Source organism: Adlercreutzia mucosicola DSM 19490 (assembly GCF_000422625.1).
GTDB classification, from domain to species: Bacteria; Actinomycetota; Coriobacteriia; order Coriobacteriales; family Eggerthellaceae; genus Adlercreutzia; species Adlercreutzia mucosicola.
This window is the reverse complement of the sequence record NZ_AUGK01000013.1, coordinates 1-106189: the sequence shown is the minus strand read 5'-3', so window position 1 is coordinate 106189 and position 106189 is coordinate 1. Positions and strand designations below refer to the sequence as shown.

Here is a 106189-nt window from a genome sequence, read left to right as displayed (position 1 = left end):
GGCGCCACCCTGTCCGGCGTGCTGACCGCGCCCGTGGCCGGCTTCAGCGACGCTTTGCCCGTCTGCCTGTTCGTCATGATCCTCGGCGGCTTTCTGGGCATCATCACCGAGACCGGCGCCCTGGACGCGGGCATCGCCGCTCTGGTGCACAAGCTGAAGGGCAACGAGCTGGTGCTCATCCCGATCCTCATGATCATCTTCTCCATCGGCGGCACCACCTACGGCATGTGCGAGGAGACGGTGCCCTTCTACCTGCTCCTGGCCGCCACTATGGTGGCCGCGGGCTTCGACAGCCTGACCGGCGCGGCGGTCGTCCTTCTGGGCGCGGGCTGCGGCGTGCTGGGCTCCACGGTGAACCCGTTCGCCGTGGGCGTGGCCGTGGACGCGCTCTCGGGTGTGGGCATTGCGGTGAACCAGGCCACCATCATCGGCCTGGGCGCCCTGCTGTGGATCGTGACCCTGGCCATCTCCATCGTGTTCGTGATGCGCTACGCCAAGAAGGTCATGAACGACAAGGGCTCCACCTTCCTGTCGCTGCAGGAGCAGCAGGACATGATGAACGAGTGGGGCATGAAGGATTCCGAGGCCGAGGCCGCTGACAACCAGGCCGAGGCTCCGAAGATGACCGGTCGCCAGAAGGCGTCGCTCGTGGTGTTCGCACTGACCTTCGTCATCATGATCGTGTCCTTCATCCCGTGGTCCGATCTCGGCTTCGACGGCTTCAATGCCGGCGCCACGACCGAGGAAGTGACCACCACCCTGACGGGCGAGGAGATCGCCACCGCTATCGACGACGCCAACGACGGCGCCACCGTGACCACCATCGCCGAGCCCGTGGAGGCCACCTCCGTGGAAGAGGTCGAGACCTCTCCCGCCTGGTCGTCCTTCCTGACCGGCGTGCCCTTGGGCGGCTGGTACTTCGACGAGGCCTCCACCTGGTTCCTGCTGATGGCCCTCATCATCGGCATCATCGGCGGCGTGTCCGAGAGCCGCTTCGTGAAGGCCTTCATCAACGGCGCCGCCGACATGATGTCGGTCGTGCTGATCATCGCCCTGGCCCGCTCGATCACCGTGCTCATGGGCCAGACCGGCCTGGACATGTGGATCCTCAACAACGCGGCAGCTGCCCTCAACGGCATGTCGGCGATCATCTTCGCGCCGCTGTCCTTCCTGCTCTACGTGCTGCTGTCCTTCCTCATCCCGTCCTCCTCCGGCATGGCCACCGTGTCCATGCCCATTATGGGCGGCCTGGCCAACCAGCTCAACTTCTCCGTTGAGGCCATGGTCATGATCTACTCCGCCGGCAACGGCCTCGTGAACCTGTTCACGCCCACCTCCGGCGCCATCATGGGCGGCTTGGCCCTGGCCAAGATCGAGTACTCCACCTGGCTCAAGTTCGGCGCGAAGCTGTTCGTGGTCCTGGGCGTGGTGTGCATGGTCATCCTCACGGCGGCCATGATGATCTTACCGGGAGGCGCCGCCTAGGCGAGCCTGTCGACCTGCCGATACCAGCCTTGCCGGCTGTTATCCTTCCGGGAGAGCGCCCCTGTGCCGGGGCGCTCTCCTCGTTTGGGTCGCTCTCGCGCTGTCGGAGCGCCTCCTCTCGGCGATTCTCGGTGGCGCCTTGGGATGGACCAAGTGTTCCGCTGCCTTACTAATATATAGAGCGTCGGTGAACGGTGGGAAAATGGGGGAGAAAATTGTTGACGAGGGTGGCTCACGCTGGTAGGATACTACCTTGCGTTTAGTCACATTCAAGGAGATACATACATGTACGCAATCGTGAAAACGGGCGGCAAGCAGTACAAGGTCGCCCCCGGAGACAAGATCAACATCGAGAAGCTCGACGTCGAGCCCGGCGACAAGGTCGAGCTTGAAGCCATCTGCGTCGTCGACGGCGACAAGGTGGAGGCCGACCCTGCGAAGGCCGCCAAGACCAAGGTCGTTGCTACCGTGCTCGAGCAGTTCAAGGGCGACAAGCAGTTGGTCTTCAAGTTCAAGAAGCGCAAGAACTACAAGAAGCTGCGCGGTCATCGTCAGAACCTGACCCGCGTGAAGATCGAATCCGTCGGTACGGCCAAGGCCGAGTAAACGGGTTAGGAGGAACATCTCATGGCACACAAGAAAGGCTTGGGCTCTACCCGTAACGGTCGTGACTCCCACGCACAGCGACTCGGCGTGAAGAAGTTCGCCGGCGAGGTCGTGAAGACGGGCAACATCATCGTGCGTCAGCGCGGCACCCACTTCCATCCCGGTGAGAACGTGGGTCGCGGCAAGGACGACACCCTGTTCGCCCTGTGCGACGGCACGCTGAAGTTCACACGCGGCCAGAAGCGCAAGATTCACGTGATTCCCGCCGAGCAGACCGCCTAAACGCTTCAGTTTCAACGACTGCGTAACATCGAACGGCTAACCGATGCCCTCTGAGTTTCCAGAGGGCATCGTTGTGTATTGTGGGATAATCTGCCCTATTGGCAAGCAAGGAAGGTTCCTATGTTCATCGATAAGGTTCGTATCAACGTGAAGGGCGGCAACGGCGGCGCCGGCTGTATGTCCTTCCGCCGCGAGGCCCATGTGCCCAAGGGCGGGCCGGACGGCGGCGACGGCGGCCACGGCGGCAACGTGGTGGTGCAGGCCGATGCCAGCGCGTCCTCGCTCATCGAGTATCGCTTCAAGCACCATTTCAAGGCCGAGCGCGGCACCCACGGCAAGGGCAGCCGCATGCACGGCGCCACCGGCGAGGACCTGGTACTGAAGGTGCCCGTGGGCACCGTGGTGCGCGAGTACTTCGAAGACGAGCGCGAAGTGGGGGAGATGATCGCCGATTTGACCCGCGACGGCGAGTCGGTGGTGGTGGCCCGTGGCGGCGTGGGCGGTCGCGGCAACATCCACTTCGTCACCTCCACGCGTCGCGCCCCGGCCTTCGCCGAGCTGGGCGAGCCCTCGGAAGAGCGCTGGATCGAGCTGGAGATGAAGCTGATGGCCGATGCGGCCCTGGTGGGCATGCCCTCGGCGGGGAAGAGCTCGCTCATCGCGAAGATGAGCGCTGCGCGCCCGAAGATCGCCGACTATCCCTTTACCACGCTGGTGCCGAACCTGGGCGTGGCCACCTCGGGGGATTTGTCCTTCGTCGTGGCGGACATTCCCGGGCTCATCGAGGGGGCCTCGGAGGGCCGCGGGCTCGGGCACGAGTTTCTGCGCCACATCGAGCGCACCGCCCTGATCGTGCAGATCGTGGATCTCACGGGCGATTGGGAGGGGCGCGATCCGCTGGAGGACTACGAGATCATCAAGCGCGAGCTGGCCGAGTACGCGAGCGATTTGGCCGCACGGCCGCGCATGGTGGTGGCGAACAAGATCGACGTGCCCGGCACCGAGGAGGTCTGCGAGGCCTTGGCGGCGAAGGTGCGCGAGGATTCCATTGCGGCGGCTGGCGGCAACGAGTTCGTGGAGAGCCCCATCGATCCGAAGCTGTACCGCATCAGCGCGCTTACGGGCGCCGGGGTTGATTCTCTGAAGGCGGCTATTGCCACGAAGGTGCACGACTTGCGCGAGGCGGCCCGGGCGGCTGAGGCGGCCGACATCCAGTACGATCATGTGTGGGAGCTGCGCCGCGAGGCCCGCGAGCGCCGCTTCGATATCGTGGCCGAGGGCGACGGTGCCTTCCGCGTGGCGGGCGTGCAGGTGGAGCGCATGGTGGTGCAGACCGACTGGGAGAACGAGGAAGCCGTGGCCTTCTTCCAGCACCGCTTCAAGAAGCTGGGCGTGGACACGGCCCTGGAGAAGGCTGGTGCCCGCGACGGCGACGAGGTACGCATTCTGGGCTACTCCTTCGCCTTCGAGTCGCCCACGGCCCATCACGAGGATATGTACCAGGAGCTGGATCTGTAATGGAGAAGCCGAAGGATCAGGCGCGTCGTCGCCGTTTGGTGGTGAAGATCGGGTCGGCCACGCTGACCACGTCGGAGAGCTCGATCGACTACGGGTTCTTGGACGAGCTGGCGGCCCAGCTGGATACGGTGCGGCGCGAGGGTTGGGACGTGGTGGTGGTCACCTCGGCCGCTATCGCCTGCGGCCTGGAGGCCTTGGGCATCGCGAGGCGCCCCACGGACATGCCCAGTCTGCAGGCCGCGGCCTCGGTGGGGCAGAGCGCCCTTTCCACGGCCTACGCCGCGGCCTTCGGGAAGCGGGATATGCTGACGAGCGTGGTGCTGCTCACCCGCCGCGACACCGCCGACCGCACGGCCTACCTCCATGCCCGCGACACGCTGTGCCGCCTGCTCGAGCTGGATGTGGTGCCCATCGTGAACGAGAACGACACGGTGAGCGTGGAGCAGATCCGCTTCGGCGACAACGACACCCTGGCGGCGCTGGTGGCCTGCCTGATCGACGCCGATCTCATGGTGATCCTGTCGGACATCGACGGCCTGTACACGGCCAATCCGCAGATCGATTCGTCGGCAACGCTGATTCCCTGCGTGGATCGCGTGGGCCGCGATATTCTGGCCGCTGCCGGCGGCGCGGTGTCGGGCGTGGGGTCGGGCGGCATGATCACGAAGATCAAGGCGGCCCGGGTGCTCATGGCCGCGGGCATTCCCATGGTCATCTGCCAGGGGCGGCGCGCCGGCTGCGTGGCCGATGCGGCCCGCGGTCTGCCGGTGGGCACCCTGTTCACCGCGCCGGAACGGCCCCATGAGATCACGCCCAAGAAGCTGTGGATCGCCCTGGGCGATGCCGTGCACGGCACGCTGGTGGTGGACGAGGGGGCGCGGGCAGCTTTGGTGGAGCGTGGCAAGTCGCTGTTGTCCGTGGGCATCCGCGAGGTGCGCGGGTCCTTCGATTACGACGATATCGTGGATGTGGCCGACGAGACGGGCCACGTGTTCGCCCGCGGTCGCGCGGCGGCCGGCAGCGATCTGGTGGCGCTTGCCTGCGGCAAGAGCCGCGATGAGGTGGCCGCCAACGCTATCCTGTCGGTGCTGGCCGACAAGCCCGTCGTCCATCGCGACGAGTTGGTTCTGTTCGAGTAAAGGAGATGTTCATGACCCTGCGCGATGAGATTGTGACTTTGGCCGAGGAGGCGAAGGCGGCCAGCGGGAAGCTGGCGACGACGACGGCCGACGAGCGCAACGGGGCCCTGGCCGCCATGGCGGCCGCCCTGCGCGAGCACGCGGCCGAGATCGTGATGGCCAACAGCGCCGACATGGACGCGGCCCGCGAGGCGGGTACGAGCGAGGCCCTGCTCGACCGGCTCATGCTGGACGAGCCCCGCGTGAACGCCATGGCCGATGCTCTGGACGAGCTGCGGGGGCTGCCCGATCCCTTGGGCGTGGTTTCCCTGGATTCTACGATGTACAACGGCGTCCAGCTGCGTCGTGTGAGTGTGCCTTTGGGCGTGGTGGCCATGGTCTACGAGGCGCGGCCCAACGTGACTGCCGACGCGGCGGGCATCTGCATCAAGTCGGGCAATGCCTGCGTGCTGCGCGGCGGCAGTCTCGCGGCTCGCTCCAACGAGACCATCGCCGACATCCTGGCCGCGGCAGCCGTGGGCGCCGGCATGCCCGAGGGCTGCATCTGCGCCGTCACCACCACCGATCGCGCTGCCACCGACGTGCTCATGGAGCTGCACGGCCTGGTGGACGTGCTCATCCCCCGGGGCGGGGCCGGGCTCATCCGCCACTGCGTGGAGCACGCGAAGGTGCCGGTCATCGAGACGGGTACGGGCAATTGCCACGTGTACGTGCACGAGAGCGCCGATCCCGCCATGGCCCACGACATCATCATGAACGCGAAGTGCCGCCGTCTGGGTGTGTGCAACGCCGCGGAGACCCTGCTGGTGGATAAGACCGTGGCCGCGGCGGTGCTGCCGGCTATCTTGCGCGACCTGGCGGCCGCGGGCATCACCGTTCACGGCGACGAGACGGCGCGCTCCCTGGCCGCTGAGGCGGGGCTGCCCGCCGGGGCCGTGGTGGAGGCCACCGATGCGGATTGGGCCACCGAGTATCTGGGACCCCATCTGGCCGTGGGCTGCGTGACGGGGCTGGATGAGGCCATCGACCACATCAACCGCTACGGCACGAAGCACTCCGAGGCCATCGTGGCCACCGACGAGACCGCCATCCAGGCCTTTCTGGCCCGGGTGGATGCCGCTGCGGTGTACGCCAACGCCTCGACGGCCTTCACCGACGGCGGCCAGTTCGGCCTAGGAGCCGAGATCGGCATCTCCACCCAGAAGATCCATGCCCGGGGCCCCTTCGCCCTGGAGGCGCTCACGTCCTACAAGTACGTGCTGCGCGGTGACGGTCAGGTGCGGGCCTAGGTTCAGCGGTGGGCGAAAGCGGCGGAATGGGCGGCATGGAGCGGGGCGCGGTGCCCGTGGTGTGCGAGCGCTTCGATGATCTGGGCTCCGATGGGGCGCCGGTGCGCCTCGGTATCATGGGGGGCACCTTCGATCCCATTCACCTGGGGCACTTGGCCTGCGCGGAACAGGCGCGGGAGGCCTTCGGGCTGGCGGCTGTGGTGTTCATCCCCACGGGCCGGCCGGCCTTCAAGCGCGATCGCGCTGTGACCGACGGGCGGCTGCGCCTGGAGATGTGCCGCGCCGCCGTGGCGTCCAATCCCGCCTTCGATGTGAGCGCCCTGGAGGTGGACCGTCCCGGCATCACCTACGCGGTGGACACCCTGCGGGCCCTGGCGGCCCATTACCCGCCGAACGTCGAGCTGTTCTTCATCGCGGGCGCCGACTCCATCTTGTCCATCGCTCGCTGGCACAAGAGCGAGGACGTGGCCCGTCTGGCGCGCTTCGCGGCGGCCACGCGGCCCGGCTACGTGGTGACCGACGAGTTCAAGGCCGCACTCGCCGCGCAGGGCGACTTTCGGGTGGACTATTTCGAGGTGACGGCCATGGCCATCTCATCGAGCTATCTGCGGCGGCGGGCGGCATCGGGGCTGTCGCTGCGCTATCTGACCCCCGAGCCGGTGCGCGCCCTCATCGATGGGCGCGGGCTGTACCGAGCCGGGACGGACGAGTGAGAAAGCGAGGACCCTATGGGTGATGCGAACCCCTTCTCCGAGGAATTCTTCGAGGCGCGCCGGGCCGAGCTGGAAGGGCGCGTGGGTCCGCGGCGCTTCCAGCACAGCTTGGGCGTAGCGGATACGGCGGCCGTGCTGGCCCGGGTCTATGGGGCCGATGAGCGCGAGGCGCGCCTGGCGGGGCTTTTGCACGACTGGGACAAGGGCTATGACGACCCCGGCATTCTGGCGCGTGCCGCCGAGGTGGGCCTGACCCTGTCCGACGAGTTGCGCTCCATGCCCCGGGTGCTGCACGGCCTGACGGCCGCGGCGGCCCTGCGCCGTGATTTTCCCGCCCTGCCCGAGACGGTGCTCGCGGCGGTTGAGCGCCACACCTTGGGCGAGGTGGCCATGGGCGATCTGGATATGATCGTCTACATCGCCGACGCCCTGGAGCCGGGCCGTACGGGCAAGACCGTGGAGAAACTGCGGAAGCAGATGGGAAAAGTACCGCTGCGCGAGCTGTTCTTGGAGGTGTACGCCTACTGGGTGCGGCTCATCATGGAGCGCCGCCATCCCATGTACTCCCGCACCACCGAGATTTGGAACTCCTATATGCCCGAGCAGGAGGTATTCCGCACGATGCCCGGTGCCGACACGATGCCCTACGGGCGTCCCTAGGCTGCGGCGCGGGGCTCGCCGGGTCCGTTGCGAGGCTCGGTCGCGCCCGGGCCGCCCGTTTCTTCTTGGCGGGCGGCGGGGACACATTGTGCTAAGGTATGCAGGCGAAAATTGAGCTTTTTGGAAGTGAGGATAGCTATGACCGACGCCGTTGCCGAACAGGCTGCGTTTTCACGGAAGTGCGCCATCATCGCCGCGAGTGCGGCCGACGAGAAGAAGGCCACCGACATCATGGTGCAGGAGGTGCGCGAGCTGATCGGCGTGACCGACTACTTCGTCATCGCCACGGCGGCGAACTCCCGCCAGGTAGATGCCATCATCGATGAGATCGAGGACAAGTTGCGCGAGGACGCGGGCATCAAGCCCACCCACCGCGAGGTGTCCGCCGATGGCAGTTGGTCGCTTCTGGACTACGGCAACATCGTGGTGCACGTGTTCATGCCCGAGACCCGCGAGTACTATCGCCTGGAGGCGCTGTGGAACGACGCCCCTACCATCGATCTGGCCGCCGAGGCCGGTCTGACGGATCTGGAGTACTCCGATCGCATCGCGAAGCTGCTGTCCCAGGCGCGTTAAATCGCCCCGTATTCGTCGCAGCGCCGTCTTTCAGTCGTGAAGAAGTCGTGGGGATCGCCCGCGCCGCTTCGCGTGAGGGGGCGCTGCAGCCCTGGCAGGGTACCCGAGGTATAGCTGATGGTCTCCTGCTCCTGCGACCCGCAGGTTCTTGCCGGAACCTGCGGGTCGTCCTGCAGAGAGGGTCGCCCATCCCCTTCTTGAGGGGAGGGGGATGCGGTGGCGGGCGATCGGTGCCCTGCTGGTCATCCTGCAGGTGCGGGGACGTGTGCGGTGTGCCGCCTGAAGGTCGCCTGGCACCGACCTGCTCCCGAGTTTTCGAACCCGGGCTTTCGCCGTTCTTCGGCCGCCGCGGAACGCCTGCTTGCGCGAACGGCTCGGGCTGCTAGGATGGCCCGCCGTTGTGAAAGCCAGCGGCGAAAGGAGCCGGACGTGTCTCGCTTTATTCTTCAATCTGCCTGTCGGGGGCGCCGACCGCGAGGGGTGGGCCCCCAGCGCCTGGTCAGTCGTTCGGCGTTGGTGTCCCGTCTGCTGGCCGATCGCCGGGCCGCGCGGGTGCTGTGCGCCCCCGACGGCTTTGGAAAGACGGCTTTGGCCTGCGAGTACGCCGAGGTGATGTTCGGATTCCAGCACGTGTACTGGATCAACGGCCTCTCGCCCTGCTTTTTACGGGACCTGGACGCCGGTATCGTCGCGGAGGTGCTTTGCCGGGAGCGCAGCCAGTGCGATCTCGTGGTCTTCGACGACGTGCCGGGGCTGGACGAGGAGCGCGCCGCGGCCTTTGGCGCTGTGGTGGCCGCCCTGCTGGCCGCGGGAATGGAGGTGCTGGCGATCACGACGCCGGGGCGGGAGGAGGGTATCGCGCTGGCGTGCCCGACGGAGCGCCTGGATGGCCGCGATTTGCTGGTGAGCGCGGAGGAGGCGCGCGGCGGCGAGGCGGCATCGCCTGCGGCGCGCGGGCCGCTGCCGCTGGAGGCGCGGGTGCCCTGCCTGCGCTGGGGCGAGGAGGGCGTGGCCCGTCTGCTTGCCGGCATCGCCCGCGAGGCGCTGCCGCCCGATTTGCGGCTGGTCCAGTGGACGCTGCTGGCCCTGGGACGGGGCCGCCGCGGAGCCGTAGAGGCGCTGCTGGGTCCGACGCGGGGCGAGGAGGCCTGGGCGTGGCTGGCCGAGCGCTACCCCTTTCTCGGCCTGGACGATGGCGAGGGCGCCTTTGAAACGGTGCCCGTGGCGGTGGACGATCTGCGTGCGGGCCTCGGCGCTGAAGGCCCCGCGGGGGCCCGAGCGGTCGGTATAGGCGACGGGGACACGCTCGTGCTGGCCCTGGCGACATGGTTGATCGGCCAGGATCGCTTCGAGCGCGGCGCGGCCCTGGCTGCGGCCTTCGCCTCCACGGCGGCTTTGGCGCTCTGGCTGCCCCGGGCAGGGGGCGCGCTGCTGTGGCATGATGCCGCCGAGGCTTTGGGAGGGCTCTGCGATCGCGTGGCTCGTCGGGGCCTCGGCGATCACCCTGCGGTGAGCCTGCTCATGGCTGCGGCATCCGCCCAGCGCGGAGACGGGCCCGCGGCGGTGGCGCTCGCCCAGCGGGCCTTGGCCGCACCGGCCAGGACGTCTCGGACCGAGGCGGCAGCGGCCCTCGTGGCCTACCGCTGGGGCGCGAGTACCCTGCGCGCGGCCACACTGCCGCCGCTCGTTGGCTGGCGCGACGGTGCCCTGCGGGCCGATGACGCCGCTCGGGGAGAGCGCGCCTGCGGTCCCGAGGCCGCGCCGATCGCCGATTCGGCCGCTTCTGCATCCGACGAGCGGGCGGTCCTCGATCTGCTCGTGGCCGTAACCCTGGCCGAGGCTCGGCCGCAAGAGGCCCTGGCGATATGGGCCACTGCCTGTCTCGGCGCCGGCGCGGTTGCGTGGGATCGGGGCCCGCGGGCCCAGGGCCTGCTTTTGGCGGCGGCCTGGGTCGTCGACGCCCTGGCTGCCACGGGCGCCTTCGAGGCTCGTCGCGAGGATTGGGACCTGCTCGGCGGCAATGACTTCGCCCTGCTGGCCACGGTCGCCACGACGGCCCTGGAAGCGATGGCGGCGACGGGCAACGGCGTGGGCTACGGGGGCCGTCGCGTCGCCGAGGCCCTCCAGCGCATCGAGGGGGCCCTTGCCCTGGCAGGCTTGCGAGCCTGCCCGTCGGCGGTGGGCCGACAGCGCGATCGCCCCCTCGATGCCGTCGCGCCGTCGCGTCCGGCGGCTTCGCATCCCGATGCCGCGCGCGGCCTGGCCGTGCCCTTGGCCTCCGCCGACCTGGCCGACCTGGCCGTCGGCGCGGCCCATCGCGTGGCCGGGGCCGCTGTGCCCCTGCGGGCGCCCCGGCTGCACGTTCGCCTGTTCGGCACTATGGTGGTGCACATCGGCGAGACCGAGGTATCGTCCCAGCTGCTGTCCCGCAAGAAGGCGCGGCTGCTGCTGGCCCTGCTCGTGTTGCATCGCGATCGCGAGCTGACCCGCGACGGGCTCGTGGCCATGCTGTGGCCCCAGGCCGATCCGCGCACTGGCACCAAGAGCTTCTACCGCTTGTGGGGCGAGCTGGCGGCCATCCTCTCGGTGGACGGGGAGTGCCCCTATCTGGTGCGCGACCACCAGCGCTGCCACTTGAACGCGGCCCTGTGCACCAGCGACGTGATGGAGTTCGAGGAGCTCATCCGCGCCCTGCTCTTCGGCCTTGCCGGCGGCTCGACGGGTTGGGAGGAGATGCTGCGCCAGGTGCAGGAGTCCTTCGACGGCGAGCTTCTGCCCGCCGAGCGCCGCAATGAGACCGTCGTCGCCTTTCGCCGACGCTATGCCACCGAGCTGGTGGACGCCCTGGTGGCCGCGTCGGGCCGTTTGCGCTCTTTCGGCGAGCTGCAGGGCGCGCTGTGGTGCGCCCGCGAGGCTCTGCGCCGCGACCGCACCCGGGAGGACGGCTACGCGGCCCTCATGGAGGCCCAACTGGCAGTGGGCCAACGGGCCGGCGCCCTGGACACGTTCCTGGCCTGTCGGGGCTATCTGGCCGACGAGTTGGGACTGGATCCCTCGCCTCAGATCATGGCGCTGCACCAGCGATTGATCGACGGTTGGGGCGAATTTCGGGGAAAAGGAGAATTGTTGCGCGGATGACACTGGGGAATTTCACCATAAACGGGTAGTATGGTCTCGGTCGCCTCGGGGGGAGGTGCCATGTATCGATCGCTGTCCGGGCGAGGGGAGGGCCGCTCCGGACCTGCTTTGAAAGGGGGTGTGCCATGGAGGCTTTCGCCGATGTGGCCCTGCTGTCGCGCCTTCAGTTCGCGTTGACCGTGGCCTATCATTTCCTGTTCGTGCCGCTGTCCATCGGTCTGGGGCTCATTCTGGCCATCAACGAAACGCGCTACTATCGCACACGGAAACCGGAGGACGCCGCCGCGACGAAGTTCTGGGTGAAGATATTCACCGCCACCTTCGCCATCGGCGTGGCCACGGGCATCACCATGGAGTTCTCCTTCGGTACGAACTGGGCGAACTACTCGCGCTTCGTGGGCGACATCTTCGGAGCGCCCTTGGCCGCCGAGGCCCTGCTGGCCTTCTTCTTGGAGTCCGTCTTCTTGGGGGTGCTGCTGTTCGGCCGCAAGCGCGTGTCGCCGAAGTTCTATATGGTGTCCGCCTGGCTCGTGTGGGCGGGATCCTGCCTGTCGGCCCTGTGGATCCTCATCGCGAACTCCTGGATGCAGACGCCGGCCGGCGCTGAGCTGAACGCCGATGGCACCGAGGCTGTGATCACCGACTTCTTCGCCGCCGCCATGAACCCGTCCATCTTCGCCCGCTACACCCACACGGTGGACGCCCTGCTCATCATGGGCGCCTTCGTGGCCATGGCCGTGGCCGGTTGGTACATGCTGAAGAAGCGCCACAGCGACTTCGCCATGAAGACCATGCGCATCGCCGCGGTGGTGGGCATCGTCACCTCCTGCGCCATGATCGTGTTCGCCCACGCCTCGGCCGTGGTGGTGTGGGAGGAACAGCCCACCAAGCTCGCCATGATGGAGGGCATGTACGACTCCGAGGTGCCGCCGCTGTACGCCGTGGGCATCGTGGATGAGGAAACCCAGGAGGTCATCGCCCCCTTCGCCATTCCCGGCGGCACGAGTTTTCTGGCCACGGGCAACTTCGACACCGTGTACCCGGGCTTGAACGAGCTCGCTCAGACCGAGGAGTACGGCGACATGGTGGTGGAGGACATGCCGGTGAATCTGGTGTTCCAGAGCTACCACCTCATGGTGGCCATGTACGGGCTCATCATGGTGACGAGCATCCTCGTGCTCGTGTTCACGTTCCGAGGCGGCCGCATCGCGCGTATGCGCTGGCTGCAGTGGCTGGCGGTGCTCTCGCCGATCTGGCCGTTCATTGCCATCCAGACCGGGTGGATCACCGCCGAGGTGGGGCGCCAGCCCTGGGTGGTATACCCGAGCGTGACCGGTCCTGAGGGCGTGTCGCTGCTTACCGCCGACGGCATCTCGATGTCGGTGTCGGCGCCCGAGCTCTGGCTGACCATCGGTCTGTTTATCGTGGTGTACCTGGTGCTGCTCATCGGCTGGGCCCGCGTGGTGGGCCGCTTCATAAAAGAGGGCCCCGTGAGCGAAGAGGGCACCCCGACCGCGGACGCGACGGCGGATGTCGTCCTGGTCGAGGATAACGGGGGCGGCGCGGTCGTTGCGGTCGAGGCCGCCGCGAAGGGAGGCGAATAGCCATGTTCGAGTTCTTCAGCGTGCTGTGGTTCTTCCTCATCTTCGTGCTCATCGCCGGCTACTTCGTGCTGGACGGCTTTGATCTGGGCATCGGCGTGCTGTCGCCCTTCATCGCGAAGAACGACGAGGAGCGCGCCGTGCTGCGCCGGGCCATCGGGCCGGTGTGGGACGGCAACGAGGTGTGGCTGCTCACGGCGGGCGGCGCCCTGTTCGCGGCGTTCCCCGACGCCTATGCCACCACCTTTTCCGGATTCTATCTGGCGGTGATGCTGGTGCTGTTCGGCCTTATCGTGCGCGCGGTGTCCTTCGAGTTTTGCGCCGGCGACCCGGCCTGGGCGAAGCTGTGGGACGGCTGCTTCTTCGTCGGCTCGCTGCTGCCGGCCCTGCTGCTTGGCGTGGCCGTGGGCAACATCTTCGCCGGCATCCCCATGGACGCCGCCGGCGACTACGCCGGTGTGCCGCTGCTGGGGCTCGTCACCCCCTTCACCCTGCTCACGGGCCTGCTCGGCCTGGTCATGTTCCTGGCCGCCGGTGCGGCCTGGGCGGCGCTCAAGGCCCCGCTGCCCTCGGCTCTGCGCGATCGGGCGCAGCGGCTGCGCATGCCCTTGCAGGTGATCGCGCTTGCGCTGTTCGCCGTGGTGTCGGTGTTCGCCCTGGCCCTGGTGGGCACGGAGATGGATCCGGCCCTGGCGCCTGCGCGCTGGCTGTTCGCCGTGCTCGTGGTGGTGGCTCTGGCGGCTTCCATCGTGGCGGGGCGCGCCGAGGACGGCGACTTGAAGGCGTTTCTGGCCCAGTCCGCGGCGATGATCGCGCTCGTGGGACTGCTGGCCTGTTCGATGTTCCCCGTGCTCGTGAACGCGACCCCCGAGTCGGTGGGGCCGGCCATCACCATCTTCAACGCCGCCTCGTCCGAGCTGTCGCTGATGTGGATGACCATCATCACGGCCGTCGGATTGCCGCTGGTGCTGGTGTACCACTTCATCATCTACCGCACCTTCCGCGGCCGCGTGACGCCCGAGGACCTGACGCACTACTAGGCCGTCGGCACCCTCCATCGCCGTCTGTCTGCTCGAGGCGGGGCCCTGCGGCCCCGCCTTTTCTCTCGGCGGCGGTTGCGCCGAGCGTCCCTTGCAAACCCTATGGAATTCCTTCGGCTACCTGGCACTTGTGATAGAGTGAAGCGGATTTACGCACCAGCGCGCGACGGCGCCCCTCTCAGGGGGCCTGATCGCGCGGCGAGACCTACGAATCCGCAGAGAAAGAAGACGTTGTCCATGGGATTCCTCTCTAAACTGCTCACCCTGGGCGAAGGCAAGCAGCTGAAGCGCTACCAGGCCCAAGTCGATAAGATCAACGGGCTGGAGCCTCAGTTCCAGGCCCTGACCGATGAGGAGCTGGCCGCCAAGACGACCGAGTTCCGCGAGCGCTACCAGGCCGGCGAGAGTCTGGAGGATCTGCTGCCCGAGGCCTTCGCCGCCGTGCGCGAGGCGTCGGTGCGCACTATCGGCTTGCGCCACTTCGACGTGCAGCTCATCGGCGGCATGGCCTTAAACGAGGGGCAGATCGCCGAGATGAAGACCGGCGAGGGCAAAACGCTCGTGTCCACTCTGGCCGGCTACTTGAACGCCATTCCCGGCCACAACGTGCACATCGTCACCGTGAACGACTACCTGGCCCGCCGCGACTGCGAGTGGATGGGGCAGATCTACCGCTTCCTCGGTATGAAGACGGGTCTCATCCAGAACGGTATGCCGCCGGCGGCCAAGAAACCCGCCTACGAGGCCGACATCACCTACGGCACCAACTCCGAGTTCGGCTTCGACTACCTGCGCGACAACATGGTTACCCGCGGCAGCGCCCGCGTGCAGCGCGGCCACCACTTCGCCATCGTCGACGAGGTCGACTCCATCCTGATCGACGAGGCCCGCACGCCCCTTATCATCTCCGGCGCCGGCACCCAGGCCGCCGACACCTACAAGAAGTTCGCCCGCGTGATGCCCGGCCTCAAGCAGGGCGTCGACTTTGAGATGGACGAGGCCAAGCGCACCATCAACGCCACCGAGAGCGGCTTGGTGAAGATCGAGGGCATGCTCGGCATCGAGAACATCTACGCCGACCCCTCCGGCCAGTTGGCGAACCACCTTCAGCAGGCCCTGAAGGCCCAGTTCCTGTTCCATCGCGACGTGGACTACGTGGTGATGGACGGGGAGGTGAAGATCGTCGACGAGTTCACCGGCCGCATCATGGAGGGGCGCCGCTATTCCGAGGGCCTGCACCAGGCGCTGGAGGCCAAGGAGCGCGTGCTCGTGCGCGAGGAGAACCAGACGCTGGCCACCATCACCCTGCAGAACTACTTCCGCCTCTACGACAAGCTGTCGGGCATGACCGGCACGGCCATGACCGAGGACGCCGAGTTCCGCCAGATCTACAAGCTGCCCGTCATGGCCATCCCGCCGAACCGCCCGGTGGCCCGCGTGGACGAGAACGACCTGGTGTACCGCACGGTGGACGGCAAGTTCAACGCCGTGGCCGATGACATCGCCTGTCGCCACGCCGCCGGCCAGCCCTGTCTGATCGGCACCGTGTCCATCGAGAACTCCGAGAAGCTCTCGCGCCTTTTGGACAAGCGCGGCATTCCCCATGAGACCCTGAACGCCAAGCACCACGAGCGCGAGGCCCACATCGTGGCCCAGGCCGGCCGCGCCGGTGCGGTGACCATCGCCACCAACATGGCCGGCCGCGGTACCGACATCCGCCTGGGGGGCGACCCGGAGGTGCTGGCCGAGGACATGCTGCGCGAGCACGGCTTCGACCCGGACGCCAAGCCCGGCGACGAGGACGCCAAGGGCCGCATTCCCTCCGAGCAGCAGCGCGCGGCCACCCTGGAGGCGGCGCGCAGCATCTGCGACGAGGAGCAGGAGCGCGTGAAGGCCGCCGGCGGCCTGTGCGTCATCGGCACCGAGCGCCACGAGTCCCGCCGTATCGACAACCAGCTGCGCGGTCGTTCCGGCCGTCAGGGCGACCCGGGCGTGACCCAGTTCTACCTGTCGCTGGAAGATGACCTCATGCGCCTGTTCGGTGGCTCGAAGATGGATTCCATCGCGCATATGATGGAGAAGACCAACCAGGAAGACGACATGCCCATCCAGGCGGGCATGGTGTCCAAATCCATCGAGAGCGCCCAGCGCCAGGTGGAGTCGATGCACTTCGCCGCCCGTAAGAACGTGCTGGAGTACGACGACGTGATGAACTTGCAGCGCAAGGCCATCTACGAGGAGCGCAACGCCATCTTGGACGGCAAGTCCATGACCGAGCGCATTCCCGGCATCATCCGCGATGCCGTGGACTCCATCGTGGCGGAGTGCTGTCCCGAGCGCACCGCGTCGGACGACTGGGACCTGAAGGCCATCGACCTGTGGGCCGCCAACATGTCCGGTTGCGGCGACTTCGCCGTGGAGAAGGTGGAGCACGACGACGATCCCGAGGCCGTGGCCGAGGCGCTCTACGAGTTTTTGGAGTGGATCTACGAGCAGAAGAGCGACCAGCTGGGCCGCGAGCTCATGGAGAACCTGTCGGCCCAGGTGATGCTGCGCATCATCGATACCCGCTGGATGGCGCACCTCCAGGAGATGGACTACCTGAAGACCGGCATTGGCCTGCGCGCCTTCGGCCAGCGCGACCCGCTCGTGGAGTACAAGAACGAGGCCTACAACGCCTTCCAGAACCTGACGAATTCCATGTACGACGACTACCTGCGCACGCTGCTGCGCCTGGAGATCGCCGCGAAGCCGGCCGCGCCCGGCACCGCTGCGCCCGCCTCGCCCCTCGGCGAGCAGGAGGACCCGCTCAACCGCAAGATGAGCTACTCGTCGCCGGAGCAGGCCCTGGAGACTTCGGCTATTCGCGGCCGCCACGCCGCCGCGAATATGCCCGCCGGCGCCCCCAAGCCCGCGCCGAGCAAGCCCCAGACCTTCGTGAAGGACAAGGACGACCCTTACGCGAACGTGGGCCGCAACGATCCCTGCCCGTGCGGGTCCGGCAAGAAGTTCAAGAAGTGCCACGGTCGGGACGCCTAAGGGACTGGGTTTGCCGCCGGCCGTCCGTTCGGCCGTCCCAGGGTACGGTTGATTGGTGATTATGGAATTAAGAGACTTGCAGAAGGAGCTGGAGGGCGCGCGTTCTCGCCTGGGCGATGCGCGGGCCTTCCTGCATATCGACGAGAAGACCGCCGAGCTGGCGGCCCTAGATGAGCGCGCCGCGGCGCCGGATTTCTGGAACGACGCGGCGGCGGCCCAAGCGGTGAGCAAGCAGGCATCGAACCTGCGGGCCACCATCGCCGACTATGAGCGCGCCTGCGGCCTGGCCGACGATGCCGCCGCAGCCCTGGAACTGGTGGGGGAGGACGAGGCCTTCGCCGAGGAGGCCGCCACGGCCACTGCGGCCCTCACCGAGCTTTTAGACGCTCTGGAAGTGGAGTCCTGGTTCGCCGGCGAGTTCGACGCGGGCGATGCCATCCTCACGGTGAACCCGGGCCAGGGGGGCCTTGAGGCCCAGGACTGGACCGAGATGCTCTACCAGATGTACGCGCACTACGCCGAGGACAAGGGCTGGAAGGTGACGGTGCTCGATTTGGTGCCCGGCGAGGGCATCGGTCTTGACAAGGCCACGATCCAGATCGAGGGCCGCTACGCCTACGGCATGCTGCGCAGCGAGATCGGCATCCACCGGCTCGTGCGCATCTCGCCGACCGATGCGAAGAAGCGCCGCCAGACCACGTTTGCCAGCGTGGAGGTGCTGCCGGTGCTGACCGACGACATCGAGGTGGACTTAAACCCCGCCGACGTGCGCGTGGACGTGTACCGTTCAAGCGGCCCCGGCGGCCAGTGCGTGAACACCACCGACTCGGCCGTGCGGCTCACCCACGAGCCCACCGGCATCGTGGTCACCTGCCAGAACGAGAAGAGCCAGCTGCAGAACAAGGAAGCGGCCTTCCGCGTGCTGAAGGCGAAGCTCTACGAGTTGGAGGAGCGCAAGCGCCAGGCCGAGATCGACGAGCTGCGCGGCGTTCGCATGGACAACTCCTTCGGCAGCCAGATTCGCAACTATGTGCTGTTCCCCTACCAGCTGGTGAAGGACCTACGCAGCGGCGTTGAGACGGGAAATGTGGACGCAGTGCTCGGCGGCGCCCTGGAACCCTTCATCATCGGGTATCATACGTGGAGAGTATCGAATCAGTAGCTTTCGAGAAGGGTTGCCTCATGGATACGGCGCAGCTGGTGGGGAAGGCCACCGACATTCGCAGGGACATTCTGACCATGATCACCGAGGCGGGCAGCGGGCACCCGGGCGGGTCGCTTTCCTGCACCGACATCCTCACGGCGCTGTACTTCGGCGGGGTGATGGACTACGACGCCGCCGATCCGCAGAAGGTGGGCCGTGACCGCTTCATCCTGGCCAAGGGCCACGCGGCCCCGGCGCTCTACGCCACCTTGGCCCATGCCGGCTATTTCCCCATCGATGAGCTTGCGACCCTGCGCAAGCTGGGCACGCGCCTGCAGGGCCATCCCGATTCTAACCTGGTTCCCGGCGTGGAAGTGTCCACGGGCTCGCTCGGCCAGGGGCTCTCCGTGGCCGCCGGCCTGGCTGCGGGCCTGCGTCTGTCCGGCGAGGCGGGCCACGTGTTCACTGTCCTGGGCGACGGCGAGTGCGAGGAGGGCCAGGTGTGGGAGGCGGCCATGTTCGCCGCCCATCAGAAGCTCGGCCGCCTGGTGGCCATCATCGACAACAACGAGCTGCAGATCGACGGCTGCATCCACGACGTGTGCGACCCGGGCGACCTCGGCGCGAAGTTCGCGGCCTTCGGTTGGGACGTGCGCGAGGTGGACGGCCACGATATCGGCGCCCTCATCGAGGCTCTCTCCGCTGCGAAGGCCACCGACGGCACCGCCCCGATCGCCGTCATCGCCCATACCGTGAAGGGCAAGGGCGTCTCCTTCATGGAGAACCAAGCGGGCTGGCACGGCAAGGCCCCCAGCCGTGAAGAACTGGACACTGCCCTGGCCGATCTGGCCGCGCTGGCTGAATAGGAGGCCCGATCATGGTGAAACTTGCCGATGCCGAGAAGGCTCAGACGAAGAAGGCCACCCGCGCCGCCCTGGGCGCCACTTTGGCCGAGCTGGCCGACGCGGGCGTGCCCGTGGTGGCCGTGGACGCCGATCTGACCGGCTCCACCACGATGAAGAAGCTGGCCGATGCGGGCCACGGCGATCGCCTGTTCAACTGCGGCATCGCCGAGCAGAACATGGTGGACGTGGCCGCGGGCCTGGCGCGTGCGGGCCATGTGGCCTTCACCGGCTCCTTCGCCGTGTTCGGCACGGGCCGCGCCTACGACCAGATCCGCAACACCGTGTGCTATTCCAACCTGAACGTGAAGATCACCCCCACCCATGCCGGCATCTCCGTGGGTCCCGACGGCGGAAGCCATCAGATGCTGGAAGACGTGTCTCTCATGCGCGGCCTTCCCGGCATGCGCGTGCTCGTGCCTGCCGACTACGCCGCGGCCCGCGCCGCCATCAAGCTGGCCGCGGCCACCGACGGCCCCGTGTACGTGCGCATGGGCCGCGCTGCGGTGCCCTGCGTCTACGATGACGATGTGGAGCTTCAGATCGGCCGCGCCTACGTGCTGCGCGAGGGTGCCGATGTGACCATCGTGGCCAACGGCGTGGAGATCCGCGAGGCGCTGCTGGCCGCCGACCAGCTGGCTGCCGAGGGCATTTCCGCCGAGGTCATCGACGCGTTCTCGGTCAAGCCCCTCGACGGCGAGACCATCGGCGCATCCCTGGCCAAGACCGGTTGCGCCGTGGTGGCCGAGGAGCATTCGGTCATGGGCGGTTTGGGCTCGGCTGTGGCCGAGCTGGCCGCCGCCACCAGCCCCGTGCCCCTGGAGTTCGTCGGCGTGCGCGATCGCTTCGGCAAGTCCGGCGAGTTCGAAGAGCTGCTGGCCTACTTCTCCATCGATGCGGCCGCCATTGTTGAAGCTGTGAAAAAAGTTCAGGGCCGTAAAAGCCTCTGATAAAATTAATCGGTCTCAGTACATGTCAATCTGAACGGAGCAAGCTGTGACGAATGAAAGGAACCAGGCTGCCCCTGGTCGCGGCGGCCGCCATGCCGGCGTGTCCGGCGGCAACCCGCGCACGCGCGCGGCGGCGCCCCAGCCGACGCACTCGCGCAAAGCGGCGATGACCTCGCAGCTGTCGCAATCGTTGCCGGTATTGGAGGTCGATGAGACCGCGGGCCCCATGGGCGCGCCGGTCATCACCTTCGACCACGTGACCAAGACCTATCCGGCCCAGCCCAACAAGCCGGCGCTGTCGGATGTGACCCTGCAGATCTTCGCCGGGGAGTTCATCTTCCTGGTGGGCCATTCCGGATCCGGCAAGTCCACCTTCATCCGCCTGCTCACCCGCGAGATCAAGCCCAGCCAGGGCAAGATCTACGTGGCCGACGAGGACCTCACCACCATGCGCAACTGGCGCGTGCCCTACCTGCGCCGCAATATCGGCTGCGTGTTCCAGGACTTCAAGCTGCTGCCGAACAAGACGGTGTTCGAGAATGTGGCCTTCGCCCTGGAAGTTATCGGGAAGAGCCGCCATGTCATCAAGACCCAGGTGCCCGAGGTGCTGCGCCTGGTGGGTTTGTCCGACAAGTTGAACAGCTATCCCGACGAGCTGTCCGGCGGCCAGCAGCAGCGCGTGTCCATTGCGCGAGCCATCGTGAACCGCCCGCCGCTGCTCATCTGCGACGAGCCCACGGGAAACCTGGATCCCCAGACGTCCCGCGGCATCATGGATCTGCTCGAGCGCATTAACCGTACGGGCACCACCGTGCTCGTGGCCACCCACGACCGTGAGATGGTCGACAACATGCGTCGCCGCGTTATCGCGCTCGACCGCGGGCATCTGACCCGCGACCAGGACCGGGGGGTGTACGGCTTCGATGTCTAGTCTGTTCTATTTCTTCAAGGAATCGCTCCAGGGCTTCGCACGGAACCTGTCCACCACCCTGGGCTCCATCATCACCATTTTCCTGTCGCTTCTGATCATCGGCGTGTTCTTGGTGGGCGGCACCATCATCGAGCGCTTGGTGTCCTCCATCGAAAGCGAGGTGTCCATCACGGCCTACGTGGCCGACGACGCCTCCCAGGAGTCCATCGACGCGGTCATGAACACCATCAAGGGCATGGACGGCGTGGAGAGCGTCGGCTTCACCACCAAAGATCAGGCCCTGGAGAACTTCAAGAACTCCATGACCACCAACCCCGAGATCATCGAGCAGCTGGACGGCACGAACCCGCTGCCCGCCTCCATCGATGTGAATCTGTCCGACCCGCAGAAAGTCGAGCAGATCGCCGGGGCCATCGAGGCCGACGAGACCTTCCGTTCTATCTGCGACGAGCCGGATAACCCGGCCGACTCGCTGAAGTACGGTCAGAAGACCGTCGACCGTCTGTTCTCGGTGACGAAGTACGTGCGCTACCTGGGTGTGGCCCTGGTGCTGCTGCTCGTGTTCATCGCGCTCGTGTTCATCAACAACACCATTCGCCTGGCCATTATGGCGCGCCGCAAGGAGATCGCCATCATGCGCCTGGTGGGCGCCTCGAACGGCTTTATCCGCGGGCCCTTCCTCATGGAAGGCGCGCTCCATGCGCTTATTGGCTCGCTTCTGGCCGTGGGCGTGCTGCAGGTGCTGCGCATGTACGCCATGCCCAAGCTGCAATCAGCCCTTTCCTTCCTGTCACTTGACGTGAGCGGTACCACCTATATGATGATCTATATCGTGCTGGTGGGTGCTGGTCTCATCATCGGTCTGCTGGGTTCTGCCTTCGCCATGAGGCGCTACCTCAAGGTGTAGCGGTCCCGCGGACAAACTGGGAAGCGCCGAGCGCGATCCCCGCGGCTCATCGCCCGGGGATCGCGCTTTAGCATATAAAGGAGTCGAAGTGGTCCAAGACAACAATGGCAGGCATATTGCCCCGAACCCTCAGGCCCGAGCGGGCCGGCGCGCCGAACAGGCGACGAACCATCTGCTGTTTCGCGTGTTCGCGACGATCATCTTGGTGGCCGTGGCCTTCTGCGCTGGATTCGTGCTGCGCAGCCAGACCGAGCTGGTGGCCAGCTGGGGCGTGCCGCTGTCCGAGGCCGAGAAGCAGGCGCTGTCGCAGATTTCGCCGACGAACACCTACGACGAGTCGGTGTCGGCCCGGGTGGGCGAGGTGGAGCGGATCCTTTCCACCTACAGCATGGATCATGTTGACATCACCAAGGCCACCTATTCCACGCTGGACGACCTGATGAAGGCCACGGGCGACCCCTACGCCACCTACTACAACCCCGATCTGTACAACAACTATATCAAGGAGACCTCCGAGCGCAGCTATGCCGGCATCGGCGTGGTGTTCGCCGACTACAACGGGCGCGCCTACGTGGCCGACGTGTTCGAGGGGTCCGAGGCCGAGGCCAAGGGCGTGCAGCAGGGCGACTTCATCGACGCCATCGACGGGGAGAACACGACATCCTGGTCGATGACCGAGGTGGTGAATGCTCTGGCCAAGGACGAGGGTGCCGTGGTATCGATTACCTGGATGCACCCGTCGAGCGTGGATGCCCAGACTGGCGAGCAGTTCACCACCTCGCTTGTGTGCAAGGTGTACGAGGAGGCGAACCTGTCCACCGAGCTGGCGGGCAACGTGGGCGTGATCAAGGTGCGCCAGATCACGAACAACGCCGCCGATCTGGTGCGCCAGGCGGTGGAATCGCTGACGTCTCAGGGGGCTACGGCCTTCGTGCTGGACTTGCGCGACAATTCCGGCGGGTACCTGACTCAGGCGGTGGACATCGCCAGCCTGTTCATCGAGACCGGCGTGGTGGTGGAGATCCAGACTAACGAGGGCACCCCCACCACCAAGAGCGCCGCGGGCAAGAAGGCCATCACCGATGCCCCCATGGTGGTGCTGGTGAATAAGTACACCGCCGCGGCCGCCGAAGTGCTGGCGGCGGCGCTGCTGGACAACCAGCGGGCTGAGGTGGTGGGCGAGACCACCCTGGGCAAGGGGTCGGTGCAGGTGGTGCGCGAGCTGGACTTCGGCGGGGCCGTGCGCTACACGGCCGCCTACTATCTGTCGCCCTTGGGCCAGCCCATCGACGGGGTGGGCGTGGTGCCCCAGGTGGGCGTGGCGGCCGACGACGATCCGGGTACCGACTCGCAGCTGAGCCTGGCCATCGATACGGCCCGGGCCCTGGTGCCGGCAGCCTAGGGGCAAGCGGAAGGGCCCGGGCCGTGCGAGCGGTCGGGGCCATGAACGGGGGAGGATGACGATGGGCAAGAACCGAGGCCCCAAGAAGCGCGGCACGCGGCGCAAGCCGAAGGCTCAGCCGCGAGGCGTGCTCGTGGGCCGTCCCGGCGGGTTCGGGTTCGTGCAGACGGCCGAGGGGGAGTACTTCATTCCTGCGACGGCCACCGCCGGGGCCTTCGACGGCGATCTGGTGGAGGTCGCCCCCTTCGAGCGCCGAGGCGCTTCGAAGGGGCGCGCCCGCGCCGGCGCGGGCGGCCCGCCCGAGGGCGCGCCGGCGGCCCGGGTACTGCGGGTGATCGATCGGGCCCATGACACCGTGGTGGGCCGCTACGAGGTGGCCGAGCCCTTCGGCGTGGTGGTGCCCGCCGACCCGCGCATTCCCTACGACGTGTTCACCATGCGCGCCGATGCCCCCGAGGTGCCCGACGGCGCCTTGGTGCGGGCGCGGCTGACCCAGTACCCGACGCGCAAGAGCGCCGCCTGCGGGGTGGTGGAGGAGGTGCTGGCCGACGAGGCGGGCGCGCCCACAGCGGGCATCGACCTCATCATCGGCCGCCACAAGCTGGAAACGGTGTTCTCCGAGGGGGCCCTGGCCGACGCGGCCGCCGCGCGCCTCGATGCGGAGGGGGCCCTGGCTGCGGGCTATCGCGACCTGCGGGAGCGCTTCGTGTTCACCATCGACCCCGCCGACGCCAAGGACTTCGACGACGCTTTGTCCCTGGACTTTCTCGAGGAGGACGGCCTGTGGCGGCTGGGCGTGCACATCGCCGACGTATCCCACTACGTACCGTGGAACTCGTCGGTGGATCTGGATGCGCGACGCCGCGCCACGAGTGTGTATCTGGCCGACCGGGTGATTCCCATGCTGCCGCCGGCGCTGTCCGACGAGCTGTGCTCGCTGGCCCCCGACTGCGATCGACGGTCCATGACCGTGGACCTGTATCTGAGCGATCGGGGCGACCTGGTGCGGGCGGAGTGCTACCCGGCGCTTATCCGCTCGAAGGCGCGGCTGTCCTACGAGCAGGCCGATGCCATCCTGGTGGACTACAAGGAGGCCATCGCTGCCGGCGACGATCTGTCCTGGCGCCTGGTGCAGTGCTCGCGCTTGGCGAAGCTGCGCGAGGCGGCGCGCGCGGCGGCCGGCGCCATCGACTTCGCCACCACTGAGGCGAAGGTGGCCCTGGACGGCGACGGACGACCGACGGACATCGCCCTGCGCCGCAAGACCGATGCGACGAGCCTTATCGAGCAGGCCATGATTCTGGCGAACGAGACCGTGGCCGCTTTTCTGGACGAGCGCCGTTTTCCCTGCATCTTTCGCGTGCACGAGGCTCCGGCCGCCGATGCCCTGGGCTCGCTCGTGCCCATCTTCCAGGAGTTTTCCTGGTTCACGCCGGTGATGGGGCGTCGCCTGGTGGTGGGGGACGCCCACGTTATCCAGGAGATTTTGGAGGCGAGCGAGGGGCGCAGCGAGGGCGAGCTGGTGTCGTCGCTGCTCCTGCGCGCCATGAAGCGGGCGGTGTACCGACCCGAGAATGAGGGGCACTACGGCCTGGCGAGCGAGGCCTACTGCCATTTCACGAGCCCCATCCGCCGCTATCCCGATCTGGTGGTGCACCGTATGCTGCGCGCGGCCCTCACGCGGCGCCCCGAGAAGTTCGATCAGGAAGTGGCAGCGCTGCCCTGGATCGCCGAGCATTCTTCGGACATGGAGCGCGTGGCCGACACGGCGGCCCGCCAGTCCCAGGAGCTGAAGATGGTAGAGTATCTGCAGGACTTCGTGGGACAGGCCTTCTCGGCGGTGGTGTCGGGCGTGGCCGGCTATGGGCTCTACGTGCGCCTGGACTGCACGGCAGAGGGGCTTTTGCCCGTGAGCGCACTCGGCAGCGAGTACTTCGCCTTCGACCCGGTGGCCTATACGCTCGTAGGCCAGGAGAGCGGCAAGCGCTACCGTCTGGGCCAGCGTGTGGCCGTGGTGCTGACGGCGGCCGATCCTGCGGCGAGCTCACTGGAATTCGCTCTGGCCGGAGGGTCGTCGTGGTAAGCGCCTACATCGCGCTGTACCTGTTTTTGGCCGGCACCGGCGCGGGGGCCTTCCTCATCGGGTCGGTCGTGGATCTCGTGCTGCGTTTCCGACCGACGGCCGCCTGGGGATGGTTTGTCCGCGTGAGCGCGGTGACCGATGCGGGGCTCGTGCTGGGCCCGGTGCTGGTGGCAGTCAGCGCCTTGTTCCTCGTGCTGGACTTGGGCGTGCCCGAGCGGGCCTTCCGCCTGTTCCTCGTATCCACGCCCAGCCTGCTGTCCATGGGCGCTTGGAGCATTGTGGCTTTCTGCGTGAGCGCCGGCGCGGCTTTGGCGCTGGGGGCGCTCGCCGGCGATGATGACGACGACTTCGAGCGCGAGCGCGGCTCGGGGCGCGTGGTGCTGCGGGTGGGGGAGTTCGCCAGCAGCGTGGTGGCCACCGGTCTCGCCCTGTTCGTGGTGGTGTACGCCGGCGTGTTTCTGGCCATGTACCCGTCGCTGCCCTTCCTGCACACCTTCTGGGTGCCGGTGCTGTTCATGGCATCGGCCCTCGCCTGCGGATTGGCCGCGCTCATGGTGACGGCCTTCTTCCGCCAGGCTATGCCCGAGGTGGCGGGGGCGATGGATGCGCTCCTCGCGGTGGACGCCGTGCTCATCGCCGTGGAGGCGGTGGTGCTCGGGGTGTTTCTGGTCGATTCGTTCGCGGCTGCCGGCCCGTCGCTGACGGCGGCGCAGCTGCTGGTGAGCGGACGATTGCTGCCCCTGTTCTGGTTCGGTGTGGTATTCACGGGCCTGGTGGTGCCCTTTTCGGTGGACGTGGTCTGCCGTCGTCTGCCCGCGCCGATGGCGGTGGCCTTGGGGGCGACCTGCACCTTGGTCGGGGGGCTGTGCCTGCGCATCGCCCTGCTGATGGCCACGGAGCGCTTCAACCTGGCCTTCATGAGCGCGCTCGGCTTCTGGAACTAAGGGGGTTCCCTACGGAAGGCCAGTGGCTGTCACGCCGCTTTGCTGTCGCCGTCCGCTGTGATACTATGACACTATAGCTGAGAGAAGGATGGCCCCCTTATGACCGTGAGAGAAGAGATTGCGAAGGTGTCGGCGGAGGTCGAGCCGATCAGCGCGTTTCGCATCAACGAGAAGAGCGTCGTCCCCATTTGGATTCAGATTCGCAAGCGCCTGGTGTATCTCATTTCCGCTGGCAAGTTCGAGCGCGGTGAGCGACTGCCCTCGGTGCGCGAGCTGTCGGTGCAGCTGGGCGTGAACTACAACACCGTGAACAAGGTGTACCAGGATCTGGAGCGCGACGGCTACATCTACACGCAGCGGGGGCGCGGCACCTACGTGTCCGATCTTAAGGGTGTGAAGCTGTCGGCGGTCGACGGGGACGTGGAAGCGCTGGCCATCGATTTCGTCCAGCAGGCCCTGACTAAGGGCATGTCGGCCGAGGATATTCACGACCTGGTGTCTGAGCAGCTGATTTTGCTGGGCGGCACGGTGTAGCCGCGGATCTGCAAGGGGGAATGGGTGAGAAGCAAGGCGAAGCAGACGCGCGAGGCGGCCCAGGGGCCCGCCCGCGCTACGGCGCTGGCCGGTTCCATGGCGGCGCCCACGGCGAAGAAGACCTCGCGCAACAGTGTGTACGTGTTCGCCGTGGCGCTGTTTCTCGTTGTGGGTGGCCTGTTCGCCCTGGCGCTGTGGCGCGTGTCGGAGCCGGTGGCCCTGATCGGCGGCGTTGCCTTGGGACTGGTGATGACCAGTGCCGTGCGCATCGCGCCCCAGTGGGAGCGCGTTGTCATTCTGCGCTTGGGACGGTTCAGCCGCATCGGCGGCCCGGGCATCTACACGGTGATTCCCATTGTGGAGTCGGTGGCGGCCCGCGTCGATCAGCGCATGATCACCACGCCGTTCTCGGCCGAGGAGGCCTTGACGGCCGACTTGGTGCCGCTCGGCATCGATGCGGTGCTGTTCTGGATGGTGTGGGATCCCAAGGATGCCTGCGTTGAAGTGGAGGACTACTCCTCGGCCGTGTGGTGGGCCGCCCAGACGGCCCTGCGCGATGCCGTGGGCCGCATCAATCTGGCCGAGGTGGCCACGCGCCGCGAGCAGCTGGACAACGAGGTGAAGGATATCTTGGAGGAGAAGACGCGCGCCTGGGGCATTACCGTGGTGTCGGTGGAGATTCGCGATATCGCCGTGCCATCGGATCTGCAGGATGCCCTGTCGAAGGAGGCCCAGGCCGAGCGTGAGCGCAATTCCCGCCTGCTGCTGGCCGAGGTGGAAAAAGACATCTCCGAGATGTTCGTCGAGGCCGCGGCTGTCTACGAGCGCAACGACAAGGCACTGCAGCTGCGCACCATGAACCTCATCTACGAGTCGGTGAAGGAGAAGGGTGGTCTGGTGATCGCTCCGTCCGCCTTCGGCGAGGCCTTCAACAACATTGACAGTTTCCTGAAATAGAGGAGCGCTTCCTGCGTAGCAGGCGATTGTGCTGCGACATTTCAAGGTAACGGTGCGCAATGCTGTCGTGCTTGTGCAGCAGCTTCGGTTGCTCCGAATTTCTCACAGTCTGAGGGTGCTAGACGTGCCGTTTGAAAGTTGAGCCGGTATTTCCCCTGGTCGCAAGATCGTTTCCTATCGATGACCTTTTCTGTTATTCGACAGATAGGATAATCGTAGTGCTTGATTGTCATAGTAGGATAGTGTACTCTGACAGTAGGCATTTTGGGATGCCGAAGGGGCCCCTGCAAGGGGTGGGGGCACAACTTCATAGAAGGGGGTAACCCATGAGCGAGAACGGACTGAAGGTCAGCCGTCGAGGGTTCGTGGCAGGAGCGGGTGCAGCTGCAGCTGCCGCCGGGCTGGGCCTGGCGGGATGCGCCACCCAGACGGGCGGAGAAGGGGGGCAGTCGCTGGCGAACACCTCGCCCGAGAAGATGGCCTACGATCCGAACGAGGGGGAGTGGATTCCCACGTGCTGCAACATGTGTTTCTGCAATTGCAGCATCAAGGCCCATGTCATCGACGGCGTTGTCGTGGAACTGACGGGTAATCCGGACAGCCCGATTGGCAAAGGCCACATCTGCGGCAAGGGTGCTTCGGGCATTATGCAGCTGTACGACCCCAACCGCGTGACCAAGCCCATGAAGCGAACGAATCCCGAGAAGGGCATCGGCATCGATCCGGGCTGGGAGGAGATCAGCTGGGACGAGGCCTTCGCCATTATGGACGAGAAGCTCTCGGCTGCGGCCGCCGAGTATCCCGGTGCCATCGGCAGCGCCTCCATGGTGGCCAGCCAGGCGGGCTCGCTCGTGAAGGGCATGGCGCTGGGCGCCCTGTACGGTGCCTATGAGCCGGCCAACGCCATCGCCGATTTGTGCGGCACTGGTGTGCACCAGGTCAGCTATATTTACACGGGCGCTGGCAACGCCATGCCCGACTACAAGTATTGCAACTACATCCTGCAGTTCGGCACCAATGCCGGCACGGCCACGCGCCACGGCTTCAATATGACGGCGAGCCTGTTCTCCCAGCGTCGCGCCGAAGGGCTGCGCCTGGTCAATTTCGACCCGCATATGAGCTCCTCGGGCGAGGCCGCCGACATGTGGGTGCCCATCATGCCGAGCACCGATGCGGCGGCGGCTCTGTCCATCGCCTATGTGCTGGTGCACGAACTGGATCTGATCGATCGCGATTACCTGGCCAAGCGCACCAACGGCCCGGCTCTGGTGAGCAACGCCACGGGGCGCATTCTGCGCGATCCCTCGTCCAACAAAGCGCTATACATGGATGCCGATAACCAGGTGAAGCCTTACGATCAGTGCGAGAATCCCCAGCTTGAGGGTTCCTTTGAGGCGAACGGCGAGGTGTGCACCACGGGCTTCTCGCTGTACAAGGAGCATCTGAAGAAGTACACGCCCGAGTACCAGGAGGAGATCACCACGGTACCGGCGGCCACCATTCGCCAGGTGGCGAAGGAGTTCGGCGAGGCTGCCTGCATCGGCGAGACCATCGAGATCGATGGCGTGACCTTGCCCTATCGTCCCGTGTGCGCTGACCTGTTCTCGGGGCTCACGCGCCACAAGCATGCTTTCCATGCGTGCTGGTCGGTCATCTCCCTGAACGTTTTGGTCGGCGCGACGAACTCCGTCGGTGGTCTCATCGGCTTCGATCCGGCCTGCAACGGCTGGACCGACGCGGAGCAGCCCTACGTGCAGTGGCGTCCCTCGATTTGGGAGGAGGACGGCTTCATCAACGACGTGTCGCTGATGCTGGCTTATCCCCACTCCTACTACGAGAAGGTGCGCAACGGCGACTATGCGCCCAAGGACATGTCCATGCTCGCGCTGCAGCCCATTGGCGAGGACGCGCATTTCTACAATATCGCTCAGGCTGATCCCGACATGTACCACACTCAGCCGGTGAAGGTGATGTTCGCCTACGGCTGCAATCCCATCAAGTGGTGGGGCAACCACGACGAGCAGATCAAGATCTTCAAGGACTTCGAGTACGTGATCGGCGTCGACCTCTTCCTGAACGATTCGTCGTACTTCTACGATCTGTTCCTGCCCGAGGCAAGCTACCTCGAGCGCATCGACCCGATGCCCCACTTCTTCCTGAACCATCGCGTGATCGGCGGCGTGGACATTCCATGGGCCTATCCGGTATGGCAGAAGGTCGTGGAGCCCAAGGACGGCGTCATGTCTATCTTCGAGATCATGGGCGAGCTTGCCGACCGCAAGGGCATGAACGAGGCGTACATCGGCCTTTTGAACGGCGTGTATCGCGTGAAGCCGGAGTATTCCATCCCCATGGACCAGAAGTTCAACATGGAGGGCTTCGCCGACTCGGTGACTCGCAGCGTTCTGGATGACAAGGTTGACTATGCCTGGCTGAAAGAGAACGGGGTGTACACCCATCCGCGCGATGTGGACGAGATGTACATCTGGGCCAACGACGCTCCGGGCAAGGTGCCGCTGTATTGGGACTTCATGTTCGAGGCGAAGGAGAAGATCGAGGCGGCCGTGGCCGATCTGGGCATCTACTGGGAGACTGATGACTATCAGCCCTTCCCCGATTGGAAGCCCGCGGTGGAGTGGGAGGCCTCTGACCCGGCTTTCGACCTGTTCCCCGTGTACTACACCGACGCCATCAACACCGACTCGTGGGCTTTGGAGAATCCGTACATCGACGAGATCAATATGACGAATCCCTACGCGTACGCCATTGAGATGAACGCGACGGTGGCCAAGGAGAAGGGACTGGCCGACGGCGACGCGGTGCGTCTGACCAGCCAGCACGACTCCTGGGTTGAGGGTATCGTGATGACCTCCGAGAAGATTCACCCCGCTTGCTTGGCGGTTATCGCCGGCACCTGGGGCTCGGCTTCGGAGTTCCAGCCGGCAATCAAGGGCAAGGGAACGGCTATCTCCCATCTGGTGCCCGGTCAGGATCCCAAGCGGCTCGACCATATCTGCTCGGCGCTCGACCAGACTGTTCGCGTTAAGATCGAGAAGATTTCCTAGGAGGGGATGAGTCATGACCTACGGAATGCTCATTGACTTGAAGAAGTGCATTGGCTGCCATGCCTGCAGCGTGGCCTGCAAGGAGGCTCACGGCACTCGCCCCGGCGTGCGCCGCTCCCACGTGGAGCGCGAGTGCGAGGGCTCCTATCCCGACGTGCGCATGACGGCTTATCCCATGCTGTGTATGCACTGCGAAGTGGCTCCGTGTGTTGAGGTGTGCCCGACGGGGGCTTCGGTGAAGCGCGATGACGGCATTGTGGTCATCAACAAGGATGAGTGCATCGGCTGCAAGTCGTGCATGGGGGCGTGCCCCTATGGTGCTCGGTGCTATAGCGAGGACGAGAACGGCTATTTCGGCGAAACGCTGAACGAATACGAAGAGGTTATGTATCCGACTATGCCGGCGGGCACCATGGATAAGTGCACCTTCTGTGCCGAGCGCATCGATGCCGGCGAGGGCGCCCAGCAGGCGTGTGTGGCTGCTTGCCCTGGAGGCGCTCGCGTGTTCGGTGATCTGGACGAGCTGCGAGCTCAGGCCGAGGCGGCGGGCGGATTCCAGCTGCTGCCTGAGGAGGCGACGAACCCCTCGGTTTGGTACCTCCCGAAGAACGTGAACGCCTAGGACTCGTTCGGCTTTCAAGCGGCGCCCTTCCTCCCGGGGCGCCGCTTTGCTTTTTGGGCGTTCTGTCCGACGTGGCAAACGGACGAGGGAGCTTTACGCAACCTGATACAATAGATGACCGCACGATTGCTCGAGATGAGCGCGTTACGTGCACTGGCGAGACGGCGCACCCATGGAGCGAGAATGTCCTTGGAAGGAGAAAGCCATGCAGATCCAGGCACATGAGGAAGATCTGGCGACGCAACAGGACAGTCGCGGGCAAGCTTCGTTCACCCATGGACTCATCTGCCGTTTCGACAAGGAGAAAAGCTCCATTAGGCTCGATTCCGTCATCGAGGAAGTGGTGTACGCCACGACGCTGAACGGCGTTCCCTATCGTGATATGACCTGCTCACCGTGGGATGTGCGCGAGTTGGTGATAGGCGGTCTGTTCACGTCGGGCCGCATCGACCGGTTCGATCAGATACTGGACCTGGAGATCGACGAGGAAGCGGGCACGGTGACGGTGGAGACGACGGATGATGCCGGGGCGGCTGGCTTGGTGGTCGACCGCGTGTTGTGTCCCGAGGCATCGCGTGACCGGCCGATCGAGCCGATGCTGACGGCCCAGGAGGTTTCCGAGCGCATTGAGTACTTGGAAGGCGGTTCAGAGCTGTTCCATCGTACCGGCGGTGTTCACAGCGCCGTGATGGTGGATCGCGACGGCGCGCTGGTGGCGTGGTTCGAGGACATCGGGCGCCACAATGCCTTGGACAAGCTGGCCGGTTGGTGCGTGATGAACGGCGCCGACGCATCGGATAAGATACTGCTGTTCTCGGGCCGTGTGCCACGGGAGATTATCGCGCGGGCCATTCGCATCGGCTTTCCCGTGGTTATTTCCCCGGGCGCGCCGACGAATCTCTCGATCCAGCTGGCCTGCGAGCACGGTGTGACGCTCATCGGCTTTGCCAAGAGCGGCAAGTTCAACGTCTACACCCACACCGCGCGGATCAAGTAGCTTCTACGCCATCCAGCTGGCGACGATGGGCGCCCAGCCCATGATGAGGATGATGACTACGAGCACCGGCACGCCGAAGCACATCCAGTGGTACAGCCACGCGGGGAACTTGAGCCCCGTGCCCTCGTTGGCCTCGGCGAGGAAGTTCTTCCAGCCCCAGCCCCGGCGGCTCACACAGAACAGCACGAAGACCAGCGAGCCTAAGGGCATGATGTTGCTTGACACGAGGAAGTCCTCCACGGTCTGGATGTCGCCCACGCCGGGCATGACCACGTCCGAGAGCACGTTGAAGCCCAGCGCGCAGGGCAGGGACAGCAGCGGGATGGCGATGAGGTTCACAATGACCGCCCGTTTGCGCGACCAGCCCCACTGGTCCATGGAGAAGCGCAGGATGCCCTCGAACACGGCGATGACCGTGGAGAGCGCCGCGAAGCTCATGAACACGAAGAAGAGCGTGCCCCAGACCTGGCCGAGCCACATCTGCTCGAAGACGCTCGGCAGGGTGATGAACACCAGACCCGGGCCCGAATCGGGGGCCACGCCGAAGGCGAAGCAGGCCGGGAAGATGATCAGTCCCGTGGCGAGCGCCACGCCGGTGTCCAAGGCACCGATGGTGGCCGCCTCGCCCATGAGCGAGCGGTGCTTGTCGATGTAGCTGCCGAAGATGGTCATGGAGCCCATGCCGATGGACAGGGTGAAGAACGCCTGGCCCATGGCCGCGTAGGCTGCCTCGAAGAAGGTGTCGGGGCTGGCGAAGATCTTCGAGAAGTCGGGCAGCAGGTAGAAGGACACGCCCTCGCCCGCGCCGGGCAGGGTGAGGGCTCGCACCACGAGCACGCCGAGGATGGCCAGAAGCGCGAGCATCATCACCTTCGTGACCCGCTCCACGCCCTTCTGCACGCCCATGGAGCAGATGAGGATGGCGATGGCGCAAGTGAGCACCATCCAGAACACCACCTCTGCCGGATCGGCCAGCATGGCGTTGAAGATGGCCTGGGTCTGGGCGGTATCGGCGCCGATGAACTGGCCGGTGGCCATCTTCGGCACGTAGGCGAGCATCCAGCCGGCCACGGTGGTGTAGAACATCATGAGCAGGTAGCAGCCGGCCCCGCCGATCCACTTGTACTTGTGCCAGTGGGTGCCGGCCGGCTCCAGCTCGTTGAAGGCCCGGGCTATGGAGCGCTGGGAACCGCGGCCCACGGCGAACTCCATGACAAGGATGGGTAGGCCCAGCACGAGCAGGAAGGCAAGGTAGAGCACGAGGAAGGCCGCGCCGCCGTACTCGCCGGTGATGTAGGGGAAGCGCCAGACGTTGCCCAGGCCGATGGCGCAGCCGGCCGAGATGAGGATGAAGCCGAGGCGGCTGCCGAAGCGCTCGCGTTCCATAGATGCTCCTTGGGGAAACGGGACGATGCAAAATGCCCCGAGATAGACGGTAACTCAGCCATGCTACCAGAAGAGAAGGCCCCCTTGCGTGAGAATTGTCAAGCAAGGGGGCCTTCCCGGAAATGTGATGGGCGCGCTACTTCGTGGCGTCCTTGGCCTTCGCCGCGACATCGTCAGCGGCCTCCTTGGCCTCTTCGGCCTTGGCGGCGACGGCTTCCTTGGCATCCTCGGCCTTCTCGGCCACGGCGTCCTTGGCATCGCCCGCAGCGTCCTTGGCCTTCTCAGCCGCGTCGCCCGCGGCCTTCTTCAGGTCTTCGGCCTTCTCGGCGGCGGCGTCCTTCATCTCGCCGGCCTTGTCGGCAACTTCGCCGGCCTTTTCCGCTACGGCATCCTTGATGTCGCCCGCCTTCTCGGCTGCGGCGTCTTTGAGGTCTCCGGCTTTTTCGGCCAGGTCGTGGGCACCTTCGGCGAACGCGTCCTTGATATCCTCGCCGGCATCCTTGATTTTGTCGATGAAGCTCATGGTGAATCTCCCTTCGGGGGTGGTGAAATAACCTAGTGAAATCATAGAGTTTGTTGGCACGGGTTTCGTCGCGGCCGCACCGACTGATGACGCCCCTTTGATGTTCCGTTAAGACCCCGTTGGAATGGCAGGCGCAGGACTCAGGTTTGTGACCAAAATAGGGGGAAGGGCCGCAGCCGCGCCGGGGGACAGGCCCGATGGCGTACACTATAGGGAATTGTGATTTCAACGGCATCCAAAGCGTGAAGGAGTGCCCCATGGGCTTGTTCGATCGTATCAGCGATGGCTTGAGCCGCTCGCGCCATAAATTCAAGGAGTCGATGAACGTCCTGCTCGACCGCGGCCCCGATCTGGACGAGGAGTTCTGGGAGGGGCTGGAGGAGACGCTCATCCTGTCGGACGTGGGCGGGGCTGCGGCGGCCGACATCGTGGAGCGTCTGCGCGATTTGGCCACGCGCCGGGCCCTGCCCGATGCCTACGCGGTGCTCGATCTGCTGAACGACGAGATCGCCGCCACCTTCACCGAGGGCGGCGCCGACATCCTCGGCGGCGATGCGGCCGTGGTGCTGTTCGTGGGCATCAACGGCACGGGCAAGACCACCACCGTGGGCAAGCTGGCCAAGGCCGCCACCGACGAGGGCCGCGCGGTCATCCTGGGCTCGGCCGACACCTTCCGCGCCGCCGCCATCGAGCAGCTGGAGGTGTGGGCGCGTCGCGCCGGCGTGGAGATGGTCACCCGCGAGCGCGGGGCCGATCCGGCCAGCGTGTGCTACGACACCCTGGAGCGGGCCGAGGCCAGCGGGGCCGATCTGGTGCTCATCGACACGGCCGGGCGCCTGCACACCTCCGCCGATCTCATGCGCGAGCTGGAGAAAGTGGTGAACGTGGTGCGGAAGCGCGCGAAGCTGCCCGTGTACACGGTGCTCGTCATCGATGCGACCACGGGGCAGAACGGCCTGACCCAGGCCCGTGAGTTCAACCGCGCCCTTGATCTGGACGCACTGGTGGTCACCAAGCTGGACGGCACCGCCAAGGGGGGCATTGCCCTTGCCGTGAGCCACGAGCTGGAACTGCCCATCATCAAGATCGGCGTGGGCGAGGGCATCGACGATCTGCGCGACTTCGACCCCCATGAGTTCGCCGGCGCCCTCGTGGGCACCTTCGACGAGCGCTTCGATGCCGCCGAGGATGGCCTGCGCGGCGAGAACGCCAAGGAGGCGGCCGTCACGGCCGGCGAGCGTCGCCGCGACGTGCTGGAGGGGGCGCCTGCCGAGGCGTCCGGCTCCGAAGCCGACGCTGTGCCCGAGACCGCCTCGCTCGAGACGGCCGCATTCGAGGCTGCCCCTGTTCTTGACGAGCAGGGCGATGTGGAGGAGGCCTTCGCCGAAGCAGTTGTGGAGGCTGCCGAAGAGCCGACCGATGCCGACATCCTCGAGGCCGCTCTGGGCCATCGCACCGACGAGACCATCGTGGCGGAGGATGAGGACGATGATGAGGCCCCCTTCACCGACGACGAGCTGGCCGAACTGGCCCTGGCCGCCGACGACACCGAAACCGGGCCCGAACCCGAAGCCGCCCCCGAACCCGAGAAAAGGGGCTTTTGGAAGCGCTTCTTCGAATAGCAGACAGAAGTAGAGAAGGAATCGATACCCATGCTTGAGAACCTTTCCGAACGCCTTCAGGGCATCTTCTCCGGCCTGCGGTCCAAGGGCCGTCTGACCGAGGACGACATCAACACCGCCATGCGCGAGATCCGCCTGGCTCTTCTGGAGGCCGATGTGAACTTCAAGGTGGTGAAGAACTTCGTCGCCCGCACGAAGGAGCGCTGCCTGACGGCCGAGGTGCTCGACTCGCTCACGCCGGCCCAAAACGTCGTGAAGATCGTGCTGGACGAGCTGACCGAGCTTTTGGGCCGCACCGATTCGCGTCTCGTGCTGGGCAGCCGCATCCCCAACGTCATCATGCTCGTGGGCCTGCAGGGCTCGGGCAAGACCACGGCGGCGGCCAAGCTGGCCTATCGCCTGAAGCAGGAGAATCACTCTCCGCTGCTCATCGCCGGCGACGTGTACCGCCCCGCCGCGGCTGACCAGCTGCAGACTTTAGGCGACGAGATCGGCGTGCGCGTGTACCGCGGCGACGGCACCGACCCGGTGCGCATCGCCAAAGAGGGCATCCAGGACGCCATCGACAACTTGCGCGACGTGGTCATCATCGACACGGCCGGCCGCTTGCATGTGGATGACGACATGATGGCCGAGGCCCAGGCCATCAAAGAAGCGGTGAGGCCCGACCAGATCCTCATGGTGGTGGACGCCATGACCGGCCAGGACGTGGTGAACGTGGTGGAGGCCTTCGCGAGCGCCGTGGACTTCGACGGCGTCATCATGTCGAAGATGGACGGCGACGCCCGCGGCGGCGGCGCCCTGTCCATCCGCGAGGTGACGGGCAAGCCCATCAAGTTCATTTCCTCCGGCGAGAAGCCTGATTCCCTCGAGCAGTTCCATCCCGACCGCATGGCCAAGCGCATTTTGGGCATGGGCGATGTGGTGTCGTTCATCGAGAACGCCGTGCGCATGCACGAGGCCGAGGAAGAGGAGATGGAGGCCGAGCGCCTCATGCGCGGCACTCTCACCCTGGACGACTTTGTGACCATGAACCGCCAGGTGCGCAAGATGGGCGGCGTGTCGAAGCTGGTCTCGGCCCTGCCCGGCGGCGACAAGGCCTTGGGCTCGGGGCAGGTGGATGAGGGGGCGCTTGACGCCATGGAGGTGATCATCAACTCCATGACCAAGGCCGAGCGCGCCAAGCCCGAGCTGCTCAACGGCAGTCGCCGTGCCCGCATCGCCAGGGGCGCCGGCGTCACGGTGACCGACGTGAACCAGATGATGAAGAAGTTCAACGAGACGAAGAAGATGTTCAAGCAGGCCACCGCCGGCATGGATGCCGCTGGCGCCGGTCGCGGCAAGAAGGGGAAGAAGGGCAAGGGCAAGCGCCGTCGCCTGGGCATCCCCGGCATGGGCGGCATGTCCATGAAGGACCTGAAGAAGATCCAGGACATGATGGGACAGTAGCGTGTCCCGCGGGCGCAGCAATGGGCGCGCCGTTCGGGGTCCGTTCTGAACACGAATAGGAATATCGTAACACCGCCGGTATCGCTGTGGTATTGTTACGCATTGATAAGATGTAACACCAGCGGGAGGAGTGACGGTGACTCTGACGAGACGAGACTTCATGGGCATCGCGGCGTGCGCGGCGGGGGCTTGGGGCGCATCAGCGCTCTTGGCGGGCTGCGCGGGTGCCGGGGTGCCGGCGACGAGCGGTGCCGCGGGTGCCGGTCCGAACGGGGAGAGCCAGGTGGTCGTGACCATGACCCCGTCCTCTGAGCCGGCGGCGGGATTCAACCCGCTTTTGGGCTGGGGCGCCGGCGAGCACGTGCACGAGCCGCTCATCCAGTCCACTCTCATCGCCACGGACAACGACCTGAACTTCGTGAACGACCTGGCCGTGGACTACGGCTGTTCCGAGGATGGCCTCACCTGGACCTTCGTCATCCGCGACGATGTGACCTTCACCGACGGCATGCCGCTGACGGCCGAGGACGTGGCCTTTACCATCAACGGCATCGTGAACGGGGAAGCGGCCGAGGCCGATTTGTCCTGCGTGCGCGAGGCTCGGGCCATCGACGGGGTGACCTGCGAGCTTTCCCTGGTTCGCCCGAACAACGCCCTGCTGTACACCTTGGCCGTGGTGGGCATTGTGCCGGCCCACGCCTACGGGCCCGACTACGGAGAGCATCCCATCGGCAGCGGCCGCTATATGCTGGAGCAGTGGGACCGGGGCCAGCAGGTGATTTTGCGGGCGAATCCCGACTACTACGGCGAGGCGCCGCTCATCGAGCGCGTGGTGGTGCTGTTCATGGAAGAAGACGCCTCCCTGGCCGCGGCGAGCTCGGGCTTGGCGGACGTGGCCTACACCTCGGCGGCGCTCGCCGGGGCGGTGCCGGCGGGGTATGCGCTGCTGAACTGCGCCTCGGTGGACTCCCGTGGCATCTCCCTGCCGTGTCACCCGGCGGGCACCGACGTGGTGGTGGACGGAGATATGGTCTACGAGGGCGGCAACGACGTCACCTGCGACCTTTCCGTGCGCCGTGCCCTGAACTACGGCATCGACCGCATCGCCATGATCGAGCGCGTGCTGGGGGGCTTCGGCCGGCCGGCCTATTCCGTGAGCGACGGCATGCCCTGGTCGAGCGAGGCCATGGAAGTGGCCACCGACGTTGCTGCTGCCGAGCGCCTGCTGGACGAGGCCGGCTGGCGACGGGACGGCGAGGGCGTGCGCGCTCGCGACGGGGTGCCCTGCGCCTTCGACCTGTACTATGCGGCGGGCGACTCGACCCGCCAGGCCCTGGCCTACGATTTCGCCGATCAGTGCGCCGCCCTTGGCATCGAGGTGACGCCCAAGGGGGCCAGCTGGGATGACATTTACCTGCGCCAGTACGCCGATCCGGTGCTGTGGGGCTGGGGATCGAACTCGCCGGTAGAGTTGTTCGAACTGGCCTACTCTGAGGGTTGGGGCAATTACGCCCAGTACGTCGATGCCACAGTGGACGCGAATTTGGAGGCAGCTCAGGCGGCCCGCACCGTGGAGGAGTCCTATCCCTTCTACCAGGCGGCCCAGTGGGACGCCGCTACGGAGACCGGCGTGGCTCCCAAGGGCGCCGCCACCTGGGTGTGGCTCGCCAACGTGGACCATCTCTACTTCGAGCGGGAGGGTTTGGCCGTGGCCGAGCAGAAGCCCCACCCCCACGGCCACGGTTGGTCGCTGGTGAACAATATCGACCGCTGGTCTTGGAGTTAGGGAATGATGATTCATTTCCTAACTCCGCCGACGCTGCGGTTCCGACAGACGCCTGTCGGAATCTCGCTGACTTCCTTGGGCGGACATCGAGTTTTTGGGATATATGATGGTTAAGTATATCGCATCGCAGATCGGGCGGTTCGCGCTGCTTTTGCTGGCCGTGGCCGTGGTCACCTTCGCGCTGGTGAGCCTGTCGCCGGTGGACCCGCTGCAGGCCAATGTGGGGCAGGCGGCGCTGCTCGGCATGAGCGAGGAGAAGCGGGCGGCCCTGGCGGCGTGGTGGGGTGCCGACACGCCCATGCACGAGCGGTTTATCGCCTGGGCGGGCGGCCTGCTGCAGGGCGACATGGGCACCTCGCTGCGCTACAACGCGCCCGTGGCCGACGTGATCGCCTCACGGGCGGCCAACTCGCTTGTGCTCATGGCCGCGGCCTGGGTGGTCTCCGGCATGCTGGGGTTCGCCCTCGGCGTGGCGGCGGCCCTGAACGAGGGGCGCCTCATCGACCGCTTCGTGAAGGGATATTGCTTCATCCTGGCCGCCTCGCCCACCTTCTGGGTGGGACTCTTGCTGCTCATGGTGTTCTCGGTGTGGCTCGGCTGGTTCCCCCTGGGCTTCTCGGTGCCCGTGGGCGTGGCGGCCGCCGATGTCACCTTCGCCGATGCCCTGCACCATATGGCCCTGCCCGCCATCACGCTGTCGGTGGTGGGGGTGGCCAACGTGGCCCTGCACACCCGGGCCAAGGCCCTCGACGTGCTGGCGAGCGATTACGTGCGCTTCGCCCGGGCTCGGGGGGAGCATCGCGGCCAGGCTATGGTGCGCCACGGGTTGCGGAACTTGGTACTGCCCGCGCTCACGTTGCAATGCGCACAGATAGCGGAGATATTCGGCGGCTCGGTGCTCGTGGAAGAGGTGTTCAGCTATCCCGGCCTGGGCCAGGCCGCCGTGACCGCCGGCCTCGGCGGGGATGTGGCCCTGCTGGCCGGCATCGCCCTGGTATCGGCTGCCCTCGTGTTCGCCGGCAACCTGGCCGCGAACGTCATCTACGGTCTCGTAGACCCGCGCATGCGCCCCGTGCGCAAGCTCGCCCGCGCCACGGCCGCTGTGGGTGTTCCATCCGCAGGGGCGACCTTCGGCCCGTCCGCCAGCCCGGAAGCTTCCGCCGTCGAAACCACGCCCCCAATCCCGCCCGCCTCCGACGAAAGGACCCCGCGATGACCGATGCGACGGCCCCTGTGCTGTCGGCCCCCCGGACGCGGCGCCTGCCGAACCGCCGTCGGGCCTTCGCCCTGGCCGCGGGCGGCGCGCTGCTGCTGGCCGCGGTGGTGGCGGCCGGCCTGGCGGTGTCGTCCGCGGCCCAGGCCACCGATTTCGCGGCGAAGAACCTGGCGCCTTCCCTGGCGCACCCCTTCGGCACCGACTGGATGGGCCGCGACATGTTCCTGCGCACCCTGGCCGGCCTGGCCACGAGCATCCTCGTGGGCCTCGGCGCGGCCGTGGTCTCATCGCTGGTCGCCCTTGCGCTGGCCGCTGTGGCGGCGCTGGGCCCCCGCTGGGCCGACGGCGCCGTCAGCTGGCTCACCGACCTTATGATGGGCATCCCCCACATCGTGCTGCTCATCTTGATCTCCTATGCCCTGGGGAAGGGCTTCTGGGGCGTCACCATCGGCGTGGCCCTGACCCACTGGCCGAGCCTCGCCCGTATCCTGCGGGCCGAGATACTGCAGTGCAAGAGCGCCGGCTTCGTGGCCGTGGCGCGCCAGCTGGGCGCAGGGCGGGCGGCCATTGCCGTGCGCCATATGCTGCCCTATGTGCTGCCGCAGTTCGTGGTGGGACTCGTGCTGCTGTTCCCCCACGCCATCCTCCACGAGGCCGCCATCACCTTCCTCGGCTTCGGCCTGCCGCCCGAGATGCCGGCCATCGGCATCATCCTGTCCGAGTCCATGGGGTACCTCTCGGCCGGTCTGTGGTGGCTCGCCGTGTTTCCCGGAGCGGCCCTCGTGATCTGCGTCATGCTGTTCGATGCCGTGGGATCCAGCCTGCGCAAGCTGGTCGATCCCGCCCGCGCCCAGGAATAGGGGGAGGCGATAACGACGAACGAGACCCCTAAGGTTCGGAAATCCCGCGCGATGGTCGAGCCGCGCGAGGCCCCGGCGGTCCCCGAGGCCCACGAATCCCTCGACCATCAGAGGTCGGCGATGCACCACCACCATTCCCATGCGGCGGACTCGCGCCACGGGTGCGGCCATCATCTGCTCACGGTGGAGGATCTCTCCGTGGCCTTCCGCATGTACGACGAGACGGCCGCCGAAGCGGCCCGGACGGAGAAGGCGGGTGAAGCGGAGGAGGCACCCGGCCGCCGCCCCTCGGCGTGGCGCCGCTACCTGGGGGCGCCCCAGCGGGAGGTGGAGGTCATCCACCAGTTGAACCTGTCGGTGCACGAGGGCGAGATCGTGGCCGTGGTGGGCGCCTCGGGCTCGGGCAAGACGCTGCTGGCCGATGCGGTGCTCGGTCTGTTCGAGCCCAATGCCCTCGTGCGCGGCCGCATCTGGTTCGACGGGGAGCCCATGGACGCGGCCGCCCTGGCCGCCGAGCGCGGGCGCGGCATCGCGCTTATGCCCCAGTCGGTGGCGAGCCTCGACCCGCTCATGCGGGTGGGACGCCAGGTGGAGGGGGCGCCGCGGGGCCGTCGCGCCGCCCGTCGCGCCGACGCCCGCCGCCGGGCCGAGCGCCGCCGCGAGCTGTTCGCTCGCTACGGCCTGGACGAGGGGGTGGCGCGGCTGTTTCCCCACGAGCTGTCGGGGGGCATGGCCCGGCGCGTGCTTCTGTGCTGCGCGCTTATGGGGAACCCGAAGCTCATCGTGGCCGACGAGCCCACCCCGGGCCTCGACCTGGATCTGGCCGTGCGCGCCCTGGCCGATCTGCGCGCCTTCGCCGACGGGGGCGGAGGCGTCATGCTCATCACCCACGACATCGAGCTGGCCCTCACCGTAGCCGATCGGGTAGCGGTGTTCCGCGACGGCACCGTGGTGGAGGAAACGGCCGTGGCCTCCTTCGCCGACCCCGCCCTGCTGGCCCACCCCTTCAGCCGTCAGCTCTGGCATGCCCTGCCCGAGCACGACTTCGCCGTGACCGACACCGCTGTTGAAAGGGGCGTCCCATGCTAGAGGCCCGCCGCATCGCTTTCGGCTACCCGGGCGCCCCGCTGCTCTACCGCGACTTCTCGCTTGCGGTATCCCCGGGCGAGCGGGTGCAGCTGGCCGCGCCCTCGGGCGCCGGCAAGACCACTCTCGCCCGCATCCTCGCCGGCTACGAGCGCCCGCGGGCGGGGGAGGTGCTCGTCGACGGCGCCCCGCTGCCGCGCCGGGGCGCCTGCCCCGTGCAACTGGTAGGCCAGCATCCCGAGATGACCGTGGATCCGCGCCAGCGCATGGACGCCGTGCTGGCCGAGGCGGGGGCGACTTTCGAAGAGGAGGCGCGCTTGCGGGAGCTGCTCGGCATCCAGGACCGCTGGCTGACCCGCTTTCCCCACGAGCTGTCCGGTGGCGAGCTGCAGCGCTTCTGCATCGCCCGGGCCCTGGCTGCGCGCCCGCGCTACCTCATCGCCGACGAGATATCCACCATGCTCGACGCCGTGACCCAGGCGCGCCTCTGGCAGGCGCTGCTCGCCGAGGCCGACGCCCGCGATCTCGGGATGGTGTTCGTGTCCCATTCCCCGGCGCTTTCCGCTCGCATCGCCACGCGCGTGGTGGATCTGAGCGGCGATAGATGCGGTGCCCCCGACGCCATCCGTGGATAGTTCGTGGACGGACGCTTGTCAAACCCGCATCTAAGCCGTAATATAAGCAATTGCTGTTTTCGCCGCACTGTGCGAACAGTGCTTGCGTATAGAGAAGTATCAGTAGAAGGAGTTCCATTTCATGGCAGTCAAGATTCGCCTCGCCCGCCACGGCGCCAAGAAGCGCCCGTACTACCGTATCGTCGCCGCCGATTCCCGCGCTCCGCGCGACGGCCGCTTCATCGAGGAGGTGGGCCGCTACAATCCCTGCTGCCATCCGCACCTCATCCAGTTCGACATGGAGAAGATGGAGAAGTGGCTGGCCAATGGCGCCCAGCCCACCGACACGGTGGAGCGCCTGTACAAGGCTGCCCGCGAGAACGCTTAAGCCATGGCCGAACTGACGGAAGATCTGGCAGGTCTCGTCGATTCCATCGTGCGTCCCCTCATTGAGGACGCCGACGCGCTGGATGTTGCGGCCGTCGAGGCCGAGGACGGCAGCATCGTCGTGGAGGTTCGCGTGGCCGAAGGCGACGCCGGCAAGGTCATCGGTCGTCAGGGCCGTGTCATCAAGGCCATCCGCACGTTGGCGCGCGCCGCAGCCTCGCGCTCGGGCAAGCTCGTCGATGTGGAGCTCATCGATTAAATGCGCGGCTGGATCGATATCGCCTATCTGGCGAAACCGAAGAATTTGAACGGAGGGCTCGTCGCACGGGGTGCGTCGGGCCTTCCCATTTTGCTGTACGAGGGTCTGGAAGTGGCCCTGGTGCCCCCGGTCATCGACGCGCCCCGCCGGGTGACCGTGAGCAGCGTGCAAGAGCTCTCCGACAACGAAGCCCTCATCACCTTCGCCGAGGTGGCCGATCTCACCACGGCCGAGCTGCTGGCCGGTTGCCGCTGCCTGGCGCGCGAGGCCGCCGTTGACCTCTCGGTGCTGGAAGAGGCTCAGGCCCTGCCCGATTGGGATGGCTGGCGTGTGGAAGACGTGCGGGCCGGATACGTGGGGGAGGTGGCCTCCCTCGACGAGCGCGCCACCCAGCCCCTGCTGTGCGTGCGCCGCCCCGACGGCCGCGAGACGCTGGTGCCTTTGGTGGACGCCTTCATTGAAGATGTGGACGAGGACGCGCGCCTCATTCGGCTTGCCTGCCCCGACGGCCTGCTCGATCTCTAGGGCGCGGCGCGCTCGACCCTGACGCGAAGGATGCCCATGCTCATCGAGACCCTTTCCACCTTTCCCCATATGTACGACTCGGTTATGGGCGAGTCCATGATGAAGCGCGCCCAGGAGAAGGGCATTTTGGAGTTTCGCGCCCACGATCTGCGTCATTGGACCCACGATCGCCACCGCACTACCGACGACGACCCCTATGGCGGCGGCGCCGGCCTTGTCATGAAGTGCGAGCCCATCTTCGAGGCGGTGGAGGAGATCTTAGGTCCAACGGAGGTTGGGCGCCAAGAGGGCACCGGGCGCTCCAACCGAGCGAGTTCCGCAGCGAACGAAACAGCCCAGTGGGCTGTTTCGCCGAGCGAGGACTGCCCGAGCGAATTGGAGTGCCCGGCGCCCCCGGCCGCGGGGGAGTCGCCGCAGCGGCGCTCCAAGATCGTCTTTCTCGCGCCGCAGGGGCGCACCTTCGACGACGGCTATGCCGCTGAGTTGGCCGCCGAGGACCACCTGCTGTTCATCTGCGGCCACTACGAGGGCATCGACGAGCGCGTCTACACCCTGGCCGACCATGTGATCTCCCTGGGCGATTACGTGCTCACTTCCGGCGAGCTGGCATCCATGGTGGTCATCGACGCCGTGGTGCGCAAGCTGCCCGGCGTGCTGGGGGCGCAGATGGGCCCCATCGACGAGTCCTTCACGAGCGGGCTTTTGGAATATCCCCAGTACACGCGCCCCGCGAACTTCCGCGGCCTGGAGGTGCCCCCCGTGCTGCTGTCGGGCAACCACGCCGCTGTGGCCCGTTGGCGGCGCGAGCAGAGCCTCGCCCGCACCGCCGAGAGCCGCCCCGACCTCCTGGCCGCCTTCGAGGCCGCCGGACACCTCACCAAGGCCGACCGCGCCTTCTTGGATTCCCGGATGCAGTGACCCGCCATCCCTCCGCTGACCTGAAATTTCTGTTGTCTTGCGAATGGGGGCCTTGGGCGTTGGTGGAAGCGCTATCATGGCCTTTCACGGTAATTCGCAGGCGGGGAAAGGGTTTGGTCCATACATGCACGAGCGCGATTATGCTTCTCACTCTTCGGGCTTCTTGCGCACGCTGCTGAGCGTTCTCGGCCTCATCTTCGTGGTCGTCATGCTGTCCTGGGGCCTGCGCACCTTCGTCTTCCAGGCCTACGAGATTCCCTCGGGCTCCATGGAAGAGACCATCATGCCCGGCGACATGGTCTTCTCCGAGAAGATCACCTACTACGGCAGCAGCCCGGCCCCCGGCGACATCGTCACCTTCGAGGACCCCGATCCGCTGTCGTCGGGCCGCATCCTCATCAAGCGCGTCATCGCCGTGGGCGGCCAGACCGTGGATCTGCGCGACGGCCGCGTCTACGTGGACGACGTGCTGCAGGACGAGCCCTACACGCGCGGCGAGCCGTCCTACGCGCTCACGCCCATGGCCGGCATCGACATCAGCTACCCCTACACGGTGCCCGAGGGCCGCATCTGGGTGATGGGCGACAACCGCACCAATTCCCAGGACTCCCGGTTCTTCGGCGCCGTGCGCGAGTCCTCCGTCACGGGCCGGGCCATCTTCATCTACTGGCCGCTGAGCAATCTCGGGCCCCTGTAGGCCCCTTCGCGCTTCATTCGTTGGTTCTGGAAAAGGAGAAGGAGAGCTATGAGTCTGGAAACCGCATCCCCGGCTTGCGGGGAGAAACAGCCCCCCACGTTCCAAGACGTCATCATGAACTTGCAGCGCTACTGGGCATCCACCGGTTGCGTGGTGCTGCAGCCCTACGATAACGAGGTGGGCGCCGGCACCAACGCCCCGGCCACCACGCTGCGCTCGCTCGGTCCCGACACCTGGCGCACCTGCTACGTGCAGGGCTGCCGCCGCCCCACCGACGGCCGCTACGGCGAGAACCCCAACCGCGGGCAGTTCTACTACCAGTTCCAGGTGCTGATCAAGCCCTCGCCGGAGAACATCCAGGATCTGTACCTGGGAAGCCTTAAGGCCATCGGCATCGATGTCGCCGCCCACGACGTGCGCTTCGTGGAAGACGACTGGGAGAGCCCGACGCTGGGCGCCTGGGGTCTGGGCTGGGAGATCTGGATCGACGGCATGGAGGTGACCCAGTTCACCTACTTCCAGCAGGTGGGCGGCTTCGAGTGCGACCCGGTGCCCGTGGAGATCGCCTACGGTCTGGAACGGCTCACCATGTTCGTCCAGGGCGTGGACAATATGTTCGACATCGTGTGGGCCCGCGGCGACGACGGCGTGGTGTTCACCTACGGCGACGTGTACCTGGAGAACGAGCGCGAGTACTCCAAGTATAACTTCGAGGTGGCCGACACCGAGTTTTTGTTCCAGGAATTCGCCGACCGCGAGGCCGAGTGCCTGCGCACCCTGGAGGCGAACCTGCCCCTGCCGGCCTACGATTCGGTGCTGAAGTGCTGCCACGCCTTCAACTTGCTGGACGCTCGCGGCGTCATCTCGGCCACCGAGCGCATGGCCTACATCCTGCGCGTGCGCACGCTGGCCAAGGCCTGCTGCGCCTCGTATATGGAAAACGTCGTGGGCATGAAGGTGTCCGACGTGGAAGCCGAAGACGCCGACGCGGCCCCTGGCGCCGCCGAGAAGAAGGAGGCTTAAATCATGGCCGACATCCGCACCCTCGCCTTCGAGATCGGCACCGAGGAGATTCCCGCCTTTGACCTGAAGCGCGCCACCGAGCAGTTGGCCGAGCTGGTGCCGGCGTCCCTGGATGCCGTGCGCATCCCCCACGGGGAGGTGGCCATCTACACGAGCCCGCGCCGGCTTATCGCCGTGGTGGCCGATGTGGCCGCCGAGACCGAGGCCTTAGAGGAGGTCTTCCGCGGCCCGGCCGCCAAGATCGCCTTCGATGAGGCCGGCAACCCCACCAAGGCCGCCATCGGATTTGCCCGCGGCAAGGGGCTTGACGTGGACGCCCTTGAGCGCCGCGACGAGAACGGCACCGAGTACGTGTACGCCGTGCGCAGCGTGGCCGCCCAGAGCGTGGCGGCGCTTTTGCCCGAGGTGCTGCGCGGCATCATCGACGGCATCAGCTGGCCGAAGTCCTGCCGCTGGGGCACCACCCGCGAGATGTTCTCGCGCCCGGTGCGCTGGCTGGTGGCCCTGCTCGGCGACGAGGTGATTCCCGTCCAGTACGCCGGGCTTGTGGCGGGCAACACCACCCGCGGCCACCGTTTCCTGGCCCCCGGCCCCCATACGGTGTCCTGCGCCGATGACCTGGTGTCCGTGGTGGAGGGCGCGTACGTGGTGCCTACCCAGGCGGCCCGCGAGGCCCGCATTCGTGCGGGTGTGGCGGCGGCCGAGGCGGCCACTGGATACACCGCCGAGCTGCCCGCCAAGACCCTGACCGAGGTCATCAACCTGTCCGAGTACCCTACGGTGATGGTGGGCACCTTCGACGAGGAATTCCTCAAGGTGCCCGAGGAGATCATCGTGGACGCCATGCTCATGCACCAGCGCTACTTCCCGCTGTACGACGGCGGTAAGCTGACGAACAAGTTCATCATCGTATCCAACGGCGACCCGGCCCACGAGGCCACCATCGTGGACGGCAACGAGCGCGTGGTGGCCGCCCGCCTCTACGACGCGAAGTTCTTCTACGAGGAAGATCTGAAGCAGCCCCTGGAGGCCTACGTGAGCCGTCTGGACGAGGTGGTGTTCCAAGAGACCCTGGGCACGATGCGCGACAAGACCGAGCGCGTGGTGAAGCTGTCGGCGCGCCTGGTGGCCCAGGCGGGGCTGGCCCCCGAGGAGATGCACGACATCGCACGGGCCGCCTACCTGGCCAAGGCCGACCTGGTCACGGGCGCGGTCGTCGAGTTCACGAGCGTCCAGGGCATCATGGGCAGCTACTACGCCACGGCCTCCGGCGAGCCTGAGCGCGTGGCCCGCGCCATCGCCGAGCACTACCGCCCGCGCTTCTCCGGCGATGCCATCCCCGCCGACGTGGTGGGGCAGGTGGTGGCCCTGGCCGACAAGCTGGACACCATCTGCGGCCTGTTCGCCGTGGGCGCCTCGCCCACCGGCTCGTCGGACCCCTTCGCCCTGCGCCGCGCCGCCCTGGGCGTGCTGGCCATTTTGGAGACGGGCATCGGCATCAACTTGGTGGAGGCCATCGACGGCTCCCTCATCATCTATCGAGAGGCGGGGTTGGAATTTGACAACGCCGTGGTGCGCCGGGAGATCATCGACTTCTTCATCACCCGCGAGAAGGTGGTCCTGCGCGACGGGGGCGTGAAGGCCGACACCATCGACGCGGTGCTGGCCTCACGTATCGAGGAGCCCATGGTGCTGGCCGCCCGCGCCCGCGCCCTGGAGGCCGCCCGCACCGAGCAGCCCGACACCTTCGCCGATCTGGCCATCGCCTTCGCCCGCGCCAACAACCTGCGCGATCAGAAGCTGGGCTGCGGCTACAAGGTCGCCGATCTCTCCGAGGTGGAGTGCGCCCTGTCCGAGGCCATCGTGGTGGCCGAGGAGGCCGTGGCGACCGCCCTGCGCGAGGACCGCTTCGCCGATGCGCTCGAGGCTCTGGCCGCCCTGCGCGCGCCGGTGGATCGCTTCTTCGAGACCACCATGGTCATGGACGAGGACGCGGCGGTGCGCGAGACGCGCCTGAAGCTGCTGAACCGCTTCGCCAACGTGTTCGCCCACGTGGCCGACTTCGGTCAGATGGCGAAGAAGTAGGCGCGCCGGCTCCGCCCGCGCGGCGGCTGGCGAAATGTCTGTCATTTGAAGGCGGCTCTCTTGCGAGGGCCGCTTTTCTTCTATACTGGGGCCATGGAAACGATTGCAATCATAGGCGGCGGTGCGGCGGGGCTTGCGGCCGCCGTTGCCGCCGGGGAAGCGGCTCGGGCCCGGGGTTGTGCCGTGCGCGTGGTGGTGTACGAGGCCTCCGACCGCGTGGGCCGCTCGATCTTGGCCACGGGCAACGGGCGCTGCAACTTCTCGAATGCCGTGGTGGATGCGGCGCGCTACCGCAACGGGGCGTTCGTGGCCGCGGCGCTGGAGGCGCTGGAAGAGGTAGCGGGCGCGGCGGATGCGCCGGCGCCGGAGGCTGGTGCCGCGGCGGACGGTGCGGCCGGGGCAGCGGCGGGCGCGAGCGGCGCTGCGGGTGCTGGCGCGGGCTCGTCCAATGCCGTGCTGCGGTTCTTCGCCGATCACGGGCTTCTGTGGCGCCGGGAGAGCGAGGGACGCCTGTACCCGCTGGCGAACAAGGCCACTTCGGTGCTGGACGTTCTGCGCGCCGCCGCGGCCGCTGTGGGGGCGCAGGAGCGCTGCGGCATTGCCGTGGCCGCCGTGGAACCGCCGCGCGGGGCGGGGAGGCCCTTCACCCTGCGTCTGGCCGACGGCCGCCTCGAGCGGGCCGCTGCGGTGATCGTGGCCGTGGGCGGCGCGCTGCCCGCCGGCCTTCTGCCCGCCGAGCTTCCGGTGGCACCGCCGCAGCCCACTTTGGGCCCGCTGGCCACCGAGGCGCGCTGGTGCCGCCGCCTGGACAACATCCGCGTGCGCGGGGTGCTGGAGCTGCGCCGCGACGACGCGCTTCGGGCCCGCGAGCCGGGCGAGGTGATGTTCCGCAAGTACGGCGTGTCGGGCATCGCCGCCTTCAATCTGAGCCGTCTGGCCCAACCGGGCGACGTGTTGGCCGTGGACTTCGTGCCCGCCGTTGAGGCCGCTGCCATGGCGGATTTCCTGCGGGAGCGATGCTGTCGCTTGGATGCGGTGCTCGGCCGGGCGGCTACCTGGGACGATATGCTGCGCGGCATGGTGCTGGGCCCCGTGGCCGAGGTGCTGCTCGATGCGGCGGGGCTGCGCGGGGGCGCACCTGTGGCGACCGGCGAGGTGCCCGCGATGGCGGCGGTGCTGAAGGGGCTGCGCCTGCCGGTGACGGGCCTGGGCGACCCGCGTCAATGCCAGGTGCACCGCGGCGGCCTTCGGGCGTCCGCCGTTGATGTTGCCACTTGCGCGGTTGTCGCCGTGCCGGGGCTGTTCGTCGTGGGGGAGGCCCTCGATGTGGATGCTCCCTGCGGCGGCTACAACCTCCACTGGGCCTGGGCCTCGGGGCTGCTTGCCGGTCGCGCCGCCGTGGCGCGGATGGCGGGGCGGCCCGAATCGAAGGAGAGGGCGCGATGATCCAGGCTTCGAATGTGTCGGTGTCCCTGGATGCCCTGCTGCCCGAGAACGCGTCGCTGCGGCGGCGCGAAGTGGCGCGGGCTCTGGGTGTGAGGCCTGCGATGGTGACGGAGATCGCCCTGCTGAAGCGGTCGGTGGACGCGCGGAAGAAGGCGCAGGTCCACGGGGTGGTCACCGTTGCCGTGGCCCTGGCCGGGGATGCGGCGCCCAGTCCTGCGCGGGGCGTGACGGTGCGGCCCTACGAGCCGACCGCGCCTCTGAAGGTGCCCTCGATCGGTCCTGCCGAGCCGCGGCCGCTGGTGGTGGGCACGGGGCCGGCCGGTCTGTTCTGCGCCCTGTACCTGGCGCGGGCCGGGCTGCGACCGCTCGTGGTGGAGCGGGGCGCGGCGGTGGACGAGCGCGTGCTTGCCGTTGGGGCCTTCGCCGCGGGAGGTTCTTTGGACACGATCACGAACATCCAGTTCGGCGAGGGCGGGGCGGGCACGTTCTCCGATGGCAAGCTGAACACGGGCATCAAGAGCCCTCACATCCGCCATGTGCTGGAGGCCTTCGTGGAGGCGGGCGCCCCGGCCGACATCCTCGTGGACGCGAAGCCCCACATCGGCACCGATCTGCTGGTGGGGGTGGTGCGCCGCCTGCGAGAGGCTATCATCGCGGCCGGCGGCGAGGTGCGCTTCCGCACGCGCCTGACCGACCTGCGCGTGGAAGAAGGCCGCGTGGTGGGCGCGACGCTGACCGACGAGGCCACGGGCGCGAAGACGGATGTATCCACGGGCGCGGTGGTGCTCGCTTGCGGACACTCGGCCCGCGACACCTTCGCGCTCGTGCGCGATCGCGGATTCGCCCTGGAGCGCAAGCCCTTTGCCGTGGGCGTGCGCATCGAGCACCCCCAGGCGCTGGTGAACCGGTCCCAGTACGGTTCGGCCGCGGGACATCCGGCTTTGGGCGCGGCCGACTACAAGCTGGCCGTGAAGACCGCCGATGGCCGCGGGGTGTACAGTTTCTGCATGTGCCCCGGCGGGGAAGTGGTGGCCGCGGCCAGCGAGGAGGGTGGCCTGTGCGTGAACGGCATGAGCCGCCATGCCCGCGATGGGGCCAACGCCAATGCGGCCCTGCTCGTGGAGGTAAGGCCCGACGACCTGCCCGGCGACGACCCGCTGGAGGGCGTCGCGTTCCAGCGCGCCTTGGAGCGGGCGGCCTTCGCCGCGGGTCAAGGAGCGGGCGAGGGCGGCCGTGCCCCCTACACTGCGCCCGCCCAGACCGTGGGGGACTTCCTCGGCGGTACCGCGGCATCGCCGAGCGCCCTCGTTGAGCCCACGTACCCGCGGGGCGTGGCCTGGTGCGACCTGCGCGACTGCCTGCCGCCCCTCGTGACCGATGCCCTGGCCGAGGCGCTGCCCTTGCTCGACCGCAAGCTGGCCGGCTTCGCCCATCCCGGAGCGGTGATGACCGCCGTGGAGGCCCGCAGCTCCAGCCCCGTGCGCCTGGTGCGCGACGGCCGCTTCCAGGCGCAGCGCGCCGAAGGGGCCGCGGGGGACCCGGCGGCCGATGCCGCTTCGGGGCTGTACCCCTGCGGCGAGGGGGCGGGCTATGCCGGCGGTATCATGAGCGCGGCCGTGGACGGCCTGCGCGTGGCCGAGGCTGTGGCGATCGCCTACCGGGAGGGTGCGCGATGAGGATGCTCGATCGAGAGCAGGCCGCCGCGGCCCTGGCTCGCGGCGAGGCCGTGGTGCTTCCCACCGATACCGTCTACGGGGTGGGCGTGGCCGTGGGCGCCGTGGACGATCCGACGGCGCTGTTCCGCCTGAAGGGGCGCCCGGCCGGCAAGCCCGTGGCCTGGCTCGTGGCCAGCACCGATGAGCTGGACCGCTACGGTCGCGCCGTGCCCGCCTGGGCCCGCGGTCTCGCCGAGCGCTTCTGGCCTGGAGGGCTCACTTTGGTGGTGCCGGCCTCCGACGCGGTGCCTCCGGGCTTCCGCTCGGCGGCGGGCACGATCGGCCTGCGCATGCCCGCCTGCGATGCCGCCCTCGATCTGCTGCGCGCCGTGGGAGCGCCTCTGGCCGTGACCTCGGCCAACCGCTCGGGCTGTCCCGACACGGGCGCGCTCGAGCATTTGGATACGGCTTTGGTCGACCGTACCGCGGGCCTCTACCGAGGTGAAGCCGCCGGCGCCGCGACCGTCGCTGCGCCCGGTTCTGCTTTCGCTGCCCACGCCTCGGCACCGTCCAGTGTGGCCTCCACCGTGGTCGATTGCACGGGGGAGAAGCCCGTTATCCTGCGCCAGGGCGCTTTGGGACTCGACGATTTGAAAGGATGCCGCTCATGACCGTTTGTGCCGTTGCCGGCCGTACTGATTTCACCTTCCCCTCGGCCGATGGGGTCAGTGAGGTGCGGGCTGTGCTGTGGATTCCCGCCTCGATGGAGGAGGATCGCGCTGCGGGCCGCACCGGGGCTCCCGGGGCCTTCCGTCCGCGGGGCGTGGTGCAGCTCATCCACGGCATGGCCGAGCATATCGACCGTTACGACGACTTTGCCCGCTTCCTCGCCGGCGCCGGCTACCTGGTGTGCGGCCACGACCATGTGGGCCATGGCGACACGGCTCCCACGGCGGCCCACCGCGGGCGCATGCACCCGGTGCACGGCGGCGACGCGCTCGTGGCCGATGTGCAGTCGCTGCGCCTGCTCGTGAGCCAGCAGGTGGCGGCCGAGGTGCCCTACTTCATGTTCGGGCACTCCATGGGCTCCCTCGTACTGCGCAACTACCTGCCGCGCTTCGGGAAGGGGCTTGCCGGAGCCGTCCTCTGCGGCACGGCCAACCAGCCCGAGGTCGTGGCCGCGACGGGCAACGTGCTCGCCCGCGCCATCGTCAAGGTGCGCGGGGCCGACTATAAAAGCAAGCTTCTGCACGGCCTGGCCGACGGCGCCTACAGCCATCAGGTGAAGGACGCGCGCACGCCCTTCGACTGGCTCTCCCGCGACCCGGCGGTCGTGGACGCCTTCATCGCCGACGAGCGCGCGGGCTTCATGTTCTCGGCCGGTGCCTACGCCACCTTGACCGAGCTGGCCGCTCGCGCCAACAGCCCCGCGGCCTACCGGGCCACGCCTCACGAGGTGCCCCTGCTCTTCGTGGCCGGCGATGCTGACCCGGTGGGAAATTGCGGCCGCGGCGTGGCCCGGGCCGCCGAGGCCATGGAGGCCGCCGGCGGCAGGGACGTGACGCTGAGACTTTTCCCGGGTATGCGCCATGAGATCTTGAATGAGATCGGCAAGGAGGAAGTGTACGACTTCGTCTTGGAGTGGATCGGGGAACGCTCATGAAGAAGTACGTCATCGCGCTCGATCAAGGTACTACGTCGTCTCGGGCCATGCTCATCGATCGGGAGGGCCGGGTCGCCGGAAGCGTGCAGAGGCCCTTTCCGCAGCTGTATCCGCAGCCGGGTTGGGTGGAGCACGATCCCCATGACATTCTGTCGTCCCAGCTGGGCGCCTTGACCGAGCTCTTGCTCACCTACAGCGTGGACCCCGCCGATATCGATTCGGTCGGTATCACCAACCAGCGCGAGACCACCGTGGTGTGGGACCGTGCCACCGGCGAGCCCATCGCGAACGCCATTGTGTGGCAATGCCGGCGCACGGCTCCCATGGTGGAGGCCCTTGCGAGCGATCCGGTGGTGGCCGCCGAGATCACGGCTCGCACGGGGCTTGTGCCCGATGCCTATTTCTCGGCGAGCAAGATCGCCTGGATCTTAGGGGAGGTGCCCGGGGCCCGGGCGCGGGCCGAGCGCGGCGAACTGGCCTTCGGCACCGTCGACAGCTGGCTCATCTGGAAGCTCACCTACGGGGCCGTGCACGCCACCGACGTGACCAACGCGAGCCGCACCATGCTCTACAACATCCACGAGGGGTGCTGGGATCCCTATCTGCTGGAGCTCTTCGGCATCCCCGCCTCCCTCATGCCCGAGGTGCGCCCCTCGGCCGGGGACTTCGGCGTGACGGCGAATCCCGGTCTCGTGCAGGGTATTCCCATCCGCGGCGTGGCCGGCGACCAACAGGCGGCCCTGTTCGGCCAATGCTGCTTCGAGCCGGGTCAGGCGAAGAACACCTACGGCACCGGCTGCTTTCTGCTCATGCACACGGGTCATGAGGCCTGCGCGAGCACCAAGGGCCTGCTCACCACCGTGGCCGCCTCGGCCCCCGGCACGGCGGGCACCGAGTACGCCTTAGAGGGCAGCGTGTTCGTGGCCGGGGCCCTCATCCAGTGGCTGCGCGATGAGCTGGGCATCCTGGAGAACGTGGCAGAGGCCGGCGCTGTCGCCCGCAGCGTGCCGAGCACCGAGGGCGTGGTCGTGGTGCCGGCCTTCACGGGTCTGGGGGCGCCCTGGTGGGACGCCGATGCCCGGGGCGCCATCCTGGGGCTCACCCGCGGGGCCGGACGGGCGCACATCGTGCGAGCGGCGCTGGAGTCGCTGGCCTACCAAGTGTGCGATCTGGTGCAGGCCATGACCGAGGACGCCGGTGTGCCGTTGTCGGTGCTGAACGTGGACGGGGGCGCGGCGGCCAACGACTTCCTGCTGCAGTTCCAGGCCGACATGCTCGGCGTGTCGCTGCGCCGCCCCGCCAACGCCGAGACCACGGCTCTGGGCGCGGCCTTCCTGGCGGGTCTGGCCACGGGTTTCTGGCCCGACACGGCGGCGCTTTCGGCTCTGCGAGAGGGGGAGGAGCGTTTCCTGCCCACTTTCGACGAAGCGATGCGCACGTCCCTCATGACCCGCTGGCGCGAGGCGGTGGCCCGCGTGCGCAGCTGAGTTCGGTCGCCGCGGCTCGGTTTTCGGCGCATGCGGCCCAGTTTCGGAAGGTGACCGTTGCATTCGGTCGACGAACGGGGCCCATATTGTACGAGATCGCCATTTATGAGCGTCTGTTTCGCTAAAAGCGGGACTCGGGAGCTACAAAATTGCGATTATCGTTATATGTAATGCTTCGAGACGCTCATAACTCGGGATTCGCTGCAGTTCTGGCTCGTTTCACCGACAAGCCTTCATTCTGTCGGCGCCACGCTTCGCATCGCCCATCCCTCTTGATTTGGTGCGGAAAGCGTGAGCGAGGGGTTGCGGGCGCGGGCGAGGGCCTACAATGGATGCGTTGTGCCCAAGCGACGGAAAGGACAAGGCCCATGCGCGTGAGCATCGGAAGCGATCATGCCGGTTTCGAGCAGAAGCAGGCCCTCGTGGACTACCTGTTGGGGAAGGGCATCGAGGTCATCGACCGCGGCCCCGATAGCGACGACCGCGTGGACTACCCCGACTATGCGGTGCCGGTGGCCCGGGATGTGGCCGAGGGCGCCACTGACTACGGCGTGCTGGTGTGCGGCACGGGCATCGGCATGGCCATGGCCGCCGACAAGGTGCCGGGCGTGCGCGCCGCCAACATCATCACCTCCGAGTTCGCCGCCCTGTGCCGCGAGCACAACGATGCGAACGTCATCACGCTTTCCGGCCGCTTCGTGCCGCTGGAGGAAAACGAGCGCATTCTCGACACGTTCCTCGCTACCGACTTCGGCGGCGGCCGCCACGCCGGCCGCGTCGAAAAGATCATGGCCCTCGATTAACAAAGGAGACGATAGATGGCTTTGGAATTTCTCGCCGGGGAAGACCCTCAGGTAACCGAGTGCCTGCGGGCCGAGTTGGCGCGCCAGCGCGGTTCGGTGGAGCTCATTGCATCAGAGAACTTCACCTCCCGCGCCGTGATGGAGGCCGTGGGCAGCGTGCTCACCAACAAGTACGCCGAGGGCTACCCGGGCCGTCGCTATTACGGCGGCTGCGAGAAGGTCGATATGGTGGAGGATCTGGCCCGCGATCGCGCCTGCGAGCTGTACGGCGCGAAGTACGCCAACGTGCAGCCCCACTCCGGCGCCAGCGCGAACTTCGGCGCCTATCTTTCCATCATCGAGCCCGGTGACACGGTGCTCGGCATGAGCCTCGATCACGGCGGCCACCTCACCCACGGCAGCCCGGTGAACTTCTCGGGGCTGCTGTACCACATCGTCTCCTACGGCGTGGACCCGGAAACCGAGGTCATCGACTACGACGAGGTGGAGCGCATCGCCAAGGAGTGCCGCCCGAAGGTGGTCGTGGCCGGCGCCTCGGCCTACCCGCGCTTCATCGACTTCGAGCGCATGGCCGAGATCGCCCATTCCGTGGGCGCCTACCTCATGGTGGACATGGCCCACATCGCCGGTCTCGTGGCCGCGGGCCTGCACCCGAGCCCGGTGCCCCATGCCGACATCGTCACCTCCACGAGCCACAAGACCCTGCGCGGCCCGCGCGGCGGCTTCATCCTCACCAACTCCGACGAGCTGGGGGCCAAGATTAACAAGGCCATCTTCCCCGGCGCCCAGGGCGGCCCGCTCATGCACGTCATCGCCGGCAAGGCCGTGGCCTTCGGCGAGGCCCTGCGCCCTGCATACCGCACCTATATGGAGCACGTGGTGGAGAACTGCCGCACCCTCGGTCAGGGCATGATCGACGGCGGCCTGCGCCTGGTGTCCGGCGGCACCGACAACCACCTGTGCCTGGTGGACCTCACCGCCTCCGACATCACCGGCAAGGACGCCGAGAAGCTGCTGGAGAGCGTGGGGCTCACGGCGAACAAGAACTCCATTCCCAACGAGCAGCGCTCGCCCTTCGTGACGAGCGGCATCCGCGTGGGAAGCGCCGCGGCCACCACCCGTGGATTTACCGCCGAGGACTTCTACGAGGTGGGCCAGCTCATCGCCACCACGGTGTTCAACGCCGCCGACGAGGCCAAGCTCGCCGATGTGCGCCGCCGCGTGAACGCCCTGCTGGACGCCCACCCGCTGTATCCGGGACTGGAGTACTAGACAATAAAGTGAGAGCAGGGGAAGGGCCCGGCGACGGTTCGCGCGCAGATTCCGCAGACTCGGAAATATTGGGGTAAAATCTCCACACCAATATTTCCGAAAGCGAGGACCTGCCCGAGCATGAGCCGTCGCGGGGCCCTTCCCCGGCGGGACTGCCTTCTCGATCCACACGAAAGGAAGCGCGTTATGGAGTACAACGACCGCGTCGTCGTCATCGATCATCCCATGGTGCAGCACAAGCTGTCGAAGCTGCGCAACAAGAACACCTCCTCCAAGGACTTCCGCCAGCTCGTGCGCGAGTTGGCCCTGTTCGAGGGCTACGAGGCCACGCGCGATCTGGCCCTGGAGGACGTGAAGGTGGAGACCCCCATCTGCACGGCCGACTGCAAGCAGGTGGCGGGCAAGAAGATGGTGATCGTGCCCATCCTGCGCGCCGGGCTGGGCATGGTGGACGGCCTGCAGGAGCTTATGCCCTCCACCTTCGTGGGTCATCTGGGCATGTACCGCGATCCCGAGACCCACGAGCCCCACGAGTACTACGCGAAGCTGCCCGACAGCATCGATCAGCGCGACGTGCTCGTAGTGGACCCGATGCTCGCCACCGGCGGCTCGGCCGTGGCGGCCATCCAGTACCTGCGCAAGCAAGGCGTGAAGAACATCAAGCTCATGGTGCTCGTGGCCGCGCCCGAGGGCATCGAGGCGGTGCTTGAGGCCGATCCCGACGTGCGTATCTACACCTGCTCCATCGACGAGGGGCTGAACGACCGCGCCTATATCGTGCCCGGCCTCGGCGACGCCGGCGACCGCATCTTCGGCACGAAGTAGCAGGGGCGCGATGGGAAGGAGTACCAATGTCAGCAGATAACCGTCCCAGCTGGGACGAGTACTTCATGGGCCTGGCCAACCAGGTGGCCGAGCGCACCACATGTTTGCGCCGCGGGGTGGGGGCTATCATCGTGAAGGACCGCCGCATTCTGGCCACGGGCTACAACGGCGTGCCCACCGGGCTCGCCCATTGCTCCGAGACCGGGTGTCTGCGTCAGCAGCTCGGCGTGCCGAGCGGCCAGCGCCACGAAATCTGCCGCGGCCTGCACGCTGAGCAGAACGCCATCATCCAGGCGGCCCGCTTCGGCACCGATATCGACGGTGCCACCATCTACGTGAACACCCAGCCCTGCGTGGTGTGCGCCAAGATGCTCATCAACGCCGGCATCAAGGAGATCGTGTACCAGAACCCGTATCCCGACGAGCTCTCCCAGCAGCTTCTCGCCGAATCCGGCATCCTCGTCCGCGAGTACACGGGGGAGTAGGGCCCGCATCGACGCTGCCCGACCTGAGTTCTCGGGCCGGGGGCCGTTGCGTCTGTCGCCCTCGCGGTGCCTCACCGCCCTCCAACCGAGCCCCAACGCGCCGCCCTTCCTCGGGCGGCGCGCCCGTTTCCAGCCTTTTCCAAACTGTTAACCACTCACGGAAAAACCCCGCTCATTTCTCCTTAACCGAGAAGCGCCTCGGGCAATGCTTGTTACAATCTCCTCGCTTCTAAAGCGTATTGCTGGCTGGCTATGGTGAAAGGGGTTGGCGACCCATGCTGATCGTTCTCGGGGCTCTCGTGGGCTTCCTGGGGTTTGCACCGCTGTTCCTTTCTTTTCGCCTCGCTCGCAAGCATCCATCTACAAGTACGTTGTCCTTGGGGCTCTACGGCCTCGGTGGCGTATCCGTCTCGTTGGTCGTCCTGGTGGTCGGCCTTCTTTTGTGCGCGGTGTGGGCACGGGACGGTCTCGTAGGGTTCGCTATCGCTGAAGCTGTGGTGTTCCTCGGTGCGACCATTGCGTTCGTCGTTTACCGGAACGGCATCTTCAAGCGTGGAGACAAGTAAGTAAGCACTCGGATTAACGAGGGGAGAGCAAAGTGGAAGAAGCTCTGAGCGAGTTCGTACAAGAGGCCCAGGGTCTCGCGGCGCACTTCGAGCCGCACACGGTGTTCAGCATCGGCGGCTGGGATGTCACCCAGTATATCGTCTGGCTGTTCATCGCCTTTATCGTGGTACTGCTCGTGGTGTTGGGAGCGGCGAAGAAGCTGCAGGTCATCCCGACCAACAAGTTCAGCAACATGGTGGAGTACGGCTACGAGTTCGTGACCCGCAATGTGGCCGAAGACGTGATCGGCCATGGATTCAAGAAGCACGTGCCCTTCCTGGCGACGATCTTCTTCTTCATTCTCATCTGCAACATCCTGGGTCTCATTCCCGGCTTCAAGACGTCCACTGGCGCCATTTCCTGCACCTGGGCTCTGGCCGCCATCTCGTTTGTGTACTTCAACGTCTACGGCCTGAAGACCTTCGGCTTCTTCGGCTACATGAAGACGCTGTGCCCCTCCGGCGTGCCGGGTCCCATGGCGCCGGTCATCTGGTTCCTCGAGTTCTTCTCGATGGTCATCCGCGTGCTTACGCTGGCCGTCCGACTCTACGGCAACATGCTCGCGGGCCACATGGTGCTCGCGGTGTTCGGCATCGCCACCACCTGCTTCCTGCAGCAGGCCCTGTTCGCCGGCTCCCTCGACCTCATCGCGGGCCTGCCGTCCATCGCCTGGTTCGTGCTGCTGGTGCTCATGTACGCCCTCGAGTGCCTGGTGGCTTTCATCCAGGCCTTCGTGTTCGCCATCCTGTCGGCTTCCTACATCAACATGGCGACCCACGCCCACTAGGAGCTGATCGCGCGTAAGCGCACCCGGCCGCATCGCGCGGCGGCCCGTCGCAGCCCATGCGACACGACATTGGTGTCACAGCTGTTCCACACGGCTGAACATATTTGGTAAATACCCCTTGACAGGTGAGGGGTTGGACAAAGGAGGAAGTTGTGGAAATCACTCTTGCACTTGCCGCTCTGAAGGTTGTGGGCTACGGCCTCGCTGCCATCGGCCCTGGCATCGGCATCGGTATCGCGACCTATGGTCTGTGCGTGTCCGCTGCTCGCCAGCCTGAGATGAAGGGTCAGCTCATGGGCTACTTCTTCATCGGCGCCGCCATGTCCGAGGCGCTGGCGCTGCTCGGCTTGGTTCTGTTCTTCATCGGCTAATCGCTTATCGACGGTATAAGAGATTACGAGCATAAGAACAGGAGGCAAGCGAGTTGAAATGCACGAATAAGGCAGCGAAGGCGTGTGCTGCGGTGGTTGCCGCAACCGGTTTCGCGATGACTTGTCCTGCGTATGCATTCGCTTCTGAGGGTGGTATCGACGCGATTCTGCCCAAGATGAACGAGTTTATCCCCATGCTCGTCGCCTTCATCATCCTGTGGATCGTTCTGGCGAAGTTCGGCTGGCCCGTGTTCAACGGCATGCTGGAGAAGCGCGAGAACACCATTCGCGAGGCCTTGAAGAAATCCGAGGAAGCGCAGATCGAAAGCGAGCGCGTGCTTGCGGAGTACAAGCAGCAGTTGGCTGACGCCAAGGCGCAGTCGACCCAGATCATCGCGGATGCCCGCGCTATCGGCGAGGCCGTGAAGGCGGATATCACCGCCCAGGCCCAGACCGAGGCGTCCGACATGATCGCCAAGGCCAAGTTGGCCATCGAGGCCGAGAAGAAACAGGCTATCGCCGACCTTCAGGCTTCCATCGCCGACACGTCCGTGGATGTGGCCTCCCGTCTCATCGGGCAGGACCTCACCGAGGGCGAGCACCGGGCGATCATCGAGCGCTATGTAAAAGAGGCGGGTAGTTTCAATGGCAACTAATCGTCTTGTCGTCAAAGAGGAAGTCGCTGTATTCGCGTCGGTTCTGTTCGACGCGGCTCACGAGGCCGGCGGCCAGGAGGCCGTTTTGGATGTGCGCGAGCAGATGGGCGAGATCATTCGCCTCATGCGCGCCGATCTCGAGCTCGCCGTGTCGCTTTCCAGCGCCGACTACACTGCGGAGCAGCGCAAGGGTCTCGTCGAGGCGGTGTTCGCCGACTGCCACCCCGCGCTGCGCGAGGTGCTGGCCGTCATGGCCGAGCGCGGTCAGGCCGACCTGCTCCCGCGCGTCTACGCCGATTACTGCGAACTTTTGAGCGCCAAGCTCAATCTCGTGGTCGTCGATGTGGTGACCGCTGTTCCCCTGGACGACGGGCTGCGCCAACTCATTACGGAAAAAGCAGAGGCTGACCTGGGCAAGAAGGCGGTGCTGCGCGAGCGCATCGACAAATCTATCTTGGGCGGCATCATCATGAGTGTGGACGGGAACTACATCGATGCGAGCATGATCTCGCAGCTGAACCGCGCTCGCCACATTCTCAAAGACACATCAGATGGAGGTGAATGCTAGTGACTGAAATCACCGCACAGTCCATTGACGCCGCGCTGCGCAAGCAGCTCGAAGCGCTGAACGTCAGCGTGGAATCTCGCGAAGTGGGTACGGTCATCCAGGTCGGCGACGGTATTGCTCGCGTCGACGGCCTCCGCGATGCCATGGCCGGTGAGCTGCTCGAGTTTGTCGGCGAGGGTGGCAAGACCGTCTACGGTCTGGCCCAGAACCTCGAAGAGGACGAGGTCGGCGCCGTGCTTCTCGGTGACGTCACCGCAATCAAGGAAAACGACCAGGTTCGCACGACCGGTCGTATCGTTGAGGTTCCCGCCGGCAAGGCCATGCTCGGCCGCGTGGTGAACCCGCTTGGCATGCCCATCGACGGCAAGGGCCCCATCAAGGCCGAGGGAAGCCGCCCCGTGGAGTTCAAGGCTCCCGGCGTTATCTCCCGCCAGCCCGTCGACGAGCCCATGCAGACCGGTATTCTGGCCATCGACTCGATGGTGCCGATCGGCCGTGGTCAGCGCGAGCTGATCATCGGCGACCGCCAGACCGGTAAGACCGCTATCGCCATCGACGCCATCATCAACCAAAAAGATACCGACATGATCTGCATCTATGTCGCTATCGGCCAGAAGGCCTCGACGGTTGCCGGCGTGGTGGAGACCCTCGAGCGCCATGGCGCCATGAAGAACACCATCATCGTGGCCGCTACGGCTTCCGATTCGGCCCCGCTGCAGTACATCGCCCCCATGGCCGGCGCTGCCATGGGCGAGTTCTTCGTCTACAACGGCGAGGACGGCCAGCCCGCTTCCGCCGAGAACCGCGGTCGCGCCGTGCTCATCGTCTACGACGACCTGTCCAAGCAGGCCGTGGCCTACCGCCAGATGTCGCTGACCCTGCGCCGTCCTCCGGGACGCGAGGCCTACCCTGGCGACGTGTTCTACCTGCACTCCCGCCTGCTCGAGCGCGCGGTGAAGATGTCGGATGCGAACGGCGGCGGCTCCATGACGGCTCTGCCGATCATCGAGACCCAGGCCGGCGACGTGTCCGCCTACATTCCGACCAACGTGATCTCCATCACCGACGGTCAGATCTTCCTGCAGACCGACCTGTTCTTCCAGGGCCAGCGCCCGGCAGTCGATGTGGGCATCTCGGTGTCCCGCGTGGGCGGCTCCGCGCAGATCAAGGCCATGAAACAGGTGGCCGGCTCCCTGCGTCTGGACCTCGCGTCCTACCGCGAGCTGCAGGCCTTCACCCAGTTCGGTTCCGATCTGGACAAGGCTACGCAGGATCAGCTGACCCGCGGCTCCCATATGACCGAGCTTTTGAAGCAGGGTCGCTACAACCCGATGCCCGTGGCCGAGCAGGTCATCGCCATCTTCGCCGGCAACGAGGGCTTCCTCGACGATCTGCCGCTGACCGCCGTGGTGCGCTTCCGCACCGAGCTGCTCGCCAGCCTGCGTGCGTCCAAGCCGGAGATCATCGACGCCATCAACACCGAGAAGAAGCTGACCGACGAGATCGAGACCAACTTGAAGGCCGCCATCGCCGCGTTCAAGCAGTCTTTCGACGCCACGGCGTAAGGTAGGTAGACCATGCCCAACCTACATGACATCGAACGGCGAATCAAATCCGTCTCCTCGACGAAGCAGATCACGCGCACCATGGAAATGGTCGCCGCTGCCAAGATTCGCCGCGCCTCTGAGCGCGTGGAAAACGCGCTGCCTTGGGCGGTCGCCATCTCCGATATGTTGATCAGCACGGCGAAGTACGCTCCCATCGGAACGGAACCGCTTCTGCAGACCCACGACGAGGTGCGGCGCGTGCTTATCGTTGCCGTCACCTCGGACCGCGGGCTTGCCGGCGGCTTCAACTCCAACGTGCTGCGCTATGTTGAGAAGCTCATGAAGCAGAAGCAGCGCGAGGGCGCGGAAGTGGAAGTGGCCGCCTGTGGCAAGAAGGCCATCGGCTACTTCACCTACCGCAACATCGCGCCGGTGTTCTCCTTTGCCGGTTATTCGGCCGATCCTGAGTTCGCTCAGGCGGCCGAGCTGGCCGGCTACGTGATGGAGGCCTACCGCGAAGGCAAGCTCGACGAGGTGTTCATCGTGTACAACCACGCGAAGAACGCCGCCGAGCAGACGCTGGTCGAGCAGCAGGTCCTGCCCATCAAGGAGGAGTCCTACGCCGAGCTTTTAGGCCTCAAGGCCCAAGAGGAAGATATCTTCAAGAACTTCCGCGAAAAGGACGATACGGCTTTACCAGGCGATATCGACTTTGAGCCCAGCTCTGAGTCGGTCATGTCCTACATGTTGAACGCCTACCTGAACAATGCGTTCTTCTACGCAATGCTCGATTCAGCAGCGGGCGAGCAAGGTGCCCGCCGTAACGCAATGAAGTCGGCTACCGACAACGCGAACGAGATGGTCTCCACGTTGGAGCGCGTGTACAACACCGTGCGCCAGGGTGCTATCACCACGGAGATCACCGAGATCGTGGGCGGTGCCGCAGCTTTGGAGGATTAAATGGCTGAAACTACTGAAAAAGCAGCGGCCAAGCAGGGTGCCACGGGACGCATCGTCCGTATCGTCGGCGCCGTTGTGGATGTGGAGTTCCCGGCAGACGCCATGCCGGCCATCTACAACGCCTTGACCGTGAAGGCAGAAACCCCCTCGGGCGAGGTTTCCACCGTGCTTGAGGTGCAGACGCACCTCCCCGGTGACATCGTCCGTACCGTCGCTATGACGTCGACCGATGGCATGGTGCGCGGCATCGAGGCCGTCGATACCGGCGCCCCCATCATGATGCCCGTGGGCCAGGCCACCCTCGGCCGTATTTGGAACGTGCTGGGCGAGCCCGTGGACGGCAAGCCCATGCCCACCGATGTGGAGTGGCGTCCCATCCACCATCCCGCCCCGCCCTTCGATACCCTGGTGACCACCACCGAGACCTTCGAGACGGGCATCAAGGTCGTTGACCTGATCGAGCCCTACGTCAAGGGCGGCAAGACCGGCCTGTTTGGCGGCGCCGGCGTGGGTAAGACCGTGTGCATCCAGGAGCTCATCAACAACCTGGCCCAGGAGCACGGCGGCACCTCGGTGTTCACCGGCGTGGGCGAGCGTACCCGCGAGGGTACCGACCTCTACCTGGAGATGACCGATTCCGGCGTTATCGAGAAGACCTGTCTGGTCTACGGCCAGATGAACGAGCCTCCGGGAGCTCGTCTGCGCGTGGGTCTGGCGGGCCTGACCGAGGCGGAGTACTTCCGCGATCAGGGTCAGGACGTGCTGTTGTTCATCGACAACATCTTCCGCTTCACCCAGGCCGGCTCCGAGGTGTCCGCACTGCTCGGCCGTATGCCGTCTGCCGTGGGCTACCAGCCCACCCTGGCCACCGAGATGGGTGACTTGCAGGAGCGCATCTGCTCCACGCAGACCGGCTCCATCACCTCGGTGCAGGCCGTGTACGTGCCCGCCGACGACCTGACCGACCCGGCCCCGGCGACCACGTTCACCCACCTGGACGCCAAGACGGTTCTGTCCCGCTCCATCGCCGAGCTGGGCATCTACCCGGCTGTGGACCCGCTGGAGTCCACCTCCCGCGCCCTCGATCCCGAGATCGTCGGCGAGGAGCACTACAACGTGGCCATGGGCGTGCAGCAGATTCTGCAGCAGTACAAGGACCTGCAGGACATCATCGCCATTCTGGGTATGGACGAGCTGTCCGAGGACCAGAAGCTGACCGTGAACCGCGCCCGTAAGGTGCAGAAGTTCCTGGGGCAGCCGTTCCACGTGGCCGAGGTGTTCACCGGTCTTCCCGGTGTGTACGTCAAGGTTGAGGATACCGTGCGCTCCTTCAAGGAGATCCTCGATGGCAAGTGCGACCACATTCCGGAGCAGTGCTTCGTGAACAAGGGCGCCATCGAGCAGGTGTACGAGGCCTACGAGGCTATGCAGAAGGACGGCAACTAATGGCCGTGATGCGCTGCACGGTGGCTACGCCGACTCGTGCGCTGTTCGAGGGAGAGATTACCTACGCCGGTATTCCGGGCGCCGACGGCGCCTACGGCGTTCTCCCCGGCCATGAGTTGATGCTTTCCCTCAATCGTCAGGGCGGCGTGCTTACGCTCGACCTCGGCGAGAACGGTCAGGACCGTCGCGAGTTCCTGATCATGGGCGGCGCAACCCAGGTGTTCAACGACAAGGTGACCGTGCTCGCTCGCTACGGCACCGCGGTGGAGGATATCGACGAGGCCGCTGTGCGCGCCGAAGCCGATGCCTGCCGCCAGATCGTTGCGGACCTCGACCAGCGGAACGATCCGCAGGATCAGGCCACCCTCGAGACCAACCGCAAGATGCTGGAGTGGTGCGAGGCGCAGCTGAACTACGTGGCCGCTCGTTAAGAGCAGTCCAACAACAAGCCTGTCAAGCAAGGGGCCCGCAAGGGCCCCTTCTTGCGTTTGGGGTAGCTGTATGGAGAATCGTAATACAAGAAGGAGATGTCGTGAACAATGGCGAGCATCTGAGGGGCATGAGGAATGAGATGACCATAAGTGATCGAGACGCTGTCGCTGATGGGGTGTTCGGGTTTTGCTATGGGATGGCAATGGTTGATGCCATACGAAGAACCCGTGCCGCCGTAAGGGACGAAAGAGCGACGACGGTTGATGATAGTATGAAGGACGTGTACCTCAAAAATGAGTCCGCGCGAGAAAGGGTCAGGTGCTATATCGAAAGCATTCTCATCGGTGCCGCGGAAGATCCCGTGGCGGTAATCGAGGACGTTGAGAAGCTCATGGGGTATGAGAAGTTCACGTTTGGCAATGCTCAAAAATTGGTCAATATGACGGCAAAATATATCTTCGTTTCGACGTATGCGGATTCGGATTTACGGACTAGGTTCAATGCTTGCCATTGTCCTATGGATGGCGCCATGCTGAAAAAAGCGAAAGATATCTACGGGAGCATGAATATGCAGGACAAAGAAAAGATCGACCGTTTGCTTGAGGGCACTGAGTGGGAGCACAGGCCAAAGAGCCTGTTGAACGAGCCGTGGTCGCGCGCAACTGCGGAAAGACCGCAGTACAAAGTGTTTCAGGGGATCATCCGCATGCAATCCCAGAAAGAAGGCTTCAGCCCGCTTGAGTACGACGTAGTCCATTGGAAGCAGTAGCGATGGAGGCATCGCTGATTGATGAGGCTACCGACAGTCGTCGGGCGGGGGCGCGAGGGGCAATCCACGCAAATCTCACGGTTTGTTCGTGGCGGGGGAGGGCGGGTGCTGGTATCATGACAGCCGAGAAAAACTGACAGACGACGAGCTTGTTTCGCACCGTACCTCGCGCGCATATCACACCACAATCGAACCCGTGCGCCGCCGACCTCATCGAAGGGGCTGACACCCTATGGCATTTGTCCATCTGCACAACCATACCGAGTACTCTCTGCTCGACGGCCTTACCCATGTGAAGGACATGGTGCGGCGCGCCGCCGAGCTCGGCATGCCGGCCGTGGCCATCTCCGACCACGGCGTCATGTCCGGCGTGGTGGAGCTCTCCGACGCCTGCGATGCTGTGGAAAAGGAGACCGGCGTCCGCGTGAAGCCCATCTTCGGCTGCGAGGTGTACTTCACCGCCGATGAGTCGCTGCGCAAGGACGTGAAGCCGAAGCTGTACCACATGCTGCTGCTCGCCAAGACCAACGAGGGCTACCACAACCTGCTGAAGCTGGTTTCCGAATCCCACGTGGACAATTTCTACTACAAGCCGCGCACCACCTTCTCCATGCTGCAGAAGTACGGCCGCGGCATCATCGGCACCTCGGCCTGTATCGGCGGCATCATCCCGAAGCTCTTGGACGATCGCCGCTTCGACGACGCCGTGGAGTGGGCGAAGAAGTTCGCCAGCTGCTTTGACGAGGGCGACTTCTACATCGAGCTGCAGAACCAGGGCGTGCGCACCGACGCCGGCTTCACTCAGACCGAGCTGAACCACCAGCTGACTGCCGTGGCCAAGGCCGCGGGCTTGAAGACCATCGCCACCAACGACTTCCACTACCTCTTGAAGGAAGACGCACGCGCCCAGGACATCATGCTGTGCATCGGCACCGGTGCCATGGTGAACGAGACCAAGCGCATGAAGTTCGAGAACGACCAGTTCTACATGAAGACTGAGGAGGAGATGCGCGAGGCGCTGGCCGACTTCCCCGAGGCCTGCGACAACACCGTGGAAGTGGCCGAGAAGTGCAACGTGGTGCTCGAGCGCGACTCCATCCTGCCGCGCTTCCCGCTGCCTGAGGGCGAGACCGAGGAATCCTGGTTCCGCAAGCGCGTGCAGGAGGGCCTGGTCAAGCGCTACGGCACGCCGGTGCCCGCCGATGCCCAGGAGCGCGCCGACTACGAGATGGGCATCATCATCCAACAGGGTTTCCCCGCCTACTTCCTCATCGTGCAGGAGTACATCGAGTGGGCCCGCTCCCAGGGCATTGGCGTGGGCCCGGGCCGTGGCTCGGCCGCTGGCGCCATCGTGGCCTATGCCATGGGCATTACCGATCTGGACCCGCTCACCAACGGCCTGCTGTTCGAGCGATTCCTCTCGCCCGAGCGTGTGGAGATGCCCGATATCGACGTCGACTTCGAGCAGGGCCGTCGCGAAGAGGTGATTCAGCACATCAAGGACGTCTACGGCGAGGACCACGTGTCCCAGGTGATCACCTTCGGCACCCTGCAGGCCAAGAACGCCGTGCGCGACACGGCCCGCGTGCTGTCGGGCACGCTGAAGATCGGCCAGGGGCTCGATTCCGATATGGCGCGCAAGGCCGCCTACGGCCTGGGCGACCGCATCTGCAAGATGATCGGCGACGAGCTGGGCATCACCATCGACAAGGCGCTTGAGACCAACCCCGACCTGAAGAAGGCCTACGAGGGCGAGGAGGACGTCAAGACCATCATCGACGCCGCCCGCTCCATCGAGGGCCATGTGCGCGGCGAGGGCGTGCACGCCTGCGCTACTATCATCTGCCGCGACCCCATGAGCGATCACGTGCCCATGAAGCGCGACACCAAGGGCGGCGGCATCATCACCCAGTACGACGGCCACTACACGCCCGACCTGGGCCTGCTGAAGATGGACTTCCTCGGCCTGCGCACCTTGGACGTGCTGTCCATCGCCTGCAAGAACATCCTGGAGCGCACGGGCACCACGATCATCCCCGAGGAGATCCCCACCGATGACGAGCTGGCCTTCAAGCTGATGCAGTCCGGCAATATGGACGGTCTGTTCCAGGTGGAGGGCAGCCTGTACGTGAGCCTGTTCAAGCGCCTGCCTCCCACGCGCTTCTCCGACGTCGTGGCCTCCATCGCGCTGAACCGTCCGGGCCCGCTTGAGTCCGGCATGGTGGAGGACTACATCCAGGTGGCCAGCGGCAAGACGCCCGCGCACTACTACGACGATCGCCTGCGGCCTATCCTGGAGGAGACCTTCGGCACCATGGTCTACCAAGAGCAGATCATGCAGGTGTCTATGGCCATGTCCGGTTTCTCCGCCGGCAAGGCCGACAAGCTGCGCAAGGCCATGGGCAAGAAGAAGATCGACGTCATGCGCCAGCTGCAGGCCGACTGGAACTCCGGCGCTGTGGAGAACGGCTATCCGCTGGAGATCGCCGAGAAGATCTGGGACGACGCCGAGAAGTTCGCTAAGTACGCTTTCAACAAGTCGCACTCGGCAGCCTACGCCATTCTCGTGATGCGCACGGCCTACCTGAAGGCGCACTATCCGAACGACTTCATGGCCGCTGTGCTCACCAGCTACATGGGCAACACCGATCGCCTCATCCGCTACATCGCCAGCTGCAACCACAACGGCACGCCGGTGCTGCCGCCGGATATCAACTCGTCGCGCGCCGAGTTCACGCCCGTGGACGAGGGCATCCGCTTCGGCTTGGTGGGCGTGCGCGGCGTGGGCCAGAGCGTAGCTGATGCCATCATCGCCGAGCGCGAGGCCAACGGGCCGTTCTCGTCGCTGCACGACTTCGTGAACCGCGTGGACGCGAAGGCCTACAACCGCAAGACCCTGGAAGCCCTCGTGAAGGGCGGCGCCTTCGACTCCACGGGCTACACGCGCAAGCAGATGATGCACTTCATCGAGGAGACTCCGCTGCTGGAAGGCGCGGCCAAGCGCCAGAAGGACCGCGACCGCGGTCAGGTGTCCATGTTCGACCTGTTCGCCGACGACGCCGATTCGGGCTTCCAGGAGGAAGTGCCCGAGCCCGACGGCGTGGAATGGGACAAGCGCACGAAGCTCAAGATCGAGAAGGAGATCATGGGCATCTACGTGTCCGAGCACCCGCTGCGTCCCTACGAGGGTCTGCTCGCCCGCATGACGAAGTGGCGCCTGGGCGATTTGGCCGAGCGCACCAAGGAGATCAACTCGGCGGTGTTCGTGGGCATGGTATCGAACGTGGTGGTGAAGCTGACCAAGCGCGGCACCAAGATGGCCACGTTCACGCTGGAGGACACCACGGGGCACGTGGAGTGTATCTGCTTCAAGTACGACGACAACGCCGAGGCCATCCAAGACGACGCCATCGTGAAGGTGAAGGGCAAGTTCGAGGTGAACGACCGCGGCAGCCAGGTGATGGCCTTCGAGTTGACTGCCATCGAGCTGCGCGAGGAAGATGCCCGCCCCGCTCACCTGGAGCTGCAGGTGCCCTCGCGCACCTTCGATCAGAACCGCTCGGCCCACCTGTCGCGTATTCTGCGCTCGTACCCGGGCCGCGACGGCGTGGTGCTTTTGGTGGAGCAGTCCGACGGCCGGAAGTTCCGCGCCGAGCTGCCGGTATCGGTGGACGCCCAGTCGGTGGTGCTGAAAGCCGAGATCCGCGACCTGTTCGGCCCCGAGGCCATGATCGCGTAACAGTGCCTGACGGCGCGGCAGCTGTGAGGTGGCTGTCGCGCCTGCACGCCCCCATTCGGGGCGAATTCGCTGCGGCCTCTTGCGGCCATCTGCCCTTTTGCCTTTCTCGTTTCGAAAAGTGAGGGAGAAGCGATAGATGCTGTGATATACTAGGCGTCATGTTTTCGATCCTGGTACATATTTCACCCGTTATGGCTGGTCAAAGCCTGATTATTAACGTCGGGGGGGGGTATCTCCCTGTAATTGCGCCGAGACGCTCGTCGCGACGGCTTTCCAGCGTGGCAAACTCTTAGGTTTCTTTTCGTTCTTACAACTGGATAGAGCGCTCTCGAGGCGTTGCGGTTTTACCGCAACGCCTCGCCGTGTTGCATTCCATGGTTTTTGCTCTGGCTGTGGATAGGTGGCCGCACTTTGCATCGAAGGCGCCAAGGGGCGACGCGAGCTCGTTATCTGAAAGGAGAAGGACCATGGGAATCTTTGACAACGTGACCTCTACGATCAATCGCAGCACTGCGGCGGCTGGGCGTGCAGCGGAGACAGTCAAGATCAAGGCGTGTATCAGCGAGGTGAACAAGCGACGGCAGCAGCTAGCGGCTCAGCTGGGCGCGTCGCTGTACGAGGAGACGCGCGACAACGGGCAGCTGCGCATCGGTCGAGAAGCGCTTTACGACGGTATCGCCGCCTGCGATGCGGAGCGTGCGGAACGCCAGAAGCAGTTGGCTGAAATCGAGGCACAGGCTGCTTTGCAGGCTGAAGCGGTGCGCACGTACGTGTGTCCCACCTGCGGCTCGACGGTAGGGGCGACGGATATGTTCTGCAGCGGTTGCGGTACATCGCGCGAAGTCATTCTCGCTCAGACGACCCCGGTTGTGGCGACCGTGCAAGCGACTGAGTTCTGCTCGTCGTGCGGAGCGCCCGTGAGGGAACGCGACGCGTTCTGCATGGCTTGCGGGGCGAAACGCGCGCCATTGGCCGACAAGGTTCCCGTGTCGACGGATGCCGAAGCCCCGGCGCCAACTGCTGAGAGTGAGAACGGCTCGGCCGGCGTATAGCCGCACCTGTGCTGGATTCGCGGCGAAACGAGAGACGGAAAGAAAGAAGGAGACGGATATGTTTTGTCCTCAATGCGGAAATCAACTTGATGATGGGGCTTCATTCTGCGGCAAATGCGGAGCGCAGCTTGGTGCGGCCGGCGCTGATCCCAAGCCGGTGGGCGCTCCTGCTCCTGTCGCAACTCCGGTGTCGCCGGCTGCGGTTGCCGCCGGTGCGGGAAGCGTTGCCGCCGGTGTTTTGAAAACCCATGGGAAGCTTATCGCCATCGGGGTGGTGGCGCTCGTGGTAGTCATCGCCGTTGTGGCCGGCGTGGTGTCGATGATGACCGGAGGCACCACGCTCGGCCAGACGACCGATACGATTCGCCGCGCCTTCGAGGCTCAGCAGCCCTATTTGGTCGAAGTGCCCTCGAGCGAGTATACCAACGATTCCCCCTACAGCGTGGAGTCCTTCGAGGTGACGGACATGAAGGTGCAGAACGACGATTGGCTGACGGCCCAGGTGAAAGCGGCGGTGGAAAACGACAGCTTCCGCGTGGATCTGGTTTACGGCTTGGACTACTATCCCTACCCCGACACGGCCTATCGCTCGCCCGATCAGACTGGTGAGTATGCGTTCTCCCTGATTTCAAGTTCAGTGACGCCGAAGAAGGGCATCGATAAAGACGAGGCCAACGGCGTGAGCGGTGAGGGGCTTGAGATCAACGAGGAGACGGGCACGTGCCAGACAACGGTGGATAAGACCTACCAGTTCTGGTTTGCCGATGCAGTGGTATCGAAGACCATCACCTATGCTGTGGGTGACAATGGCTGGTACATCGATGACGAGAACACGACGCGCAAGGTGACCTACAAGGACATGGACGGTGAGTACCGGGCCAAAACCGGCGACCTGACCAAGCTTGCCCAGTTCACCATCAGCGGCCTGAATGCCGAGACGGGCACGTTCACTATCACCTACAAGGTCAACGGTTGGACTGAGGAGGGCGGCTGGAGTAATCCCGACTCGTATAGCGAGGCTTCGGGCACTTTGACGGCAGCCATCGAGCCCTCCACGTCTGATTACAACGGACAGTCGGACGGCTACTCCTATTATTTCGAAGCGCAGGGCGACAGCGACCACGGCAGTCGTCAGGCGAGTTTGAGCGGTTATCTGGTCCAGACTGATGATGGATCGAAGGCCATCGAGATCGACTCCATGAGCATCGGACGGGATGAGACAAGCGGTTGGAATGGCGAAGTGTCATCTACCGTCTTCGATGGTACGGGAATCATCTACAAGCAATAGTTAGATCTCACCCGATAACATGCAGGAGGATAACCATGTTCTGCACACGCTGCGGAAAAGATATCAAAGAGGGAAACAGTTTCTGCGAGGGGTGCGGGGCGCCGGCCCCGTGCTCGGAGGCTGTCGAGAAGGCGACGGCTGGCACCGTGCCCCTTGCGCCGGTGCCCGTGGTTGATCCCACGGCCCCCATGCCTGCGGTGACTGCCGATGAGGGCGCTCGGGAGACGGCCGTTTCTGCGCCCCAAGATCGGGTCTCGACGGGTTCCACGGCGTTTTGCACGGGCTGCGGTGCGTCTCTCAAGGGCGATACGGCATTCTGCACCCGTTGCGGAAAGCCCGTTGGGGGAGCGCTGGCGGTACCGTCTCGGCAAGCAGTCGCTCCCGCGCCCATGGCGGGACACCCGAAGCAAGCGAGGCAATTTCGGCAGCCTGAGCAGGAGAAGTCGAACAAGGGGCTCATTATCGGCCTGATAGCTGCTGGAGTGGTTCTGCTGGCTGCTGCCGGCGTGGTACTGTTCCTGCTGCTGGGGCCGAGCGACGTGCCGAGCGAGCAAGTTGCAGCAGATGTTCCTGCAGCGGCGGACGCCAACCGGGATAAGTCGTCCGCTGGAGAAGGAGATGCCGAGGAGCCCCCTGCTCCCGAGGCTGATGATACCGAGTCCTCTGCACCGGAAAGCACCGGTGCAGAATCTGCGAGCAAGGAGGAGGCTGCTTCGGAGCCCGAGCCGGCCCCAGTCGAGGAGCCGGCGGCGTCAGAGTACATTCTGCCCGATAGCGACACTCACGCCTATACCACTTCGGAGCTCGGTGCACTATCGGATTGGGATCTTTTCGTGGCGCGCAATGAGATATTCGCTCGTCATGGCCGCGGCTTCCTCAACGAGGATCTGGCTCGGTATTTCAGCGAGAAAAGCTGGTACACCCAGCGCTACTCGCCTGAGGAGTTCGATGCGATGCCGTCGCCGCTCTCGGCGGTCGAGAAACAGAATACCGAAACGATGCTCGCTCTTGAGCAAAGTCGCGGATCGCAGTACTTGTAAAGATTTGGAGAGTGATCGCGGGCAGGGGAGGGTGCTCGTTGGTTACAAAAGCGTTGTAAGTGTTTTTGAAAGGAGAAGGAAGATGTTTTGCCCGAAATGCGGGACGGAAAACCCGGATGGAGCTCAGTTTTGCGCCTCGTGTGGAAATAGCGCAGGGGCGGCGATTATCGAGCGAGATGCTGCTCCGGCCGTATCGGCTCCGGGAACGACTCAGGTGGTCAACGTCCAGATGCAGGGTGTGGTTCAGAAGAACGGCCTCGGCACTGCGGGCTTCGTGCTTGCGCTGATCGGCGTGTTCACTTCTTGGGTACCCGCGCTGGGGTGGATCGTGTGGTTGCTGGGTGCCATCCTCTCCGTGGTCGGTATTTTCAGGGTGCCCCGAGGCTTGGCCATTGCGGGTACGGTCCTGTCCTTTATCGACCTGATCCTGCTTCTGGCCGTGGTCTCTGCTTGCTCTGCGGTAAGCGTTGGCGCCGCAAGCCTTATGGGCTAGCAGTTTCCAAGAATGACCGGGAGGAAAGGGGCGCCACGCCTCTTTCCTTCTTTGTTAGTTGAGGGATCCTGCGTGAGGGTGTTGTTCGATGGAGAGGATAGTGACGAGGGTGGAAGATCGAAACCGGCTGCGAATGACGGGCTTGCTGGCTTGGATGGCGGCTTTTGGCCTGATGGCAGTCTGTGCTGTAACGGGCTGCACGCGGGAAGCTGAGGAGCCGCCGATGATCCCCATTGAGGTGGAAGAGCCTCGCGACGTGCAGATTTTCGATCGACCGCAAGAGGAAGCCTCGCCTGCAGACGACAGCTCCCCCGACTTCTCCGGGGCTGGGGAGTCGGAGTCCTCGACGGAAGAGCCGAAAGCCGAGCCTGCGGCTCCCGATGCCGATGCGTTGCGCGCTCAACTTGCCTTAAGCGAAGATTACCGATCGAACTTCGTGCACGGCGAGAAGGGCTCCGAGCACCAGAAGTACATTGTGCTGCACGATACCGAGGGGGACTCCGATGCCAGTTCGGTTATCGATTGGTGGGATTCCAACGGGAACTACGTGGCCGCTCATTTTGTAGTGAACAAAGACGGCAGCATCGTGCAATGCGCACCGCTGGATGCCATCGTGCACCACGCGGGATATGGGGACACTGGTCATAACGCGCTGTACGGTGTGGAGGACGAGTCCCGCGATGACATGCGCGGTACGCAGCCCATAGGCGATTGGGCGGCCGATTACGGGATGAATTCCTATTCTGTCGGCATCGAGATGGTCCATGTGAGTGGCTCGGGAGATTATCCCGAGGCGCAGCTTGAGGCCCTCGACGGGCTCATCGCCTATATCGATGCCTACTATGGATTTGAGAGCCAAATCATCGATCACAAGGCCTGGCGCACGGGCAATTCCGACACGTCGCCGGAATTCGCCGGCTATCTGGCAAGCTACCAGGAGCGGCGCACGCACCGTTAGACTGCGGCAGCGTCCCGTTCCAAGGAGGAGAACATGGCGAACCCCTCTCATTCCGCTTTCGATTCGAGACGTCGACTCATCATCGCGCTGCTCGTCGTAACGATACTGGCGGCTGTTCTCATGGTGACCGCAGCGGTGCTTCTGTGGAAGAACGGTGGCGATGACGGCGTGGTTCTGAAAGATAACGTGGTCATTTACGAGGAGGGATCGTCGCCCTTCACCATTTTGGCCAGCGATGCCGACTCCGTGACCGTCTCGTCCCTCGACGGGTTGTCGGCCGATTCCGTCCTGGCCGCCGGTGTGACCGAGACTACGCCCTACGGGCTTTTGCGCAAGGCCGTTTCCTACGAGCCCGTGGAGGGCGGTTACCGCATCGTCACCGAGCAAGCGGCACTCACCGATGCCATCGCTGAGTGTGACGTGACTGTCACCATTGTGGTCGACGACGAGGGTAACTATGTGGTGCAGCAGAAAAGCGGTCGCCAGGAGATGCGGCTGATCGAGCAAGCGTTTGCCGATGAGGATGAAAATCTGCTGTTCAGCCAGCAAATGGGTCCTCTGGAGGTTAAGGGCAGCCAGAAGCTCGATATCTCGGTGCAAATTAATTGGGGGAAGATCACTTTTCGTCTTGTGGACACCGTCGGTTTGGAGGCAGCCCTGACGGATGCCTCTCTTGAAAAGGTACGGCTTTTCGAGAGAATCATGCGGCCGATAGTCTTCTCAATAGGCCCCGTTCCCGTTGTTATCGTCCCTTCCATTTCGGTTGAAGCGTCGTTTGATGGGTCTTTGACCGGTTTTGGCTTGAGCGTCGAGACTCAGTCGGGTTTGGAAGGTGAAGCGGCTGTATCATTGGATGAAGATGAGTCGGACGGGTGGGCTATGGAGATGTCTGCCAAGTTAGAAAAAAGCATCGGGTTCGAGTACTCGACAGATGAGGGCTTTTCGCCTGTGAACGAGGATCGCTCCGCGATGCCTCGCCTCCAATTCAACCCATTGGACGATAGCTTCGGCGCCAGCATTGGGGGAGAGGTGGACGCTTCTCTCAAGTTTCTGTTGTACGATTGTGCCGGCATTGAGGGATCGGCAGGGATTGCGGCAGAGATGGGCGCGAGCCTTCAGCGGCTTTCCCCGGATGAGGAGGCTGGTGGAGCTATCGAGCTGCCAGGGCTGTCGGGTAAGTATGGCGGCGATTATGATTTCAAGGTATACCTCCCCCTTAAGCTAAGCCTTGTAGCCGAGAACGATTCTGTGGCGAACCTGTTCGACGGCACTCATATGGAGGCGGGGCTTGAGATGACGCTGATCGATAGCGGAGATACGATAACGATCATCGACGATCACCGAAGCTTTCGCGGTGGAACTTTCGCGGCGGCTCCGCGCTACGCTACGTGCGAGGAGTTGTCTGAGGCCGTCGGCGGTATCTACCAGCAGATGTGGGAGGGCTATGGCGTTCCTTCTGCGCTCGTGGCCACGCGGACGGCTTCGCTCGAACTGTTTCCCCCTGAAGCGTTGGATATCATGATGGACGCAGCAGAGGTGGAAAGCATAGAGGCGTTAGGCGCGCTTTTGTCGGGGCTTTCCGTCGAGGATGGTGTTTCGTCCGAGGACGCGGCGGCACTCGAAGGGTTCACCCTTCTTTTCGACGCCTATCCCGGAGATGATTGCAGCGAAGAAGACCTGGCATCGTTGAATGAAGAACTGCACGAGTATGGTTTCAGCGGAACGGCTACGGCAATGAAGGAGATTGACGTCCAGATAACAGCGAAGCCCACGACGGCGGAGACGGCGGGGCAGGAACAGACTCAAACTATCGACAAGATAAGCGCGATGGAGGTGGACGGCGGATGGTATCTGTCGCCGGAGGCACAGCTGGCTGATGTCGTGGAAGGTGCCAGAGCGGTTGCCGCAACCGAGTTGAAGACGTTCACCACGGGGCGCCGCGATGGAGCGCCACGGTTGACGTTTGAGTATCCCGCTGAATGGAAGAGCAACTCGTCGGTATACGGCGCCGATGAGCCAAGTCCTCTGGGCTGTTGCAGTGAAATAGCGTGGGCGAGCGGAGGTCCGGTTGATGCTAGCGTGTGCCTCTACTACTTTGAGGACGAGCTGTTGCTGGCCGATGAGCAGGCTACGGTAGTCAAGATTCGCGATGCCTCGTTCGACCCTAGCGCCGTTGGATCCCAGGGCACAACAGATGGAGGTCCTTACATGGTGGCCGAGCTGGTTTTCAAGGATGAGGAGGGCGACATAGCGTCAACTCTCGTATTGCTCCCTTCTTCGTTTGTGGGCGAGCATCCGTTGAGCTATAAGCAGGGCGGATTCAACATGCCGTTCCGCTGCGCCGGGCAGACGGTGGACTTCAGCGCATCGGGTTCTGCGACGACGTTCGAAGATCGTCAGATGGTGTCGAGGATCCTGGGCAGTATGACGGTGGCGTCGTAGATGCTGTGGATCGGAGTGGGCAAAGGGTTTATGCTTGCTGTGGCGATCGGTCGAGGGCGGCATCTGATGGGTTATGCTGAAACCTAGTTGTTCCACCGAAAGGAAAGCGATGGCGAGCGAACAGATTTCCCGACCCTCATTGGAAGAGCGCGCGGCAGAGTGTGCCTACGAGCGCACGTTGTCGTGCACGGTGGCCTATGACGGGGCTCCGTTCGCGGGGTTCGCCAAGCAGCCGGGGCAGGCGACGGTGCAGGGCGAGCTGGAACACGCCTTAGAGCTGCTGTTCCGCCGGCCGGTGGACGTGGTGTGCGCGGGGCGCACCGATGCCGGGGTGCACGCTCGCGGCCAGGTAGTGTCCTTCGACGTAGACGCGGCTGAGCTGCGCGATCGCACCCTGTTCGCTCTGCGGCGCTCGCTGAACGCGCTCACGAACGACGGCATCGTGGTGCGTTCGGTGGACGAGCGGCCGCGGGGCTTCTCGGCGCGTTTCGACGCGGTGGAGCGCGAGTACCGCTACTTTCTCGCCACGGGCGAGGTGCCGCCGGTGTTCACCGACCGCACCGCCTGGTTCGTGGGGCCGTCCCTGGACGTGGCCGCTATGGAGGAGGGTGCCGCGCACCTCATTGGCGAGCACGACTTCAAGAGCTTCTGCATGGCCGCTTCGGCTGTGGGCAAGCCCACCTGCCGTCACGTGAGTGAGATTTCCCTGGCGTCCGAGACGATCATGGGCGAGCCGCACCAGGTGATCACCGTGCGGGGCAATGCCTTTTTGCACTCCATGGTACGCACTATCGTGGGCACGCTCGCCATGGTGGGCCGCGGCCAGCGCACCCCCGGCTGGGTGGCCGAGGTGCTGGCGGCCCGCGACCGCCAGGCCGCCGGCGAGAACGCCCCGGCCCGCGGTCTCGTGTTCTGGGAAGTGACGTACTAGCCCCGTGATATGATGGTGCCGCTGATAATTTGCGCGAATGCACAAAGAAGGGGATTGCCATGGAGAACACAGGGAAGTTGGCGCCGCTGGGCTTTGGGTTCATGCGGTTGCCGCTGACGGATGAGAACGATCCGATGGCCATCGACATCGAGCGATGCTGCGAGCTGGTGGACCGGTTCATGGGGGCCGGTTTCACGTACTTCGATTCCGCTCGCGGCTACCACAATGGGAAATCGGAATGGGCGCTGAGGAAGGCGCTGGTGGAACGCTATCCCCGTGACTCCTTCCAGATCGCCACGAAGCTGCCCGCGTGGCTCGCCCAGAACGCCGATCACGCTCGGGCCATGTTCGACAAGTCGCTGCGCGAGTGCGGGGTCGATTACTTCGACTACTACCTGCTGCACAACTTGGGCGAGTCGCTCACGCCTCCCTTCGAGGAGTACGGTCTGTGGGAGTTCTGCGCCCAGAAGAAGGCCGAGGGCAAGATCCGCAACTTCGGGTTCTCCATCCACGATAACGCCGAGGAGCTGGGACACGTGCTTGATGCGCATCCCGAGGTGGATTTCGTGCAGCTGCAGGTCAACTACGTGGACTGGGAGAGCCCCATCATCCAGTCGCGGAAGTGCTACGAGGTGTGTCGGGAACGCGGCCTGCCCGTGGTCATCATGGAGCCGGTAAAGGGCGGCACCCTCGTGAAGCTGCCCGATCCGGTGGCCGACATTCTGCGCACGGCCGAACCCGGCGCTCCGCTCGCCTCCTGGGCCCTGCGCTTCGCCGGCTCGCTGCCGGGCGTGATCGCGGTGCTCTCGGGCATGAACACGCCGGAGATGGTGGCCGAGAACGCGGCCATCATGCGCGACGGCGTGCCGCTTGCGGCGGGGGAGTACGAGGTGATCGAGGCGGCCCGCGAGGCGCTCGCGGCCCTGCCCGGCGTGCCCTGTACCGACTGCCGCTACTGCATGAAGGGCTGTCCGGAAGGGGTGCACATCAACACCATCATGCAGTCGCTCAACATCTACGACCAGATGGGCGACGCCTACCGCGCCCAGGAGAACTATAACTGGAACACCGGCGCCGGCAAGGCGAGTGCGTGCATCCAGTGCGGCGCCTGCGAGAGCGTGTGCCCCCAGCACATCGCCATCGTAAGCGAGCTTGAGCGCGCTGCCGAGCTGTTTGAGTAGCGGCTTGCGGGCGGCGATCTTGCCGACTGTCGCTTCTCTTGCCGGTGATTCTTCGCAGGGACAGCTTTCGGGGCCGCCCGCTGCCCATGGCTGACGGGCGCTCTGAAGGCTGGGTCCCTGCGAAGGGGAGCTCGCGGTTGACGGGCGGCCTGAAGGCCGTCCCTGCGGTGCGGGGGCCGGCGATCGGCGGGCGATGGCTCGCTCTGTGCTTCCAGCCAGGGTTCTCCGCTGCTCCTTTCCCCAGAAAAGTGGGGGATTTTCGACGGTTTCACGCTATAATCGCACAGTTTCGACGGGCGGCTGCACCGTACGCGATGCAGCCGCCCGTTCCTGGTATTGGGTAGAGGCGCTGGGGAGCGCCTTGGAAATGGGAAAGGAAACCTATGGCAGGGAATATGGAAAAGCGCGCCTCTTGGTCGGGCAAGTGGGCGTTCATTTTGGCTGCGGCCGCATCGGCGGTGGGCCTGGGGAACATGTGGCGCTTCCCCTATCTGGCGGCGAAGTACGGTGGCGGCACCTTCCTTCTGACCTATGTGGTGCTGGTGTTCACCTTCGGCGTGTCGCTGTTGCTGTTGGAGACGGCGCTGGGTCGCAAGACCGGTCAGTCTGCCATCGGCGCGTTCAAGAGCTTTGGCAAGAAGTACGCCTTCATCGGCATCCTCGCTTCGGCGGTGCCCTTCATCATCACGCCGTACTACTGCATCATCGGCGGCTGGGTGACGAAGTACGCGGCTGCCTATGTGGTAAACGGCCCTGCGGCTTTGGCCGACGGCGGTGATTTCTTCAGCGGATTTATCACTTCCAATGTGGAGAGCTATATCTGGATGCTCCTGTTCATGGCACTCGCGTTCATCATCGTGGGCCTGGGCGTGAAGGGCGGCATCGAGAAGGCCAACCTGGTTATGATGCCCGCGCTGATCATCATGGCCATCGGCATCGCCATCTACACGCTGACCATGCCCGGTGCCGTGGGGGGCGCGCTGTACTATCTGACTCCTGACTTCAGCAAGTTCTCGCCCGAGCTGGTCATTAGCGCCCTCGGTCAGATGTTCTACAGCTTGTCGCTGGCCATGGGCATCATGATTACCTACGGTTCCTACATGCGCAAGAAGGACAGCCTCACCTCCTCGGTGGTGCGCGTCGGCGGTTTCGATTTGGGCGTGTCGTTCTTGGCCGGCCTGCTGATCGTGTCCGCGGCTTTCGTGGCCATGGGCTCTGGCGACGCGGTGGCCGAGAAGGCCGGTCCCTCGCTCATGTTCATCACGCTGCCCACCGTGTTCGAGGACATGGGCGCTATGGCGACCATCATCGGCTTCCTCTTCTTCGTGCTGGTGCTGTTCGCCGCGTTGACCAGCGCTATCTCGCTGGTGGAGACCCTGGTGTCCATCGTGCAGGACGGTATGAAGTGCACCCGCGGCCGCGCGCTCGGCATCGTGATCGCCTTCGTGGTGGTGGCCGGCGCCATCATTAACGCGGGCTACAACGGGCTGTCGTTCATCGAGCCTCTGGGCGCCGGCACGTCCATGCTGGATTTTGCCGACTTCATCTCCAACTCGGTGCTCATGCCCATTGTGGCGCTTTTGACCTGCGTGTTCGTCGGTTGGATCGTGAAGCCCAAGACGGTTATCGACGAGGTGCGCATCTCGAGCAAGTTCACCGCGGCCGGTGCCTGGACGATTATGATCAAGTACATCGCCCCGGTGCTCGTGACCATCATCCTGGTGGCCTACGTGGCCGCGCAGTTCGGTTTCTTTGCGATGTAACGTCGCAGACCCGTTCGAATTCCATGGCGAAGGGCGTCCCCTGTGGGCGCTCTTCGCTGTTTTGCGGTAGGATAGTCACCTGTTGAAACACTCGTTAGATCGAAGGATTTTCATGGCTCTCTCAATCGGTATCGTGGGGCTGCCCAATGTGGGCAAGTCCACGCTGTTCACGGCGCTGACCAACAAGGGCGGCCTGGCTGCCAACTACCCGTTCGCTACCATCGAGCCCAACGTCGGCATCGTGCCGGTGCCCGACGAGCGCTTGGACGCGCTGGCCGAGATCGACCATCCGGCGAAGATCGTGCCTGCGACGGTGGAGTTCGTAGACATCGCCGGGCTCGTGGCCGGGGCGAGCCAGGGCGAGGGCCTGGGCAACCAGTTCCTCGCGAACATCCGGGAGACCGATGCCATCGCCGAGGTGGTGCGCTTCTTCGGCGACCCGGATGTGACCCATGTGGCCGGCAAGGTGGACCCGCTCTCCGATGTGGATACCATCAAGACCGAGCTCATCCTGGCCGACATCGCCACCCTGGAGAAGGCCATTCCCCGCCTGGAGAAGGAGGCCAAGCGCGATAAGGCCGGCGTGGCGAAGCTGGAGACGGCGCGCAAGGTGCTCGAGGGCCTGAACGAGGGCCATCGCGCCCGCACCCTGGGGCTTTCCGATGACGAGCAGGCGGCTATCTACGAGCTGCATTTGCTGACCATGAAGCCGATGCTGTATATCGCGAACGTGGACGAGGGCGCCGTGGATGTGGAGCTGCCCGAGATCGACGGCTGCACGCCCGTGCCCATTTCCGCAAAGGTTGAGGCCGACATCGCCGAGCTGTCCGAGATGGACCCGGCCGAGGCCAAGGAGTATATGGAGGCTCTGGGGCTTGCCGAGAGCGGCCTGGCCCGCCTCATCCGCGAGGCCTACGCGCTTTTGGGTCTGCAGAGCTACTTCACGAGCGGCGTGACCGAGACGCGCGCCTGGACCATCCCCGTGGGCGCGAAGGCCCCCCAGGCGGCCGGCGTCATCCACACCGACTTCGAGCGCGGCTTCATCAAGGCCGAGACGGCCAGCTTCGAGGACTATGTGGCCTTGGGCGGCGAGAAGGGCTGCCGCGATGCGGGCAAGCTGCGCCAGGAAGGCAAGGACTACGTCGTCCGCGACGGCGACGTCATGCACTTCAAGTTCAACGTGTAGCGTCGGCGAGAATTGTCATGCGCGAACTCCTCGGGGAATACCGTCGTCAGCGCCGCCTGGGGCTTGAGGGCAATATCTACCACAAGACGCAGGTTGAGCTGGCCTACAACTCCAATCACATCGAGGGTTCGCGCCTGACCGAGGAGCAAACGCGCCAGATCTTCGAGACGCGCACGGTGGATGGTCCTGCGCGCGTGCAAGATGTGCAGGATGCCACGAACCACTTCCGCCTTTTCGATGCCATGCTGAAAACGGCAGATGACCCGTTGACGGTGGAGTTACTGCTAGAGTTCCATCGCATGCTCGAGGGGGGAACCGACCAGGCGGCTTCCGATCCCATTTTCGCGCCGGGCGTGTTCAAAACGCTCCCCAACGAAGTTGGCGGCGTAATTACGGTCCTGCCCGAGGATGCTCCCGAGCGGCTTGCCGCGTTGATCGCGACCTATGAGGCGGGTCCTCGGCGGTTCGAGGACATCGCTGACTTCCACTATCGCTTCGAGCGCATTCACCCCTTCCAGGACGGCAACGGTCGCATCGGCCGCATGGTCATGTTCCGCGAATGCCTGCGCAGCGATGTGACGCCCTTTATCGTGGGCGATGCCATGAAGCAGTTCTACTATCGGGGGCTTGCCAACTATGAGGACGAGCCCGGCTGGTTGCTGGATACGTGCCGCAGCTTCCAAGACGATTTCGTCGCCCGTTTTCTGCCCTTGGTGCCGCATATCGGGGCTTAACTAGGTGGCGCTGTTCGTGTACCCGTAAACAGAAAGGGCACCTCATTGAGGTGCCCTTCGTCTTGCCAGCGGACGGCGCTACTCGAAGCGGCTGATGAAGTTCTCGACGGCCTCCATGGACTCGATGGGGTGGGTGACGCAGGACATGTGGGGCGCGCCAGCGATAAGGACCCACTCGCAGCCGGGGATGCAGTCGACGCCCTCCTTGATGACGAGCGGCGTGCCCTCGTCGTCGGTGCCCGACAGGGCCATGCACGGCACCTTGATGTCACGCACGCCCTCGCGTACGTCCCAATCGCGCATCTTACCCGTGACGACGAACTCGCTGGCGCCCTGCATGACGCCGTAGCATTCGCCCGTGCCCTCCACCTCGTCGATGAGGTACTGCGGGTAGTCGCGTTCGTACAGGCCGGTCACGTGGCGCTTGTAGTACTCGTCGTAGGCCGCCTTGGCCGCAGGCGTCTCGTAGTCGCCGGTGCGCTCGGCCTCGGCGATGGCCGCCTGCATTTCGGCCGGCATGTACTTGATCAGGCGATTTGCCTCTTCCAGCCAGGTGGCGATGCGCACCGGCGACGAGTTGATCACAAACGAGTTCACGCCTGCATCGTCCTTCATCATGCACAGCATGCCCAGCATGCCGCCCCAGGAGTTGCCGAACAGGTGGATGTCGTCAAGCCCCAGGGCCTCGCGCACGGCGTAGAACTCGTTCACCCACAGATCGTAATGGTAGAAGCTGTCATCTTGATGGGGGATGTTCGATTTGCCGCAGCCGATCTGGTCGTAGAACACGATCTGGCGCCCGTAGCGGTCGGCCATCTCGGCGTAGGGCAGCAAGTAGTTGTGGGTGGCACCGGGGCCGCCGTGCAACATGAGCAGCGTCTTCTTCCCGGGCTGGTTCTCGCCGACGATCTTGCAGTAAGTTTTGAACCCCTGGTAGTCGATGTAGGTCTCGCGAATTTCCGCCATGGTGCTCCCTTTCCTCGCGCGGGCTTTACCCGTCCATTGTACGCCCGAACCATTGCGCCCCCGCGGCGACTTCGCGTATTTTGCGCCCGAGGGGGGCGCGCTTCTTGTAGAATGGGGCCGCTAGAGAGGAACGCGCGAAACGGAAGGGGCGCACTATGGCGGATTTCAGCGAGCGGACGGCCGAGCGTCGGCCGAGTCGGGACGAGGCGCGCGAGGAACGGCGTCGCGAGGCGGTGCGACATACGGGGCTCATGCGGGCCGCATTCGCTGCGGAAACGGCCGAGACTCTCGAGGGCGCCCGCATCTACGAGGAAGGAGAGGGCCGCGCCCTGCCGCTGCCCGAGCCGATGGCTGAGGCGACGGAAACCCGGGTGGTGACGTCGTTCGCTCCCGAGGCGCTGTACCACCACGGTGCGGGGAAGTGCGTCGTGGTGGATCCGGCGGCCTTCACGCGCCCGGGCGGCGCCTACGAGGACGGTGCCTTCGGGCCCGAGCAGATCCTGTGCGCTGAGAGCAACCTGTATCCGGTGCTGCAGGGTATTGCCGATGAGTACCACCGCAAGAACAGGGACTACCGTCGTGGCTCGCTGTTTACCGATCGGGCGGCCTACTTGCCGGCGGTGCTGTTCTCCCGCGGGGGCGACGTGCGCCGCGCCGACGTGATTGCGCTGCCCGAGCCCGTGCGCGGTTATGCGCTGGAAAATCATCGCTCTGAGCGCGAGTGCGACAAGGCGCTGGCCGACCGCATCGAGACCATCCTGCGCATTGCGGCGGCGAACGGGGCGGAGACCCTGGTCGTGGGCGCTTTCGGCTGTGGTCGCAACGGCTACGAGCCGGCCCAGGTCATCGAGTTGTTCCGTGTCTGGATCGCCGAGCATCCCGGCTCCATCTCCCGCATCGTGTTCGCGGTGCCGCGCCTGCATGCCGACGCGTTCCGTGCCGTCTTCGGCGCCGCTGAGCCTGAGCGCCCCGTTGCGGCACCGGTCGCGGCCGAGGACGACAGTTGCGGCGAGGACGAGGATTGGCGCGACGTGGAGCTGCCCGAGGGCATCACGCTGCGTTAGGGAATGTGCTGTCCTGGTCGGGCCTTCGCAGGGGCGGGTTTCAGCCTGCCCCTGCGATGGGGGTCGTGCCGGGTGGCGACCGACGAGGGCAGCCCGAAGGTCGTCCCTGCGGCACCTTGCGAGAGGCGGTCGCGTGGTGATCGGTGTGAGGTGGATGTGTGAGAGTAAAGGCGTGTGGTGGACGTGACGAAGATCGACGGGCTTGAAGAAGGGGCGCAGCGGGATGTTTCCGACTTCGAGTCCCGCGTGGCCGAGGATGCCGAGGATGTGGGCCCGGGCCAGCACCTCTTCGGCGAGCCGCTGGAGATGTACCTGCTGCGGGAGCCGAAGTTGGCCGTGGCCTTCTCGGGCGGCTGCGATTCGTCGCTTCTGCTGGCGGCGGCGAAGTTGGCGGGCTGCGAGGTGCATGCTTACCTGGTGAAGACCGCCTTCCAGCCGGCCTTCGAGCTGGCCGACGCCCGGGCTGTCGCCGACGCCTTGGATGTTCCCCTCACGGTGGTGGAGGCCGACGTGCTCGCCGATGGGGCTATCTGCGCGAACCCGCCCGACCGCTGCTATCGCTGCAAGCGCTTCATCTTCCAGGAGGTGCGCGCCGCTGCGGCGGCCGACGGCTTCACGGTGATCGTGGACGGCACCAACGCCTCCGATGACCCTGCGCGTCGCCCCGGTTTCAAGGCCCTGGCCGAGGCGGGGGTGGTCTCTCCCCTGCGCCGCGCCGGCATGACCAAGGCCAACGTGCGCCATGTATTGGCCGGCTTGGAGGAGCGCTTCGGCCTGGCCCCCGGCGCCCTCATGGCCGCCAAGCCGAGCTTTCCGTGCCTGGCGGTGTACGTGTCCGAGGGGGAGCCCATTACCGAGGCTTCCTTGGCCGAGGCAGCTCGGGCCCGGGGGCTGTAGGGCGCCTGGGACTCCTTCCCTCTGCGAAGGCTGTAGCTTGGGGCGGCGGCTTTGTGCCTAGGAGTCTCGGTCGGCGAAGGGGTCGGAAAATGCGCCGGATCTCGAGTTATGAGCGTCTCGGGGGTTCGCTCGTCCCCCATTCGATAGGCTTACCGCTTTCTGCAATACCCTGATCGGGCGTTTTGTCGACTGTCTTCCAAACTGCCGTGCGGTGTGGTGAAGTGAGACGCTCATAACTCTAGATTTGACACAAGAACTGCCCTGCTCAATTGCTAAATCTTCGCACTCGCTGGGGCGGCGCGCTTCGCGGCCCCGCTTTTTGCTATCATAGGGCGGTTGACTTACGGAAATCGAGAAGGAGCGCTCAGCCATGACGCAGCATCTTTCCGAGGCTGATGTGCGGGGCATTGCCGAGTACACCCGCATCGGTCTTACGGCGGAGGAGGTCGTCGCCATGACGGCCGACCTGAACGCCATCATCGACAGCCTCGCGCCCATCACCGAGTTCGACTTGGATGGCGTGGAGCCCACGTTCCATCCTATCGGCGATCTGTCGAACGTCATGCGCGACGACGCGGTGCGTGGCAGCTTCACCCAGGCCGTGGCCTTGGAGAACGCCCCGAAGCAGGAGAGCGGCAGCTTCCTCATCCCGTCCATTCTGGGCGAGGGGGGTGACCGCTAATGGTAACGCCGTTCGGAAGCATGTCCATCGGCGAGCTCCAGGCGGGGCTCACCGCCAAGGAGTTCTCCGCCGCCGAGGTGGCCCGCGGTACCTTCGAGCGCATCGAGGCCGCCGACGGGGTAGTGCACTCCTTCCTGGAGACCACCGAGGCGCTGGCCCTGGATGCCGCTGCCCGCATCGACGGGGCCATCGCCGAGGGGCGCCTGGCCGAGATGGGGCCTCTGGCCGGCGTGCCTGTGGGCTACAAGGACAACCTGAACCTGACGGGCACCCATACCACCTGCGCCTCGAACATGCTGCGCGACTACGTGTCGCCCTACACCGCCACTTGCGTGGAGCGCACCCTGCGGGCCGGGGCGCTGCCCATCGGCAAGCTGAACATGGACGAGTTCGCCTTCGGCGGCTCCACTGAGACCTCCGCCTTCGGGCCCACGCGCAACCCGTGGGATACCGAGCGCGTGCCCGGCGGCTCCTCGGGCGGCAGCGCCGCGGCCGTGGCGGCGGGCCTCGTACCCGTGTCCCTCGGCTCCGATACCGGCGGCTCCATCCGCCAGCCCGGCTCCTTCTGCGGCCTGGTGGCCGTGAAGCCCACCTACGGCGTGGTCTCGCGCTACGGCGTGGTGGCCTTCGGCAGCTCGCTGGACCAGGTGGGCCCCTTCGCCCGCTCGGTGGAAGACGCGGCTCTTGTTCTGAACGCCATCGCCGGTCGCGACGCGTTGGACTGCACGAGCCAGCCGAGCGACGTGGACTTCACGGCGAACCTCGCCGAGGGGGTGCGCGGAATGAAGGTCGGTGTCGTGCCCGCGTTCTTGGAGGCCGCCGGCTTGGCCCCCGAGGTGAGGGCCAAGACCCAGGAGGCCGCCCTCGCCCTGGAGAAGATGGGCGCCGAGCTCGTGGAGGTGGAGCTGCCCCATGCCCAGGCGGCCATGAGTGCCTACTACGTGCTGGGTCCCTGCGAGGCCTTCAGCAACCTGGCCCGCTTCGACTCGGTGCGCTACGGCTACTGCGATCCGGGCCACAAAGACCTGGGCAGCCAGTACGAGGCCAGCCGCGCCCGCGGCTTCGGACCCGAGGCGCGCCGCCGCATCATGCTCGGCAGCTACCTTTTGTCGGCTGGCGTGTACGACACGTACTACTACCCGGCTCAGCAGGTGCGCACCCTCATCACCCGCGACTTTGCCGTCGCCTACGAGTCGGTGGACTGCATCCTCGCGCCGGTGGCCCCGCGCACGGCCTTCAAGCTCGGCGAGATCGGTGATCCCACCGAGATGTATTTGGGCGACATGTTCACCATCTCCATCAACATCGCCGGCAACGGCGGCATGTCCGTGCCCGTGGGCCTGGGCGCCGACACGGGCCTGCCCGTGGGCGTGCAGCTCATCGCGCCGCCCTTCAAGGACGCGAACATGTTTCGCGCCGCAGCGGCCCTGGAGACCGTCTACGGCCCGGCGCCCGTGGCCCCCGACTACGCCGACGGAAAGGTGGGTGCGTAAATGAAAACGCTGGAAGAGGTATTTGAGACCTGGGAGGCCGTCATCGGCCTGGAAATTCACGCCGAGCTGACCACCCTGGAGACGAAGATGTTCTGCGGCTGCAAGCTGGAGTTCGGCGCGGCCCCCAACACCCACACCTGCCCGGTGTGCCTGGGGCTGCCCGGGGCGCTTCCCGTGCCCAACCGCGCCGCCATCGAGTCCATCGTGCTGGCGGGTTTGGCCACCAACTGCGACATCGAGAAGCACTCGATGTTCTACCGCAAGAACTACATGTACCCTGATATGGCGAAGAACTTCCAAACCACCCAGGGCCCCATCGCCTTCTGCATGCGCGGTCACTTGGATCTGGATGTGGACGGCCGCGGGGCTGCCGAGCGCTACCGCCTGGACGCCCTTGCGCCCGGTGAGCGCGACGGCAACATCACGCGCACCGAGGACGGGTACGTGGCCCATGTGGGCATCACCCGCATCCACATGGAGGAGGACGCCGGCAAGATGGTGCACCTCGGCGGCGGGGAGGGCCGCATCGCCGGGGCCACGCACTCGCTGGTAGACTACAACCGCGCCGGCACGCCCTTGATCGAGTTGGTGACCGAGCCCGACCTGCGCACGCCCGAGGAGGCGCGCCTGTTCATGCAGAAGCTGCGCCAGATTTACCTGGCCATCGGTATCTCCGACTGCTCCATGGAGGAGGGCAGCCTCCGCTGCGACGGCAACGTGTCCCTGCGCCGTCGCGGCACCACTGCTTTCGGCACCAAGACCGAGCTGAAGAACATGAACTCCTTCAAGAACCTCCACGACGGCTTGGCCTATGAGATCTGCCGTCAGGCCGAGGTGCTGGAAGAGGGGGGCGTCATCTACCAGGAGACGCGTCACTGGGACCCGTCCGCCAAGCGCACCATCGTCATGCGCGTGAAGGAGACCGCCGACGACTACCGCCTGTTCCCCGAGCCCGACTTGGCGCCCTATGATCTCACCGACGAGTTCATCGAAGGGGTGCGGGCCAAGCTGCCCGAGCTGCCCGACCAGAAGGCGGCCCGCTATGCCGCTGACTTCGGGCTCACCTCCTACGATGCTCGCCACCTGGTGGAACACCGCGCTACCGCAGACTTCTTTGACGAGTGCATGGCGCTGGCTGCCGCCGAGGCCGACGGCGGCGCGTTCGCCAAGCCGCTTGCGAACCTCATCATCAACGATGTGACGGCGTGGCTGAACGCCCACGAGGGCGAGGCGCTGGCCGCAACACCGCTCTCGGCCGCCCGCGCGGTGGCTCTCGTGAAGCTGACGGTCGCCGATGTCATCTCCTCCAAGCAGGCCAAGGAGGTGTTCGCCGCCATCATGGACGAGGACGCCGACCCTGAGGCCATTGTGGAGGCCCGCGGTATGAAGCAGGTGTCCGATACCGACGCCATCGAAGCGGTGGTGGACGAGGTGATCGCCGCCAACCCCGACGAAGTGGCCCGTTACCGCGACGGCAACGACAAGCTCATCGGCTTTTTCGTGGGCCAGTGCATGAAGGCCATGCGCGGCCAGGGCAACCCCAAGATCATCAACGAGCTTCTGGCGAAGAAGCTGGGGTAGGGAAGCGAAGTCGTCAGTTTTGCCTTGCGTCGCGAAGGGCCGTCCTGAAAGGGGCGGCTCTTCGTTTAGAAGGGGGCCTCTCTTTTCAAATTGGTACTATTTTCCTCTTGAAATCGTTATCTCAAAACTCTATAATGAAACAAATGTTCTTACAGTTTCACGAGAGGTGAAACTGAGGCTGGGGAGCCCCTAACCCGAAAACGGGGACAGCTGCCGAGGAGAAAGGGGCTGTCATGACCAGCCGCATTACCATATCCAACAACTTCATGTTCGGGCGCGTGCTCTGCCGCGAGGATATTTGCCGGGGCTTCTTGGAGCGCGTGCTCGGTACCGAAGTGGGTTCCATCTCCTATCTCAACCGGGAGCAGGTGCTCCAGCCCGCCGTGGCATCCCGCGGGGTGCGGCTCGATGTGTACGCTGAGACGGCCTTGGGCGTCATCGATGTGGAGATGCAGGCCAATCCCCATGCCGATTTGGGGCGTCGTTTGCGCTACTATCAGGCGAGCATCGATTCCGGGCTGCTCGACCAGGGTTCATCGTGGAGGGATTTGCGCGACAGCTACATCATCTTTGCCTGCGATTTCGACTGGCCCGGCGCAGGCCTTCCCGTGTACACCTTCGACCGTCTCTGCCGGGAGAATCCGGCCCTTGCGGCCCAAACCGGCTCCACGTGGGTGGTGCTGAACGCACGGGCCGCCGCTGCCGCGCCCAATGAGGGGCTACGTAATCTGCTAGAATATATTCAAAGGGGCTCGGTGGCGCCAGATGACAAGCTCGTGAGCGCCATGGATGCCGCAGTTTCCACGGCCAATGAGGATAGAGAGTGGGTGGCCTCCGTGATGACCGTAAGAGATTTGCTGGAAGAGGCCCGCGCTGATGCCATCGCCGAAGGCTTGGCAGAAGGCCGTGCCGAGGGCATTGCCGAGGGCCGTGAGGAAGGCCTGGCGGAGGGCCGCGCCGAGGGTCGCGCCGAGGGCCGCGCTGAGGGCCGCGCTGAGGGTCGCGCCGAGGGCCGCGCTGAGGGCGTTGCCAGGATGGCTGCTCTTGCGGCCAAGCTGGCAGAAGATGGCCGCGCTGAAGACGCCCTTTCCGTTATGGCTGACCCCGTGGCGGTTGAGAATCTTCTTAGAGAATACGGATTGTAGGGTTCTATCTGCAAGAAAATCCACGTCCCGCGGGGAGCGCGGCCTTGCGGGGAGGGGTCGGGTTAGGCTGCTCGTTAGCGGCGATGTGCCTGTCGTCGACAGGCCGAAGGCGATGCAGTCAGCGCCATAGCTTGCGCCTTCTGTCGTAAAGATGCGGCCAGCTGCAAACGCGTCGACCTCAATGTGCGGCTCGGGAGTTGGCGATCGACCTGGCAAAAGCTGAGCGCCGCGTCCGCGACCGGCAACGATCGGTTGCCGGTTTCGGTGTTTGGCTGTGACGGGTTCGTGACAGGGGTGGCGCTCGGGCGCCCCTGCGCGGAGACAATGGTAGAATCCCAACCAAAAGTTGTAGGGTCAACATTTACGAAGGGATTTCCCATGGGCATCTTCAAGGACGAGAACGGGCGCAGCTACGGTGACTGGACGCGTCGCGGCCAGGGGCGCACGAGCGAGCACGCCAACGAGATCGTAACGACCGGCGACGAGAAGAAGTGGTACGAGCAGACCTTCTGGATCATCTTCTTCCTCGTGATCTTCTGGCCTGTGGGGCTCGTGCTGATGTGGCGCGGCTCCTGCACCTGGCATACGGCGGTGAAGGTGATCGTGACCATTGTGCTTCTTGGTGTCGTGGTGCTGTCCTACCAGATGTCCCAGGCGGTCTTGGCCGCGCAAGGGACGCTCAGCTAAGGGGCGCCGCTGGATCGCCGACGGCTCCGACGTCCCTATACCGCCGCGTTTCACCAGGTGAAAGCCTGCCATCGACCTTCGCGATGGCGGGCTTTCCCTATTCTGTATGCGTCTTGCCCTTGCTCCGCGCCGTGGCTTCGGGCATCATACTGACCCACGCGAAACAAAGGGCGAGGCCGTTGCGGCGCCCTTCAGGAAACGGGAACAAGGAGCAGTGATGGCGAAGAAGAACATCCCTTACGATCAGAAGTACTACGATCCCGAGATCGAGTGCATGCCGCGGCCCGAGCTGGAGGCCATGCAGCTGGAACGTTTGCAGGAGATGGTGGCCTACGCCTACGAGAACACCGTCTGGTACAAGCGCTCCTTCGACGAGGCCGGCGTCGCGCCTGCCGACATCAAGACCCTGAAGGACCTGGAGAAGTTCCCCTTCGTGGATAAGAAGACCGAGCGCGAGACCCAGCACGTGGGCTCGTTCTTCGGCGAGATGTGCTCGGTGCCCGAGGAGGAGGTCATCTTCATGGCCACCTCGTCCGGCTCCACGGGCGTGCCCACGGTGAGCCCCTTTACCCAGGAGGACTTCGACCTGTGGCAGGACACCGAGGCGCGCCTGTTCTGGCAGGCCGGCATGCGCCCCACCGACCGCTACGTACACGGCCTGAACTTCGCCCTCTACGTGGGCGGCCCCGACGTCATCGGCGCCCAGCGTTTGGGGGCTCTGGCCATCTGGGTGGGCGCGGTGCCCTCCGACCGCCTCATCTTCGTGCTGCAGCAGTACCAGCCCACGGTGATCTGGACGAGCCCGTCCTACGCCTGGACGCTGGGCGAGAAGATCAAGGAGAAGGGGCTCGACCCGCGCCGTGACTTCTCCATCCACACCATTATCGTGGCCGGCGAGCCGGGCGGCTCCATCAAGAGCACCCGCGAGGCCATCGAGAACCTGTGGGACGCGAAGGTGGTGGACTTCTTCGGGCTGTCCGACATCTACGGCGCCTGTGCGGCGGCCTGCGAGGCCCACGACGGCCTGCATATCGTGGAGGACCAGATCCTCGTGGAGACCGTGGACCCGGCCACCGGCGAGGTGCTGGCCCCCGGCGAGGTGGGCGAGCTGGTGTACACCACGCTCATGAAGAAGGCCCGTCCCATGATCCGCTTCCGCACCGGAGACATCGGATACGTGTCCAACGAGCAGTGCACCTGCGGGCGCACTCTGGCCCGCATCCACATCACCGGCCGCAAGGACGAGATGTTCATCGTGGGCGCTGTGAACGTGTTCCCCTCCGATGTGGAGTACGTGGTGCGCGCCGAGGCGGGGCTGACGGGCGAGTACCTCATCCGCGTCTACGATGAGAACTTCTCCACCCGCTACGAGGTGAGCGTGGAGCGCGCCCAAGGATCCGACGAGCCCTTCGACGCCGTGGCCGCCCGCGTGAGCGCGGCGCTGAAGGCCCATACCGGCGTGAAGCCGGCCAAGGTGCTCGTCTACGACGCCGGCAAGCTGGGCACCTCCTCCGAGCACAAGGCCAGCCGCTTCATCGACGAGCGCAAGGGCGCCTAGGGCCCGAAGTTCCTCGTTACACTTGATGGCCGCGCGCCGCCCTCCGGCCGTGCGCGGCCCGCTATAATGCGGATAACCGATAGAAGGGAACCCCATGACCGCTTACGACTTCTCCATCTCCGGGCAGCACTACCTGTTCGACGTGCAGTCCTTCGCCCACACCATCCTGGCCGCCGGCGGCGACAGCTATTCCTACGCCCTGCGCGACCGCACCACCCAAGGGGTCATCGACGACGTGGCCTTGGGTACCTCCGAACTGGGCGTGGTCATGCTGACCTCGGCCACCGAGGCGGCGCTTACCGAGGCCTTCACCGAGGCGGGGCTCACCTTCCACGAGCTGGCCGCCTCGGCGCCGCTGGTGGCCCTGCCGTCGAGCCATCCGCTCGTGAACGCCAAAAAGCTCAGCTTGGAGCAGTTGGCCGACTACCCCTATGTGTATTTCGACCAGGGCGAGGGCGCTCCCGTCGCCTTCTTTGAGGAAGCCCTGTCCGATGTGCCCCGAGCCAAGAAGGTGGCCTGCACCGACCGCGCGTCGCTCACCGAGCTCATCATGGCCATCAACGGCTACACGGTGACGAGCGGCATTCTGGTGGGCATCACCGATGGCAGCGCGCTCACGACCATTCCGCTGGAAACCGATGTGGTGCTGCATCTGGGCTATGTGTCCGCCGACAATCGCGACCTGTCGGTCATGGGGGAGCGCTTCGTCACCCACCTCGCCCGCAGCCTGGACTACTATGCGAATAAATAGTCGCGAGGGATAACGAGAGAGATGCAAGGGCGGCCGTTACGGTCGCCCTTCGGTATTGAGAGAGGGATGCCCATGCTGGAAGTCATTTGGCACGCGCGGGGCGGGCAGGGGGCCTTTACGGCGGCCCGGTGCCTGGGCGCCGCGGCGGCCCTGTCGGCTGGGGCGTGCGCCCTGGCCTTTCCGACCTTCGGCCCGGAACGAAGGGGCGCCCCTATGCGTGCGTTCACGAAGATCGCCGGGGCACCCATCGGCGATCGCAGCGTCGTGGCCCGGGCGGGCATCGTGGTGTACCTGGACGAGACGCTGCTGGATGACAGCTGGGACGCCGAGCTGGCCGACGGCGGCCTCATGCTGCTGAACACGCGCCGCGCGGTTGACGACCCGCGCGTGGTGGCCATCGACGCCGACGGCATCTCGGCGGCCGTGCTGGGGCGCCCCATTCCCAACACGGTGTTTTTGGGCGCCATTCCGGCGGTGTGCGGCGCGGTTAGCTTGGAGGACGTGCACGAGGGCATTCGCGCCACCATGCCCGTGCGGCTGCACGAGAAGAACATGCGCATCGTGGATGCCGCCTTCGAGGCGCTGGCATCCCGGCCCGATTTGCCCCACCTGGGCGGCCTCGGTCAGCGCGGGGGTGATTCGGGCACGGGCCTGTTCGATCTGGCGGCCGCGGTGCTGCTGGAAGGCGAAGGGAGGGATGCGTGATGGAGCGCAAGTTTACGCCCTATCTGCGGGAGGGCCTGGGAGCGCGGCCCGAGGAGTTCGCCCGCTCCACTTGCTTTACGGCAGGGCACCTGACTTCGGTGAACGCTGGCTGGCGCAGCCTGCGGCCTGTGATCGATGCGGCGCAGTGCACGCTGTGCCTCAACTGCTATATGTACTGCCCCGACGGCACTATCTTCAAGGTGCGCGACGGCGAGGGCGTCTGCACGGCGCTGGCCATCGACTACGATTTCTGCAAGGGCTGCGGCGTGTGCGCGAAGGTGTGCCCCGTGCCCTGCATTGCCATGGTGGACGAGCAGGCCGCTGCCAACGAGGGGGCGTCCGAGAACGGGACGACGATTGACGAGACGGGCGGTGCCGCCGACGGGTGCGCCGGGGAAGGAGCCGTGGCATGAAGAAGTTCCTCTCGGGCAACGAGGCCTTCGCCGAGGGTGTGCGCTTGGCGCGGCCCCAGGTGATATCGGCCTATCCCATCACGCCCCAGACCACGGTGGTGGAGGCTTTGGCCTCCATGGTGGAGGAGGGCAGCCTTAACTGCGAGTACTTGCATGTGGAAAGCGAGCACACGGCGCTGTCGGCGGCCATCGGCGCGGCGGCGACGGGTGCGCGCACGTTCACGGCCACCTCGTCCCAGGGCCTGCTGTACATGGCCGAGTGCCTCACCTACGCCTCGGGCGGCCGGTTTCCCATCGTGATGATGAACGCGAACCGCGCTTTGGCCCTGCCGTGGAACATCTACGGCGACCAGCGCGACTCGCTGTCGCTTCTGGACCACGGATGGATCCAGGTGTACGCCGAGAACAACCAGGAGGCGCTCGACCTGGCGCTCATGGCCTACGCCGTGGCCGAGGACGAGCGCGTGAGCCTGCCGGTGATGGTGAATGTGGACGGTTTCGCCCTCACCCACACCTACGAGTCGGTGGAGGTGCCTGAAGCCCAGGCTGCCGACGCCTTCCTGCCGCCTTACCGCACGGCCAACCGCTTCGATTTCGAGCAGCCCGTGAACATCGGGTATTCGGCCGGCCCCGAGTTCAACCGCTACTACCAGTACTGGCACCACCGCGACATGCTGTCTGCCGAGGCGGTCGTGGAAGAGGTGGAGGCGCGCTTTGCCGAGGTGTTCGGCCGCGTCTACCCCGGCATGGTGGACGCCTATCGTTGCGAGGACGCCGACTTCGTGCTGGTCACCCTGGGCTCGGTGGCCGGGCTGGCCCGCGATGTGGCCGACGAGCTGCGCGCGGCGGGCAAACGGGCCGGCGTGCTGCGCATCCGCTACCTGCGGCCCTTGCCGGCGCGGCTCATCGCCGAGGCCGTGGGCGGCGCGGCGGCCATCGGCGTGCTGGAGCAGGACATCTCCTTCGGCGATACCGGCACGGTGTTCACCAATGTGCTGTCGGCCCTGGGGCGCCTTGGCATGGCGCGGCCGGCGGTGAACTTCATCGGAGGTCTCGGCGGCGACGACATCTCCCGCGACCAGATGCGCGCCTGCTTCGCCGACCTGGAGCGCCTGGCGGCCGGTCAGAGCGCGGCCGGCCGGGTCGTGTTCCTGGGTATCGACGATGAGGAAGGGGGCCCGCGATGACCGTGAACGCGCGCAACATCACCGACGAGGAGTTCTTCTACGGCCACAAGGCCTGCCCCGGCTGCGGCGGCGCGCTCGTGGTGCGCCAGGTGCTGAAGGTGCTGGGGCCCCAAGCGGTGGCGGCCCTGCCGGCCGGCTGCATGAGCGCCACGGGCTTCAACTTTCCGCAGCTGGCTTTCGGCAACAACGCCATGATCACGCCCTTCGGCGGCACGGCGGCGGTGCTCTCGGGCATCCAGGCGGGGCTGCGCGCTCAGGGGATCGCCGCCGACGAGCGCACCGTGGTGGGCTTTGCCGGCGACGGCGGCACGGCCGATATCGGCCTGCAGGCGCTCTCGGGCGCCATCGACCGCAACGACGACGTGCTCTACATCTGCTACGACAACGAGGCCTACATGAACACGGGCATCCAGAAGTCGAGCCTAACGCCCTTCGGCGCCTCCACGACGACCACGCCCGCGGGTGCGCGCGAGCACGGCTGCCTCACGAGCAAGAAGAGCCTGTTCGATATCGTGGCGGCCCATGGCATCCCCTACGCCGCCACGGCTTCGGTGGGCTATCTGAGCGACTTTTTGAAGAAGGTGGAACGGGCCCGCGATGTGCGCGGATGCCGCTTCATCCACGTGATGGCGCCCTGTCCGGTGGGCTGGGGCTTTCCCTCGGAGGACATGGTGGACGTGGCCAAGGAGATCGTTGACACGGGTTTGTGGTACCTTGCCGAATACGAGGGCCCGGCCCTGTCGGGTGTGCCCGGGGGCGCCTTCCGCCTGAACCGCAATCCCAAGGCGTTCAAGCCCATCGAGCCCTACCTGCGCCGCCAGGGCCGCTTTTCCGCTGATGACGGGGCCGATCTGGCCGCCATCGAGGCCGCCCGTGATGCGCGCTGGGCCTACATGCGCGAGCGGTGGGCGTAGGCGAGCGGCGCTTTTCCGAAAAACGCGACCTCTATCGGTAGTTGCGCTATAATGATCGAGCTGCCGATGCGGCACCGATATGCGCCCATGGCTCAACGGATAGAGCAACGGACTTCTAATCCGTAGGTTGTAGGTTCGATTCCTACTGGGCGCACCAGAAACAAGAAGGCCGGGGTCGTTGACCTCGGCCTTTTGAATGCTCTGGAGCGGGCGACGGGAATCGAACCCGCCTCATCAGCTTGGAAGGCTGAGGTTCTACCAATGAACTACGCCCGCACGATGCAGCTTGCATAGTATAGCGCAATCCGGCCGGCCTGCAACGAGAAAACAGAAGTGGGCCTCCATTCCGCCGTTGCGGCGATGCTCCGCTTTTGCGCGGGTGCCAAGACCCTGGTATGCGGCCGTTAGGGGCGGACGGGGCCGTCCAGGTGCGCCTGCGCCTCTTGCGGAAGCTCGTCGAAGGAGACTTCCTCCCACCCGACCACGCCACGGATGGGCTCTACCTCCAGTTTCAGATACGCCCCCTCTCTCAGCTGGCGCTCGGTACCGAACGAGACCTCCCGCCCGTTGCCCTGCTCATCGTAGGCCGGCAAGCGGTAGAGAAGGCTCATGCCCCCGGTCAGGTCGATGACCCCGCCCCGCGATTCCAGCTCTTCGGTTCGCGCGTTGTCCACTTGCGTGTAGTACGCGGCGTTTATGTTGCCGGAGAGTACCCACCAACCGGCGATTGCCACGGCTACCGCCACCGCTGCTATGGAAAAGCCCACCACCATCGCTACTCTTGTGCGCATGTTCGCATCTCCCTTCTCTGGGCCGTCCATGGTTTTTTTGACGCACCGTGGATGCTATTCCTCTTACCCGAAGAACTCCATCGAAGCGTCTTACAGGCAGCTTACGTTTCCGTAAGCGCTGCGCGGGTGGGGAAGAGGGCACCGCCAACATTGCCGCCTCGTAGCCGTTCGGGGCTCAGCGATAGCTTCGGGGTGAGCAGGCCCCCGTGGGCCTCGGTGACGTCGCGCTCGTAGGCGATGACCTCCATGCCGGCGCAACGCTCGTCGGTTGCAAAACCATAGGCGGTCGCTTGGAAAAAGCTCGAGGCCATAACGAAGCGCTGGCGCATGCCGCCCGAGAACGTCTTGATTTTAGGCGCCCCTCGCTTGCGAGCCCCGCAGCTTCGAGGAGCTCCAGGCTGCGCCGCCAGGGGTAAAAGGGAACGCAAACGCCGAGAAGGGCCGCGGGAAGCGGCCCTTCATCGGGGGAGGGAGGCGGGAAAGGGAGCAGCTTACAGCTTGCGGGCCGCCAGGTTGCCCGAGGCGATGGCCTGGGCGATGTTGAAGGGCGCATCGCAGTCGCCCACGGTGTACACCTCGAAGCCCGTCAGCGCATCGGCCAGCTCCTTGTTGGGCAGCATGTCGTAGCACTCGATGACCGTGTCGCAGGGCAGGGTCTTGGTGGCGCCCATGGCGTTGGTCACCGTCAGACCCTCCTCGGTGAGGCCCTCCACCTTCGAGGAGTTCCACACCTTCACGCCCTGGGCGTACAGCTGCGGGGTAACGAAGGTGCGCACCCAGGTGGACTGTTCCTTGTCGATGTCGCTCTTCAGGCCCTCGTGCACCATCTGCACCTTCTTGCCGTGGGCCAGCAGGAACAGGGCGCAGTCGGTGGCCTGGGCGTTGGCGCCGCAGATGACCACGGTCTCGCCTACCTCATCGCCGGCGGCCTCGTCCACGCTGATCACCTTCACGGTGTCGTTGCCCTGAAGCTTGCTGTCGCGCTTGCCGCCGACGGCCACGATGACAGCGTCGGGCTTCTCGGAATTCACCAGGTCGGCGGTCACCTCGGTGCCGGTCACCACGGTCACGCCCTTCACCTCCTGCTGGCGCGTGAGATAGTCCACCAGGTCGGTGAGGCGCTCATGGCCGCCCTTGAAGGCGCTCGCTTCGCGCAGCATGCCGCCGAGCGACGAGTCCTTCTCATAGAGCGTCACCTCGTGGCCGCGCTCGGCGGCGATGCGGGCCGCCTCCATGCCGGCGGGGCCGCCGCCCACGACCATGACCTTCTTCTTGGTCTCGGCGGGCACGGGCTCGTAGCCCTCGGGCATGGCCTCGGTGTAGGCGCGCTGGGTCGCGGCGTTCACGCGGCACAGCTCAACGCCCTTGCCGGTGTAGTCATAGGTGGGATCGCCGCCCTTGTTGTGGCAGTGCATGCAGCGGGTGCAGGGCGCCACCTCGTCGCGGCGGCCCTCCTGCAGCTTGTTGGGCAGCTCGGGGTCCACGGTCAGCGGGCGCGTGGTCATGATGTAGTCGATCTCGCCATTGGCCACCGCGTTCGTGATGAGGTCGGGGGCCGTGCGGGGGTCGAGGTAGCCCGCGGCGCTCACCGTGCCCTTGAGGGCCTTCTTGAAGGCGGCCGCTGCCGGCAGCAGCATGGCGCAGCCAGAATAGCGGCCGTCCAGGGTGCCGCCGAAGTGCTGCGAGAAGTCAACCTGAGTGCCGAAGCCCGTGACACCGTTGCAGTGGTAGCCGGCGTGCATGAGGTCGGGGGCGAACTGGGCGATGTGCATGCCGGGCACGGACTGGCGCAGGTAGAAGCTGTCGGCGCCCGCCGCCTCGAACATCTTCGCGTTCTCGATGGACTCCTCCAAGGTGATGAAGTTGTCGTTGTCGCCCAAATGCTCGTCGTTCTCCTCGCAGGCGTCCATGAGCACCTGGATGGCCATGTCCTTACCGCAGGCCTCCTTGATTTTCTGGATGACTTCGCAGGTGAAGCGGGTGCGGTTCTCCAGGGTGTCGGCGCCGTACTGGTCGGTGCGCGTGTTGATGCGGGCGGTCAGCATGTTCTTCATCAGCTGGGTGGCCGACGAATGCAGCTCGATCATATCGAAGCCGGCGGCCTTCAGCTGCACGGCGATCTGCACCATGGTGTCCTGCAGCCACGCGATGTCCTCCAGGGTCATGGTGGGGATATCGGCGGTGCCGGCGGCCAGCTGGAAGCCGATGTAGGCGTCGTGCTTGTGCACGCGCTCAACCACCGGTGCCATGAGCGTCGGAATCTTGGAGATGTCCTCCACCAGCCAGCCGGTCGCCGTGCGCTCTTGGGCCTTCAGGGAGATGAACTTGCTGATGGCGCTTTCAACGAACACGAGGGACGCGCCGCCCTTGGCGAAGTTCTCGTAGTAGGTGAGGTAGTTCTCGTTGAGCTGGTCGCCCTCGGGCTTCCAGGTGTCGGAGCCGGCCGGGCTCTTCACGATGCGGTTGCGCAGGGTGAGCGAGCCGATGGTGAGCGGCTCGAACAGGGGCGCGTAGTCGGTGGTGAAGGTGGTGTAGGACTCGTCCTGAGGGTTCAGTTCGGGGGTAAGCTCGCCGCCCGTCACTTCTTCGGCACCGGTGGATGCCATATCGCCTTTCTCCTGCGGGGCGCAGCCTGCCAGGCCTGCGGCGGAAAGCAGCGCCGTGCCCACGGCGGCCGCGGCCGCTCCTCCCACAAATCCCCTTCGGGTGATGCCTCGCGTGCTCTCGGTCATAGGACCCTCCTCCTCTGATATCTGATGTTCTTGTGCAGCCGCTTAGGGGCGGTTACCATTACAGAGTAGGGAGAGATGGCGCAGGTGCACCGCATCAATGATGTGCCTGCGTGCCAGAAATGGGAAAATCACCCAAATGATGTGAGCCTCGCACAATGATGTGAGAGGACAGCCGGGGAGGGGTCGGCCTATGCCGTTGCAGGAATCGATGCGGAAGAGAAGCGCGGTGCTCGTGGCGCTGGCGGGCTATTCGGTGCTGCCGGCCCTGGGCATCGCCTGTTTTCGGATACCTCCGTGGGCGATGTTTCGCAGCGAGTACGGTTATTTAGACGGGAATGTCGAACTGATCTCCCACTTCATCCAGGCTCTGACGCTCGTGCTGTTCCTCGTGGTCGAACGACGTTTGCGCTACACCGAATCCACTCTGGTGCGAGCTGCTGGTGTGAGCGTGCTGGCCACGCTGCTGGGTACGGTGCTGTTCTGCTTGGCGCCGCTCGATATCGTGTACGCCTACATCGGGGCGGCCATTACCGGCGCGGTCAGCACGATACCGTTGCTGGTATGGGGCTACTATCTCTGCTCGGTAAATCCGTGCAAGTCGGCCTTTCAGCTGACACTGGCCTTTGTGTTCTACGGACTTGCCACAGCGATGCTGTCGGGGCTGCCTGCTTCGTGGGCCGTGGTGCCCATGATGCTGTGCCCGGTGCTGTGCTTCGTCTGCCTGTGGCTGAGCATAAGCCGCGATGATGCGACGGTGACTGCCGAGGCCCCCTTTGCCCGGGGTGATCTGCGCCGGCTGCCCTGGGGCGTGCTGGCGGTGCTGTTCGTGTGCGCCCTTTCCAATACCCTGGCTAAAGTTCTCGTGCCCACGGGCGACTTCGCCTCGTCCACTGTGGCGCGGCTGTACTGGCCGGTCATCTTCACGGTAGTCTTCATCGTGTTCTGCCTGTGGATCTTCGGGCTGCGGCGCAGCGACCCCTACCGCCTGTGGCCCATCTTCGCCATCCTCATCTTCAGCGGGCTTCTTTGCTATACGGCGCTTTCGATCCCGCAGCCGGCCTTCGCGAACACGTTCTTCCGTGCCACCCAGGACTGCGTGATGCTGTTCTGCTGGGTGATTGCCGCCGCGACAGCTTACCGTAAGCATGTGCCGGCCATTCCGCTGTTCGGCCTGATGACGCTCGTGTTCGTGAAGTCGCCGCTGTTAGTGTCATCGCTGGTTCCCTGGGTGCCAGTGGGTGCGCCGGGCGCGAGCGCGGTGGTGGTTACGGCGGTGACGGCCCTTACGCTGGTTGTGCTCACGGTGGTCATCTCGAACTTGGATGCGCTCAGCCGGCTGAAAGCGGGGGCGCCGTCGGCGCGGATGAGCGGCGAGGCGGACGGCGGGGCGGTAGCGGCGATGACGGGGGTGGCTATGCCGCTGCCGGCGACGGCCGCGGCTGGCGGTGCGCCGTCTCTTTCCGCCCCGGAGGAGGCGGTGGGGAAGATGCAGGCGGCCTTCGATCTGACCCAGCGCGAGGTGGAGACGGCCCTCTATCTGCTGAACGGCTACACCATGCCCCAGATCGCGGATACCCTGTGCGTTTCCATCGACACCGTGCGGTCCCACTGCAAGAACTTGTATCGTAAGACGGGCATTCACAAGAAACAGGAACTGGTGCGGCTGGTAGAGCAGCTGCGCGTTCAGGAGTAGGGAGGCTTCCGTGGAGATTACCGTTGCAAGGCCCGAGCAGGTGGACGCCATGATGGCCATCACCGATCAGGCGAAGGCGAACATGGCCGCCATGGGCATCGACCAGTGGCAGGCCGGCTATCCCAACCGTGCGGTGTGGGAGGCCGATGTGGCCGCCGGCGCGGCCTATGTGGTTCTCGACGAGGGTCACGTGGCGGGCATGTTCTGCTATGGCACCGAGCCCGAGGCGGCCTACGACACCCTTGATGGCCCATGGCTGACGGAAGGTCCCTACGCCACCATCCACCGCTGTGCCGTGGATGCCGACCTGCGCGGCCGCGGCATCATCGGCGAGCTGTTCGCCTTCGCCTGCGATAAGGCCGCCGCCGACGGCATGGTCTCGGTGCGCATCGACACCCATGCAGACAATGCTCCCATGCGGCGCGCCGTCGAGAAGGGCGGCTTTACCTTCTGCGGCGGCATCACTCTCACCGAGGGTCCCGAGGCCGGCGCTCCGCGCATCGCCTTCGAGAAAGTGCTGGGCTAGGCCAGCGGCGGTCTTCGCGGCGCTCGGGGAACTCGTCTTTTAGGGTGGCGCTTACAACGTCGCCTCTGCGACGGCGGCGCCGCTTTCCAGATCCCGCAAGGTGAAGCGGCCGTTGTCGTAGACGGCGAAGCTGGCGGTGCCGTCCTTGGGGATGGAGGGGGAGCCGGGATTCACGTACAGCACGCCGTCGCGCTGCTCGAGGGTCTTTCTATGGGTGTGGCCCGACAGGAAGGCTGCGCGCGGCCCTAGGGCCGGATGGTCGTTGGGGGAGAACACGTGGCCGTGGGTGCAGAACAGCTCGCGGGAGCCGTCCGCGATGAGGGCGGCGGTGTCGCGGCAGGGAAAGCCGAGCACCATCTGGTCTACCTCGGCATCGCAGTTGCCGCGCACGGCGGTGATGGGCCAGGGCGCCTCGTTCAGCAGGGCGGCCACCGCGGCCGGGTCGTAGCCGTCGGGCAGGGCGTTGCGGGGGCCGTGGTAGAGAAGATCGCCCAGCAGCACGAGGCGGTCGGGGCCCTCGGCCGCGGCGCGATCGAGCAGCATCCGGCAAGCGGCGGCGCTGCCGTGCAGATCCGAGGCGATAACCAGTTTCATGGGGCGGGGCTCCTCTCAGTCGGTTTTCCCGATTGTACCATGGCCCTCGCCGCGCGCCTCGGCCAGCAACAGGTCCACCATGCGGCCGTAGCTGCGGGTGCCGTCGGTCTGCTGGTTGGCTTTCAGGTAGGCGTTGTTGGCGGCGTTCGACGCCTCGGCCACGGGTCCTTCGAACCGCTTCAGGTACGCCGCTCGCTCGCGGCGGTCGGCGCGCACGGCCTCGGACAGACCGTCGTTTACGGCCACGGCCCGCTCGCGATCGGCGCGGATGAGGGCCGAGAGCGCGTAGTCGTAGGCGAGCGAGTAGCCGCTGTAGCGGGTGAGGGAGTCTTCGGCATCCTTGCAGGCCAGATACCCGATGAAGTTCGCCTCGTCCTCGCGCATGAAACCGCACTGGTGGGCCAGCTCGTGGCCCATGGTGGCGGGAATGGTGAAGAAGGGACCGTCGACGTTGATATTCGATTCCACCGTGAAGGGGAAGTACATGCCGGCGATGTCCGCATAGCTCATCAGCTCCGAAAACAACACTGGCTTGGGCGGCGAGTAGAGGGGCCGCGCGAGCGCCGGGTAGGTGACGGCCAGGGCCTCCATGGCGCCCACGGCCTCATGGGCGTAGGTCTCGAAGCCACCTCGGGCCGCGGCGTAGGCATCGGGGCTGCCGTCGATGGCGGCCCGCGCGTCGTTCATCTCGTCGGCCAGCTGCGTGCAGAGCGCTGCCAGCTCATCGGTGCTCGATTCGGCCAGGGTGAAGCCGGCGTCCTCGGCGAAAGTGTGGCGGTAATAGTTCAGCCCGCACATGAGGGTGAAGATGCAGTACCCCGTCGAGAGCACGGCCAGCATGGTGGCGAGCGCGCGCCACAGCACGAACCGCCGCGCGCCCTTGGCTCGTGCGAGGGCAACGAGGTAGAAGGCGAGCCAGCCGAAGCAGAACGCCAGAAACGCCACCACGATCCACTGGGCCACCGAAAACGGCGCGAGCGCGGGCAGGAAGCCCCATACCGAGGACAGCCATGGATAGATGCCCCGCGAGAACCACGTCTCGGTCAAATCAGGATGAGCCGAAGCGGCCCAAGTAAGCCCCAACGCCACCACGCCCGGCACCAGAAGCCACCATCGCCTCAGCCGGTATGTCTCCGTCTTTCCCATACCTCGCATTATGCCGAAGCCGAGCGCAATGATCCAAAAGAAAACCAATACAGTAATAATTTTGTTTTGTTCCACTCTATTTGTAGAACAGGTTCGCCCAAGGAAGTCAGCGAGGGTCTGACAGGTGCCGGGAATTCGCCTGAAACGGCTGAGCGCACTTCGGTACGCGAGGGTAAGTTTTGAGCGCGAAAGCCAAATGCCCGTCGGAACCGCAGCATCGGCGCATTTCGTCGTTGCGTCAGCGACAACGAAACAAAGAAAGTGGTCGGGACGACAGGATTCGAACCTGCGACATCCTGCTCCCAAAGCAGGCGCGCTACCAGACTGCGCCACGTCCCGACAGTCGGTGAGTTGCCAATTATACCAGAGCGAGCGGAGCGGAGGACGGATTTCTCGACTAAGGTGCCATGCGTGCTTCCTATGGCCGTTCGGCAAGTATTACAGACCTTTCAACTTATAGTTAGTTGACGAATCGGTGTCGTTCTTCTTGCGGTCTGGCAAACAAACGGGGGATCTCGGGGTCGGGTGGCGATCGGAATGCGAAGGTGGTGCCAGTCAAACACAACAGACCTGCGGCACGGCTTGAGGCGAGGTACTCGAGGCGCGCAAGATCATGTGTGGCTGGCACCAGTTTCTATCCGTTTCCACGATAGGAGAGCTTTATGCAAGGAGTAAACGTCAAGAGCGAGATCGGTAACCTCAAGAAGGTCATCCTCCATCGCCCGGGCAATGAGCTGCTCAACCTCACCCCGAACACGCTGGAAGAGCTGCTGTTCGACGACATCCCGTTTTTGGAGGTCGCCCAGGCCGAGCACGACGCCTTCGCCGACATCCTGCGCAACGAGGGCGTGGAGGTCGTCTACCTCGAGGACCTCATGGCCGAGGCGCTCGACACCGACCCGGCGCTGCGCGAGCAGTTCCTGGACCAGTGGATCTACGAGGCGGGCATCCGCACCGGCCTGTACACCGACATCATCAAGGACTACATCAACTCCGAGTACGCCGGCACCAAGGACATGGTCATGAAGACCATGGCGGGCATCAACCTGCAGGAGCTGCCGCAGCAGCACACCAACCTGCTCGTGGACATGGTGTCCGACCGCACCAAGCTCGTGTGCG

Annotated in this window: 95 protein-coding genes, 3 tRNA genes and 1 pseudogene; 89 read left to right on the top strand and 10 right to left on the bottom strand. The window is 65.4% G+C overall.

What is annotated here, in order from left to right:
- The 26 genes from G503_RS0108700 to fdhD form a co-directional block, all read left to right on the top strand.
- The coding region (locus G503_RS0108700) for a YfcC family protein (RefSeq protein WP_028027280.1) at window positions 1–1485 on the top strand (1485 nt) is incomplete at its 5' end.
- A gap of 285 nt (window positions 1486–1770) precedes the next feature.
- On the top strand, window positions 1771–2091 hold the full coding sequence (rplU, locus tag G503_RS0108695) for a 50S ribosomal protein L21 (protein WP_016309052.1): 321 nt from the start codon (window positions 1771–1773) through the stop codon (window positions 2089–2091).
- A 21-nt stretch (window positions 2092–2112) separates the two neighbouring features.
- Window positions 2113–2373 (top strand): 50S ribosomal protein L27, encoded by a 261-nt coding sequence (gene rpmA / locus G503_RS0108690; RefSeq protein WP_028027279.1) that lies wholly within the window; start codon window positions 2113–2115, stop codon window positions 2371–2373.
- A gap of 120 nt (window positions 2374–2493) precedes the next feature.
- Window positions 2494–3891, top strand: coding sequence for a GTPase ObgE (gene obgE / locus G503_RS0108685; protein ID WP_028027278.1), 1398 nt, complete (start codon window positions 2494–2496; stop codon window positions 3889–3891).
- Window positions 3891–5030: a glutamate 5-kinase gene (gene proB, locus G503_RS0108680; RefSeq protein WP_028027277.1), complete on the top strand. Its 1140-nt coding sequence runs from the start codon at window positions 3891–3893 to the stop codon at window positions 5028–5030. The genes obgE and proB overlap by 1 nt, the downstream gene beginning before the upstream one ends.
- Before the next feature lie 11 nt (window positions 5031–5041).
- Complete coding sequence (locus G503_RS0108675; RefSeq protein ID WP_028027276.1) at window positions 5042–6319, top strand: glutamate-5-semialdehyde dehydrogenase; 1278 nt, start codon at window positions 5042–5044, stop codon at window positions 6317–6319.
- A gap of 26 nt (window positions 6320–6345) precedes the next feature.
- Window positions 6346–7032: a nicotinate-nucleotide adenylyltransferase gene (gene nadD / locus G503_RS0108670; protein ID WP_084636449.1), complete on the top strand. Its 687-nt coding sequence runs from the start codon at window positions 6346–6348 to the stop codon at window positions 7030–7032.
- Window positions 7033–7047: 15 nt separating this feature from the next.
- On the top strand, window positions 7048–7692 hold the full coding sequence (yqeK, locus tag G503_RS14490; RefSeq protein WP_051191074.1) for a bis(5'-nucleosyl)-tetraphosphatase (symmetrical) YqeK: 645 nt from the start codon (window positions 7048–7050) through the stop codon (window positions 7690–7692).
- 138 nt (window positions 7693–7830) lie between these two features.
- Window positions 7831–8268, top strand: coding sequence for a ribosome silencing factor (rsfS, locus tag G503_RS0108660; protein ID WP_028027274.1), 438 nt, complete (start codon window positions 7831–7833; stop codon window positions 8266–8268).
- Window positions 8269–8697: 429 nt separating this feature from the next.
- Window positions 8698–11406 carry a BTAD domain-containing protein gene (locus G503_RS0108655; RefSeq protein WP_169628159.1) on the top strand — a complete coding sequence of 903 codons (2709 nt, stop codon included), beginning with the start codon at window positions 8698–8700 and terminating at the stop codon, window positions 11404–11406.
- A 125-nt stretch (window positions 11407–11531) separates the two neighbouring features.
- Window positions 11532–13010: a cytochrome ubiquinol oxidase subunit I gene (locus tag G503_RS0108650; protein ID WP_028027272.1), complete on the top strand. Its 1479-nt coding sequence runs from the start codon at window positions 11532–11534 to the stop codon at window positions 13008–13010.
- A 2-nt stretch (window positions 13011–13012) separates the two neighbouring features.
- Complete coding sequence (gene cydB / locus G503_RS0108645) at window positions 13013–14047, top strand: cytochrome d ubiquinol oxidase subunit II (RefSeq protein ID WP_035022524.1); 1035 nt, start codon at window positions 13013–13015, stop codon at window positions 14045–14047.
- A gap of 237 nt (window positions 14048–14284) precedes the next feature.
- On the top strand, window positions 14285–17086 hold the full coding sequence (secA, locus tag G503_RS0108640; protein ID WP_028027270.1) for a preprotein translocase subunit SecA: 2802 nt from the start codon (window positions 14285–14287) through the stop codon (window positions 17084–17086).
- Between the two features lie 61 nt (window positions 17087–17147).
- Window positions 17148–18248 carry a peptide chain release factor 2 gene (gene prfB, locus G503_RS0108635; protein ID WP_028027269.1) on the top strand — a complete coding sequence of 367 codons (1101 nt, stop codon included), beginning with the start codon at window positions 17148–17150 and terminating at the stop codon, window positions 18246–18248.
- 20 nt (window positions 18249–18268) lie between these two features.
- Window positions 18269–19096, top strand: coding sequence for a transketolase (locus G503_RS0108630; RefSeq protein ID WP_028027268.1), 828 nt, complete (start codon window positions 18269–18271; stop codon window positions 19094–19096).
- Window positions 19097–19107: 11 nt separating this feature from the next.
- Window positions 19108–20082 carry a transketolase family protein gene (locus G503_RS0108625; RefSeq protein ID WP_028027267.1) on the top strand — a complete coding sequence of 325 codons (975 nt, stop codon included), beginning with the start codon at window positions 19108–19110 and terminating at the stop codon, window positions 20080–20082.
- Between the two features lie 46 nt (window positions 20083–20128).
- A complete protein-coding gene (ftsE, locus tag G503_RS0108620) occupies window positions 20129–21013 on the top strand; it encodes a cell division ATP-binding protein FtsE (protein ID WP_439104660.1) in 885 nt (294 codons plus the stop codon).
- The gene (gene ftsX / locus G503_RS0108615) at window positions 21006–21920 is read left to right on the top strand and encodes a permease-like cell division protein FtsX (protein WP_028027265.1); all 915 of its coding nucleotides are present in this window, start codon (window positions 21006–21008) and stop codon (window positions 21918–21920) included. Before ftsE ends, ftsX begins: the two co-directional genes overlap by 8 nt.
- Window positions 21921–22008: 88 nt before the next feature.
- The gene (locus G503_RS0108610) at window positions 22009–23322 is read left to right on the top strand and encodes a S41 family peptidase (protein ID WP_235715532.1); all 1314 of its coding nucleotides are present in this window, start codon (window positions 22009–22011) and stop codon (window positions 23320–23322) included.
- A gap of 61 nt (window positions 23323–23383) precedes the next feature.
- Window positions 23384–25405: a ribonuclease R gene (rnr, locus tag G503_RS0108605; RefSeq protein ID WP_028027263.1), complete on the top strand. Its 2022-nt coding sequence runs from the start codon at window positions 23384–23386 to the stop codon at window positions 25403–25405.
- Window positions 25399–26349, top strand: a complete 951-nt coding sequence (gene nrfD, locus G503_RS0108600; protein WP_028027262.1) for an NrfD/PsrC family molybdoenzyme membrane anchor subunit — start codon at window positions 25399–25401, stop codon at window positions 26347–26349. Before rnr ends, nrfD begins: the two co-directional genes overlap by 7 nt.
- Before the next feature lie 99 nt (window positions 26350–26448).
- A complete protein-coding gene (locus G503_RS0108595; protein ID WP_156891974.1) occupies window positions 26449–26883 on the top strand; it encodes a GntR family transcriptional regulator in 435 nt (144 codons plus the stop codon).
- 24 nt (window positions 26884–26907) lie between these two features.
- Entirely contained in the window at window positions 26908–27840 is a 933-nt protein-coding gene (locus tag G503_RS0108590; RefSeq protein ID WP_028027260.1) for a slipin family protein, read from the top strand.
- A gap of 326 nt (window positions 27841–28166) precedes the next feature.
- Window positions 28167–30905 carry a molybdopterin-dependent oxidoreductase gene (locus G503_RS0108585; protein ID WP_028027259.1) on the top strand — a complete coding sequence of 913 codons (2739 nt, stop codon included), beginning with the start codon at window positions 28167–28169 and terminating at the stop codon, window positions 30903–30905.
- Window positions 30906–30918: 13 nt separating this feature from the next.
- Window positions 30919–31527, top strand: coding sequence for a 4Fe-4S dicluster domain-containing protein (locus G503_RS0108580; protein WP_028027258.1), 609 nt, complete (start codon window positions 30919–30921; stop codon window positions 31525–31527).
- A gap of 205 nt (window positions 31528–31732) precedes the next feature.
- Window positions 31733–32524 (top strand): formate dehydrogenase accessory sulfurtransferase FdhD, encoded by a 792-nt coding sequence (fdhD, locus tag G503_RS14485; RefSeq protein ID WP_051191073.1) that lies wholly within the window; start codon window positions 31733–31735, stop codon window positions 32522–32524.
- Window positions 32525–32527: 3 nt separating this feature from the next.
- On the opposite strand, the gene G503_RS0108570 is transcribed toward fdhD, so the two are convergent.
- Together G503_RS0108570 and G503_RS14480 are read right to left on the bottom strand one after the other, a co-directional pair.
- On the bottom strand, window positions 32528–33910 hold the full coding sequence (locus tag G503_RS0108570) for a sodium-dependent transporter (protein ID WP_028027257.1): 1383 nt from the start codon (window positions 33908–33910) through the stop codon (window positions 32528–32530).
- Window positions 33911–34046: 136 nt separating this feature from the next.
- On the bottom strand, window positions 34047–34433 hold the full coding sequence (locus G503_RS14480; protein ID WP_169628158.1) for a histone H1 family protein: 387 nt from the start codon (window positions 34431–34433) through the stop codon (window positions 34047–34049).
- A gap of 257 nt (window positions 34434–34690) precedes the next feature.
- On the opposite strand from G503_RS14480, the gene ftsY reads away from it, so the two are divergent.
- The 46 genes and pseudogenes from ftsY (at window position 34691) to G503_RS14435 (ending at window position 83545) form a co-directional block, all read left to right on the top strand.
- Complete coding sequence (gene ftsY / locus G503_RS14475; RefSeq protein WP_235715531.1) at window positions 34691–36055, top strand: signal recognition particle-docking protein FtsY; 1365 nt, start codon at window positions 34691–34693, stop codon at window positions 36053–36055.
- 30 nt (window positions 36056–36085) lie between these two features.
- On the top strand, window positions 36086–37504 hold the full coding sequence (gene ffh / locus G503_RS0108555) for a signal recognition particle protein (protein WP_028027256.1): 1419 nt from the start codon (window positions 36086–36088) through the stop codon (window positions 37502–37504).
- Window positions 37505–37640: 136 nt separating this feature from the next.
- Window positions 37641–39290: an ABC transporter substrate-binding protein gene (locus G503_RS0108550; RefSeq protein ID WP_235715530.1), complete on the top strand. Its 1650-nt coding sequence runs from the start codon at window positions 37641–37643 to the stop codon at window positions 39288–39290.
- 106 nt (window positions 39291–39396) lie between these two features.
- A complete protein-coding gene (locus tag G503_RS14470; protein ID WP_084636455.1) occupies window positions 39397–40506 on the top strand; it encodes an ABC transporter permease in 1110 nt (369 codons plus the stop codon).
- On the top strand, window positions 40503–41366 hold the full coding sequence (locus G503_RS0108540) for an ABC transporter permease (RefSeq protein ID WP_035022516.1): 864 nt from the start codon (window positions 40503–40505) through the stop codon (window positions 41364–41366). The genes G503_RS14470 and G503_RS0108540 overlap by 4 nt, the downstream gene beginning before the upstream one ends.
- Before the next feature lie 51 nt (window positions 41367–41417).
- Entirely contained in the window at window positions 41418–42455 is a 1038-nt protein-coding gene (locus G503_RS14465) for an ATP-binding cassette domain-containing protein (RefSeq protein ID WP_051191070.1), read from the top strand.
- On the top strand, window positions 42449–43087 hold the full coding sequence (locus G503_RS14460) for an ABC transporter ATP-binding protein (RefSeq protein ID WP_051191069.1): 639 nt from the start codon (window positions 42449–42451) through the stop codon (window positions 43085–43087). Before G503_RS14465 ends, G503_RS14460 begins: the two co-directional genes overlap by 7 nt.
- Before the next feature lie 121 nt (window positions 43088–43208).
- The gene (gene rpsP, locus G503_RS0108525; protein WP_028027253.1) at window positions 43209–43454 is read left to right on the top strand and encodes a 30S ribosomal protein S16; all 246 of its coding nucleotides are present in this window, start codon (window positions 43209–43211) and stop codon (window positions 43452–43454) included.
- 3 nt (window positions 43455–43457) lie between these two features.
- Window positions 43458–43712: a KH domain-containing protein gene (locus G503_RS0108520; protein ID WP_028027252.1), complete on the top strand. Its 255-nt coding sequence runs from the start codon at window positions 43458–43460 to the stop codon at window positions 43710–43712.
- Window positions 43713–44237, top strand: a complete 525-nt coding sequence (locus G503_RS0108515; protein ID WP_028027251.1) for a ribosome maturation factor RimM — start codon at window positions 43713–43715, stop codon at window positions 44235–44237.
- A 36-nt stretch (window positions 44238–44273) separates the two neighbouring features.
- On the top strand, window positions 44274–45155 hold the full coding sequence (gene trmD / locus G503_RS0108510; protein WP_028027250.1) for a tRNA (guanosine(37)-N1)-methyltransferase TrmD: 882 nt from the start codon (window positions 44274–44276) through the stop codon (window positions 45153–45155).
- 124 nt (window positions 45156–45279) lie between these two features.
- On the top strand, window positions 45280–45852 hold the full coding sequence (gene lepB / locus G503_RS0108505; RefSeq protein ID WP_028027249.1) for a signal peptidase I: 573 nt from the start codon (window positions 45280–45282) through the stop codon (window positions 45850–45852).
- A 48-nt stretch (window positions 45853–45900) separates the two neighbouring features.
- Complete coding sequence (locus G503_RS0108500; RefSeq protein ID WP_028027248.1) at window positions 45901–46875, top strand: glycine--tRNA ligase subunit alpha; 975 nt, start codon at window positions 45901–45903, stop codon at window positions 46873–46875.
- Window positions 46876–46878: 3 nt separating this feature from the next.
- A complete protein-coding gene (gene glyS, locus G503_RS0108495; protein WP_028027247.1) occupies window positions 46879–48960 on the top strand; it encodes a glycine--tRNA ligase subunit beta in 2082 nt (693 codons plus the stop codon).
- A 93-nt stretch (window positions 48961–49053) separates the two neighbouring features.
- Entirely contained in the window at window positions 49054–50406 is a 1353-nt protein-coding gene (locus tag G503_RS0108490; protein ID WP_028027246.1) for an NAD(P)/FAD-dependent oxidoreductase, read from the top strand.
- Window positions 50403–52082 carry an NAD(P)/FAD-dependent oxidoreductase gene (locus G503_RS0108485; protein ID WP_028027245.1) on the top strand — a complete coding sequence of 560 codons (1680 nt, stop codon included), beginning with the start codon at window positions 50403–50405 and terminating at the stop codon, window positions 52080–52082. The genes G503_RS0108490 and G503_RS0108485 overlap by 4 nt, the downstream gene beginning before the upstream one ends.
- Complete coding sequence (locus tag G503_RS0108480; RefSeq protein ID WP_028027244.1) at window positions 52079–52732, top strand: L-threonylcarbamoyladenylate synthase; 654 nt, start codon at window positions 52079–52081, stop codon at window positions 52730–52732. Before G503_RS0108485 ends, G503_RS0108480 begins: the two co-directional genes overlap by 4 nt.
- Window positions 52729–53724 carry an alpha/beta fold hydrolase gene (locus G503_RS14455; protein ID WP_035022512.1) on the top strand — a complete coding sequence of 332 codons (996 nt, stop codon included), beginning with the start codon at window positions 52729–52731 and terminating at the stop codon, window positions 53722–53724. The genes G503_RS0108480 and G503_RS14455 overlap by 4 nt, the downstream gene beginning before the upstream one ends.
- On the top strand, window positions 53721–55211 hold the full coding sequence (gene glpK / locus G503_RS0108470) for a glycerol kinase GlpK (protein ID WP_028027243.1): 1491 nt from the start codon (window positions 53721–53723) through the stop codon (window positions 55209–55211). The genes G503_RS14455 and glpK overlap by 4 nt, the downstream gene beginning before the upstream one ends.
- A gap of 368 nt (window positions 55212–55579) precedes the next feature.
- Window positions 55580–56014 carry a ribose 5-phosphate isomerase B gene (gene rpiB, locus G503_RS0108465; protein ID WP_028027242.1) on the top strand — a complete coding sequence of 145 codons (435 nt, stop codon included), beginning with the start codon at window positions 55580–55582 and terminating at the stop codon, window positions 56012–56014.
- A gap of 15 nt (window positions 56015–56029) precedes the next feature.
- The gene (gene glyA / locus G503_RS0108460) at window positions 56030–57286 is read left to right on the top strand and encodes a serine hydroxymethyltransferase (RefSeq protein ID WP_028027241.1); all 1257 of its coding nucleotides are present in this window, start codon (window positions 56030–56032) and stop codon (window positions 57284–57286) included.
- A 186-nt stretch (window positions 57287–57472) separates the two neighbouring features.
- Window positions 57473–58111 carry a uracil phosphoribosyltransferase gene (gene upp, locus G503_RS0108455; RefSeq protein WP_028027240.1) on the top strand — a complete coding sequence of 213 codons (639 nt, stop codon included), beginning with the start codon at window positions 57473–57475 and terminating at the stop codon, window positions 58109–58111.
- 26 nt (window positions 58112–58137) lie between these two features.
- Window positions 58138–58596, top strand: coding sequence for a deoxycytidylate deaminase (locus tag G503_RS0108450; protein ID WP_028027239.1), 459 nt, complete (start codon window positions 58138–58140; stop codon window positions 58594–58596).
- Between the two features lie 275 nt (window positions 58597–58871).
- Complete coding sequence (locus G503_RS0108445) at window positions 58872–59162, top strand: hypothetical protein (protein WP_028027238.1); 291 nt, start codon at window positions 58872–58874, stop codon at window positions 59160–59162.
- 32 nt (window positions 59163–59194) lie between these two features.
- Window positions 59195–59989, top strand: a complete 795-nt coding sequence (gene atpB / locus G503_RS0108440) for a F0F1 ATP synthase subunit A (RefSeq protein ID WP_028027237.1) — start codon at window positions 59195–59197, stop codon at window positions 59987–59989.
- Between the two features lie 152 nt (window positions 59990–60141).
- Window positions 60142–60360 (top strand): ATP synthase F0 subunit C, encoded by a 219-nt coding sequence (gene atpE / locus G503_RS0108435; RefSeq protein WP_028027236.1) that lies wholly within the window; start codon window positions 60142–60144, stop codon window positions 60358–60360.
- Between the two features lie 176 nt (window positions 60361–60536).
- Entirely contained in the window at window positions 60537–61016 is a 480-nt protein-coding gene (atpF, locus tag G503_RS0108430) for a F0F1 ATP synthase subunit B (RefSeq protein ID WP_439104592.1), read from the top strand.
- Window positions 61006–61584 carry an ATP synthase F1 subunit delta gene (gene atpH, locus G503_RS0108425; RefSeq protein WP_028027234.1) on the top strand — a complete coding sequence of 193 codons (579 nt, stop codon included), beginning with the start codon at window positions 61006–61008 and terminating at the stop codon, window positions 61582–61584. Before atpF ends, atpH begins: the two co-directional genes overlap by 11 nt.
- Window positions 61578–63149: a F0F1 ATP synthase subunit alpha gene (gene atpA, locus G503_RS0108420; protein ID WP_202095663.1), complete on the top strand. Its 1572-nt coding sequence runs from the start codon at window positions 61578–61580 to the stop codon at window positions 63147–63149. Before atpH ends, atpA begins: the two co-directional genes overlap by 7 nt.
- A gap of 12 nt (window positions 63150–63161) precedes the next feature.
- The gene (atpG, locus tag G503_RS16585; protein ID WP_028027232.1) at window positions 63162–64091 is read left to right on the top strand and encodes an ATP synthase F1 subunit gamma; all 930 of its coding nucleotides are present in this window, start codon (window positions 63162–63164) and stop codon (window positions 64089–64091) included.
- Window positions 64092–65537, top strand: coding sequence for a F0F1 ATP synthase subunit beta (atpD, locus tag G503_RS16580; protein ID WP_028027231.1), 1446 nt, complete (start codon window positions 64092–64094; stop codon window positions 65535–65537).
- Window positions 65537–65968: a F0F1 ATP synthase subunit epsilon gene (locus tag G503_RS0108405; protein WP_028027230.1), complete on the top strand. Its 432-nt coding sequence runs from the start codon at window positions 65537–65539 to the stop codon at window positions 65966–65968. The genes atpD and G503_RS0108405 overlap by 1 nt, the downstream gene beginning before the upstream one ends.
- A gap of 101 nt (window positions 65969–66069) precedes the next feature.
- Window positions 66070–66738 (top strand): hypothetical protein, encoded by a 669-nt coding sequence (locus G503_RS0108400; protein WP_028027229.1) that lies wholly within the window; start codon window positions 66070–66072, stop codon window positions 66736–66738.
- Between the two features lie 232 nt (window positions 66739–66970).
- Entirely contained in the window at window positions 66971–70477 is a 3507-nt protein-coding gene (gene dnaE / locus G503_RS0108395) for a DNA polymerase III subunit alpha (protein ID WP_028027228.1), read from the top strand.
- Window positions 70478–70944: 467 nt separating this feature from the next.
- Window positions 70945–71529: a zinc ribbon domain-containing protein gene (locus G503_RS14450; protein ID WP_084636444.1), complete on the top strand. Its 585-nt coding sequence runs from the start codon at window positions 70945–70947 to the stop codon at window positions 71527–71529.
- Between the two features lie 58 nt (window positions 71530–71587).
- The gene (locus G503_RS0108385; RefSeq protein ID WP_084636443.1) at window positions 71588–72817 is read left to right on the top strand and encodes a zinc ribbon domain-containing protein; all 1230 of its coding nucleotides are present in this window, start codon (window positions 71588–71590) and stop codon (window positions 72815–72817) included.
- A 35-nt stretch (window positions 72818–72852) separates the two neighbouring features.
- Window positions 72853–72915 (top strand): annotated as a pseudogene (locus tag G503_RS16955) (zinc-ribbon domain-containing protein); the annotation flags it as partial.
- A gap of 291 nt (window positions 72916–73206) precedes the next feature.
- Window positions 73207–73857: a YARHG domain-containing protein gene (locus tag G503_RS16765; protein WP_235715529.1), complete on the top strand. Its 651-nt coding sequence runs from the start codon at window positions 73207–73209 to the stop codon at window positions 73855–73857.
- 82 nt (window positions 73858–73939) lie between these two features.
- The gene (locus G503_RS16025) at window positions 73940–74350 is read left to right on the top strand and encodes a zinc ribbon domain-containing protein (protein WP_169628157.1); all 411 of its coding nucleotides are present in this window, start codon (window positions 73940–73942) and stop codon (window positions 74348–74350) included.
- A gap of 223 nt (window positions 74351–74573) precedes the next feature.
- Window positions 74574–75308, top strand: coding sequence for an N-acetylmuramoyl-L-alanine amidase (locus G503_RS14440; RefSeq protein WP_235715528.1), 735 nt, complete (start codon window positions 74574–74576; stop codon window positions 75306–75308).
- Window positions 75309–75341: 33 nt separating this feature from the next.
- Window positions 75342–77750: a hypothetical protein gene (locus tag G503_RS0108365; protein WP_028027225.1), complete on the top strand. Its 2409-nt coding sequence runs from the start codon at window positions 75342–75344 to the stop codon at window positions 77748–77750.
- Between the two features lie 109 nt (window positions 77751–77859).
- Window positions 77860–78681: a tRNA pseudouridine(38-40) synthase TruA gene (gene truA / locus G503_RS0108360; protein WP_084636437.1), complete on the top strand. Its 822-nt coding sequence runs from the start codon at window positions 77860–77862 to the stop codon at window positions 78679–78681.
- A 59-nt stretch (window positions 78682–78740) separates the two neighbouring features.
- A complete protein-coding gene (locus G503_RS0108355; RefSeq protein WP_028027223.1) occupies window positions 78741–79862 on the top strand; it encodes an aldo/keto reductase in 1122 nt (373 codons plus the stop codon).
- Between the two features lie 383 nt (window positions 79863–80245).
- Entirely contained in the window at window positions 80246–81625 is a 1380-nt protein-coding gene (locus tag G503_RS0108350; protein WP_028027222.1) for a sodium-dependent transporter, read from the top strand.
- 112 nt (window positions 81626–81737) lie between these two features.
- A complete protein-coding gene (gene ychF / locus G503_RS0108345) occupies window positions 81738–82811 on the top strand; it encodes a redox-regulated ATPase YchF (protein WP_028027221.1) in 1074 nt (357 codons plus the stop codon).
- A 17-nt stretch (window positions 82812–82828) separates the two neighbouring features.
- Window positions 82829–83545 carry a Fic family protein gene (locus G503_RS14435; RefSeq protein ID WP_035022506.1) on the top strand — a complete coding sequence of 239 codons (717 nt, stop codon included), beginning with the start codon at window positions 82829–82831 and terminating at the stop codon, window positions 83543–83545.
- A gap of 78 nt (window positions 83546–83623) precedes the next feature.
- Here G503_RS14435 and G503_RS0108335 read toward each other — a convergent pair whose 3' ends face one another.
- The gene (locus tag G503_RS0108335; protein ID WP_028027220.1) at window positions 83624–84511 is read right to left on the bottom strand and encodes a proline iminopeptidase-family hydrolase; all 888 of its coding nucleotides are present in this window, start codon (window positions 84509–84511) and stop codon (window positions 83624–83626) included.
- A 155-nt stretch (window positions 84512–84666) separates the two neighbouring features.
- Between G503_RS0108335 and G503_RS0108330 the strand changes: the two genes are divergently transcribed.
- The 14 genes from G503_RS0108330 (at window position 84667) to G503_RS0108265 (ending at window position 97745) form a co-directional block, all read left to right on the top strand.
- Window positions 84667–85575, top strand: coding sequence for a TIGR02452 family protein (locus G503_RS0108330; protein WP_051191067.1), 909 nt, complete (start codon window positions 84667–84669; stop codon window positions 85573–85575).
- 177 nt (window positions 85576–85752) lie between these two features.
- Window positions 85753–86472, top strand: a complete 720-nt coding sequence (locus G503_RS0108325) for a 7-cyano-7-deazaguanine synthase (protein ID WP_235715527.1) — start codon at window positions 85753–85755, stop codon at window positions 86470–86472.
- 370 nt (window positions 86473–86842) lie between these two features.
- Window positions 86843–87154, top strand: coding sequence for an Asp-tRNA(Asn)/Glu-tRNA(Gln) amidotransferase subunit GatC (gene gatC / locus G503_RS0108320; protein WP_028027217.1), 312 nt, complete (start codon window positions 86843–86845; stop codon window positions 87152–87154).
- Window positions 87154–88647: an Asp-tRNA(Asn)/Glu-tRNA(Gln) amidotransferase subunit GatA gene (gene gatA, locus G503_RS0108315; RefSeq protein WP_035022503.1), complete on the top strand. Its 1494-nt coding sequence runs from the start codon at window positions 87154–87156 to the stop codon at window positions 88645–88647. Before gatC ends, gatA begins: the two co-directional genes overlap by 1 nt.
- Entirely contained in the window at window positions 88648–90228 is a 1581-nt protein-coding gene (gatB, locus tag G503_RS0108310) for an Asp-tRNA(Asn)/Glu-tRNA(Gln) amidotransferase subunit GatB (RefSeq protein WP_028027215.1), read from the top strand. It begins immediately after the preceding gene.
- Window positions 90229–90461: 233 nt separating this feature from the next.
- Window positions 90462–91373: an Rpn family recombination-promoting nuclease/putative transposase gene (locus tag G503_RS15665; RefSeq protein ID WP_051191066.1), complete on the top strand. Its 912-nt coding sequence runs from the start codon at window positions 90462–90464 to the stop codon at window positions 91371–91373.
- 378 nt (window positions 91374–91751) lie between these two features.
- Window positions 91752–92060 (top strand): hypothetical protein, encoded by a 309-nt coding sequence (locus tag G503_RS0108300; RefSeq protein WP_035022501.1) that lies wholly within the window; start codon window positions 91752–91754, stop codon window positions 92058–92060.
- Between the two features lie 217 nt (window positions 92061–92277).
- Window positions 92278–93618: a phenylacetate--CoA ligase family protein gene (locus G503_RS0108295; protein WP_028027213.1), complete on the top strand. Its 1341-nt coding sequence runs from the start codon at window positions 92278–92280 to the stop codon at window positions 93616–93618.
- Window positions 93619–93712: 94 nt separating this feature from the next.
- Window positions 93713–94369: a LysR substrate-binding domain-containing protein gene (locus G503_RS0108290; protein ID WP_028027212.1), complete on the top strand. Its 657-nt coding sequence runs from the start codon at window positions 93713–93715 to the stop codon at window positions 94367–94369.
- A gap of 72 nt (window positions 94370–94441) precedes the next feature.
- Window positions 94442–95074: a 2-oxoacid:acceptor oxidoreductase family protein gene (locus G503_RS14425; RefSeq protein WP_084636435.1), complete on the top strand. Its 633-nt coding sequence runs from the start codon at window positions 94442–94444 to the stop codon at window positions 95072–95074.
- The gene (locus G503_RS14420; protein ID WP_084636434.1) at window positions 95074–95487 is read left to right on the top strand and encodes a 4Fe-4S binding protein; all 414 of its coding nucleotides are present in this window, start codon (window positions 95074–95076) and stop codon (window positions 95485–95487) included. The genes G503_RS14425 and G503_RS14420 overlap by 1 nt, the downstream gene beginning before the upstream one ends.
- Window positions 95484–96674, top strand: coding sequence for a transketolase C-terminal domain-containing protein (locus tag G503_RS0108275; protein WP_028027211.1), 1191 nt, complete (start codon window positions 95484–95486; stop codon window positions 96672–96674). The genes G503_RS14420 and G503_RS0108275 overlap by 4 nt, the downstream gene beginning before the upstream one ends.
- The gene (locus G503_RS0108270; protein ID WP_028027210.1) at window positions 96671–97588 is read left to right on the top strand and encodes a thiamine pyrophosphate-dependent enzyme; all 918 of its coding nucleotides are present in this window, start codon (window positions 96671–96673) and stop codon (window positions 97586–97588) included. Before G503_RS0108275 ends, G503_RS0108270 begins: the two co-directional genes overlap by 4 nt.
- Before the next feature lie 81 nt (window positions 97589–97669).
- Window positions 97670–97745, top strand: a tRNA-Arg gene (locus tag G503_RS0108265).
- Between the two features lie 45 nt (window positions 97746–97790).
- On the opposite strand, the gene G503_RS0108260 is transcribed toward G503_RS0108265, so the two are convergent.
- From G503_RS0108260 to G503_RS0108245, 4 genes are all read right to left on the bottom strand, one after another.
- Window positions 97791–97864: transfer RNA gene (locus G503_RS0108260), tRNA-Gly, on the bottom strand.
- A gap of 128 nt (window positions 97865–97992) precedes the next feature.
- A complete protein-coding gene (locus G503_RS14415) occupies window positions 97993–98409 on the bottom strand; it encodes a YxeA family protein (protein WP_051191064.1) in 417 nt (138 codons plus the stop codon).
- A gap of 71 nt (window positions 98410–98480) precedes the next feature.
- A complete protein-coding gene (locus G503_RS0108250; RefSeq protein ID WP_028027209.1) occupies window positions 98481–98708 on the bottom strand; it encodes a hypothetical protein in 228 nt (75 codons plus the stop codon).
- 162 nt (window positions 98709–98870) lie between these two features.
- A complete protein-coding gene (locus G503_RS0108245) occupies window positions 98871–101111 on the bottom strand; it encodes an oxidoreductase (protein ID WP_035022496.1) in 2241 nt (746 codons plus the stop codon).
- Window positions 101112–101301: 190 nt separating this feature from the next.
- Here G503_RS0108245 and G503_RS0108240 point away from each other — a divergent pair, with 190 nt between their 5' ends.
- Window positions 101302–102804 (top strand): helix-turn-helix transcriptional regulator, encoded by a 1503-nt coding sequence (locus G503_RS0108240; protein ID WP_156891972.1) that lies wholly within the window; start codon window positions 101302–101304, stop codon window positions 102802–102804.
- Window positions 102805–102814: 10 nt separating this feature from the next.
- A complete protein-coding gene (locus G503_RS0108235; protein ID WP_051191063.1) occupies window positions 102815–103330 on the top strand; it encodes a GNAT family N-acetyltransferase in 516 nt (171 codons plus the stop codon).
- 51 nt (window positions 103331–103381) lie between these two features.
- On the opposite strand, the gene yfcE is transcribed toward G503_RS0108235, so the two are convergent.
- From yfcE to G503_RS0108220, 3 genes are all read right to left on the bottom strand, one after another.
- Complete coding sequence (gene yfcE / locus G503_RS0108230; RefSeq protein ID WP_028027205.1) at window positions 103382–103924, bottom strand: phosphodiesterase; 543 nt, start codon at window positions 103922–103924, stop codon at window positions 103382–103384.
- Window positions 103925–103939: 15 nt separating this feature from the next.
- Window positions 103940–105070 carry a DUF3810 domain-containing protein gene (locus G503_RS0108225; protein ID WP_035022529.1) on the bottom strand — a complete coding sequence of 377 codons (1131 nt, stop codon included), beginning with the start codon at window positions 105068–105070 and terminating at the stop codon, window positions 103940–103942.
- A 262-nt stretch (window positions 105071–105332) separates the two neighbouring features.
- A tRNA-Pro gene (locus G503_RS0108220) sits at window positions 105333–105409 on the bottom strand.
- A gap of 323 nt (window positions 105410–105732) precedes the next feature.
- Between G503_RS0108220 and G503_RS0108215 the strand changes: the two genes are divergently transcribed.
- Window positions 105733–106189: arginine deiminase family protein (locus G503_RS0108215; RefSeq protein ID WP_028027203.1), on the top strand; the 457-nt coding region annotated here is incomplete at its 3' end.

Excerpts from the sequence above, each read along its gene's own strand:
- rplU (WP_016309052.1), top strand. The coding sequence starts at position 1,771 with ATGTACGCAATCGTGAAAACGGGCGGCAAGCAGTACAAGGTCGCCCCC.
- rpmA (WP_028027279.1), top strand. The coding sequence starts at position 2,113 with ATGGCACACAAGAAAGGCTTGGGCTCTACCCGTAACGGTCGTGACTCC.
- obgE (WP_028027278.1), top strand. The coding sequence starts at position 2,494 with ATGTTCATCGATAAGGTTCGTATCAACGTGAAGGGCGGCAACGGCGGC.
- proB (WP_028027277.1), top strand. The coding sequence starts at position 3,891 with ATGGAGAAGCCGAAGGATCAGGCGCGTCGTCGCCGTTTGGTGGTGAAG.
- G503_RS0108675 (WP_028027276.1), top strand. The coding sequence starts at position 5,042 with ATGACCCTGCGCGATGAGATTGTGACTTTGGCCGAGGAGGCGAAGGCG.
- nadD (WP_084636449.1), top strand. The coding sequence starts at position 6,346 with ATGGGCGGCATGGAGCGGGGCGCGGTGCCCGTGGTGTGCGAGCGCTTC.
- yqeK (WP_051191074.1), top strand. The coding sequence starts at position 7,048 with ATGGGTGATGCGAACCCCTTCTCCGAGGAATTCTTCGAGGCGCGCCGG.
- rsfS (WP_028027274.1), top strand. The coding sequence starts at position 7,831 with ATGACCGACGCCGTTGCCGAACAGGCTGCGTTTTCACGGAAGTGCGCC.
- G503_RS0108650 (WP_028027272.1), top strand. The coding sequence starts at position 11,532 with ATGGAGGCTTTCGCCGATGTGGCCCTGCTGTCGCGCCTTCAGTTCGCG.
- cydB (WP_035022524.1), top strand. The coding sequence starts at position 13,013 with ATGTTCGAGTTCTTCAGCGTGCTGTGGTTCTTCCTCATCTTCGTGCTC.
- secA (WP_028027270.1), top strand. The coding sequence starts at position 14,285 with ATGGGATTCCTCTCTAAACTGCTCACCCTGGGCGAAGGCAAGCAGCTG.
- prfB (WP_028027269.1), top strand. The coding sequence starts at position 17,148 with ATGGAATTAAGAGACTTGCAGAAGGAGCTGGAGGGCGCGCGTTCTCGC.
- G503_RS0108630 (WP_028027268.1), top strand. The coding sequence starts at position 18,269 with ATGGATACGGCGCAGCTGGTGGGGAAGGCCACCGACATTCGCAGGGAC.
- G503_RS0108625 (WP_028027267.1), top strand. The coding sequence starts at position 19,108 with ATGGTGAAACTTGCCGATGCCGAGAAGGCTCAGACGAAGAAGGCCACC.
- ftsX (WP_028027265.1), top strand. The coding sequence starts at position 21,006 with ATGTCTAGTCTGTTCTATTTCTTCAAGGAATCGCTCCAGGGCTTCGCA.
- rnr (WP_028027263.1), top strand. The coding sequence starts at position 23,384 with ATGGGCAAGAACCGAGGCCCCAAGAAGCGCGGCACGCGGCGCAAGCCG.
- G503_RS0108595 (WP_156891974.1), top strand. The coding sequence starts at position 26,449 with ATGACCGTGAGAGAAGAGATTGCGAAGGTGTCGGCGGAGGTCGAGCCG.
- G503_RS0108585 (WP_028027259.1), top strand. The coding sequence starts at position 28,167 with ATGAGCGAGAACGGACTGAAGGTCAGCCGTCGAGGGTTCGTGGCAGGA.
- G503_RS0108580 (WP_028027258.1), top strand. The coding sequence starts at position 30,919 with ATGACCTACGGAATGCTCATTGACTTGAAGAAGTGCATTGGCTGCCAT.
- fdhD (WP_051191073.1), top strand. The coding sequence starts at position 31,733 with ATGCAGATCCAGGCACATGAGGAAGATCTGGCGACGCAACAGGACAGT.
- G503_RS0108570 (WP_028027257.1), bottom strand. The coding sequence starts at position 33,910 with ATGGAACGCGAGCGCTTCGGCAGCCGCCTCGGCTTCATCCTCATCTCG.
- G503_RS14480 (WP_169628158.1), bottom strand. The coding sequence starts at position 34,433 with ATGAGCTTCATCGACAAAATCAAGGATGCCGGCGAGGATATCAAGGAC.
- ftsY (WP_235715531.1), top strand. The coding sequence starts at position 34,691 with ATGGGCTTGTTCGATCGTATCAGCGATGGCTTGAGCCGCTCGCGCCAT.
- ffh (WP_028027256.1), top strand. The coding sequence starts at position 36,086 with ATGCTTGAGAACCTTTCCGAACGCCTTCAGGGCATCTTCTCCGGCCTG.
- G503_RS14470 (WP_084636455.1), top strand. The coding sequence starts at position 39,397 with ATGGTTAAGTATATCGCATCGCAGATCGGGCGGTTCGCGCTGCTTTTG.
- G503_RS0108540 (WP_035022516.1), top strand. The coding sequence starts at position 40,503 with ATGACCGATGCGACGGCCCCTGTGCTGTCGGCCCCCCGGACGCGGCGC.
- G503_RS14465 (WP_051191070.1), top strand. The coding sequence starts at position 41,418 with ATGGTCGAGCCGCGCGAGGCCCCGGCGGTCCCCGAGGCCCACGAATCC.
- G503_RS14460 (WP_051191069.1), top strand. The coding sequence starts at position 42,449 with ATGCTAGAGGCCCGCCGCATCGCTTTCGGCTACCCGGGCGCCCCGCTG.
- rpsP (WP_028027253.1), top strand. The coding sequence starts at position 43,209 with ATGGCAGTCAAGATTCGCCTCGCCCGCCACGGCGCCAAGAAGCGCCCG.
- G503_RS0108520 (WP_028027252.1), top strand. The coding sequence starts at position 43,458 with ATGGCCGAACTGACGGAAGATCTGGCAGGTCTCGTCGATTCCATCGTG.
- G503_RS0108515 (WP_028027251.1), top strand. The coding sequence starts at position 43,713 with ATGCGCGGCTGGATCGATATCGCCTATCTGGCGAAACCGAAGAATTTG.
- trmD (WP_028027250.1), top strand. The coding sequence starts at position 44,274 with ATGCTCATCGAGACCCTTTCCACCTTTCCCCATATGTACGACTCGGTT.
- lepB (WP_028027249.1), top strand. The coding sequence starts at position 45,280 with ATGCACGAGCGCGATTATGCTTCTCACTCTTCGGGCTTCTTGCGCACG.
- G503_RS0108500 (WP_028027248.1), top strand. The coding sequence starts at position 45,901 with ATGAGTCTGGAAACCGCATCCCCGGCTTGCGGGGAGAAACAGCCCCCC.
- glyS (WP_028027247.1), top strand. The coding sequence starts at position 46,879 with ATGGCCGACATCCGCACCCTCGCCTTCGAGATCGGCACCGAGGAGATT.
- G503_RS0108490 (WP_028027246.1), top strand. The coding sequence starts at position 49,054 with ATGGAAACGATTGCAATCATAGGCGGCGGTGCGGCGGGGCTTGCGGCC.
- G503_RS0108485 (WP_028027245.1), top strand. The coding sequence starts at position 50,403 with ATGATCCAGGCTTCGAATGTGTCGGTGTCCCTGGATGCCCTGCTGCCC.
- G503_RS0108480 (WP_028027244.1), top strand. The coding sequence starts at position 52,079 with ATGAGGATGCTCGATCGAGAGCAGGCCGCCGCGGCCCTGGCTCGCGGC.
- G503_RS14455 (WP_035022512.1), top strand. The coding sequence starts at position 52,729 with ATGACCGTTTGTGCCGTTGCCGGCCGTACTGATTTCACCTTCCCCTCG.
- glpK (WP_028027243.1), top strand. The coding sequence starts at position 53,721 with ATGAAGAAGTACGTCATCGCGCTCGATCAAGGTACTACGTCGTCTCGG.
- rpiB (WP_028027242.1), top strand. The coding sequence starts at position 55,580 with ATGCGCGTGAGCATCGGAAGCGATCATGCCGGTTTCGAGCAGAAGCAG.
- glyA (WP_028027241.1), top strand. The coding sequence starts at position 56,030 with ATGGCTTTGGAATTTCTCGCCGGGGAAGACCCTCAGGTAACCGAGTGC.
- upp (WP_028027240.1), top strand. The coding sequence starts at position 57,473 with ATGGAGTACAACGACCGCGTCGTCGTCATCGATCATCCCATGGTGCAG.
- G503_RS0108450 (WP_028027239.1), top strand. The coding sequence starts at position 58,138 with ATGTCAGCAGATAACCGTCCCAGCTGGGACGAGTACTTCATGGGCCTG.
- G503_RS0108445 (WP_028027238.1), top strand. The coding sequence starts at position 58,872 with ATGCTGATCGTTCTCGGGGCTCTCGTGGGCTTCCTGGGGTTTGCACCG.
- atpF (WP_439104592.1), top strand. The coding sequence starts at position 60,537 with ATGAACGAGTTTATCCCCATGCTCGTCGCCTTCATCATCCTGTGGATC.
- atpH (WP_028027234.1), top strand. The coding sequence starts at position 61,006 with ATGGCAACTAATCGTCTTGTCGTCAAAGAGGAAGTCGCTGTATTCGCG.
- atpA (WP_202095663.1), top strand. The coding sequence starts at position 61,578 with ATGCTAGTGACTGAAATCACCGCACAGTCCATTGACGCCGCGCTGCGC.
- atpG (WP_028027232.1), top strand. The coding sequence starts at position 63,162 with ATGCCCAACCTACATGACATCGAACGGCGAATCAAATCCGTCTCCTCG.
- atpD (WP_028027231.1), top strand. The coding sequence starts at position 64,092 with ATGGCTGAAACTACTGAAAAAGCAGCGGCCAAGCAGGGTGCCACGGGA.
- G503_RS0108405 (WP_028027230.1), top strand. The coding sequence starts at position 65,537 with ATGGCCGTGATGCGCTGCACGGTGGCTACGCCGACTCGTGCGCTGTTC.
- dnaE (WP_028027228.1), top strand. The coding sequence starts at position 66,971 with ATGGCATTTGTCCATCTGCACAACCATACCGAGTACTCTCTGCTCGAC.
- G503_RS14450 (WP_084636444.1), top strand. The coding sequence starts at position 70,945 with ATGGGAATCTTTGACAACGTGACCTCTACGATCAATCGCAGCACTGCG.
- G503_RS0108385 (WP_084636443.1), top strand. The coding sequence starts at position 71,588 with ATGTTTTGTCCTCAATGCGGAAATCAACTTGATGATGGGGCTTCATTC.
- G503_RS16765 (WP_235715529.1), top strand. The coding sequence starts at position 73,207 with ATGGCGGGACACCCGAAGCAAGCGAGGCAATTTCGGCAGCCTGAGCAG.
- G503_RS16025 (WP_169628157.1), top strand. The coding sequence starts at position 73,940 with ATGTTTTGCCCGAAATGCGGGACGGAAAACCCGGATGGAGCTCAGTTT.
- G503_RS14440 (WP_235715528.1), top strand. The coding sequence starts at position 74,574 with ATGATCCCCATTGAGGTGGAAGAGCCTCGCGACGTGCAGATTTTCGAT.
- G503_RS0108365 (WP_028027225.1), top strand. The coding sequence starts at position 75,342 with ATGGCGAACCCCTCTCATTCCGCTTTCGATTCGAGACGTCGACTCATC.
- truA (WP_084636437.1), top strand. The coding sequence starts at position 77,860 with ATGGCGAGCGAACAGATTTCCCGACCCTCATTGGAAGAGCGCGCGGCA.
- G503_RS0108355 (WP_028027223.1), top strand. The coding sequence starts at position 78,741 with ATGGAGAACACAGGGAAGTTGGCGCCGCTGGGCTTTGGGTTCATGCGG.
- G503_RS0108350 (WP_028027222.1), top strand. The coding sequence starts at position 80,246 with ATGGCAGGGAATATGGAAAAGCGCGCCTCTTGGTCGGGCAAGTGGGCG.
- ychF (WP_028027221.1), top strand. The coding sequence starts at position 81,738 with ATGGCTCTCTCAATCGGTATCGTGGGGCTGCCCAATGTGGGCAAGTCC.
- G503_RS14435 (WP_035022506.1), top strand. The coding sequence starts at position 82,829 with ATGCGCGAACTCCTCGGGGAATACCGTCGTCAGCGCCGCCTGGGGCTT.
- G503_RS0108335 (WP_028027220.1), bottom strand. The coding sequence starts at position 84,511 with ATGGCGGAAATTCGCGAGACCTACATCGACTACCAGGGGTTCAAAACT.
- G503_RS0108330 (WP_051191067.1), top strand. The coding sequence starts at position 84,667 with ATGGCGGATTTCAGCGAGCGGACGGCCGAGCGTCGGCCGAGTCGGGAC.
- gatC (WP_028027217.1), top strand. The coding sequence starts at position 86,843 with ATGACGCAGCATCTTTCCGAGGCTGATGTGCGGGGCATTGCCGAGTAC.
- gatA (WP_035022503.1), top strand. The coding sequence starts at position 87,154 with ATGGTAACGCCGTTCGGAAGCATGTCCATCGGCGAGCTCCAGGCGGGG.
- gatB (WP_028027215.1), top strand. The coding sequence starts at position 88,648 with ATGAAAACGCTGGAAGAGGTATTTGAGACCTGGGAGGCCGTCATCGGC.
- G503_RS15665 (WP_051191066.1), top strand. The coding sequence starts at position 90,462 with ATGACCAGCCGCATTACCATATCCAACAACTTCATGTTCGGGCGCGTG.
- G503_RS0108300 (WP_035022501.1), top strand. The coding sequence starts at position 91,752 with ATGGGCATCTTCAAGGACGAGAACGGGCGCAGCTACGGTGACTGGACG.
- G503_RS0108295 (WP_028027213.1), top strand. The coding sequence starts at position 92,278 with ATGGCGAAGAAGAACATCCCTTACGATCAGAAGTACTACGATCCCGAG.
- G503_RS0108290 (WP_028027212.1), top strand. The coding sequence starts at position 93,713 with ATGACCGCTTACGACTTCTCCATCTCCGGGCAGCACTACCTGTTCGAC.
- G503_RS14425 (WP_084636435.1), top strand. The coding sequence starts at position 94,442 with ATGCTGGAAGTCATTTGGCACGCGCGGGGCGGGCAGGGGGCCTTTACG.
- G503_RS14420 (WP_084636434.1), top strand. The coding sequence starts at position 95,074 with ATGGAGCGCAAGTTTACGCCCTATCTGCGGGAGGGCCTGGGAGCGCGG.
- G503_RS0108275 (WP_028027211.1), top strand. The coding sequence starts at position 95,484 with ATGAAGAAGTTCCTCTCGGGCAACGAGGCCTTCGCCGAGGGTGTGCGC.
- G503_RS0108270 (WP_028027210.1), top strand. The coding sequence starts at position 96,671 with ATGACCGTGAACGCGCGCAACATCACCGACGAGGAGTTCTTCTACGGC.
- G503_RS14415 (WP_051191064.1), bottom strand. The coding sequence starts at position 98,409 with ATGGACGGCCCAGAGAAGGGAGATGCGAACATGCGCACAAGAGTAGCG.
- G503_RS0108250 (WP_028027209.1), bottom strand. The coding sequence starts at position 98,708 with ATGCGCCAGCGCTTCGTTATGGCCTCGAGCTTTTTCCAAGCGACCGCC.
- G503_RS0108245 (WP_035022496.1), bottom strand. The coding sequence starts at position 101,111 with ATGACCGAGAGCACGCGAGGCATCACCCGAAGGGGATTTGTGGGAGGA.
- G503_RS0108240 (WP_156891972.1), top strand. The coding sequence starts at position 101,302 with ATGCCGTTGCAGGAATCGATGCGGAAGAGAAGCGCGGTGCTCGTGGCG.
- yfcE (WP_028027205.1), bottom strand. The coding sequence starts at position 103,924 with ATGAAACTGGTTATCGCCTCGGATCTGCACGGCAGCGCCGCCGCTTGC.
- G503_RS0108225 (WP_035022529.1), bottom strand. The coding sequence starts at position 105,070 with ATGGGAAAGACGGAGACATACCGGCTGAGGCGATGGTGGCTTCTGGTG.